Origin of the sequence: Metapseudomonas otitidis (genome assembly GCF_011397855.1) — a bacterium.
GTDB classification, from domain to species: domain Bacteria; phylum Pseudomonadota; class Gammaproteobacteria; order Pseudomonadales; family Pseudomonadaceae; genus Metapseudomonas; species Metapseudomonas otitidis.
Genome location: NZ_AP022642.1, coordinates 4,247,642 through 4,360,491 on the forward strand (window position 1 = coordinate 4,247,642; position 112,850 = coordinate 4,360,491).

At 68.7% G+C, this 112,850-nt stretch carries 99 protein-coding genes and 2 pseudogenes (2 of these 101 running past the window's edge); 51 read left to right on the plus strand and 50 right to left on the minus strand.

The annotated features are described in order from the left end of the window. On the plus strand, positions 1-34 hold the 3' end of the coding sequence (locus tag PotMrB4_RS19540; RefSeq protein WP_044408805.1) for an adenylate/guanylate cyclase domain-containing protein. Its footprint begins 1,355 nt before the window's first position; only the last 34 of its 1,389 coding nucleotides appear in the window; its start codon lies off the left edge, out of view; it ends in the stop codon at positions 32-34. Positions 35-312: 278 nt separating this feature from the next. On the opposite strand, the gene PotMrB4_RS19545 is transcribed toward PotMrB4_RS19540, so the two are convergent. Continuing rightward, a complete protein-coding gene (locus PotMrB4_RS19545) occupies positions 313-1,359 on the minus strand; it encodes a glycosyltransferase family 4 protein (protein WP_172434257.1) in 1,047 nt (348 codons plus the stop codon). Continuing rightward, positions 1,356-2,186 carry a UDP-2,3-diacylglucosamine diphosphatase gene (locus tag PotMrB4_RS19550; RefSeq protein WP_172434258.1) on the minus strand — a complete coding sequence of 277 codons (831 nt, stop codon included), beginning with the start codon at positions 2,184-2,186 and terminating at the stop codon, positions 1,356-1,358. The genes PotMrB4_RS19545 and PotMrB4_RS19550 overlap by 4 nt, the downstream gene beginning before the upstream one ends. Before the next feature lie 135 nt (positions 2,187-2,321). Here PotMrB4_RS19550 and PotMrB4_RS19555 point away from each other — a divergent pair, with 135 nt between their 5' ends. From PotMrB4_RS19555 to PotMrB4_RS19565, 3 genes are all read left to right on the plus strand, one after another. Next, positions 2,322-3,074: a helix-turn-helix domain-containing protein gene (locus tag PotMrB4_RS19555; protein WP_172434259.1), complete on the plus strand. Its 753-nt coding sequence runs from the start codon at positions 2,322-2,324 to the stop codon at positions 3,072-3,074. Positions 3,075-3,156: 82 nt separating this feature from the next. After that, positions 3,157-3,495, plus strand: a complete 339-nt coding sequence (locus tag PotMrB4_RS19560) for a tRNA-binding protein (protein WP_172434260.1) — start codon at positions 3,157-3,159, stop codon at positions 3,493-3,495. Beyond that, the gene (locus PotMrB4_RS19565) at positions 3,492-4,379 is read left to right on the plus strand and encodes a DMT family transporter (protein ID WP_172434261.1); all 888 of its coding nucleotides are present in this window, start codon (positions 3,492-3,494) and stop codon (positions 4,377-4,379) included. The genes PotMrB4_RS19560 and PotMrB4_RS19565 overlap by 4 nt, the downstream gene beginning before the upstream one ends. Here the strand turns inward: PotMrB4_RS19565 and PotMrB4_RS19570 are convergent. Both PotMrB4_RS19570 and PotMrB4_RS19575 read right to left on the minus strand, forming a co-directional pair. After that, entirely contained in the window at positions 4,372-4,878 is a 507-nt protein-coding gene (locus PotMrB4_RS19570) for a hypothetical protein (RefSeq protein ID WP_044408820.1), read from the minus strand. The genes PotMrB4_RS19565 and PotMrB4_RS19570 overlap by 8 nt on opposite strands. A gap of 118 nt (positions 4,879-4,996) precedes the next feature. Next, positions 4,997-5,281 carry a SelT/SelW/SelH family protein gene (locus PotMrB4_RS19575; protein ID WP_172434262.1) on the minus strand — a complete coding sequence of 95 codons (285 nt, stop codon included), beginning with the start codon at positions 5,279-5,281 and terminating at the stop codon, positions 4,997-4,999. 71 nt (positions 5,282-5,352) lie between these two features. Between PotMrB4_RS19575 and PotMrB4_RS19580 the strand changes: the two genes are divergently transcribed. Further along, positions 5,353-7,545 (plus strand): patatin-like phospholipase family protein, encoded by a 2,193-nt coding sequence (locus PotMrB4_RS19580; protein WP_172434263.1) that lies wholly within the window; start codon positions 5,353-5,355, stop codon positions 7,543-7,545. 65 nt (positions 7,546-7,610) lie between these two features. On the opposite strand, the gene PotMrB4_RS19585 is transcribed toward PotMrB4_RS19580, so the two are convergent. The 6 genes from PotMrB4_RS19585 to recQ form a co-directional block, all read right to left on the minus strand. Continuing rightward, the gene (locus PotMrB4_RS19585; RefSeq protein ID WP_172434264.1) at positions 7,611-9,809 is read right to left on the minus strand and encodes a FimV/HubP family polar landmark protein; all 2,199 of its coding nucleotides are present in this window, start codon (positions 9,807-9,809) and stop codon (positions 7,611-7,613) included. Between the two features lie 252 nt (positions 9,810-10,061). Beyond that, complete coding sequence (locus PotMrB4_RS19590) at positions 10,062-11,465, minus strand: DHA2 family efflux MFS transporter permease subunit (protein ID WP_172434265.1); 1,404 nt, start codon at positions 11,463-11,465, stop codon at positions 10,062-10,064. Further along, positions 11,465-11,899, minus strand: coding sequence for a MarR family transcriptional regulator (locus tag PotMrB4_RS19595; protein WP_044408832.1), 435 nt, complete (start codon positions 11,897-11,899; stop codon positions 11,465-11,467). Before PotMrB4_RS19595 ends, PotMrB4_RS19590 begins: the two co-directional genes overlap by 1 nt. A 79-nt stretch (positions 11,900-11,978) precedes the next feature. Then, the gene (locus tag PotMrB4_RS19600; protein WP_172434266.1) at positions 11,979-12,989 is read right to left on the minus strand and encodes a DUF2804 domain-containing protein; all 1,011 of its coding nucleotides are present in this window, start codon (positions 12,987-12,989) and stop codon (positions 11,979-11,981) included. 99 nt (positions 12,990-13,088) lie between these two features. Further along, positions 13,089-14,258, minus strand: a complete 1,170-nt coding sequence (locus PotMrB4_RS19605) for a GGDEF domain-containing protein (protein ID WP_074970269.1) — start codon at positions 14,256-14,258, stop codon at positions 13,089-13,091. 175 nt (positions 14,259-14,433) lie between these two features. Further along, positions 14,434-16,560: a DNA helicase RecQ gene (recQ, locus tag PotMrB4_RS19610; RefSeq protein ID WP_044408841.1), complete on the minus strand. Its 2,127-nt coding sequence runs from the start codon at positions 16,558-16,560 to the stop codon at positions 14,434-14,436. 138 nt (positions 16,561-16,698) lie between these two features. Here recQ and PotMrB4_RS19615 point away from each other — a divergent pair, with 138 nt between their 5' ends. The 8 genes from PotMrB4_RS19615 (at position 16,699) to PotMrB4_RS19650 (ending at position 26,857) form a co-directional block, all read left to right on the plus strand. Next, the gene (locus tag PotMrB4_RS19615) at positions 16,699-17,283 is read left to right on the plus strand and encodes a UPF0149 family protein (RefSeq protein ID WP_074970267.1); all 585 of its coding nucleotides are present in this window, start codon (positions 16,699-16,701) and stop codon (positions 17,281-17,283) included. Positions 17,284-17,291: 8 nt separating this feature from the next. Further along, the gene (locus PotMrB4_RS19620) at positions 17,292-17,693 is read left to right on the plus strand and encodes a YbaN family protein (RefSeq protein ID WP_044408847.1); all 402 of its coding nucleotides are present in this window, start codon (positions 17,292-17,294) and stop codon (positions 17,691-17,693) included. Between the two features lie 145 nt (positions 17,694-17,838). Beyond that, complete coding sequence (lapG, locus tag PotMrB4_RS19625) at positions 17,839-18,480, plus strand: cysteine protease LapG (protein WP_044408850.1); 642 nt, start codon at positions 17,839-17,841, stop codon at positions 18,478-18,480. 3 nt (positions 18,481-18,483) lie between these two features. Then, positions 18,484-20,430, plus strand: a complete 1,947-nt coding sequence (gene lapD, locus PotMrB4_RS19630) for a cyclic di-GMP receptor LapD (RefSeq protein ID WP_172434267.1) — start codon at positions 18,484-18,486, stop codon at positions 20,428-20,430. Positions 20,431-20,602: 172 nt separating this feature from the next. After that, complete coding sequence (gene feaR, locus PotMrB4_RS19635; protein ID WP_172434268.1) at positions 20,603-21,532, plus strand: transcriptional regulator FeaR; 930 nt, start codon at positions 20,603-20,605, stop codon at positions 21,530-21,532. A 169-nt stretch (positions 21,533-21,701) separates the two neighbouring features. Continuing rightward, a complete protein-coding gene (locus tag PotMrB4_RS19640; RefSeq protein WP_172434269.1) occupies positions 21,702-23,816 on the plus strand; it encodes a PQQ-dependent dehydrogenase, methanol/ethanol family in 2,115 nt (704 codons plus the stop codon). Positions 23,817-23,898: 82 nt separating this feature from the next. Beyond that, a complete protein-coding gene (locus PotMrB4_RS19645; protein ID WP_107329938.1) occupies positions 23,899-24,753 on the plus strand; it encodes a transporter in 855 nt (284 codons plus the stop codon). A 103-nt stretch (positions 24,754-24,856) separates the two neighbouring features. Beyond that, positions 24,857-26,857 carry a TonB-dependent receptor family protein gene (locus PotMrB4_RS19650; RefSeq protein ID WP_172434270.1) on the plus strand — a complete coding sequence of 667 codons (2,001 nt, stop codon included), beginning with the start codon at positions 24,857-24,859 and terminating at the stop codon, positions 26,855-26,857. 6 nt (positions 26,858-26,863) lie between these two features. Here PotMrB4_RS19650 and PotMrB4_RS19655 read toward each other — a convergent pair whose 3' ends face one another. Continuing rightward, entirely contained in the window at positions 26,864-27,580 is a 717-nt protein-coding gene (locus PotMrB4_RS19655) for a UTRA domain-containing protein (protein ID WP_172434271.1), read from the minus strand. Positions 27,581-27,882: 302 nt separating this feature from the next. Between PotMrB4_RS19655 and PotMrB4_RS19660 the strand changes: the two genes are divergently transcribed. The 4 genes from PotMrB4_RS19660 to PotMrB4_RS19675 all read left to right on the plus strand — a co-directional run bounded on the left by PotMrB4_RS19660 (position 27,883) and on the right by PotMrB4_RS19675 (position 31,434). After that, a complete protein-coding gene (locus PotMrB4_RS19660; protein WP_172434272.1) occupies positions 27,883-28,941 on the plus strand; it encodes an ABC transporter substrate-binding protein in 1,059 nt (352 codons plus the stop codon). Between the two features lie 63 nt (positions 28,942-29,004). After that, positions 29,005-29,811, plus strand: coding sequence for an alkaline phosphatase family protein (locus tag PotMrB4_RS19665; protein ID WP_142015951.1), 807 nt, complete (start codon positions 29,005-29,007; stop codon positions 29,809-29,811). Further along, the gene (locus tag PotMrB4_RS19670; RefSeq protein ID WP_044408876.1) at positions 29,808-30,650 is read left to right on the plus strand and encodes an ABC transporter permease; all 843 of its coding nucleotides are present in this window, start codon (positions 29,808-29,810) and stop codon (positions 30,648-30,650) included. The genes PotMrB4_RS19665 and PotMrB4_RS19670 overlap by 4 nt, the downstream gene beginning before the upstream one ends. Further along, positions 30,637-31,434: an ABC transporter permease gene (locus tag PotMrB4_RS19675; protein WP_044408879.1), complete on the plus strand. Its 798-nt coding sequence runs from the start codon at positions 30,637-30,639 to the stop codon at positions 31,432-31,434. The genes PotMrB4_RS19670 and PotMrB4_RS19675 overlap by 14 nt, the downstream gene beginning before the upstream one ends. On the opposite strand, the pseudogene PotMrB4_RS28520 reads toward PotMrB4_RS19675, so the two are convergent. Continuing rightward, positions 31,371-31,505: pseudogene (locus PotMrB4_RS28520) on the minus strand (hypothetical protein); the annotation flags it as partial. The gene PotMrB4_RS19675 and the pseudogene PotMrB4_RS28520 overlap by 64 nt on opposite strands. Between PotMrB4_RS28520 and PotMrB4_RS19680 the strand changes: the two are divergent. Beyond that, positions 31,482-32,417 carry an ABC transporter ATP-binding protein gene (locus tag PotMrB4_RS19680; protein ID WP_394354043.1) on the plus strand — a complete coding sequence of 312 codons (936 nt, stop codon included), beginning with the start codon at positions 31,482-31,484 and terminating at the stop codon, positions 32,415-32,417. The pseudogene PotMrB4_RS28520 and the gene PotMrB4_RS19680 sit on opposite strands and share 24 nt — an antisense overlap. Further along, the gene (locus PotMrB4_RS19685; RefSeq protein ID WP_107330859.1) at positions 32,417-33,070 is read left to right on the plus strand and encodes an HAD family hydrolase; all 654 of its coding nucleotides are present in this window, start codon (positions 32,417-32,419) and stop codon (positions 33,068-33,070) included. The genes PotMrB4_RS19680 and PotMrB4_RS19685 overlap by 1 nt, the downstream gene beginning before the upstream one ends. A 6-nt stretch (positions 33,071-33,076) precedes the next feature. Here the strand turns inward: PotMrB4_RS19685 and modC are convergent, their stop codons facing one another. The 10 genes from modC to PotMrB4_RS19735 form a co-directional block, all read right to left on the minus strand. Then, positions 33,077-34,168: a molybdenum ABC transporter ATP-binding protein gene (gene modC / locus PotMrB4_RS19690; RefSeq protein ID WP_172434274.1), complete on the minus strand. Its 1,092-nt coding sequence runs from the start codon at positions 34,166-34,168 to the stop codon at positions 33,077-33,079. Between the two features lies 1 nt (position 34,169). Continuing rightward, entirely contained in the window at positions 34,170-34,850 is a 681-nt protein-coding gene (gene modB, locus PotMrB4_RS19695; RefSeq protein ID WP_160482401.1) for a molybdate ABC transporter permease subunit, read from the minus strand. 43 nt (positions 34,851-34,893) lie between these two features. Next, positions 34,894-35,655, minus strand: coding sequence for a molybdate ABC transporter substrate-binding protein (modA, locus tag PotMrB4_RS19700; protein ID WP_107330858.1), 762 nt, complete (start codon positions 35,653-35,655; stop codon positions 34,894-34,896). Positions 35,656-35,818: 163 nt separating this feature from the next. Then, on the minus strand, positions 35,819-37,354 hold the full coding sequence (locus PotMrB4_RS19705) for a DHA2 family efflux MFS transporter permease subunit (RefSeq protein WP_074970362.1): 1,536 nt from the start codon (positions 37,352-37,354) through the stop codon (positions 35,819-35,821). Positions 37,355-37,364: 10 nt separating this feature from the next. After that, a complete protein-coding gene (locus PotMrB4_RS19710; protein ID WP_044412098.1) occupies positions 37,365-38,552 on the minus strand; it encodes an HlyD family secretion protein in 1,188 nt (395 codons plus the stop codon). A gap of 14 nt (positions 38,553-38,566) precedes the next feature. After that, on the minus strand, positions 38,567-40,039 hold the full coding sequence (locus PotMrB4_RS19715; protein ID WP_172434275.1) for an efflux transporter outer membrane subunit: 1,473 nt from the start codon (positions 40,037-40,039) through the stop codon (positions 38,567-38,569). Further along, the gene (locus PotMrB4_RS19720) at positions 40,032-40,508 is read right to left on the minus strand and encodes a MarR family winged helix-turn-helix transcriptional regulator (protein WP_172434276.1); all 477 of its coding nucleotides are present in this window, start codon (positions 40,506-40,508) and stop codon (positions 40,032-40,034) included. The genes PotMrB4_RS19715 and PotMrB4_RS19720 overlap by 8 nt, the downstream gene beginning before the upstream one ends. Before the next feature lie 194 nt (positions 40,509-40,702). Continuing rightward, on the minus strand, positions 40,703-40,942 hold the full coding sequence (locus PotMrB4_RS19725; RefSeq protein ID WP_074970243.1) for a glutaredoxin family protein: 240 nt from the start codon (positions 40,940-40,942) through the stop codon (positions 40,703-40,705). Between the two features lie 106 nt (positions 40,943-41,048). Next, the gene (locus PotMrB4_RS19730) at positions 41,049-42,269 is read right to left on the minus strand and encodes a DUF5610 domain-containing protein (RefSeq protein ID WP_172434277.1); all 1,221 of its coding nucleotides are present in this window, start codon (positions 42,267-42,269) and stop codon (positions 41,049-41,051) included. Positions 42,270-42,371: 102 nt separating this feature from the next. Beyond that, positions 42,372-42,944 carry a TetR/AcrR family transcriptional regulator gene (locus PotMrB4_RS19735; protein ID WP_160482392.1) on the minus strand — a complete coding sequence of 191 codons (573 nt, stop codon included), beginning with the start codon at positions 42,942-42,944 and terminating at the stop codon, positions 42,372-42,374. A gap of 145 nt (positions 42,945-43,089) precedes the next feature. Here PotMrB4_RS19735 and PotMrB4_RS19740 point away from each other — a divergent pair, with 145 nt between their 5' ends. The 3 genes from PotMrB4_RS19740 (at position 43,090) to PotMrB4_RS19750 (ending at position 45,964) form a co-directional block, all read left to right on the plus strand. Next, the gene (locus tag PotMrB4_RS19740) at positions 43,090-43,689 is read left to right on the plus strand and encodes a glutathione S-transferase family protein (RefSeq protein ID WP_172434278.1); all 600 of its coding nucleotides are present in this window, start codon (positions 43,090-43,092) and stop codon (positions 43,687-43,689) included. 35 nt (positions 43,690-43,724) lie between these two features. Beyond that, a complete protein-coding gene (locus tag PotMrB4_RS19745; protein WP_172434279.1) occupies positions 43,725-44,585 on the plus strand; it encodes an MBL fold metallo-hydrolase in 861 nt (286 codons plus the stop codon). Positions 44,586-44,695: 110 nt separating this feature from the next. Then, the gene (locus PotMrB4_RS19750) at positions 44,696-45,964 is read left to right on the plus strand and encodes an OprD family porin (protein ID WP_172434280.1); all 1,269 of its coding nucleotides are present in this window, start codon (positions 44,696-44,698) and stop codon (positions 45,962-45,964) included. Positions 45,965-46,104: 140 nt separating this feature from the next. Here PotMrB4_RS19750 and PotMrB4_RS19755 read toward each other — a convergent pair whose 3' ends face one another. From PotMrB4_RS19755 to PotMrB4_RS19775, 5 genes are all read right to left on the minus strand, one after another. Next, complete coding sequence (locus tag PotMrB4_RS19755; protein WP_172434281.1) at positions 46,105-46,740, minus strand: response regulator transcription factor; 636 nt, start codon at positions 46,738-46,740, stop codon at positions 46,105-46,107. Continuing rightward, the gene (locus PotMrB4_RS19760; protein ID WP_172434282.1) at positions 46,737-47,990 is read right to left on the minus strand and encodes a sensor histidine kinase; all 1,254 of its coding nucleotides are present in this window, start codon (positions 47,988-47,990) and stop codon (positions 46,737-46,739) included. Before PotMrB4_RS19760 ends, PotMrB4_RS19755 begins: the two co-directional genes overlap by 4 nt. Then, a complete protein-coding gene (locus tag PotMrB4_RS19765) occupies positions 47,987-48,247 on the minus strand; it encodes a hypothetical protein (RefSeq protein ID WP_172434283.1) in 261 nt (86 codons plus the stop codon). The genes PotMrB4_RS19760 and PotMrB4_RS19765 overlap by 4 nt, the downstream gene beginning before the upstream one ends. A 107-nt stretch (positions 48,248-48,354) precedes the next feature. Then, the gene (gene hpaR / locus PotMrB4_RS19770) at positions 48,355-48,777 is read right to left on the minus strand and encodes a homoprotocatechuate degradation operon regulator HpaR (protein WP_044412130.1); all 423 of its coding nucleotides are present in this window, start codon (positions 48,775-48,777) and stop codon (positions 48,355-48,357) included. 54 nt (positions 48,778-48,831) lie between these two features. After that, positions 48,832-49,890 carry an extracellular solute-binding protein gene (locus PotMrB4_RS19775; protein WP_172434284.1) on the minus strand — a complete coding sequence of 353 codons (1,059 nt, stop codon included), beginning with the start codon at positions 49,888-49,890 and terminating at the stop codon, positions 48,832-48,834. A gap of 192 nt (positions 49,891-50,082) precedes the next feature. Here PotMrB4_RS19775 and PotMrB4_RS19780 point away from each other — a divergent pair, with 192 nt between their 5' ends. From PotMrB4_RS19780 to PotMrB4_RS19795, 4 genes are all read left to right on the plus strand, one after another. Further along, positions 50,083-50,577, plus strand: a complete 495-nt coding sequence (locus tag PotMrB4_RS19780; protein WP_172434285.1) for a GlcG/HbpS family heme-binding protein — start codon at positions 50,083-50,085, stop codon at positions 50,575-50,577. Positions 50,578-50,856: 279 nt separating this feature from the next. After that, a complete protein-coding gene (locus tag PotMrB4_RS19785; RefSeq protein ID WP_044412138.1) occupies positions 50,857-52,155 on the plus strand; it encodes an NAD(P)/FAD-dependent oxidoreductase in 1,299 nt (432 codons plus the stop codon). A gap of 210 nt (positions 52,156-52,365) precedes the next feature. After that, positions 52,366-52,731: a cupin domain-containing protein gene (locus PotMrB4_RS19790; RefSeq protein WP_044412141.1), complete on the plus strand. Its 366-nt coding sequence runs from the start codon at positions 52,366-52,368 to the stop codon at positions 52,729-52,731. Positions 52,732-52,805: 74 nt separating this feature from the next. Further along, positions 52,806-53,477 (plus strand): helix-turn-helix transcriptional regulator, encoded by a 672-nt coding sequence (locus tag PotMrB4_RS19795; RefSeq protein WP_044412143.1) that lies wholly within the window; start codon positions 52,806-52,808, stop codon positions 53,475-53,477. A 24-nt stretch (positions 53,478-53,501) separates the two neighbouring features. Here PotMrB4_RS19795 and PotMrB4_RS19800 read toward each other — a convergent pair. The 5 genes and pseudogenes from PotMrB4_RS19800 to tssI all read right to left on the minus strand — a co-directional run bounded on the left by PotMrB4_RS19800 (position 53,502) and on the right by tssI (position 61,304). After that, positions 53,502-54,131 (minus strand): annotated as a pseudogene (locus PotMrB4_RS19800) (hypothetical protein). 128 nt (positions 54,132-54,259) lie between these two features. Continuing rightward, positions 54,260-54,679 carry a hypothetical protein gene (locus tag PotMrB4_RS19805; protein WP_172434286.1) on the minus strand — a complete coding sequence of 140 codons (420 nt, stop codon included), beginning with the start codon at positions 54,677-54,679 and terminating at the stop codon, positions 54,260-54,262. Positions 54,680-54,691: 12 nt separating this feature from the next. Continuing rightward, positions 54,692-55,321 carry a hypothetical protein gene (locus PotMrB4_RS19810; RefSeq protein ID WP_172435126.1) on the minus strand — a complete coding sequence of 210 codons (630 nt, stop codon included), beginning with the start codon at positions 55,319-55,321 and terminating at the stop codon, positions 54,692-54,694. A 542-nt stretch (positions 55,322-55,863) separates the two neighbouring features. Beyond that, on the minus strand, positions 55,864-59,118 hold the full coding sequence (locus PotMrB4_RS19815) for a hypothetical protein (protein WP_172434287.1): 3,255 nt from the start codon (positions 59,116-59,118) through the stop codon (positions 55,864-55,866). After that, positions 59,115-61,304 (minus strand): type VI secretion system Vgr family protein, encoded by a 2,190-nt coding sequence (tssI, locus tag PotMrB4_RS19820; RefSeq protein WP_172434288.1) that lies wholly within the window; start codon positions 61,302-61,304, stop codon positions 59,115-59,117. The genes PotMrB4_RS19815 and tssI overlap by 4 nt, the downstream gene beginning before the upstream one ends. 191 nt (positions 61,305-61,495) lie before the next feature. Here tssI and PotMrB4_RS19825 point away from each other — a divergent pair, with 191 nt between their 5' ends. The 7 genes from PotMrB4_RS19825 (at position 61,496) to PotMrB4_RS19855 (ending at position 68,254) form a co-directional block, all read left to right on the plus strand. Next, positions 61,496-62,317 (plus strand): molybdenum cofactor biosynthesis F family protein, encoded by an 822-nt coding sequence (locus PotMrB4_RS19825; protein WP_172434289.1) that lies wholly within the window; start codon positions 61,496-61,498, stop codon positions 62,315-62,317. After that, positions 62,310-63,104, plus strand: coding sequence for an SDR family NAD(P)-dependent oxidoreductase (locus PotMrB4_RS19830; protein ID WP_172434290.1), 795 nt, complete (start codon positions 62,310-62,312; stop codon positions 63,102-63,104). Before PotMrB4_RS19825 ends, PotMrB4_RS19830 begins: the two co-directional genes overlap by 8 nt. After that, a complete protein-coding gene (locus tag PotMrB4_RS19835) occupies positions 63,101-63,865 on the plus strand; it encodes an SDR family oxidoreductase (protein ID WP_044412165.1) in 765 nt (254 codons plus the stop codon). Before PotMrB4_RS19830 ends, PotMrB4_RS19835 begins: the two co-directional genes overlap by 4 nt. 141 nt (positions 63,866-64,006) lie before the next feature. Next, positions 64,007-64,990: a helix-turn-helix transcriptional regulator gene (locus PotMrB4_RS19840; RefSeq protein WP_172434291.1), complete on the plus strand. Its 984-nt coding sequence runs from the start codon at positions 64,007-64,009 to the stop codon at positions 64,988-64,990. A gap of 87 nt (positions 64,991-65,077) precedes the next feature. Then, on the plus strand, positions 65,078-65,947 hold the full coding sequence (locus PotMrB4_RS19845) for a transporter (RefSeq protein ID WP_172434292.1): 870 nt from the start codon (positions 65,078-65,080) through the stop codon (positions 65,945-65,947). Continuing rightward, positions 65,931-67,148 (plus strand): MFS transporter, encoded by a 1,218-nt coding sequence (locus tag PotMrB4_RS19850; RefSeq protein WP_394354004.1) that lies wholly within the window; start codon positions 65,931-65,933, stop codon positions 67,146-67,148. Before PotMrB4_RS19845 ends, PotMrB4_RS19850 begins: the two co-directional genes overlap by 17 nt. Beyond that, entirely contained in the window at positions 67,145-68,254 is a 1,110-nt protein-coding gene (locus tag PotMrB4_RS19855) for a class II histone deacetylase (protein WP_172434294.1), read from the plus strand. Before PotMrB4_RS19850 ends, PotMrB4_RS19855 begins: the two co-directional genes overlap by 4 nt. A gap of 72 nt (positions 68,255-68,326) precedes the next feature. On the opposite strand, the gene feaR (PotMrB4_RS19860) is transcribed toward PotMrB4_RS19855, so the two are convergent. Both feaR (PotMrB4_RS19860) and PotMrB4_RS19865 read right to left on the minus strand, forming a co-directional pair. Continuing rightward, the gene (gene feaR, locus PotMrB4_RS19860) at positions 68,327-69,277 is read right to left on the minus strand and encodes a transcriptional regulator FeaR (protein WP_044412177.1); all 951 of its coding nucleotides are present in this window, start codon (positions 69,275-69,277) and stop codon (positions 68,327-68,329) included. A gap of 235 nt (positions 69,278-69,512) precedes the next feature. Then, a complete protein-coding gene (locus tag PotMrB4_RS19865) occupies positions 69,513-69,701 on the minus strand; it encodes a hypothetical protein (protein ID WP_107331784.1) in 189 nt (62 codons plus the stop codon). A 133-nt stretch (positions 69,702-69,834) separates the two neighbouring features. Between PotMrB4_RS19865 and PotMrB4_RS19870 the strand changes: the two genes are divergently transcribed. Then, complete coding sequence (locus PotMrB4_RS19870) at positions 69,835-70,800, plus strand: ATPase (RefSeq protein WP_172434295.1); 966 nt, start codon at positions 69,835-69,837, stop codon at positions 70,798-70,800. 8 nt (positions 70,801-70,808) lie between these two features. On the opposite strand, the gene PotMrB4_RS19875 is transcribed toward PotMrB4_RS19870, so the two are convergent. Continuing rightward, positions 70,809-71,390, minus strand: coding sequence for a DUF3156 family protein (locus PotMrB4_RS19875; RefSeq protein WP_172434296.1), 582 nt, complete (start codon positions 71,388-71,390; stop codon positions 70,809-70,811). After that, entirely contained in the window at positions 71,371-72,870 is a 1,500-nt protein-coding gene (locus PotMrB4_RS19880) for an APC family permease (RefSeq protein WP_107331650.1), read from the minus strand. The genes PotMrB4_RS19875 and PotMrB4_RS19880 overlap by 20 nt, the downstream gene beginning before the upstream one ends. 396 nt (positions 72,871-73,266) lie before the next feature. Between PotMrB4_RS19880 and PotMrB4_RS19885 the strand changes: the two genes are divergently transcribed. From PotMrB4_RS19885 to dctM, 4 genes are all read left to right on the plus strand, one after another. Beyond that, positions 73,267-74,595 carry an alginate export family protein gene (locus tag PotMrB4_RS19885; RefSeq protein WP_172434297.1) on the plus strand — a complete coding sequence of 443 codons (1,329 nt, stop codon included), beginning with the start codon at positions 73,267-73,269 and terminating at the stop codon, positions 74,593-74,595. Positions 74,596-74,912: 317 nt separating this feature from the next. Further along, positions 74,913-75,908, plus strand: a complete 996-nt coding sequence (dctP, locus tag PotMrB4_RS19890; RefSeq protein WP_160481620.1) for a C4-dicarboxylate TRAP substrate-binding protein DctP — start codon at positions 74,913-74,915, stop codon at positions 75,906-75,908. Positions 75,909-75,974: 66 nt separating this feature from the next. Beyond that, positions 75,975-76,622, plus strand: a complete 648-nt coding sequence (locus PotMrB4_RS19895; RefSeq protein WP_172434298.1) for a TRAP transporter small permease — start codon at positions 75,975-75,977, stop codon at positions 76,620-76,622. Continuing rightward, positions 76,619-77,902 carry a C4-dicarboxylate TRAP transporter large permease protein DctM gene (gene dctM / locus PotMrB4_RS19900; protein WP_044412203.1) on the plus strand — a complete coding sequence of 428 codons (1,284 nt, stop codon included), beginning with the start codon at positions 76,619-76,621 and terminating at the stop codon, positions 77,900-77,902. The genes PotMrB4_RS19895 and dctM overlap by 4 nt, the downstream gene beginning before the upstream one ends. A gap of 37 nt (positions 77,903-77,939) precedes the next feature. Here dctM and PotMrB4_RS19905 read toward each other — a convergent pair whose 3' ends face one another. Next, positions 77,940-78,401 carry a GNAT family N-acetyltransferase gene (locus PotMrB4_RS19905; protein ID WP_044412206.1) on the minus strand — a complete coding sequence of 154 codons (462 nt, stop codon included), beginning with the start codon at positions 78,399-78,401 and terminating at the stop codon, positions 77,940-77,942. A gap of 376 nt (positions 78,402-78,777) precedes the next feature. After that, positions 78,778-79,905 carry an IS481 family transposase gene (locus PotMrB4_RS19910; protein WP_172434299.1) on the minus strand — a complete coding sequence of 376 codons (1,128 nt, stop codon included), beginning with the start codon at positions 79,903-79,905 and terminating at the stop codon, positions 78,778-78,780. A 475-nt stretch (positions 79,906-80,380) separates the two neighbouring features. Here PotMrB4_RS19910 and PotMrB4_RS19915 point away from each other — a divergent pair, with 475 nt between their 5' ends. Continuing rightward, entirely contained in the window at positions 80,381-81,877 is a 1,497-nt protein-coding gene (locus PotMrB4_RS19915) for an aldehyde dehydrogenase family protein (protein WP_172434300.1), read from the plus strand. Between the two features lie 34 nt (positions 81,878-81,911). Here the strand turns inward: PotMrB4_RS19915 and PotMrB4_RS19920 are convergent, their stop codons facing one another. Continuing rightward, entirely contained in the window at positions 81,912-84,884 is a 2,973-nt protein-coding gene (locus tag PotMrB4_RS19920) for a WG repeat-containing protein (protein WP_172434301.1), read from the minus strand. A 263-nt stretch (positions 84,885-85,147) separates the two neighbouring features. Here PotMrB4_RS19920 and PotMrB4_RS28315 point away from each other — a divergent pair, with 263 nt between their 5' ends. The 5 genes from PotMrB4_RS28315 (at position 85,148) to PotMrB4_RS19940 (ending at position 90,906) form a co-directional block, all read left to right on the plus strand. Continuing rightward, on the plus strand, positions 85,148-85,981 hold the full coding sequence (locus tag PotMrB4_RS28315) for a hypothetical protein (RefSeq protein WP_232060742.1): 834 nt from the start codon (positions 85,148-85,150) through the stop codon (positions 85,979-85,981). Next, positions 85,971-87,161, plus strand: coding sequence for a TerD family protein (locus PotMrB4_RS28320; protein ID WP_232060743.1), 1,191 nt, complete (start codon positions 85,971-85,973; stop codon positions 87,159-87,161). The genes PotMrB4_RS28315 and PotMrB4_RS28320 overlap by 11 nt, the downstream gene beginning before the upstream one ends. Before the next feature lie 114 nt (positions 87,162-87,275). Then, positions 87,276-87,746 (plus strand): DUF2271 domain-containing protein, encoded by a 471-nt coding sequence (locus tag PotMrB4_RS19930; RefSeq protein ID WP_044412218.1) that lies wholly within the window; start codon positions 87,276-87,278, stop codon positions 87,744-87,746. 15 nt (positions 87,747-87,761) lie between these two features. Continuing rightward, positions 87,762-89,948: a PepSY domain-containing protein gene (locus PotMrB4_RS19935; RefSeq protein ID WP_172434302.1), complete on the plus strand. Its 2,187-nt coding sequence runs from the start codon at positions 87,762-87,764 to the stop codon at positions 89,946-89,948. Beyond that, entirely contained in the window at positions 89,932-90,906 is a 975-nt protein-coding gene (locus PotMrB4_RS19940; RefSeq protein ID WP_232060744.1) for an FAD:protein FMN transferase, read from the plus strand. Before PotMrB4_RS19935 ends, PotMrB4_RS19940 begins: the two co-directional genes overlap by 17 nt. A gap of 176 nt (positions 90,907-91,082) precedes the next feature. Here the strand turns inward: PotMrB4_RS19940 and PotMrB4_RS19945 are convergent, their stop codons facing one another. Further along, positions 91,083-95,948 (minus strand): NAD-glutamate dehydrogenase, encoded by a 4,866-nt coding sequence (locus tag PotMrB4_RS19945; RefSeq protein WP_172434303.1) that lies wholly within the window; start codon positions 95,946-95,948, stop codon positions 91,083-91,085. Positions 95,949-96,283: 335 nt separating this feature from the next. Here PotMrB4_RS19945 and PotMrB4_RS19950 point away from each other — a divergent pair, with 335 nt between their 5' ends. From PotMrB4_RS19950 to PotMrB4_RS19980, 7 genes are all read left to right on the plus strand, one after another. Further along, positions 96,284-97,030 (plus strand): carbonic anhydrase, encoded by a 747-nt coding sequence (locus tag PotMrB4_RS19950; protein WP_160481627.1) that lies wholly within the window; start codon positions 96,284-96,286, stop codon positions 97,028-97,030. 152 nt (positions 97,031-97,182) lie between these two features. Beyond that, positions 97,183-98,142: an AAA family ATPase gene (locus PotMrB4_RS19955; protein WP_044412232.1), complete on the plus strand. Its 960-nt coding sequence runs from the start codon at positions 97,183-97,185 to the stop codon at positions 98,140-98,142. 4 nt (positions 98,143-98,146) lie between these two features. Beyond that, entirely contained in the window at positions 98,147-99,079 is a 933-nt protein-coding gene (locus PotMrB4_RS19960) for a DUF58 domain-containing protein (RefSeq protein WP_044412235.1), read from the plus strand. Further along, on the plus strand, positions 99,076-99,570 hold the full coding sequence (locus PotMrB4_RS19965) for a DUF4381 domain-containing protein (protein ID WP_142015803.1): 495 nt from the start codon (positions 99,076-99,078) through the stop codon (positions 99,568-99,570). Before PotMrB4_RS19960 ends, PotMrB4_RS19965 begins: the two co-directional genes overlap by 4 nt. Continuing rightward, on the plus strand, positions 99,563-100,591 hold the full coding sequence (locus PotMrB4_RS19970; RefSeq protein WP_172434304.1) for a vWA domain-containing protein: 1,029 nt from the start codon (positions 99,563-99,565) through the stop codon (positions 100,589-100,591). Before PotMrB4_RS19965 ends, PotMrB4_RS19970 begins: the two co-directional genes overlap by 8 nt. Then, positions 100,588-102,336 (plus strand): VWA domain-containing protein, encoded by a 1,749-nt coding sequence (locus PotMrB4_RS19975; protein WP_172434305.1) that lies wholly within the window; start codon positions 100,588-100,590, stop codon positions 102,334-102,336. The genes PotMrB4_RS19970 and PotMrB4_RS19975 overlap by 4 nt, the downstream gene beginning before the upstream one ends. Further along, complete coding sequence (locus PotMrB4_RS19980) at positions 102,333-103,970, plus strand: BatD family protein (protein WP_107329385.1); 1,638 nt, start codon at positions 102,333-102,335, stop codon at positions 103,968-103,970. The genes PotMrB4_RS19975 and PotMrB4_RS19980 overlap by 4 nt, the downstream gene beginning before the upstream one ends. A gap of 12 nt (positions 103,971-103,982) precedes the next feature. Here the strand turns inward: PotMrB4_RS19980 and PotMrB4_RS19985 are convergent, their stop codons facing one another. From PotMrB4_RS19985 to PotMrB4_RS20030, 10 genes are all read right to left on the minus strand, one after another. Further along, positions 103,983-105,224, minus strand: a complete 1,242-nt coding sequence (locus tag PotMrB4_RS19985) for a M61 metallopeptidase family protein (RefSeq protein WP_232060745.1) — start codon at positions 105,222-105,224, stop codon at positions 103,983-103,985. Positions 105,225-105,289: 65 nt separating this feature from the next. Continuing rightward, positions 105,290-105,739, minus strand: coding sequence for a YcgN family cysteine cluster protein (locus PotMrB4_RS19990; protein ID WP_074970169.1), 450 nt, complete (start codon positions 105,737-105,739; stop codon positions 105,290-105,292). A gap of 530 nt (positions 105,740-106,269) precedes the next feature. Next, entirely contained in the window at positions 106,270-107,202 is a 933-nt protein-coding gene (locus PotMrB4_RS19995) for a D-2-hydroxyacid dehydrogenase (protein WP_172434306.1), read from the minus strand. Next, positions 107,202-107,495, minus strand: a complete 294-nt coding sequence (locus PotMrB4_RS20000) for a YcgL domain-containing protein (protein WP_172434307.1) — start codon at positions 107,493-107,495, stop codon at positions 107,202-107,204. Before PotMrB4_RS20000 ends, PotMrB4_RS19995 begins: the two co-directional genes overlap by 1 nt. Beyond that, entirely contained in the window at positions 107,495-108,622 is a 1,128-nt protein-coding gene (rnd, locus tag PotMrB4_RS20005; protein ID WP_044412260.1) for a ribonuclease D, read from the minus strand. The genes PotMrB4_RS20000 and rnd overlap by 1 nt, the downstream gene beginning before the upstream one ends. Positions 108,623-108,708: 86 nt before the next feature. Next, complete coding sequence (gene dapA / locus PotMrB4_RS20010; protein ID WP_172434308.1) at positions 108,709-109,563, minus strand: 4-hydroxy-tetrahydrodipicolinate synthase; 855 nt, start codon at positions 109,561-109,563, stop codon at positions 108,709-108,711. A gap of 324 nt (positions 109,564-109,887) precedes the next feature. Further along, positions 109,888-111,327, minus strand: coding sequence for an aminotransferase-like domain-containing protein (locus PotMrB4_RS20015; protein ID WP_044412266.1), 1,440 nt, complete (start codon positions 111,325-111,327; stop codon positions 109,888-109,890). 254 nt (positions 111,328-111,581) lie between these two features. Next, positions 111,582-112,391: an OmpA family protein gene (locus PotMrB4_RS20020; RefSeq protein WP_074970161.1), complete on the minus strand. Its 810-nt coding sequence runs from the start codon at positions 112,389-112,391 to the stop codon at positions 111,582-111,584. After that, positions 112,388-112,729, minus strand: coding sequence for a DUF4398 domain-containing protein (locus tag PotMrB4_RS20025; RefSeq protein WP_172434309.1), 342 nt, complete (start codon positions 112,727-112,729; stop codon positions 112,388-112,390). Before PotMrB4_RS20025 ends, PotMrB4_RS20020 begins: the two co-directional genes overlap by 4 nt. A gap of 27 nt (positions 112,730-112,756) precedes the next feature. Next, on the minus strand, positions 112,757-112,850 hold the 3' end of the coding sequence (locus PotMrB4_RS20030) for a substrate-binding periplasmic protein (RefSeq protein ID WP_074970157.1). It continues 728 nt past the right edge of the window; only the last 94 of its 822 coding nucleotides appear in the window; the start codon falls outside the window, past its right edge; it ends in the stop codon at positions 112,757-112,759.

The following is a 112,850-nucleotide window of genomic DNA, read 5'->3' on the forward strand; positions in this document are numbered from 1 at the left end:
CGCCGAGAAGTTGCGCGACAAGGTCATCCTCTGACCGAAACAGTCACCCGAAGGCCGCCCCAGGGCGGCCTTTTTCATGGCGCCGCCCGGCCAATTCGTTCGCGATCAGCCATCGCGCGGGGGCACGGTAGAAACCACTCCCACGCATCCAGCGACCAAGGCACACAGGGCCAATCCGTAAGATGCGGTGAGCTCAGCGAACGGCATCGATGCCCCGTACGTAGCGGCCGGGATTGTCCCAACCCACCTGGCAACACCCGGTGGGAACGAACTCATTCGCGATCAACCCTCGCCAGCACCGCACACGCCCCGCTACGACGCGCCCTGAACCCCGGGCTGCGCCACGGCCTCGCCGCACAGTTCCCCGTCCAGCAGGGGCTGCCGGGCCAGGAACTCCAGCGCCGACGCCCGCCAGGACAGCCGCGCCGCTCGCTCGGCGCAGACACCACGGTCCAGCTCCAGCGCCCGCAGGCAGGCACCTTCCAGATCCTCCTCCATCACCCCGGTGACGCCCGCCTCCAGCACGTCCAGCGGTCCCGGCACGGGGAAGGCCGCCACCGGCGTGCCGCAGGCCAGCGCCTCCAGCATCACCAGTCCATAGGTGTCGGTACGCGAGGGGAACACCAGCACGCTGGCCGACGCATAGGCCTCGGCCAGCGCCTCGCCATGGCGGTAGCCGAGGAAGCGCGCCTGGGGATAGGCCGCCTCCAGCTCGGCACGCTGGGGGCCATCGCCCACCAGCCACTTCTCGCCGGGCAGGTCCAAGTCGAGGAAGTCCCGCAGGTTCTTCTCCGGGGCGATGCGCCCGACGTAGAGGAACACCGGGCGCAGCGGCCTGGGCATCTCCGGCCGGGGATGGAAACGTGCCGTGTCCACGCCCTTGCGCCACAGCGAAAGCCGCGTCAGCCCGTGGCCGCCCAGCTCCTCGCGCAAGCGCTCGGTGGTCACCAGCACCGTCTGGCTGGGTCGGTGGAAGGCCCGCAGCACCGCGTAACCCCAGGCCAGCGGCACCTGCCGCCAGCGCGTGTGGACGTATTCGGGAAAGCGCGTATGCACCGCGCTGGAAAAGGCCAGGCCGCGCTTCACCAGCCAGCGCCGTGCCGCCCATCCCAACGGCCCCTCGGTGGCGAGGTGCACGCAGTCCGGGCGGAAGTCGCGGATCGCCGCCCCCACCCGCCACAGGTCCCACACCAGCGGAATCTCCGGGTAGGTGGGACAGGGCACGGCGCGGAAGTCCCGCGGCGACAGCAGCTTGACCAAGTGGCCGAGCCCGCGCAGTTCGGCCACCAATGCCTGCAGGCTGGTGACCACGCCATTGACCTGGGGGGCCCAGGCATCGCTGACGATGAGGATCCTCATGCAGCGGACTCGAGGGCCGGCGCCCGGGCCTCGGCCTGGCGCGCCTGGTCCTCGGCCAGGCGGTAGAGCTCGATGGTACCGTCCCAGTGCTCGATCAGCGCCGTGCAGGACTCCACCCAGTCACCGCAGTTCATGTACTCCACCTCCCCCACCCGGCGGATCTCGGCGTGGTGGATGTGGCCGCACACCGCACCGTCCAGCCCGCGCTTGGCGCACTCGTGGGCGATGGACTCCTCGAAGTCGCTGATGAAATTCACCGCGCTCTTCACCTTGTGCTTGAGGAAGGCCGACAGCGACCAGTAGCCGTAGCCCCAGCGCTCGCGCCAGTGGTTGAGCCAGCGGTTGAGGGTCAGGGTGAACTCGTAGGCCGAGTCGCCAAGGAAGGCCAGCCACTTGTGGTAGCGGGTGATGACGTCGAACTGGTCACCGTGGATCACCAGCAGGCGGCGGCCATCGGCGGTCTCGTGGATCGCCTCGTCCACCAGCTGGATGTTGCCGAGCATCAGGCTGGAGTAGCGGCGCAGGAACTCGTCGTGGTTGCCGGTGACGTAGATCACCTCGGTGCCGCGCTTGCTCATGGTCAGCAGGCGGCGGATCACGTTGGTGTGCGCCTGGGGCCAGTAGATGCCGCCACGCAGCTTCCAGCCATCGATGATGTCGCCCACCAGGTAGATGCGGTCGGCGTGGTGCCGCTTGAGGAAGCGCGCCAGGTGCTCGGCCTGGCAGTCCCGCGTGCCCAGGTGCACGTCGGAGATCCACAGGGTTCTCACCCGCTGCTTGCGGGGGCGTGCCGGGTCAACCGGCTCCAGGCGTTCGACACTGCTCATCGTGTGGCCTCCAGCGGCTTTTCCCGGATCTTGCGCGGGGGTGGTGAAGTGCAGGTGACCGGCAGGCTGCAAAACGATGACACTGCGGCCGCCAGCGCCAGCAGGTAGACTGGCCGCCTCGCCGAGGACCGCCCCATGAAGCCCATGCTGAGCCTGCGCCGCTACACCCACGACCTGCTCGCCCACAGCCACGACCACGCCCAGCTTGTGTTCGGCCTCAGCGGCAGCCTGGATTTCGAAGTGGGCAGCCTGGGCACCCGCGTCGAGCGCCAGCAGCTGGCGGTGGTTCCGCCTGGCGAGCACCACGCCTGCGGCAGCCCGCGCGGCAGCCTGTGCCTGGTGCTGGACGTGCCCGACGATGCCTGGCTGAAACACACCCTCGGCCATCACTACGACGCCGGCCGGCGCCTGCTGGAGCGCCCCGGCGCCCTGCGCCTGGACCCGAACCAGAGCCAGCTGGTGGGCTGGCTGGCCGCCAGCCCGATCAACGACGCGGTGATCGCCAACCAGGGCGTCGGCCTGCTGCTGGCCAGCCTGGTGGCGCCCAACGGCGCATGCGAAGCCCCTGGCGAGTTGCCCCTCGCGGCCCTGGATGCCCACCTCGACAGCCACCTCGACCGCCCGCTGCAGGTCGCCGACCTGGCGCGCCTCTGCGGGCTCTCGGTGGCGCGCTTCCACCGCCGCTTCCTCGATGCCACCGGGCAGACGCCCATGGACTACCTGCGCACCCGCCGCCTGCTGCAGGGGCGTCGCCTGCTGCTGGAGAGCAACCTGCCGGTGGGCGAGATCGCCGCGCGGGTCGGCTACAGCTCCCAGAGCGCCTTCACCGCCGCCCTCTCCCGTGACCTGGGCACCACGCCCCGCGCCCTGCGCCGCCAGCGCGAGTAGCGCGACAAAGCCGGCGAGCCCCGCGACAGACATCGGCGGCACGAGCCTCTAGACTGCCGCCATCGTTCCACTGGGGATCAGCATGACCACCACCATCGAATGGGAAGACTTCCTGAACGTCGACCTGCGCGTCGGCACCATCCGCTCCGCCCAGCCCAATCCCAAGGCCATCAAGCCCGCCTACGTGCTGGAAGTGGACCTGGGCGAACTGGGCCTGAAGACCTCCAGCGCCCAGCTCACCGCCCACTATTCCGCCGAAGACCTGGTGGGCCGGCAGGTGCTGTGCGTCTGCAACTTCGCCCCCAAGCGCGTCGCCGGGATCCGCTCCGAGGTGCTGGTCACCGGCGTCTATGACGCCGAGGGGAAGGTGGTGCTGGCCAGCTTCGACAAGCCCCTGCCCAACGGCGCACGCCTGGCATGACGCCGCGCAACGCCCTGCTCGCCATCCACCTGGGCGCGCTGCTGTTCGGCCTCTCCGGCATCTTCGGCAAGCTGGCGGAAACCTCGCCGACGGTGATCACCTTCGGTCGCGCGGCGTTCGCCGTCCTCGCCCTGACGCTGTTCGCCCGCTTCGTCGGCGGTGACCGCGGCGCACGGCCGAGGCGGCGCCAGCTGCCCGCGCTGCTGCTGGGCGGCCTGCTGCTGGGCGGGCACTGGGTGCTGTTCTTCCAGGCGGTGAAGGTCGGCGGCGTGGCCATCGCCACCCTCGGCTTCGCCAGCTTCCCGGCCTTCACCCTGTTGCTGGAGGCGCTGCTGTTCCGCGAACGCATCCACCTGCGCGAGGTGCTGGTGGTGGCCCTGGTGAGCGTCGGCCTGGTGCTGGTGACACCGGAGTTCGACCTGGCCAGCGATGCCACCCAGGGGCTGATCGCCGCCGTGCTCTCCGGCTTGCTGTTCGCCCTGCTGTCGCTGCTCAACCGCGCCACCACGCGGGGGCTGGACCCGGTGCACGCCGCGCTCTGGCAGAACCTCACCATCGTCGGGCTGCTGGTGTTGCCGGTGTGGCCGAGCCTCGCCGAGCCCCGCGCGCTGGACTGGCTGTGGATCGGCCTGCTCGGCGTGCTCTGCACCGGCCTCGCCCACAGCCTGTTCGTGGCCAGCCTGAAGGTGCTCAAGGCACGGACCACGGCGGTGATCTTCGCCCTGGAGCCGGTCTACGGCATCGCCTTCGCCTGGTGGCTGTTCAGTGAGGAGCCGTCCCTGCGGATGCTGGTGGGCGGCGTGCTGATCATCGCCGCCATCGCCCTGCCCGCCCGGGCTGCACCGCCGGTGGACGGCGCAGCCGGGCAACGCCAGGTCAGTTGACGCTGTAGCCGCGCCCGGCCAGGCAGGCGCCCAGGGCCCGGCGGTAGCGCTCGGTAGCCTCGGCGCCCACCGGGCGCGTCGCGGTGGCGGGGTCGAAGCCACTCTGGCCGACGGCCCAGCCGTGGCATTCGTAGCGATCACGGCCCTGCTGGTCGACGCTCTGGCCGTTGGCCGGGTAGGCGATCACTTCGTAGCTGGCCACGCTGTTGCCCTGCACCGTGGGCGGCGGGGCGACCACCTCGTAGCGTTGTGCCGTGCTGTTCCACAGGTAGTAGGAACCGGCGGCAACGAAGTACAGCATGCTGCCGATCCACAGTTCGCGGGCTCCGTCCGGCAGCCCGTGGCCATGGCCGCCTCCCGGCCCGGGGCCCCAGTTACCCCAGCCATGGCCGCCAGGCCCCGGCCCACCGGGACCGCCCGGGCCGGGCGGACCGGCCAGCACCTGGGTGGACAGACCCAGCGCCACGAGCGCCAGGACCAGGGTTCGTTTCACCGACATCGCTCACCTCATCGCAGGACGGCCGCATACGGCGGCCACGGGCGAATTATTCGCCGCGCCCGGTCGATACGCGGTCAGTGCTGTGTAAAGGGGCGGTAAACGTTCTGATACACGCCGCTCAAGGGCGGTCGTTGTGGCCCAGGTCACGGGCCGGGTCGATGCGGTCGCGGACCCGCTGCTTGAGCACCTTGGCCTCGGGGAAGCCGCCGTCGGCCTTGCGCTCCCAGATCTCCACGCCATCGCAGGTGATGCGGAACACGCCACCGGTGCCGGGCTCCAGCGCCACCCGGCCGAGGTCGTCGGAGAAGGTGCTGAGCAGCTCCTGGGCCAGCCAGGCGGCACGCAGCAGCCACTGGCACCGGGTGCAATAGGTGATGACGATCTCGGGCTTGGCAGCGCTCATTTCAGGCTCGGGGCAGTCGGGCGGGCGCCTATAATAGCGGCCTTTTTCCCCCGCCTGACCAGGGAAGCGTTATGCGCCGCGTGCTCCTCGCCCTCACCCTCCTGCTCACCACCTGCTGCGCCGTGGCCGACGCCGCACAGCCCCGCGTCGGCCTGGTGCTCTCCGGCGGCGCCGCCCGCGGGCTGGCCCACATCGGCGTGCTCAAGGCGCTGGAGGAGCAGGGCATCCACATCGATGCCATCGCCGGCACCAGCATGGGCGCGGTGATCGGCGGGCTCTATGCCTCCGGCTACAGCGTGGAGGAGCTGGAGAAGCTGGCGCTGACCCTGGACTGGCGCCAGGCCCTCTCCGACGCCCCCGCGCGGGAGGACGTACCCTTCCGCCGCAAGCAGGACGACCGCGACTTCCTGGTGAAGCAGAAGCTCAGCTTCCGCGACGACGGCAGCCTGGGCCTGCCACTCGGGGTGATCCAGGGCCAGAACCTCGCGCTATTGCTGGAAAGCCTGCTGGTGCACACCAGCGACACCCGGGACTTCGACCGCCTGGGGATCCCCTTCCGCGCCGTGGCCACCGACATCTCCACCGGCGAGAAGGTGGTGTTCCGCAAGGGCCACCTGCCCCAGGCCATCCGCGCCAGCATGTCGATCCCGGCGGTGTTCGCCCCGGTGGAAGTGGACGGACGCCTGCTGGTGGACGGCGGCATGGTGGACAACATCCCGGTGGACGTGGCGCGGGAGATGGGCGTGGACCGGGTGATCACCGTCGACATCGGCACGCCCCTGCGCAGCCGCAAGGAGCTGACCACCGTGGTGGACGTGCTCAACCAGTCGGTGACGCTGATGACCCGGCGCAACTCCGAGGCGCAGCTCGCCACCCTCGGCCCCGACGACATCCTCGTGCAGCCGCCCCTGGCCGGCTACAGCGCCACCGACTTCAGCCACGCCCGCGAAGTGATCGACGCCGGCTACCGGGCCGCCACCATCCTCCAGGCCCGCCTGGCGACGCTGCGCCGGGATACCCGCCCCGGCCAGGACGCGGAACTGGTGCAGGCGCGCCAACCGGGAGAGCGACGCCCGGTGATCACCCGCATCCAAGTGGAGAACGACTCCAAGGTGGGCGACGAGGTGATCCGCCGGCAGATCCGCCAGGAGCTCGGCGAGCCCCTGGACCTCGCGCGCCTGCAGGCCGACATGGGCACCCTCTACGGCCTCGACTACTTCGAGCAGGTGCATTACCGCGTGGTCAAGCACAAGGACGGCAACACCCTGGTGATCAGCGCCCGGGGCAAGCGCAACGGCACCGACTACCTGCGCCTGGGCCTGAACCTCTCCGATGACATGCGCGGCGGCGGCACCTACAACCTCGGCGCCAGCTACCGGGTGAACGGCCTCAACGACCTGGGCGCCGAATGGCTGACCCGGGCCCAGATCGGCAGCGAGCAGGTGCTCTACAGCGAGTTCTACCAGCCGCTGGACTACGGCTCGCGCTACTTCGTCGCGCCTTACCTGGCGGCCTCGGCGCAGAACATCGAGGCCGCGCTGGACAACGACCCCATCGCCGAATACCGCCTGCAGCGCTACGGCTACGGCTTCAACCTGGGCCGGCAGATCGCCAACAACGGCGAACTGCGCCTCGGCATCGGCCAGGAATGGGGCGAGGCCGACGTGCGCATCGGCGACCGGCGCCTGCCCAGCTTCAGCTTCAGCAACGGCTACTACGAGGCGAAGTACTCCTTCGACACCCTGGACAACGTCGACTACCCCCACAGCGGGGAGGACATCAAGCTCACCGTGCGCCAGTTCGACCCCAGCCTGGGCGCCGACGACCGCTACCGGCAGTGGGAACTCAGCCTGGACAAGGCCTTCACCCGAGGCCCCGACACCCTGGTGCTGGGCGGCCGCTACGGGCGCACCCTGGACAGCACCGAGGTGGTGCTCTCCAGCTTCCAGCTGGGCGGCGCGCGCCAGCTGTCGGGCTTCCGCGAGAACTCGGTGGCCGGGCAGAACATCAGCCTGGCGCGGGCGATCTACTACCGGCGCATGACCCAGCGCTCGTTCCTGCCGCTGGACTTCCCCTTCTACGTGGGCGCCAGCCTGGAGCGCGGCCGCGCGTGGAACCGGGACAACAGCTTCGACAGCGGCTACATCAACGCCGGCAGCCTGTTCGTCAGCTTCGACACGCCCCTGGGGCCGCTGGACTTCAGCTACGGCCTCAACGACGCCGCCGAGCGGGCGCTCTACCTCAACCTGGGGCGGACGTTCTGAGCCAGGGCTGACGGCAGCGCAAAGAAAACCGGCGCCCTGGGGCGCCGGTTGGAGGTGGGGCGTGATCAGGCGATCCGCGCGAGCAGCTCGCGGGCTTCCTGTTTCTGCTCCTCGTCGCCCTGGTCGATGACCTCGTTGAGGATGTTGCAGGCGCTTTCCATATCGCCCTGGTCGATGTAGGCCAGGGCCAGGTTGAGCCGCATGATGTTCTCCTGGCGCGCGGCCAGGTGATCCAAGTCGTCGTCGCCCAGGTCGAACACCAGTTCCTCGTCGGCCTCGGCCAGGGGCAGCGGCTCGGCTTCTTCCGGTTCGCCCAGGTGATCCAGCTCGAACACTTCGGGCAACTCGTGGAGGTTGCTCTTGAACGACGGGTCCACCACCGGCTCCGGTGCCTTCGCCGTGCTTTCGGCATCACGCGCCGCACGGCCCTTGGGCGCATCGGGCTTGAACGGGCTGAGGCTGTCCCAATCGGCATCCAGGGGCAGGTCGGCGAGGTTGAGCTGGAACTCGTCGGTGAACTCGTCGTCCAGGCCGTTGCGCGGGGCGCTGGGCGCCTCGTCGACCAGGGGCGTCTCGTTGAGGATGAAGGTGGTCTCCTCCAGCATTGGCGCCGCCTCGGACGGCACATCGACAGCAGGGTAGCGCGCCTTGATCGCATCGATGCGCGCCAGCTCCATGCCCATCTCGGCCAGGGTGTGCGCCTCGCTGGCGAACGCGGCGGACTCGCCCAGCTCACCCAGTACCTCCAGCAGGCGCAGGCGCAGGTCGGTACGACGCGGCTCCTGGACGATGGCGGTGCGCAGCGCCGACTCGGCATCGCGGAAGCGCCCGTAGGCGATGTAGATGTTCGCGCCGTCCAGGGAATCGCTGGACGGACGGGGTGCCGACAGCGGGGCTTCGACCCGGGCCGGCGGGGCGACGGGGGCCTCCACCGGGGTGGCGACGGCAGCCGGGCGCACCAGCGGAGTGACGGTGGCGCGGGGACGCTGCTGCTCCGTTGCCGGGGCAATCACCGGCTCGGCCGGCGTGTCGTCAGGCGCGGGCTTGCGCCGACGCGCGACCAGCAGCAGAAGCGCGAGCAGGATGGCCGGCACACCGAGGAACAGCAGGCTGTTGGGCCAGGTGAACAGACCGGTGTCCTCGGGCTCGACGGCGGGCACTGCGCTCGGCTGGGCCGGCGCCGGAGCCGCTTCGGCCTGGGGCTGTGCAGCCGGTTGCTCGGCGGGGGGCGTATCGGTAGTGGCAGCGGGTGCGGCCGGCTCGGCCGGAGGCTGCGCAACGGCGCCCTGCTGGAGGGCCCCTTTCAGGCTCGCCAGCTGGGCATCCTTTTCCGCCATCAGTTGCTGCAGCGATTCCAGCTTCAGCTGCAGGTCGGCGATGTCCTGGCGCAGCTGCAGGCGCTCGCTCTCGCTGTTGGCCAGTTCGGTGTCGACGCGACGCTGCACCTCGGCCAGTTGCTGCGGCAGCTCGTGGGGAGCCGGGGCATTGGGCGCGACCGGGGCGTCGGGCTCGGACAGGCGCAGGCTGTCGGGGGCGGACACCGGGGCCACCGGCGCAGCCGGCTCGGCACGCGCGACATCCGGCAACAGCAGGCTCTGGCCGACGCTCAGGCGGTTCGGATCACCATTGGCGAAGGCTGCGGCGTTGAGGGCGTGGATGCCGTTCATCATCTGCGCCGTGCTCATGCCACTGCCGGCGCTCAGGCGCTGGGCGATGCCCCAGAGGCTGTCGCCACGGGCCACGGTGTAGCGCTTGCCCTGGGTGGCCGGAGGCGCTTCACGGGGCACGGCCGGCACCGCCTGGGTCGGCCGGGCGCTGGCGGTACGGGCATCCGCCAGGGGCGCAGCCACCGGTCGGTAGGCCGAGGACTCCGGCGGATCCAGCAGCAGGGTGTACTCGCGCAGCAGGCGGCCGTTGGGCCGCGCCACTTCGACGATGAAATTCAGGTAGGGCTCGCGCACCGGCTTGCTCGACGCCACGCGAATGTGGCCCCGGCTGCCACGGATCATCGGGCTGAAACGCAGGTCGTTGAGGAAGATGAAGCGCTCGACCCCCGAGCGCTCGAACACCTCGTTCGGCGCCAGGCTGACCTTGATGTCGCTTTCCCCCAGGTCGCCCAGGTCCAGCAGCTCAATGTCCGCCTCCAGCGGCTGGTTGAGCGCGGAATGCAGGGTGATGTCGCCCAGGCCCAGCGCCGACGCCAGGCCTGAATAAAGCAGCGGTCCCGAGGCGAGCGCCACCAGGAACTTGTTGACTCGAGCCATGAGCCCTCCCCCGGTCATGCCGGCTCGAACGCCACGACGACTCCACGATCCATGGAATGGCCAAAGCGGGCGTTGGCATTGAACGATGTGATGTCGGGCCGATCCCTGTGTAACCCGGCTGAAACTAGTATGGATGCAATTTCCCGAAACGCCCTAAGTAAAGGCATCGGGCCATTACGGACGAATCTTACTGGATTTTCGTCATGAAAGTGACGGAATTCACACAACCGCTGGGCGGTTATAGCGGCTTCGTCAGGCTTTTGTCGCGCGCACGCCCAGGGCGGGCCAGATCGCCAGCAGGAAAAGCAGCGTTACCAGCCAAAAGGTCTGCTGGAAGGCCCAGGCATTGGCCGCGTGATCACCGCCGCCTGCCAGGTGCCGCCACTCGAGGAAGAAGGTCACCAGGTTGACCCCGAATGCGCCGCCCAGCTGGCGCACGAAGGTGATGGCGCCGGCGCCCTGGGCCAGTTCCTCGGCGCTCAGCACGTCCAGCGAGCCGGTGCTCAGGGCCGGCAGCAGCAGGCCCAGGCCGAGACGGCCGACGCAGGCCCAGAAGCACAGCACCAGGAAGCTCGCCCCCTCCCCCACCAGCCCCAGGCCGAAGCAGGACAGGGCGAACACCAGCAGGCCGCCCACCAGCAACGCGGCGGCCGACAGCCGGTCACTCAGCCAGCCGCCGGCGAACGACGCCAGCCCCAGCACCACCCCGGTGGGCAACAGGAGCAGCCCGGCACGCCCGGCGCTGTAGCCATCGACGGTCTGCAGGTAGAGCGGGATCAGGTAGGTGGAACCGTAAAGCCCGAGGCCCAATGCCAGGGCCACCCAGCTGGCCTTGCGGAACGCGACATGACGCCACAGGCGCATCGGCAACAGCGGCCGGGTCGACACCCGGCTGCGCCAGGCAAATCCGCCGACTGCCGCGATCCCCAGCAGCCCGGGTACCCAGCACGACGGTGCCAGCCAGCCGAAGCGCTGGGCTTCGGCCAGGGCGCCGAGCAGGGCGAACAGCGCCACACAAAGGAAGCCGAAGGCCAGCAGGTCCACGCCCGGCGTCTGCCGGTTGCGGTCGCTGGGCATCAGCCATTGCGCGCCAACCAGCGCCGCCACGCACATGGGCAGCGGCAGCCAGAAGACGGCCTGCCAACCGAACTGGTCGATCAGGTAGCCACCGATGGTGGGGCCGAGGGTCGGCGCCACCATCACCCCCAGGCCGTAGCTGCCCAGGGCCATGCCACGCCCGCCATCGGCGAACACGCGGAAGATCAGCACCATCGCCAGGGGCTGGATGACCCCGGCACAGGCGCCCTGAACAATGCGCAGTGCGATGAGTTGCCAGGCCGCCTGGGCCAGCAACGCGAGCAGCGAGGCGAGGATGAACAGCCCGATGCCGAGCTGGACGGTACGCTGCGCGCCAAGCCGGGCCTGGGCCCAGGCCGAGAGCAGGAGCCCGGCAGTCATCGCAGCGAGAAAGCCCGTGGCCAGCCACTGGGCCATGGGCCGACCGATGGCGAACTCCGTCATCAGGGTCGGCAAGGCCACGTTGATGCTGGTGGAGGCGAGGATCATCGCCATGCTGCCCACCATCAGCAGCGCCAGCAGCCAGTGGGGATAGCGGGAACCGTAGCGGGTGTGCAGGGCCTCGAGGTCCTGCGACATCAGCGCCGTTCCAGGTTGGCCAGGATCTTCGCGTGCACCTGCTGGCAACGACGCAGCTCGTCCTCGTCGATGCCGGTGAAGACCTCACGGCGCAGCTGGCTGGAGATCGACTCGATCTTCTCGATCAGCGGCCTGGCCTTGGGGCAGAGGGTGATCTTCTTCGCCCGGCGGTCCTCGGCCACGGCCAGGCGCTGGACCAGCTCCTGGGCTTCGAGGCTATCGAGCAGGCGCGCCAGCGTCGGGCCTTCGACGCCGACGCTCTTGGCCAGCTCGCGCTGGGTGGGAAGTTCTTCGAAGCGGGCCAGGTGCAGCAGCACCAGCCAGCGCGCTTGGGAAAGGCCTAGGTCGACCAGACGACGGTCCATCTCCGCTCGCCAGGCCCGCGACATCTGCGCAAGCTGCATGGCGAAGCGGTGTTGATCGGTGTGGGACATGAAACGGACTCTGACAGCCAAAACTAATAATTAGCGAGCTAACCATAGGCGGCGATCCGGAGCAAGCCGCAGACTGTAACTACCACTTCACATATTGATCTTCGACAAAGCCCCACAACCCCTCCACCGGGATCGCCGGACGGCCGTGGGGGCGGAGAACGCCGTCGAAACGGCCGAAGACCTGCTTGAAGTTGCTGGCCAGGAATCCGGCATTGAGGCGTTCCTTGTGCAGCCCCTCGCCACGGAAGCGCAGGTCCACCTGTCCGTCATGGGAGGTGATGTGCCAGGGCTCAAGCGGCTGCTGGCGATCGAAGGCGAAGCGCACGGTGTCGACCTTGACCAGCTCGCCGTCCAGCCAGAAGCAGTTCTCGGTGAAGCTGGTCTCGTTGACCCCGCAAGACAAGTTCAGGCCGAGGCGAATCCCCGCCGCCTCGCCGGACAGGCAGGCCCAGTTCCACACCGTTTCCGGGCGCATGTAGCCGGCCGACCAGTCGTGGTGGGCGTAGGCCCCCAGCGTGTCGAGGTCGAACTGCCCCAGCGCGCTCTCGATCCGCCCCTGGCAGGGCACACCGGCCACCTTGCGCGCGTAGACCCAGCCGTCCGCCCCGGCCGGGGTACACAACCCCATGGGCTGGAAGTCCTGCTCGGCGAACAGCGCATCAATGCGGGTGCCGTCGTCCAGCTCCACGCGCAGGCGCTTTTCCCGGCGCTCGGCCTGGTTCTCCAGTCGCAGCAGGTTGCGGCCCATGCGCAGCTCGCAGGTGCCGCTGTCGGGTGACTGGGAGAAGCGTGTGCCCCAGCCCAGCGGCAGCTTGAACTGGCGCTCGATCATGCGCCCGCTGGCCGGGTGGAACAGGTAGACGAAGCCCACCCCGAGCAGGCTCAGGTTGGCCAGCGCGCAGCCGCCGATCAGCTCGTTGCTGATGATCCCGAAGTACTGGAACTGGTGGAAACGCCGCCACTTGGCCAACGCGCCACGGCGACGCCCCATGGGCGAGCGGAAGTCGAAATCCCGGTAGTTGATGAGGGTCGGGGTGGTGTCGAACTGGCCGTAGCGGGGCTGGCCGTCCGGGCCGATCAGCATGTCCATGGTTCGGGCTCTCCGGTTCAGGGGCGAGGGATGCTAGCACCGCCCTCCCGGCGGCACAGTCACCCATGGCGCCAGCCGGAGCGACCATCTACGCCAGTCTCACGCCACCACCTGGTTGCGGCCGAACGCCTTGGCCTGGTACAGCGCCCGGTCGGCATGTTCGTAGAGGGCGTAGAGGTGGGCGATGGGGCTGTCGGCCTCGGGGGCCAGGCAGGCCAGGCCGATGGACAGGGTCAGCACCGCACCGGTGCTGGAGCCCTCGTGGGGCACCGCCAGGGCCTGCACCGCAGCGCGGATGCGCTCGGCATGCTGGCGCGCCTCCTCTTCCGGGGTGCCGTAGAGCAGCACGGCGAACTCCTCGCCCCCCAGGCGCACGGCCATGTCCAGGGGGCGCCGCGCCGCATCCTCCAACACCCCGGCCACCCGCTGCAGCGCCACGTCACCGCGCTGGTGGCCGTAGAGGTCGTTGTAGGCCTTGAAGTGGTCCACGTCGCACAGCAGCAGCGCCAGCGGCCTCGATTCGCGCTGTGCCTGCCGCCAGACCCGCTCCAGCTGCCGGTTGAAGCTGCGGCGGTTGTGCAGGCCGGTGAGGCTGTCGTGGTCGGCCAGCACCCGCATCAGCCGGCTCACCAGGAAATGCTCGCGGGACTTGTACTCCACCAGGTAGCCGCCCACCGCACCCAGCAGGTTGCCGCAGACCAGGAACAGCAGGTTGTTCGCCAGCCGGGCCGGCGGCAGGCCCGCCCACAGCTCCAGCGCCACGTAGACCGAGAGCACCAGCACCGCCACCAGCAGCGCCTCCCCCAGGCGCAGGCCCACCACGAAGTAGGCGGCCATGCATACCAGCAGCAGGCCTTCATAAGGAAACGACGGATCGACCCGATGGGCGATGGCCACCACCGCTGCCGCGCCCAGCCCCAGCGCGGCGACGCACGCCTGGCTGAGGGGCGCCAGCAGGTGCACGTGACGCCGCTGCAGCACCAGGCCGCCACAGATCACCAGCAGCACCAGCACCACCACCCGCACCGCCAGCATCCACCAGCGCTCCGCCGTGCTCACCAGCTGGAAATCCAGCACAGCGAAGGCCAGCCACATGGGCAGCGACAGCAGCAGCACGATGCGCTTGAGGTCGAAGGACTGTTCCAGGAAGAACTGCCGGTACTCGTGCTCCAGGGGACGCACGAAACGCAGCTTGCGGAAGCCGACGGCGAGCTGGTCGGCATAGGGATTCGGACGCACATCGTCCAGCCAGGCATGGGGTGTGGTCACGGCCACCTCTTGTTATGGGGCCGGGACCTACTGCTGCGCCCGGCCATGCAGCGTCGGCGCGCTCCGGGCATCCACCTCACATGGATGACGAAGACTGCGCGCGCCTCGACGGCTGCGCGCACGCCACGTTGCACATTAGTAGCCGGCGGGATGGCCTACAAGTGAGCGCCTGGCGTCAGGCCTCGAACTCCGCCTGCAGCGCCGCACGCACGCAATACAGCACGCCTTCCGGCACCCGGCCGCCCAACAGTTGGGCCACTTCGGCCACCGGTGGCAGCTCGCCCTCGCCGTCGAGGAAGGCGTCCTGCACCTCGCCGAGGGTGTCCTCGGGCAGGTCCAGCGCCTGCTCCAGGCTGAGCTGTTGCGCGGCGATGGCTTCGGCCAGCAGCGCATAGACGTTCTTCTCGGTGCATTGCAGCTGGCGGGCGATCTGCGCCGGGGTCATACCGGCACGGGCCAGGCTGACCAGCTCGTGGCGCAGGTCCGCCACGGCGCGGGGCGCCTCGGCTTCGGCGCCATTGAGCACCTCGAGGAAGGCCTGGCCGTAGCGCTCCAGCTTGCGTGCGCCCACGCCGCTGACCCGCGCCATGTCCGACAGGCTCGACGGCCGGCTGCGCAGCATCTCCAGCAGGGTCGCGTCGGGGAAGATGACGTAGGGCGGCACGCTGTGCTCCTCCGCCAGCTTGCGGCGCAGCGTACGCAGCGCCTCCCACTGCTCGCGCTCGTCGGCACGCACCAGCTGGCTGGCCGCGCTGGCGGCCGGCTTGGGCGCCTTGGTGGACAGGTCGCGGCGCAGCTGCAGGGTCACCTCGCCGCGCAGCAGCGGCCGACAGGCCTCGCTCAGGCGCAACCCGCCGAAGCCTTCGAGGTCGATGTCGGCCAGGCCACGTGCCACCAATTGGCGGAACAGCGTGCGCCACTCCGTCTCGGAAAAGGCCTTGCCCACGCCGAACACCGACAGGTGCTGGTGGCCCGCCGCGCGCACCTTCTCGTTGTCGCGCCCGAGGAGGATGTCCACCAGGTGCCCGACGCCGTAGCGCTGGCCGCTGCGGTAGACCGCCGACAGGGCCTGGCGGGCCGGTTCGGTGGCGTCCCAGGTCTGCACCCCGTCGACGCAGATGTCGCAGTGCCCGCAGGGCTGCGGCAGCTCCTCGTCGAAGTAGGCCAGCAGCGCCTGGCGGCGGCAGCGGGTCTCCTCGCAGAGCGCCAGCATCGCCTCCAGCTTGTGCTGTTCGATGCGCTTGTGCCGCTCGTCGCCCTCGGAGTTGTTGAGCATCTGCTTGAGGAAGATCACGTCCTGCAGCCCATAGGCCATCCAGGCGTCCGCCGGCAGGCCGTCACGCCCGGCGCGGCCGGTCTCCTGGTAGTACGCCTCCAGGGATTTCGGCAGGTCCATGTGGGCCACGAAGCGCACGTTGGGCTTGTCGATACCCATGCCGAAGGCAATGGTCGCCACCATGATCAGCCCCTCCTCGTTGAGGAAACGCCGCTGGTGGTAGGCCCGCAGCTCGTTCTCCAGGCCCGCGTGGTAGGGCAGCGCCGGGAAGCCCTGCTCGGACAGGAAGGCCGCCACCTCCTCCACCTTCTTGCGCGACAGGCAGTAGACGATGCCGGCATCGCCCTTGCGCTCGGCGAGGAAGCCCAGCAACTGCTTGCGCGGATTGTCCTTGGGCACGATGCGGTAAAAGATGTTCGGCCGGTCGAAGCTCGACAGGAAGCGCTCCGCCTCCTGCAGGTGCAGGCGCTGGACAATCTCCTCGCGGGTGCGGCGGTCGGCGGTGGCGGTCAGCGCAATGCGCGGCACGCCGGGAAACAGCTCGGCCAACTGGCCCAGTTGCAGATATTCGGGACGGAAGTCGTGGCCCCACTGGGACACGCAGTGGGCCTCGTCGATGGCGAACAGGGCGATGTCCAGACGCTCCAGGAACGCCAGCATGCGCGGCTGCACCAGGCGCTCGGGGGCCAGGTAGAGCAGCTTGATCTCGCCCCGGCGGATGCGGTCGGCGATCTCCCGCTGCTCGTCCGCGCCGAGGGTGGAGTTCAGCGCCACCGCCGCCACGCCCAGCTCCTCCAGGGTCGCCACCTGGTCGTCCATCAGCGCGATCAGCGGCGAAACCACCACCGCCAGGCCCTCGCGCATCAGCGCCGGCACCTGGTAGCAGAGGGACTTGCCGCCCCCGGTGGGCATCAGCACCAGGGCATCGCCGCCACGGGCCACGCGCTCGATGATGGCGGCCTGGTTGCCGCGGAAGGCGTCGTAGCCGAATACGTCTTTGAGGATGCGCAGCGCGTGGTCGAGCATGGGGGTCTCCGAAACAAGCCGCGCATTATACGTCAGCCCGCCCGTCGCGATGCCCTCGCCCATCGCCGCGGCTTTTGCCGCCTGCGGCGCACTGGACTAGAATCCACGCTCATTTATCCCCTCAAGGTAGTCCCCCCGATGTCCTTCGCTGAGCAACTGTCCCGCCTGCAAGCCTTTCTCGATGCCGACGACCTGCACGAGGAAGCCCTGGACTACGTGGCAGCCCACGGCTACCTGACGGCCCTGAACATTTCCCCCGAGCCGGTGCCGGACCGCGAGTGGATCGACGCCCTGTTCGCCGAGCCGCCGCACTACCGCGACGCCGCCGAGCACGAAGCCATCGAAGAAGCCCTCCTCCAGCTCAAGGCCCACATCGCCCGCCAACTGGCCAGCGACGAAGACCTCGAACTGCCCTGCGACCTGGACCTGGGCGAAGAGCCCGACGACTCCGACCTGCGCGGCTGGTGCATCGGCTTCATGGAAGGCGTGTTCCTGCGTGAAGCCGCCTGGTTCGAACACGCCGAAGAGGAAGTCAGCGAACTGCTGTTGCCGATCATGGTGGGCTCGGGCCTGTTCGACGAGCAGCCGGAATTCGCCGACATCGCCGCCGATCGCAACCTGGTCGACGAGATGATCGAGCAGATCCCCGAACTGCTGACCGCACTGTTCCTGCTCTGCCACGCCCCCGAAGAAAAGCCCGCCCTGCTCAAGCCGCGCCACTGAGTCACGCGATGGCCCACGGCGACATCCCTCGCGCCCGCAGCGCAGCGGTCCGCTACGGACTGCTGTGCATCGGCTGGCTGAGCGTCGCCCTGGGGGTCATCGGCATCTTCCTGCCGGTGCTGCCCACCACCCCCTTCCTGCTGCTGGCGGCGGCCTGCTTCGTGCGCAGCTCCGAGCGCTTCTACCACTGGCTGGTGGACCACCCCCACCTGGGCCCGTGGATCCGTGACTACCTCGAAGGCAACGGCATTCCCCTGCGCGGCAAGGTCTACGCCCTGGTGCTGATGTGGGCGAGCATCCTGTTCTCCTGCTACCTGGTACCGCGTCCCTGGGCCCAGGGCTTCATGCTCACCAGCGCGGTGCTGGTCAGCGTCTACATCCTTCGGCAGAAGACCCTGCACCGCGACTGACGCGGCCCCGACGCCCTCCCGAACTTTCCGACCGCCCTGCAAGGCAAAAGGCCAGGTGCCTGCCTAGACTGCATGAACCCAAGGGGCGGAGACCCTGACGATGCAGCTAGGGCACCACCAGCACTCCCGTACAGCCGGACCGCGCATGGCGTGGCTGCTGCTGGTCGCCTGCGCCCTGCTCAGCCTGCTCGCCCTGGCCGACTGGGACTTCGAGGTGATCCTCAAGAACGCCGAGAAGCGCTACGGCAACCTCGGCCCGGCGCGCCAGCGCATCCTCGACTGGAGCGACCTGATCCAGCGCAGCGGCGAGCTGCCGGAGAAGGACAAGCTCACCGCCGTCAACCGCTTCTTCAACGCCAAGCTGCGTTTCGTCGACGACCAGCGCAACTGGGGCCAGAACGACTACTGGGCCACCCCCATCGAGGCCCTGGTCAAAGGCGCCGGCGACTGCGAGGACTACTCCATCGCCAAGTACTTCACCCTGCGCCGCCTCGGCATTCCCGCCGAGAAGCTGCGCATCACCTACGTCAAGGCGCTGAACTACAACCAGGCGCACATGGTGCTCACCTTCTACGCCACCCCCACGGCGGACCCGCTGGTCCTGGACAACCTGATCAGCGACATCCGCCCCGCCTCCCAGCGCAAGGACCTGCTGCCGGTCTACGCCTTCAACGCCGAGGGGCTCTACACCGGGGGCAAGCGCAGTGGTGACAGCAAGAAGCTCTCGCGCTGGCAGGACATCCTGCAGAAGATGCGCGCCGAAGGCTTCCCGATCGGAGAGGGATAGACGATGTCGTTACTCAAGCAGCTGTTTCTAGCGATCTGCCTGTTCCTGGTGGTGGCCTTCACCGGGAGCTTCCTGGCCGGCGTGGAAAGCTCCCGCGAGCAGCTGCGCAGCCAGCTGCGCTCCCACGCCCAGGACGCCGCCACCGCCCTGGCGCTGTCCATGACGCCCCACGTGGACGACCCGGCCATGTTGGAGCTGATGGTCAGCTCCATCTTCGACAGCGGCTATTTCGCCCGCATCCGCGTGGTGCGCATCAGCGACGGCGAAGTGCAGGTGGAGCGCCAGACCGACACCGTCACCGGCACCGTCCCGCAGTGGTTCGCCCGCATCGTCGACCTCCGTCCCCAGGGCGGCGATGCGCTGATCATGCGCGGCTGGGAGCAGGCCGCGCGGGTCGAGGTGGTCAGCCACCCGCAGTTCGCCCTGGCCAAGCTGTGGGACAGCGCCCTGGGCATGCTCGCCTGGCTGCTGGTGTGCGGGCTGGTCAGCGCCGTGCTCGGCGGCTTCCTCCTGCGCACCCAGCTGCGCCCGCTGGACAACATGGTCCAGCAGGCCCAGGCCATCAGCCGCCGCGAATTCCTCACCCTGCCCCGCGTACCGCGCACCCCCGAGCTCAAGCGCGTGGTGCTGGCCATGAACCAGATGGTCGACAAGCTCAAGACCCTGTTCGCCGAAGAGGCCGCCCGCAGCGAGAAGCTGCGCGAAGAGGCCTACCAGGACACCCTCACCGGCCTGGCCAACCGCCGCCAGTTCGACGCCCGCCTGGCCAACCAGCTCGACCCGTCCGAGCAGAACGCCGACGGCTACCTGGTGCTGCTGCGGGTCAACGACCTCGGCGGGCTCAACCAGCGCCTGGGCGGCCAGCGCACCGACGCGCTGATCCGCGATGTCGGCGAAGTGCTCGGCCATGCCCTGGCCGAGAGCGGCACGCCCGACTGGTTCGCCTCGCGCAACCGCGGTGGCGAGTTCACCCTGCTGGCCCCCGGCCTTGAAGGCGACGGCGCCGACCGCCTCGCCGAGGTGCTCACTGCCGCCCTGGAGAACCTGCGCGCCACCGGCGCCAGCGACTGCACCCCGGTCGCCCACCTGGGCATCGCCGCCTTCCGCCCAGGGGAGAACCCGGCCGACGTCCTCGCCCGTGCCGACCAGGCCCTGGCCCAGGCCCAGAGCAACCCCTCGCGCCACTGGGAGCGCCTCGACGACTTCCAGGCCAACGCCGGCCAGGGCCTGCACGACTGGCGTGGCTGGATCGACCAGGCCCTCAACGAAGGCAAGCTGCAGCTCTACTTCCAACCCGTGGTGGAGTGCGCCGACACCGGCCGCCTGCTGCACCACAAGGTGCTCGCGCGCCTGCTCGACCCCCAGGGCGAGGCCGTCGCCGCCGGCCGCTTCCTGCCCTGGATCGAACGCCTGGGCTGGGCCACCCGCTTTGACCTGGCGATGCTCGAGCACACCCTCGACCACCTCGACCTGCACCCCGCCCCGCTGGCCCTCAGCCTTTCCGCCGCCACCCTGCGCGATGCCGCCACCCAGGACCGCCTGCTGGCCGTGCTCAAGGCCCACCCGCAACACAGCACCCTGATGACCCTGGAGGTGGACGAACGCCACCTGCCCCCGCCCGCCGAGCTGGAAGCCTTCAGCCAGCGGGTGCGCGACGCCGGCTTCAACATCGGCCTGCAGCACTTCGGCGGGCGCTTCAGCCTGATCGGCAACCTCACCCACCTCGGCCTCGCCTACCTGAAGGTGGACGGCGCCTACATCCGCCACCTGGACGTGGAGCAGGACAAGCGGGTGTTCATCGAAGCCGTGTACCGCGCCACCAACAGCATCGACCTGCCGCTGATCGCCGAGATGGTGGAAAGCGCCGGCGAACTGGAGGCGCTCAAGGCCCTCGGCATCCTCGGCGCCATGGGCCGCCTGGTGGGTGCACCGGCACCCTGGAAGGACTGATCCCGCCCCCGGCACCGCCAACACCCACCGGGTTTTCTGACGGTGTCCCCATTGCGCCCCGGTGACGGGGCGCCTCGTTCATGCCCTGACGCCCTCCCCTTCGTCGCGCTTTTTCCTTGCTCCATGCCGGCATCGATAATATGTTAACGAAAAACAAGAACAGGAGACGGCCATGGCCTTTCCGACTCGCACCCTTGCCGCGTTCGACACCTTCAGCCAGTCCCTGCGCGCGGTCTGCGGCAATTTCGAGACCCGCCCATCCACCCAGCACAACCAGTTCATCGGCGACATCCACGCGCATTGCATCGGCCCGCTGGAAACGGCGCACATCCGCACCAACGCCGGGCTGATCGCCCGAGAACGGGTGGGCGTGGACGGCGAGGACGACCGCCACTGCTTCCTGATCTTCCAGCGCAGCGGGCGCCAGTGCATCCGCCAGCGCGGGGTGGAACTGGAGCTGCACGCCGGGGACTTCGCCCTGGTGGATTCCGCCCTGCCCTTCGAGATCCGCCCCCAGGGCCTGATCGAAAACGTCTCGGTGCACCTGGCCCGGCAACGGGTCATGGAGCACTTCCAGGGCCAGCAGCCCTTCGGCCGCCTGGCCCGCAACAGCCTGTCGAGCCGGATGATCCGCGCGCTGGTGGACTCCATCGGCGACAGCGCCGGCACCCTCGACCCCAGCGCCGACGGCCAGGCCCTGCAGGACGCCCTGCTGGCGCTGCTGGTGCCGGCCCTGGCCGAACGTGTCGAGGCGCTGCCCGAGCACACCGGCGATCTCTACGGCGTGGCGCTGCAACTGATCGGCGAATCCCTGCAGGACGCCGAACTGTCCCCCGCCCTGCTTGCCGAGCGCCTGCACATCTCGGTGCGGCGGCTGTACCGGCTGTTCGAGGACCAGGGCGAGAGCGTCTGCCGCTACATCCAGCGCGCACGCCTGGACAAGGTCGCCCAGGACCTCAGCGCCCAGGTGCTGCGCCACGAGTCCATCACCCAGATCGCCTTCAAATGGGGCTTCTTCGACGCCGCCCACTTCAGCCGCGCCTTCAAGCGCCAGTTCGAACTGTCACCCCGGGACTACCGCGCACGGGCCCATTGCGCCTGACCCTCCGCCCCGGCCTGGCAAGGAATGCCAAGAAAGAATGGCAGCCAGGGTCAAGCGACCGGCCGGGGCCAACCCTCTAATACCCCCAGGCACCCGTGCCGCTGCCACCCTGTAGTCCGCCGCGAGCGGGCCCCCATAACAAGAAACCCTGAGTCGGAGTACCACGACCGTGAAGACCCTTCCGCTGCTGATAGGGCTGCCCCTTCTGCTTTCCAGCCTCCCGGGCGTCGCCGCCGATGCCACCGGCCCCGCCCGTGTCGACGCCCAGCGCCTGGTCCAGGCCGACCGCGAGCCGGGCAACTGGATGAGCCACGGCCGCACCTACGACGAACAGCGCTTCAGCCCGCTGGACCAGGTCAACGCCGGCAACGTCGGCCAGCTCGGCCTGGCCTGGACCACCAAGCTGGAGCTGGACTTCGGCGTCGAAGCCACCCCCATCGTAGTCGACGGCGTGATGTACACCACCAGCGCCTTCAGCGTGGTCTATGCCCTCGACGCCACCAGCGGCGCCGTGCTGTGGAAGTACGACCCCCAGGTCCCGCCGGAGAACCTCGGCCAAGGCTGCTGCGGCCCGGTCAACCGGGGCGTGGCGGTGTGGAACGGCAAGGTCTACGTCGGCAGCTTCGACGGCCGGCTGATCGCCCTCGACGCCGCCACCGGCAAGCCGGTGTGGAGCGTCGACACCATCCTCGACCGCAGCAAGAGCTACTCCATCACCGGCGCCCCGCGCATCGTCAAGGGCAAGGTACTGATCGGCAACGGCGGCGCCGAGTTCGGCGTGCGCGGCTACGTCACCGCCTACGACGCCGAGACCGGCCAGGAGGCCTGGCGCTTCTACACCGTCCCCGGCGACCCCAAGCTGCCCCCCGAGAACAAGGCCATGGCCATGGCGCTGAAGACCTGGGACGGCGACGGCTGGGTCAAGTGGGGCGGCGGCGGCACCGTGTGGGACTCCATGGCCTACGACCCCGAGCTGGACCTGCTCTACATCGGCACCGGCAACGGCTCGCCGTGGAACTACCAGTTCCGCAGCAACGGCAAGGGCGACAACCTGTTCGTCTCCTCCATCGTCGCCCTGCGCCCGGACAGCGGCGAGTACGTCTGGCACTACCAGGTCACCCCCCAGGACCGCTGGGACTACACCGCCACCCAGCACATGATCCTCGCCGACCTGAAGATCGACGGGCAGCTGCGCAAGGTGCTGATGCAGGCGCCGAAGAACGGCTTCTTCTATGTGCTCGACCGCACCAACGGCAAGCTGCTCTCGGCCCGCAACTACGTCCCGGTGAACTGGGCCAGTGGCATCGACCTCGCCACCGGCCGGCCCATCCTCACCGGCGCCGCCGACTACGCCAAGGAACCCAAGGTGGTGCAGCCCAGCTTCCTCGGCGGGCACAACTGGCACCCCATGTCCTTCAACCCCGTCACCGGCTACGTCTACATCCCCGCCCAGCACACCCTGGCCGAGCTGAAGGCGGCCAAGGAGCCGATGTTCCTGCCCAACAAATCGGTGGTGAACTTCGGCCTCGACGTGCCCAGCCTGCCGGAAGACCCCAAGGTGCTGGAGCAGATCCGCAACGCCTGGACCGGCGAACTGATCGCCTGGGACCCGGTGCGCCAGGCCCCGGCCTGGTCCCACCCCTACGCCGGCGCGGGTAACGGCGGCACCCTCAGCACCGCCGGCAACCTGGTGTTCCAGGGCACCGCCGATGGCCGCGTGGTGGCCTACAGCGCCGACAAGGGCGACACCCTCTGGGAGCACCGCGCCAACTCCGGCGTCATGGCCGGCCCGGTCACCTACAGCGTCAACGGCGAGCAGTACGTCGCCTTCTCCGTGGGCTGGGGCGGCATCATCCCGCGCCTCACCGGCCCGCTGACCAACAAGGGCAAGGTGCGCGCCGAAGCCCGGGTCATTGCCTTCAAGCTGGGTGCCAAGGGCGAACTGCCGCCGCCGCGCGAAGCCCCGGTGTTCCCCAACGCCGACCTGCCGCTGAACGCCACGCCCGCGCAGCTGGCCCAGGCCCGCGACCTGTTCAACGGCCTGTGCGCCGGCTGCCACGGCCTCAACGCCATCAGCGGCGGCGAAGTCCCGGACCTGCGCTACCTCACCGCCGACAAGCACGCCGCCTTCCCCGCCTACCTCAGTGGCGCGCTGATGCGGCGCGGCATGCCCAACTTCTCCGACATCCTCAAACCCGAGGACATGGAGCTGATCCGCCAGTACCTGGTCAAGCGCACCCATGACCTCCAGGCCGAGCTGAAACAGGCCGACGCCGCCCGCTGACCCCACCGCTGTTCCCAGGCGACGCCCACCCGGGCGCCGTCCGGGCGCAGCCATGCCCGAAAAACAACAAGAGAGCCCTGCCATGCCCACACGCCACGCCCTCACCCTCGCCACCGGCCTGCTGCTGGCCGCCCCCTTCGCCCAGGCCGACGTCAAGCCCGATGCCGGCGACTACACCGCCCTGCCCAAGGGCACCGACGTGGTGGTGCTCTACCAGCAGAACCCACGGGGCGACGAGGTCTACTCCGGCGGCCACAAGGTGGCCGACAACCTCGACCTGGACATGACCGTCGGCGTGCTCAGGCTGATCCACTTCACCGACTTCTTCGGCACCGGCTACACCTGGGACCCGCAGATCGTCATCCCCTTCGGCACCCAGGAGGTGGGCGCCAGCGACACCCGCACCTCGGGCCTCGGCGACATCACCTTCGGCGGCACCCTGTGGACCATTGGCGACCTGGCGCGCAACGAGCACCTGGGCTGGTCGGTGTTCGTCACCGCCCCCACCGGCAGCGACAAGAACGACGGCTTCGCCCTCAGCAACAACCGCTGGGCGGTGGACTTCCAGGTCGGCTACATCAAGGGCCTCACCGAGCGCATCAGCTGGGACGTCATCGCCGAAACCGAGTTCTACGGCGACCAGCGCAGCACCGATGCCAGGAAGGACCCGCTGATCCAGCTGCACAACCACCTGCGCTACAACTTCACCCCCGACACCTACGCCGCCCTCACCTACCGGCACAACTGGGGCGGCCGCGAAACCCTCGACGGCCAGACCCTGGCCACCAGCCGCGACAACGGCACCGTGGGCGTCTCCCTGGCCACCATGGTCAACAAGCAGCTGCAGCTGATGGGCCAGGTGATGCACGACACCCAGGTGCGCGAGGGCGTGAAGATCGACAACTCCCTGCAATTCCGCCTCGCCTACTTCTATTGACCCCCACCGCCTCCTACCAAAGGCCCAGGGCTCGTGCCGTGCATCCCCCGGCACGGGCCCCTATGATCGGCACAGCCCGAGCCAGCCATAAGAACGACACGCCATGAAGCCCGCCGCCCTGACCCTGTCCCTGCTCGCCGCCTCCAGCCCGCTGCTGGCCGAGGAAGTCGCCGAACTGGACCCGCTGGAGATCACCGCCTCACGCACCCGCACCGACTGGCTCACGGCCCCGGTCGCCGTCAGCGCCGTGGAGACCGCCAACCGCCCCGGTGAGCAGGGCCTGACCCTCGACACCCAGCTCGCCCAGGTGCCCGGCACCTACGTGCAGAGCCGCTACAACTTCGCCCAGGGCATGCGCATCGCCATCCGAGGCTTCGGCGCCCGTTCCAGCTTCGGCGTGCGCGGCGTGCGGGTGCTGGTGGACGGCGTGCCGCTGACCATGCCCGACGGCCAGACCGAAATGGACGGCGTCGACACCGCCCTGGTGGAAAGCCTCGAAGTGATCCGCGGTCCGGCCGCCAGCAGCTACGGCAACGCCGCCGGCGGCGTGCTGGCCATCCGCACCCGCGAGCCGGGGGAAACGCCCTTCAGCCAACTGGACGTCAGCGCCGGCGGCCTCGGCTACCACCGCGTGCGCGCCGAGACCAGCGGCAGCGTCGACAACCTCGGCGGCCTGCTGGCCTTCAACAGCACCCAGCTGGACGGCTACCGCGACCACGGCCGCGCCGAAGCCAACAGCTTCACCGGCAAGCTCGCCTGGCAGGCCGAGGCCGGCCGCCTCGGGCTCAGCCTCAGCGCCCTGGACAACCGCTCCGAAGACCCCGGTGCCCTGACCCGCACCGAAGTCCGCGCCGATCGCAGCCAGGCGCGGGCCCAGAGCCTGCGCTTCAACTCCGACGAACGCATCCGCCAGCAACGCCTGGCGCTGACCTGGGAAGGCCAGGCCGCCGGCGACGACAGCTACCTGCTGCGCAGCTGGGTCGGCAGCCGCCAGTTCGGCAACCGCCTGCCCCTGCAGAACAACGGCCAGACCCGCTACGACCGCCTGTTCAGCGGCCTTGGCGCCCAGTACACCCACCATGCCGAGTGGTTCGGCCTGCCCCAGCGGCTCACCGGCGGCCTCGACCTGGAAGCCCAGCGCGACGACCGCGACCGCCACAACAACCTCGACGGCCGCACCGGCGCCCTGACCCTGGAGCAACGGGAACAGGCCCGCAGCCAGGGCCTGTTCCTGGAAGACGCGATCCAGCTCGGCGAGCGCTGGCAAGCCACCCTCGGGCTGCGCCGCGACAGCGTGAAACTGGAGGTGGACGACCGCTTCCTCGGCAACGGCGACGACTCCAGTGCCCGCACCTACAGCGACTGGAACCGCAGCCTGGGCCTGAGCTACCGGCTGGACGCGCACCACGTGCTCTACGCGCGCTACGCCACCTCCTTCGAAACGCCCACCGCCAACGAACTGGCCAACCCGGCCGGCGGCGGCTTCAACCCTGCACTCGGCCCGGCCCAGGCCACCAACCGCGAAGTGGGGCTGAAAGGCGAATGGAACGACCTGCGCTACGAAGCGGCGCTCTACCGCATCGACCTGGACGACGAACTGGTGCCCTACGGCAGCGGCATCACCTACTACGCCAACGCCGGCAAGTCCCGCCGCGACGGCCTGGAACTGAGCCTGGACTGGCGCCTCGACCCGCACTGGCGCCTGGCCGCCGCGTACAGCTACAACGACTACCGCTTCATCGAGTTCAAGAGCGGCAACGCCGACTACGGCGACAACGCCATCCCCGGCATCCCGCGCCAGTCGCTGTTCGTCGAAGTGGCCTACGAATGGGATGGCGGCTACGCCCGCCTCAACAGCGTCACCCAGGACCGGCTCTACGCCGAGAATGCCAACAACGTGCGGGTCGGCGGCTACACCCTGGTCAACGCCCGCCTCGGCACCCGCCTGGAATGGAACGGCCAGGCCCTGGAGCCCTACCTGGGCATCGACAACCTGTTCGGCCGGGACTACTACGACAACATCCGCATCAACGACGGCAACGCCCGCTACTTCGAGCCCGGCCCCGGCCGCGTCATCTATGCCGGCGCCAGCCTGAGCTTCTGAAGGGCGTTACTCCGGTACTTCGACGCTGACGTGGATGGCATCGTGGCGCCAGAACTCCAGGTCGCAGTCGATCAGCCGACCGTGCTGGTCGCGGTTGATACGGGTGATCCTCAGCGCCGGGCTGCCGGCGGTCACCTTCAGGTGGGTGGCGGCCTCCGGGTGCAGCGCGGTGGGCACCATGTCGAAGCGCACCCGCCCGTAGCGGATGGCGTACTCGCTGGCGTACAGCTCGGTGAGCGAGCGGGTCAGGTCGAATTCGATGATGCCGGGGAAGTACGCCGGGTTCAGGTAGTGCTCCACGTACAGCACCAGCCGCCCATCCACCCGCCGGGCCCGGCGGATCTGGTAGACGCTGGACAGCGCCGGCAGCTCCAGCAGCTCGCAGATCTCCACGCTGGCTGGGATCAGCCGCGCCCCCAGCACCTCCGTCCCCGGCACCCGCCCCTGCTCGGCCACCATCGCGTGGAAGTGGCTGCGCACCAGTGGGTTGTAGGCCAATCGCGGCGGCGAAACGAACCAGCCACGACGCTCCTCGCGGTAGATCAGCCCCTGGGCCTCAAGTTGCCCCAGCGCCTCGCGCAGGGTGATGCGGGTGGTGTCGAACAGCTCGCTGAGCCGGCGCTCGGCCGGCAGCTTGCCGCCCAAGGGCAGCAGGCCGTGCTCGATCTGCGCCTGCAGTGCATGGCAGATGGCGGTTACGGTACGGGGCGCCTCATCGCGCATCGAAAGACTCCAGTCTGGAATAGACCAGCACCATAAAAGTGCGGTGCCGGCGGGGTCGTCGCCATCCTAGGCAGCCTGCATGACCGTTCCGTGACACCACCCCGCGCCTGCATGGCCCATGCCAGGAGCATAGCCCCAGCCCACGCGCCATCCACCTTGTAGCCATGGTCTACGCTTGCTCTCGCCGCGACCGCAGGCGAGGTCGCGGCGTGCCGTGAAATAAAACCGTCATCCAGGGCCATTAGATTGGCCTGGGTCTTGCTGATCTAGACCAACAACACAACCCCGCTAAGGAGCTTCATATGAAACGCCTGCTGCTGGCTTCACTGATTGGAACGACCCTGGCCATGAGCAACCTGGCCATGGCTGACGACGCTGCCCTGAAGACCCTCGAAGAAGCCGCCCGCAAGGAAGGCGCCGTGAACAGCGTGGGTATGCCCGACAGCTGGGCCAACTGGAAGGACACCTGGGTCGACCTGGAGAAGAAGTACGGCCTCAAGCACATGGACACCGACATGAGCTCGGCGCAGGAAATCGCCAAGTTCGCCGCCGAGAAGGACAACGCCACCGCCGACATCGGTGACGTCGGCGCCGCCTTCGGCCCCATCGCCAAGGAGCAGGGTGTTACCCAACCCTACAAGCCCAGCACCTGGGACCAGATCCCCGCCTGGGCCAAGGATGCCGACGGCCACTGGGCCCTCGCCTACACCGGCTCCATCGCCTTCATCGTCAACAAGCAGCTGGTCAAGGAAGTGCCCAAGTCCTGGGCGGACCTGAAGAAGGGCAAGTACAAGGTCGCCATCGGTGACGTCAGCGCCGCCGCCCAGGCGGTGAACGGCGTGCTGGCCGCCGCCATCGCCAACGGCGGTGACGAGAAGAACATCCAGCCGGGCCTGGAATTCTTCGCCGAGATCGCCAAGCAGAAGCGCCTGTCGCTGTCCAACCCGACCATCCAGACCCTGGAGAAGGGCGAGGTGGAAGTGGGCATCGTCTGGGACTTCAACGGCCTCTCCTACCGTGACCAGATCGACCCCAGCCGCTTCGAGGTGCTGATCCCCTCCGACGGCTCGGTGATCTCCGGCTACACCACCATCATCAACAAGTACGCCAAGAACCCGAATGCCGCGAAGCTGGCCCGCGAGTACATCTTCAGCGACGCCGGCCAGATCAACCTGGCCAAGGGCAACGCCCGCCCGATCCGCGCCGAGCACCTGACCCTGCCGGCCGAGGTGCAGGCCAAGCTGCTGCCCAACGAGCAGTACGCCAAGGTCCAGCCGATCAAGGATCCCAAGGCCTGGGAAGCCACCTCGAAGGCTCTGCCGCAGCAATGGCAGGAGCAGGTCATCATCGAGATGGAATAAGCCCGGTCGCCCGCCCCGGTGCGCCACGCGCGCCGGGGCGAGCCCCCGCTTGAGGCAGTCAGAATGAAGAGAAAAGCCGTCCTCGTCCTGCTCGACGGGCTGAACCACCCGGTGGCCAGCCACGCCATGGGCCACCTGCTCGCCTGGTGCGCCGCCGACCGTGCCGCGCTGTACCGCCTGGATTGCGAGCTGCCGGCGCTGTCGCGCCCGCTCTACGAATGCATCCTCACCGGCGTGCCGCCCATCGACAGCGGCATCGTCCACAACGACGTCTCGCGCCTGTCCCGCGAGCGCAGCCTGTTCCACATCGCCCGCGACGCCGGGCTCAGCACCGCGGCCGCGGCCTACCACTGGTTCAGCGAGCTGTACAACCGCTCGCCCTTCGACCCGGCCCGCGACCGCCACACCGAAGCCCCCGAGCTGCCCATCCAGTACGGGCACTTCTACTGGGCCGACCACTACCCCGACGCGCACCTGTTCGCCGACGCCGAGCACCTGCGCCTGCGCCACAGCCCCGACGTGCTGCTGGTGCACCCGATGAACATCGACGACGCCGGCCACAAGCACGGCCTGGACAGCGCCCAGTACCGCAACGCCGCGCGCATGGCCGACGTCATCCTCGCCGAGTACCTGCAGCGCTGGGTGGATGCCGGCTACCAGGTGATGGTCACCGCCGACCACGGCATGAACGTCGACCGCTCCCACAACGGCACCCTGCCGGAGGAGCGCGAGGTGCCGCTGTTCGTCATCGGCGATGCCTTCAGCCTCGACCCGACCGCCCGCCCGCTGCAGACCGAACTCTGCGGCACCCTCTGCGAACTGCTGGGCATCCCCCACGACAAACCCTTCTGCCGGGAGCTGTTGAAGTGAATTCAGCCAACCGCGGCAAATGGCTGGCCCTCCTGTGCCTGCTACCCTTCGCCGTCTTCTTCGTGGTCTTCCAGATCGCCCCGCTGGCCTGGGTGGCCATCAACAGCCTGAACAGCCCCGAAGGCTGGGGCCTGGGCAACTACGCCAAGGTGTTCAGCTCCAAGTTCTACCTGCAGGCCATCAGGCACAGCCTGGAGATCGCCTTCTGGTCGAGCCTGTTCGGCATCGTCATCGCCGTGCTCGGCAGCTACTCGCTGCGCCAGGTGGACAGCCGCCTGCGCGACTTCGTCATGGCCTTTTCCAACATGACCAGCAACTTCGCCGGGGTGCCGCTGGCGTTCGCCTTCATCATCCTGCTGGGCTTCAACGGCGCGCTGACCCTGCTGCTCAAGCAGAGCGGGCTGATCGAGGACTTCAACCTCTATTCCAAGACCGGCCTGATCGTGCTCTACACCTACTTCCAGATTCCCCTGGGGGTGCTGCTGCTCTACCCCGCCTTCGACGCCCTGCGCCAGGACTGGCGCGAGTCGGCGGCGCTGCTGGGCGCCGGCACCTGGCACTTCTGGCGCTACATCGGCCTGCCGGTGCTGACCCCGGCGCTGCTGGGCACCTTCATCATCCTGCTGGCCAACGCCCTGGGCGCCTACGCCACGGTGTACGCGCTGACCACCGGCAACTTCAACGTGCTGCCGATCCGCATCGCCGCCATGGTGGCCGGCGACATCGCCCTCAACCCGACCCTGGCCAGCGCCCTGGCCATGGTGCTGGTGGGGCTGATGGCGCTGATCACCGTCGTCCACCAGTGGCTGTTGAAGAGGAGCTACCATGTCGCGCGCTGAAACCCGGGCCGCCGGCCTGTACCACCGCCTGGTGGTCTGGGTGCTGTTCCTGATCCTGCTGCTGCCGCTGGCCGGCACCCTGCTCTATTCGCTGTCCACCAGCTGGTCGGCGACCATCCTGCCGGACGGGCTGACCTTCAAGTGGTACCTGGCGCTGTGGAGCGACGCCCGCTTCCTCGCCGCCTTCGGCCAGTCGCTGCTGGTGTGCTTCGGCGCCCTGGCGCTGTCGGTGGTGCTGATCCTGCCGCTGCTGTTCGTGGTGCACTACCACTTCCCGAAGCTGGACGCGCTGATGAACATCCTCATCCTGCTGCCCTTCGCGGTGCCGCCGGTGGTGTCCTCGGTGGGCCTGCTGCAGCTCTACGGCTCCGGCCCGCTGGCGATGATCGGCACGCCGTGGATCCTCATCGGCTGCTACTTCACCGTGGCCCTGCCCTTCATGTACCGGGCCATCACCAACAACCTCCAGGCGATCAACCTGCGCGACCTGATGGACGCCGCCCACCTGCTCGGCGCCAGCACCTGGAAGGCCGCCTTCCTGGTGGTGCTGCCGAACCTGCGCAAGGGCCTGATGGTGTCGCTGTTCCTGTCGTTCTCCTTCCTCTTCGGCGAGTTCGTCTTCGCCAACCTGCTGGTGGGCACCCGCTACGAGACCCTGCAGGTGTACCTGAACAACATGCGCAACAGCAGTGGCCACTTCAACAGCGCCCTGGTGATCTCCTACTTCCTCTTCGTGCTGCTGGGCACCTGGGCAGCCAACCGTCTGAACAAGGACAAGGCATGAGCTTTCTCTCGATCCGCGGCCTGCACAAACGCTACGGCCAGACCACCATCTTCACCGACATCGATTGCGAGATCGGCAAGGGCGAGTTCGTCACCCTCCTCGGCCCCTCGGGCTGCGGCAAGTCGACCCTGCTGCGCTGCATCGCCGGCCTCACCGAGGTGGACGGCGGGCAGATCCTGCTGGACGGCCAGGACCTGGTGCCGCTTTCACCGCAGAAGCGCGGCATCGGCATGGTGTTCCAGAGCTACGCCCTGTTCCCCAACATGACTGCCGCGCAGAACGTCGCCTTCGGCCTGCGCATGCAGAAGGTCGGCAGGGACGACAGCGCCCGCCGCGTGCAGGAAGCCCTGGCCATGGTGGAGCTGGACCAGCACGCCGAGCGCTACCCCCACCAGCTTTCCGGCGGCCAGTGCCAGCGCGTGGCCCTGGCCCGCTCCCTGGTGACCCGCCCGCGCCTGCTGCTGCTGGACGAGCCGCTCTCGGCCCTCGACGCACGCATCCGCAAGCACCTGCGCGAGCAGATCCGCAGCATCCAGCAGGAGCTGGGGCTGACCACCATCTTCGTCACCCACGACCAGGAGGAGGCGCTGACCCTGTCCGACCGCATCTTCCTGATGAACGCCGGGCGCATCGTCCAGAGCGGCGATGCCGAAACCCTCTACACCGCGCCGGTGGACGCCTTCGCCGCCGGCTTCATCGGCAACTACAACCTGCTGGAGGCCGAAGCCGCCAGCCGCCTGCTGCAACGGCCGGTCAGCGCCCGCGTGGCGATCCGCCCGGAGGCCATCGCCTTGGGCGAAGGCGGCATCGAGGCCGAAGTGCGCAGCCACAGCCTGCTGGGCAACGTCATCCGCTACCGGGTCCAGGCCCAGGGCGTGGAGCTGCTGGTGGACGTGCTCAACCGCTCCGCCGACGACCTGCACCCGGTGGGCCGGCGCATCGGCCTGCGCATCGACGCGGACGCTGTCCGGGAGGTGGCGTGATGGCCCTGGCGATCTTCGACCTTGACGACACCCTGATCGACGGCGACTGCGCCAGCCTGTGGAGCGCGCACATGGCCGACCTCGGCTGGGTCGACCGCGACTCGTTCCTGGCCAGGGACCACGAGCTGATGACCCTCTACGCCGAGGGCAAGCTGGCCATGGAGGACTACATGGCCTTCAGCCTCTCGCCCCTGGTGGGCCGCACCGCCGAGGAAGTCGCCTCGGTGGTGGAGCCCTTCGTCGAGGACGTGATCGAGCCGATCATCCACAGCGACGCCATGCGCTGCCTGGCCGGGCACCGTCAGGCCGGCGACCGGCTGCTGATCATCTCCGCCTCGGCGCACTTCCTGGTGAGCGCCATCGGCGAGCGGCTGGGGGTGGAGGAAGTCCTGGCCATCGACCTGGCCGAAGAACACGGCCACTACAGCGGCAAGACCCGGGGCGTGCTGACCTACCGCGACGGCAAGGTGACCCGCCTGAACGCCTGGCTGGCCGAACACGGCGAGCGCCTGGACGGCGCCTATTTCTATTCCGACTCGCGCAACGACCTGCCGCTGCTGGGCATGGTGGACAACCCCCGCGTGGTCAACCCCGACCCGGTGCTGCGCGCCCACGCCGAGCAGGCCGGCTGGCCGATCCTGGCCTGGCGCTGAGGCCGCTCAGGCCAGCAGCGCCACCGACTTGATCTGCGCCCAGACCGCCTGGCCCGGGTGCAGCCCGAGTTGGTCGTGGGAGTAACGGGTGATGCGCGCCAGCAACGGCGTGCCTTCCACGTCCAGGCGCACCAGCACGTGGGCGGCGTTGTCCGCCGGGATGCTGTCGCGCACCGTGGCCGGCAGCAGGTTGAGGATGCTGCTGTCCGCCTGCCGCTGCAGGCTCAGGCTGACGTCACGCGCGCGCACCGTGAAGCGCACCCGCCGCCCCGCCTCGGCGGGCGCATGGGCCACCCGCACGCTGAGACCGCTATCCGGCAGGCCGAGGGTCAGCAGCTGGTAAGCGGCGTCGTGGGCCACCACCCGCCCTTCCACCACCACGCCGGCGTCGTCGTCCAGGGCCGTGGGCAGGTCCAGCCGCGCCAGGGTTTCGCCCAGGGGCCCGCTGGCCAGCACGCGGCCGGCCTCCAGCAGCACCAGGTGATCCGCCAGGCGCGCCACCTCTTCCGGGGAATGGCTGACGTAGAGCACGGGGATGTCCAGCTCGTCGTGCAGGCGTTCCAGGTACGGCAGGATCTCCGCCTTGCGCTTGCCGTCCAGGGCCGCCAGGGGTTCGTCCATCAGCAGCAGCCGGGGGCTGGTGAGCAGCGCCCGGGCCATGCCCACGCGCTGCCGCTCGCCGCCGGACAGCCGCGCCGGCATGCGCTCCAGCAGGTGCTCGATGCCCAGCAGCGCCACCGCCTGGTCGAAGGGCACGCGGCGCTGGGCCGCCGGGATGCGCCGCTCACCGAACGCCAGGTTGCGCCGCACCGACAGGTGCTCGAACAGGCTCGCCTCCTGGAACACGTAGCCCAGGGCGCGCCGATGGATGGGCACGAACAGGCCACGGGCGCTGTCCTGCCAGACCTCGCCGTTGACCTCCACGCGGCCCTCGGCCCGCTCCAGCCCGGCCAGGCAGCGCAGCACGCTGGTCTTGCCGGAGCCGGAATGGCCGAACAGTGCCGTCACCCCGCGCCCCGGCAGGTCCAGGTCGGTGTCCAGCTCGAAGCCCGGCCAGGCCAGGCGCAGGCGGGCACGGATGCGGTCGTCGGTGCTCATCTCAGCTCCAGCCCGGCTTGAGCCGGCGGCTGGAATACAGCGCCAGCAGGATGAGGAAGGAGAACACCACCATGCCGCCCGCCAGCCAGTGGGCCTGGGCGTATTCCATGGCCTCGACGTGGTCGAAGATCTGCACCGACACCACGCGGGTCTTCTCCGGGATGTTGCCGCCGATCATCAGCACCACGCCGAACTCCCCCACCGTGTGGGCGAAGCCGAGGATGGACGCGGTGATGAAGCCGGGCCGGGCCAGCGGCAGCACCACGTGGAAGAAGGTGTCCCAGGGGCCGGCCCGCAGGGTGGCGGCCACCTCCAGCGGGCGCGAGCCGATGGCGTCGAAGGCGTTCTGCAGCGGCTGCACCACGAAGGGCATCGAGTAGAACACCGAGCCCACCACCAGCCCGGCGAAGGTGAACGGCAGGGTGCCGAGCCCCAGGGCCTGGGTGAACTGCCCGACGAAGCCATGGGGCCCCATGCTCACCAGCAGGTAGAAGCCGATGACCGTGGGCGGCAGCACCAGCGGCAGCGCCACCACCGCGCCCACCGGCCCCTTGAGCCAGGAGTCGGTCCGCGACAGCCACCAGGCGATGGGCGTGCCCAGCACCAGCAGCAGGGCCGTGGTCAGGGTCGCCAGTTCCAGGGTCAGCCGGATGGCCGCCCAGTCGTCACCGCTCAGGGGCATGCAGGGTTCCTTGAATCAGGGCACGCAGCGGGCGGCCGCCGCGTCAGGGTTTCTCGATCTGGTAGCCGAAGGACTTGATCACCGTGGCCGCCTTCTCGCCCTTGAGGTAGTCCACCAGGGCCTGGGCGGCGGGGTTGTCCTTGCCCTTGGCGAGGATCACCGCGTCCTGCTTGATCGGATCGTGCAGGGCCGCCGGGACGATCCAGGCGGAGCCGCCGGTCACCTTGCCATCCTTGTAGATCTGCGACAACGCCACGAAGCCCAGCTCGGCATTGCCGGTGGCGATGAACTGATGAGCCTGGGTGATGTTCTGGCCTTCCACCAGCTTGCCCTTGACCTGGGCGGTCAGGCCCAGCTTCTCCAGCACCTGGGTGGCGGCCAGGCCGTAGGGGGCGGCCTTGGGGTTGGCGATGGAGAGGTGCTGGTAGTCGTTCTTCTTCAGCACCTCGCCCTGGGCGTCCACGTAGCCGGGCTTGGCCGACCACAGGGCCAGGGTGCCGATGGCGTAGGTGAAGCGCGAGCCGGGCACGGTGGCGCCCTCCTGCTCCAGCTTGGCCGGGGTGCTGTCGTCGGCGGAGAGGAACACCTCGAACGGCGCGCCGTTCTGGATCTGCGCGTAGAACTGGCCGGTAGCACCGGTGGCGATCACCAGCTTGTGGCCGGTGTCCTGCTCGAAGTCCTTGGCGATGGCCTGGATCGGCGCGGTGAAGTTGGCGGCGACGGCCACCTGGACGTCCTGGGCCAGGGCCAGGTGGGCGGCGGCACTGGCGGCCAGGGCGACGAACACGCGGGACAGCTGAAGCATGGGAAGCACTCCTTTGTTCTTGTGCGGGAAGAGCGAAGCGGTGAGCGGGTGGAGACTCTACACCAGTCGCTATATACAAAACCACACAGCGAAAAAAGGAATCCCACGGACCGTCGAAACAGTCCGTGGAACCGCCGCTGAAAGGCCCAGGCGAGGCCGTACTTCAGTGGGCGTTTGCCGCCGCCCCCGCCTTGGCACCGAAGGGCGGCTTGGCCAGCCAGATCAGCAGGATCAGGCCCATGCAGACCCAGCCGATCATCGTGAAGTAATCAATGGTCGACATCATGTAGGCCTGCCCGGTGACGATGCGGTCCAGCGCCGCCGCGTTCTGCTGGGTGACCCCGCCCATCTGCTCCAGCATCTGCCGGGTGCCCGGCTCGTAGGTGCTGATGTGCTCGGTGAGGTACGCATGGTGCTGGTCGGCCCGGCGTATCCAGATCCAGGTGGTGAGGGACGCCGCGAAGCTGCCGCCCAGGGTCCGCAGGAAGGTGGCCAGGCCCGAGCCGTCGGCGATCTCGTGCTGGGGCAGGTCCGACAGCAGGATGCTGAGGATCGGCATGAAGAACAGCGCCACGCCGAAGCCCATGAACAGCTGCACCAGGGCGATGTGGGTGTAGTCCACCTCGGTGGTGAAGGACGCGCGCATGAAGCAGCTGGCGCCGATGGCGAAGAACGCCAGGCTGGCCAGCACCCGCAGGTCGAAGTTCTGCGCGTAGCGCCCGACGAAGGGCGACATGATCACCGGCAGCAGGCCGATGGGCGCCGCCGCCAGGCCGGCCCAGGTGGCGGTGTAGCCGAGCTGGGTCTGCAGCCACTGCGGCAGCAGCAGGTTGATGCCGAAGAACGCCGCGTAGCCGCCCACCAGCGCCAGGGTGCCGGCACTGAAGTTGCGGTGGCGGAACAGCCGCAGGTTGACGATGGGGTGGCGGTCGGTGAACTCCCAGATGACGAACACGGCCAGGGCGATGGCGGCGATCACGCTGCCGGTGATGATGAAGCTCGACTCGAACCAGTCCAGGTCGTTGCCCTTGTCCAGCACGATCTGCAACGCGCCGACGCCGATCACCAGGGTCGCCAGGCCGACCCAGTCCATGGGCTCGCGCTTGAGGGCCACCGGCCGCTTGCGCAGCTGCTGGTAGACCACGAAGGCAGCGAACAGGCCGATGGGCAGGTTGATGAAGAAGATCCACGGCCAGCTGAAGTCATCGGTGATCCAGCCGCCGAGGATCGGCCCGGCGATGGGCGCCACCACCGTGACCATCGCCAATAGCGCCAGGGCCATGCCGCGCTTGGCCGGCGGGTAGATGGACAGCAGCAGGGTCTGGGTGATGGGGTACAGCGGCCCGGCGACGAAGCCCTGCAGGGCGCGGAAGGCCACCAGGCTGTTCATCGACTGGGCCACCCCGCAGAGGAACGACGCCAGCACGAACAGCAGCGCGGCGGCGATGAACAGGCGCACCTCCCCCACCCGCCGGCTCATCCAGCCGGTGAGCGGGAGGGCGATGGCGTTGCTCACCGCAAAGGAGGTGATGACCCAGGTGCCCTGCTCCGAACTCACCCCCAGGTTGCCGGCGATGGTGGGCAGGGCGACGTTGGCGATGGTGGTGTCCAGCACCTGCATGAAGGTGGCCAGGGACAGGCCCACCGTGGCCAGGACCAGGTTCGGCGGGGTGAAGCTGGCGGCGGCGTTCTCGCTCATGGTCGCGGCCTCAGCGCAGGGCGGTGCGGCGGGCGGCATCCGGGCCGTTGGCGTGGATCAGCTGCTCGATCATGTGGTCGGCCTCGGCCAGCTGGCGCTGGTACACGTCGGTGGCGAACAGCGCCTGCTTGGGCGGCTGCTGGGCCAGGGCCGGGCCGCTCTGGTCGTGCAGGTCGACCTTGACGTTCATCGACAGGCCGATGCGCAACGGGTGCTCCTTGAGCTGGTCGGCGTTGATGCGGATGCGCACCGGCACCCGCTGGACGATCTTGATCCAGTTGCCGGTGGCGTTCTGCGCCGGCAGCAGGGAGAAGGCGCTGCCGGTGCCGACGCCGAGGCTGTCCACGGTGCCGCTGTACTTCACGTCGCCGCCGTAGAGGTCGGACTCGATCTCCACCGGCTGGCCGATGCGCATCTTCTTCAGCTGGGTTTCCTTGAAGTTGGCGTCGATCCACACCTGGTCCAGGGGGATCACCGCCATCAGCGCGGTGCCCGGCTGCACGCGCTGGCCGAGCTGCACGGTGCGCTTGGCGACGTAGCCGGTGACCGGCGCCACCAGGGTGGTGCGGGCCTTCTCCAGGTAGGCCTGGCGCAGTTGCGCGGCGGCGGCCTTCACCTCGGGGTGGGAGGCGATCACGGTGTCGTCCACCAGCGCGCTGCTGGACTTGAGCTGCTGCTGGGCGCTGGTCAGGGCGCTGCGGGCCGACTCCAGGGCGTCACGGGCGTGGGCCAGCTCCTCCTGGGAAATGGCCCCGTCCTTGGCCAGGTTGCGACGGCGGGCGAAGTCGGCGCGGGCCTTCTCCATCGCCACCTCGCGGGCGGCCACCTCGGCGCGGTAGCCGTCCACGCTGTTGTAGAGGCCACGCACCTGGCGCACGGTGTGGGCCAGGTTGGCCTCGGCGCGCTGCAGGCCCACTTCGGCGTCGGCCGGGTCGAAGCTCACCAGCTCCTGGCCTTCCTGCACCAGGTCGCCGTCGTCGGCGCCGATGCGGGTGACGGTGCCCACCGTCTGCGGGGTGATCTGCACCACGTTGCCGCCGATGTAGGCGTCGTCGGTGCCTTCGCTCCACTGGCCGACCAGCTGCTGCCAGGCGAAGCTGGCACCGCCGCCGATGACGATCACGGCCAGCAGGCCCAGCAGCAGGCGTTTGCGGCGGGGGTTGCCCTGTTCGGGGGTGTCTTGGGTTTCGGTGCTCATGGTCGGTGCCTCGTTCATTCGGTGGCAGTCGGCTGGCCTGCCTGGGCCAGCGGGGTGCTGTCGGGTTGGAAGCCGCCGCCCAGGGCCTGCACCAGGCGCACGGAGGCGTCGATGCGCTGGGCGTCCAGGCTGGCCAGCTGGCGCTCGGCGACCAGCAGCTGCTGCTCGACGCTGAGGGCGTCGAGGTAGTTGCCGATGCCTTCGCCGTAGCGGCGCATGGCCAGGTCGTAGTTGGAGCGGGCGATGTCGCGGGCCTCGCGCTGGGCCTCGATCTGCCGGGCCAGGGAGTCGAGCTGGCTGAGGTCTTCGCTGACATCCCCCAGGGCGCCCACCAGGGCCTTGTTGTACTGGGCCACCGCCAGGTCGTAGTCGGCGTCGACGCCGTCGAGCTCGGCGCGCAGGCGGCCGCCGTCGAACACCGGCAGGGACAGCGCCGGGGCCACCTGGTAGAAGCGGCTGTCGCCCTTGAACAGGCCATCCCCGCCCAGGGCGGCGAGGCCGAGCATGGCGCTGAGGTTGAGGTTGGGGTAGAAGCCGGTCTTCGCCGAGTCGATGCCCCGGCTGGCGGCTTCCACCCGCCAGCGCGCGGCGACCACGTCAGGGCGACGGCCCAGCAGCTCGGCCGGCAGTTCCGAGGGCAGCGCCAGGGCCGCCGGCTGCAGCACCTGCGGACGCTGGATGGCGCGGCCCCGGTCCGGCCCCTGGCCGAGCAGTACCGCCAGGGTGGTGCGGTCACTGTCGATCTGCTGCTCGGCGGCCAGCAGTTGCTGGCGGGCGGTGGCGCGCTGGGATTCGCTCTGCTGCAGCTGCACCTTGCTGTCCAGGCCGGCGGCCATGCGCTGGCGGCTGAGGGTGTAGAGCTGCTCGGCGCGTTTCACTTCCTCGGCAGCCAGGTCCCGCGCGACGAAGGCATAGGCCAGCTGGTTGTAGGCCCGGGCGATGTCGGCGGACAGCGTCAAGCGCGCGGCCTGCTGGTCCACCTCGGCGGCGCGGGCCTTGCCCAGGGCCGCTTCCCAGGCGGCGCGCCGGCCGCCCCAGAGGTCGAGGTCGTAGTTGAAGCTGAGGGACAGGTACTTGAGGCCGGCGTAGTGCCCGCCGATGGGCGCCGGCACCACGCTTTCCGGGGCGCTGGCGCCGGAGTAGCCGGCACTGGCGTTGACGCCGGGCTGGCGATCGGCATCGCGCACCTGGGCATCGGCCAGGGCCTTGCGAGTACGGGCCGCAGCGGCCGCCAGGTCGGGCGAGCCGGCCAGGGCTTCACCGATCAGCCCATCGAGCTGGGCGTCACCCAGTCGGGTCCACCAGTCCTGGCGCGGCCAGGCGGCGGGCCCCACGGCGTGGCCGGCGAGGCTGTCCCCAGCGGCCAGGCCGACCGGGTCGAGGCGCTGACCGGCGGGCTCCAGGCCGCTGTAGCTGGCGCAGGCGCCCAGGGCCAGGCTGGCACCGAGCACCAGCCCCAGGCGCAGGGCGGGACGGCGTTCATTCATGGTTCGGGTCTCCGGCAGAGAGGAAGGGGTCGCGCCCCTGGAGGATCTTGCCCAGCAGCCCGAGCAGGGTGCCGAGCTCCTCGGCGGTCAAGGGGCTGGTCAGCTCGTTCATGGCGTCGGAGACGATGCGCGGGGTCTCCCGGCTCAGCGCCAGGCCCTGCTCGCTGAGGTGCAGGCGCACGCTGCGGCGGTCCTCTTCGCAGCGCTGGCGCAGCAGCAGGCCCTTCTTCTCCAGGCGGTCGAGCATGCGGGTCATGGAGCCGCTGTCCACGGCCAGTTGGCGGCACAGGTCGGCCGGGGTGCTGGCGCGGCCCATGAAGATGAACACCAGCACCTTGAACTGCGCGGCGGTGATGTCCAGCGGGGCCAGGTGGAGGTCCAGCAGGCGGTCCTTGAGCAGCGCCGAGCGACCGAGGTACTGGCCGATGGAGCCGTTGAAGGGGTAATCGGAGGGGCTGTAGTGCTTCATTTCCTAATATCTGCCTAGGCAGCTATCGATGCGGCGATGTTACGCCTGAAGACACATTTGGCAAGACATTCACTGTTGCGTTTGCGCGACAATCCGTTCCGCCGCAAACGGATTGATCAGCGGAAGCCCCTATTCAGGGCCTCGCGGCGGGGATGAAACGCGGGACGCCGGGCAGCCATCCGCCCGACCGACGGTCAGGGTTCGAGGAAGGCAGCGACCTGTGCCGCGTCGAACGGCCAGTTCAGCTCGGCACCGGTGTCGTTGCGACGCAGGACGGGAATGCGCAGGGCGTAGGCATCCACCCACTGGGGCTGGTCGGTGATGTCCAGCACCTCCACCAGCAGGCCGTGCTCGACGAAGGGCATGAGCACGCTCTCGGCCACTTCGCACAGGTGGCATCCGAGGGTGCCGAACAGGCTGCATTCAGGAAGCATCACAGGGCTCGCGCAAGGGGAAGGGCGCGCAGTTTATCACGGCCTCCCGGCCCTTCTGCCGGGCGGGACAGACGGGGGCTGGCACGGCGCCACCCCCCGCCAGGCATCAACTGGCCTTGGGCGCGCTGGCGTCGACCGCGCCCTTCTCGGCCGGGGTGCCGGCAGTGCCCTGCAGCAGCGGCGCCAAGCCTTCCAGCAGGCGGCTGTTGAGGGATTTGGCCTTCTCCAGCTGGCCTTCGCTGAGGTTCTGGTTGAGGGAGAAGCCGCCGTCGAGCAGTTGCTGCAGGGTGCCCTTGGCGTCGTCGCTGAAGGCCGCCGCACTCTTCATCGCATCCAGCAGGCCACGGGCGTAGTCGCGCAGGGAGGTGTTCACCGCGCTGGCGGGCTGGCCGCCCTCCTCCGACACCGCGCCATAGGTGCTGGTGGCCTGGGCGTAGGTGGTCTGGGACAGGTTGAGGGACATGGAGGCGAGCTGGTCGCCGTTCATGTTCAGGGCCAGGGCGCGGTCGAAGGCGCCGGACAGGTCGCCCGAGTAGAACTTGCTGGAGATGTCCTGCACCTGGCCGAGCAGGTCGGTGAGTGCGGCCTTCTCGTCGTCGTTGAGGTTGCCTTCGATCTGCACCGACCAGCCACCGATCTGCAGGCTGCCGCTGGAGGCGCTGGCCTGGGCACTGGTGCTGGTGGAGGTGCCGCCATTGCCCGAGGTGCGGGTGCTGCTGGCGCTGGCCGAGGTGCTGGACCAGTTGGCCGAGGCCTGGGCGATGGAGATCTTCAGCTTGTCGCCTTCGCGGGTGGTCACCTCCATGTCGAAGGTGCTGGAGCGGGCTACCAGGGTGCTGGTGCTGGCGCTGACCGCCGTGCGGGAGACGCTGGAGGTGTCGCCAGCCGGGGCGTTACCCAGGCCATAGGTGCTGCCGATCCTGGCCAGGCCGTCCTGCACGCGCTGGAAGGTGTCTTCGATGTCGCTGGCGATCTTGCCGCCCAGCACACCCATGCCCTGGAGGATCTTCTTGGCTTCGGCGAAGCCCTTCTCCACGCCCTGGCGGGCCTGGTCGAGCATCTTCTGCAGCTTCTCGGGGTCGGCGCCATTGGCCGCTTCGGCCTGGATGCGGCCGCCGACGAAATCGAGGATGCGCCCGGCAACCTTGTCGGGGGTGTAGTCGTCCTGGGTCTTGCCGGCGAGGGTCGCGGGGTCGACGCCGAGTCGCTGGGCGACACGGTTGGCCAGGACGTTCTGGGCGTTGGTGGCGTTGCGGTTGGCGCTGTCGCTACGGGTCAGGTAGTTCGGGCGGCTGGTGGCCGAAGCCAGGGAATCGAGCGAGTTCATGGTGGCAGCCCCGTCTGAGCGGATGTACAGAATTTTTTGACGGCGACTACGGAAAAACCTTGAGGATTATTAAAGGGGTAACCGATGGACGGTCGGCGGCATTCATGCCTGCGGGTCGGGCACCCCGGCGGCGCGCAGCAGCACCTCGGCAGCGGCGCCGGCCTCCAGCGCCTGGTCACCCGGCCCCTGGATGTGCGCCATGGTGATGGCCCCCTCCAGCAGGTACTGCAGCTGGCGCGCCAGGCGCGCCGGCTCGGCCACCTCCAGGCGCTCCAGCGCCGCGCGGAAATGCGCCTCGGTATGGCCCTTGTGGGAGGCGGCGACGCGGTGGATGGGGTGGTCGCGGTCATGGAACTCCGCGGCGGCGTTGACGAAGGCACAGCCGTGGTACTCGGCCTCGTGCAGCAGGCCGTGCAGCCCCTCGAACACCGCCAGGATCGCCGTGCGCGGCGGCAAGTGCTCCAGCGCCCAGGCCATGCGCTCGCGGGGGGCTTCCATGCGCTTCTGCAGGGCGGCCTCGATCAGCTCGTCCTTGGACTTGAAGTGCTTGTAGAGGGTCATCTTCGCCACGCCGGATTCGGCCAGGATGCGGTCGATGCCGGTGGCATGGAACCCGTCGCGGTAGAACAGCGTAAGGGCGGTATCGATGAGCTGGTCGCGTTTGCTGGAAGCCATTGGAATCTCCTGGACGGCGCATTATGCGCATCCCCCGGCAGCGGCTCAAACCGCGTGGTTCGCGGCGCGGCGAAAAGAAGATTGAAATAAACAGACAGGTCTGTCTAGTATTTGCACCCCACCTCCATCACACGGATGACCTGCCATGCGCCTCCACGACTTCCCCCTCTCCGGCAACTGCTACAAGGTGCGCCTGTTCCTCGGGCTGATCGGCCAGGAGGCGGAGACCGTCTTCGTCAACCTGCCGGCCGGCGCGCAGAAGCAGCCGGCATTCCTCGGCCTCAACCCGCGCGGCCAGGTGCCGCTGCTGGAGGATGACGGCCAGGCCATCGGCGACTCCCAGGCCATCCTCGTCTACCTGGCCAGCCGCTACGCCCCCGCCTGGCTGCCGCTGGACCCCCTGCCCCTGGCGCGGGTCGCAAGCTGGCTGAGCTTCACCGCCAACGAGATCCACCACGGCCCGGCCCAGGCGCGGGTGCTCAAGCTGTTCAAGCGCCCCGGCGACCTGGCCGCCGCCCAGGCCCGTGGCGAGCAGGTGCTGGCCCTGGTGGATGCCCACCTCGCCCAGCACCGCTGGCTGGCCGAAGGCGAGACCCCGAGCGTGGCCGACGTAGCGGCCTTCCCCTACCTGGCGATGGCCGGCGAAGGCGGGCTCGACCTGGCACCCCATCCCCACCTGGGCGACTGGCTGGCGCGCATCCGCGCCCTGCCGGGCTTCATCGACACGCCCCGCCTGCCGGGCTGATCGCTCACCCCCTCCCCTGCCAAGGACGCCGCACCATGCCCCGCTTCGCCCTGCTGCTGACCCTGCTGCTCGTCACCGCCTTCGCCCAGGCCGAAGGCCTGCGCTTCGCCCTGGTGAAGACCTCCGGCGCGGAAACCCTCGACGCCTTCACCGTGGAGGGCGGCCAGTGGACCCGGACCGTCCCGGTCAACCACACCGCCGTGCTCATCCAGCACCACGCCGCCACCCTGCTGCTGGACACCGGCCTCGGCCGGCAGGTGGACGCGCAGTTCGAGAAGGACATGCCCTGGTGGGACAAGCCGCTGTTCAAGTACCAGACGGTGACGCCCGCCCGCGACCAGCTGGACCGGGACGGCATCCGCGTCGACCGCATCCTGCTCACCCATGCGCACTGGGACCATGCCTCGGCCCTGGCCGACTTCCCCGAGGTGCCGGTGTGGGCGCCCTGGGCGGAGATCGACTTCAGCCACATAGCCACCCCGCCCGCCGTGCTGCCCAGCCAGTTCACCCATGGCGTGCGCTGGCAGCCTTTCGAGTTCGAGCCGACGCCCTACATGGGCTTCGACGAGAGCCTCGACCTGTTCGGCGATGGCAGCGTGGTGCTGGTGCCACTGACCGGGCATACACCGGGCTCGGTGGGGGCGTTCCTGACACTGGCCGACGGACGGCGCTTCTTCTTCACCGGCGACACCAGCTGGCGCCTGGAAGGCTTCACCGGCCCGAACGAGAAGTTCTGGGTCAGCCGGCGGATGGTCGACAACGACCGCGAAGGCACGCGGGCCCAGCTCCAGCGGGTGCACGACCTGATCCAGGCCGACCCCGCGCTGACCGTGGTGCCAGCCCACGACGCCGCCGTGCAGGACCGCATTGGCTACTACCCGCAGTGGACCCAATAAGTGCGCGACCAATGTCTAAGGTGACGAAATTGTTACCGGGTGCTTAATTTTTCCGCGTTGTAACAGGGCGGCCCCAACCGCCCTGCAACCCCAACGAGGAGACAAGAACAATGAGCAAGACCTCGCTCGCGTCCGCCATCACCCTGGCGGCTCTCGGCACCGGCCTCACCCTGCCCGGCCTCGCCCAGGCCGACTTCCTGAAAGACAGCAAGGCCAGCGTCGAGCTGCGCAACTTCTACTTCAACCGTGACTTCCGCCAGCCGGGTGCCTCCCAGAAAAAGGCCGAGGAGTGGGCCCAGGGGTTCCTGCTGCGCTACGAGTCCGGGTTTACCGAAGGCACCATCGGCGTCGGCGTCGACGCCATCGGCCTGCTGGGGGTCAAGCTCGATTCCAGCCCCGACCGCAGCGGCACCGGCCTGCTCAAGCGCGACCGCGAGAGCAAGCGCGCCCAGGACGAATACGGCGAACTCGGCGTGACCGCCAAGCTGCGCGCCTCCAAGAGCGTGCTCAAGGTCGGCACCCTGATGCCCAAGCTGCCCAGCGTGCAGTACAACGACTCGCGCCTGCTGCCGCAGACCTTCAAGGGCGGCCACCTCAACTCCCTGGAGATCGACGGCCTGACTCTCGACGCCGGGCGCCTGACCCAGGTGAACCAGCGCGACTCCTCCGACTACGAGGACATGACCATCACCAGCGGCGGCGCGCGCGGCATCACCTTCCGCAGCGGCACCACCAGCGATGCGTTCAACTTCGGCGGTGTCACCTACAAGTGGAACGACAACCTCACCACCGGCTACAACTACGGCAACCTCGACGACCTCTACAAACAGCACATCTTCACCCTGGTGCACACGCTGCCGCTGGGTGACAAGCAGTCGCTGAAGAGCGACATCCGCTACGCCCGCTCCACCGACGAAGGCACCAGCAACGTGGACAACAAGGCCTTCGGCGCCATGTTCACCTACGCCCTCGGCGGCCATGCCTTCGGCCTCGGCTACCAGAGCATGAGCGGCGACACCGGCTACGCCTACATCAACGGCACCGACCCGTACCTGGTGAACTTCGTGCAGATCGGCGACTTCGCCAACAAGGACGAGAAGTCCTGGCAGGCCCGCTACGACTTCAACTTCGCCTCCGTGGGCATCCCCGGCCTGACCTTCATGACCCGCTACCTCTCCGGCGACAACGTCGACCTGGGCGCCGGCCGGCCGGATGGCAAGGAATGGGAACGCAACACCGACATCGCCTACGTGTTCCAGGACGGCCCGCTGAAGAACCTGGGCGTGAAGTGGCGCAACGCCACCGTGCGCTCCACCAACTTCGGCAACGACCTGGACGAGAACCGCCTGATCGTCAGCTACGTCATTCCGCTCTGGTAAGACGAGCCGCCAGCGTTGAAAACGCCGCCCTGAACCGGGCGGCGTTTTTCATGGGCCCGGTAACCACCGGCTCGGGGCCAGGCGGATCATCGAGCTCAGCCTCGCTCGACCAGCCGAGCCCCTCCGAACCATGGCGCCCCTCACCCCACCCTCAACACACCCGTATCGATAGCCAGGTGCACCAGCTCCGCCTGTGAGCCGATCTGCAGCTTGTTCTTCACCATCGTCAGGTGGTTGGAGACCGTCTTGCCGCTGATGCACAGGTGCTCGGCGATGCGCCGCACCGGCATGCCCCGCGCCAGCATGGTGAAGATCTCCAGCTCGCGCTGGGTCATGCCCGACAGGCGCGGGTCGCCCGCTTCCCGGCTGGGGTGGCAGGCGAGCTGGGTGGCCAGGGGCTGCTCGATGTAGGCGTGCCCGGCGAGGATGCGCCGCACCGCCTCCACCAGCACCTCCGGCGAGGCGCTCTTGGTGAGGTAGCCCGAGGCACCGGCCTCCAGCGCCTGGCGGACCAGGGGCAACTCGTCGTGCATGCTGAAGAACAGCACCCGCAGCTGCGGCAGGCGCTGGCGCAGGCGGCGGGTGGTCTCCAGCCCGCTGATACCGGGCAGGGTGAAGTCCATCACCACCAGGTGGGGAATGCTCTCCTGCACCGCCTGCAGGGCCTGCTCGCCGCTGGCCGCCTCGCTCACCTGCACCTCGGGCAGCAAGGCGCGGAGCAGGCTGGCGTAGCCCTGGCGCACCACCGAGTGGTCATCCACCAACAGAATCTTCATGGGCCCTCCAGGCCGTCCAGCGGCATGCTCACCCGCAACAACCAACCCCGGCCGGCGCGGGTGCGCAGGCGCAGGCGGCCGCCGAGGCAGCGGGCGCGCTCGGACATGGAGCGCAACCCGATGCCGGGCTGCGGGGCGCGCTCGGCGCCCCGCCCGTTGTCCCCCACCAGCAGGCACAGCCGCTGCCCGCGTCGCTCCAGGCGCACGCTCACGGCACTGGCGCCGGCATGCCGGGCGACGTTGGTCAGCGCCTCCTGCAGCAGGCGGTAGAGGTGCGCGCGCTCGCCCGGCGCGAGGGTCGGCAGCGACGTTCCCAGGTGCAGGCGCAGGGGAATGCCCTGGGCCTGCTGCCACTGCTCGGCGAGCAGGCGCAGGGCGTCGTCCAGGGCCAGGCGTTCCAGGGCGGTCGGGTAGAGGTCGCGCACCAGCGCGCGGAAGGCGGCCTGCATGCGCTGGCAGTTGCCCTCCAGGTCCTGCAGCACCGTGACGGTGCCCGGTGCCTGGCCGGACAGCGAGCGCAGCAGCAGCAACTGCGCGCGGATGCCCACCAGGTACTGGCCGATGTCGTCGTGCAGGGCCATCGCCAGGTGCTTGCGCTCGTGCTCCTGCAGGTCCAGCAGGGCCTGGGTGAGCGCGGCGTTTTCGTCGCGCACCCGCTCCAGGGTGCCGACCATGCCGTTGAAGTGCCCCACCAGGCGCTGGGCCTCGTCCAGCGGATGCCCCGCCAGGCGCACATCCAGGCGCCCTTCCGCCACCGCGTCGAAGGCCTGCTGCAGCTCCTCCAGCGCCTGCAGCCCGCGGGCCAGGGCCCAGCGGATGGCGGCCAGGCTGAGCGCCAGGGCCAGGGCGAACAGCACCAGCAGCTGCAGCACGCCGTTGCGTACCTCGTCGATGCCGTCACGAGGGTCGAGCAGCAGCCAGGCCTGTTCACCGCCAGCCAGGGGCAGCGGGTCGTCCACCGTCGCGGCCGGTGGGAAGGGCCAGCTCGGGGCGCTGCGGGTCAAGGGCGACGAAGCATTCATCGGCAGGCGCACGATCTGCAGGTGCCGCAGCCCGGCGGCGAGGGCCGAGTCGAGCACGTTCGGGTCCTGCTCGGCGGCCTGGCGCAGGTAATGGGCAGCGGCCCGCTCGGTGGCCATCTCCTCGGCCAGGGACTGGGCGCCCTGATGCACCAGCACCAGGCTGCAGAGCAGCGCCACGGCGGCGAAGCAGAGGCTGACCCAGAGCTGGATGCGCAGGGCCGTGCTCATGGCCGCGCCTGCTCCGGCTGGGCGCTGGGTGGCTGCGGGCCATGAACGCGATCCAGGCCGATCAGGGTGATGATCAGCAGCAGGCCACCCCTAAAAACTACCTGCGTTGTCATCGCTGCGTTAAAAACAGGCTCAAAATGCTCATTTACCACTCGTAAGCTGCGCTTTTTCGCCTGTTTTTGCCTTGCGCTGACCGCCTCGCCTACGTTTTTAGAGGTGCCCGACAGGGGCAGCAGCAGGGCCTTGAGCACACGCATGGCCGATCCTCGAGCGGATTTTCCGATGCGCCCATGCTAGGCGTACCCCCGGGCGAGCCGATTACTACCTTGGTACCGGTCGCGCTCCTACTTTGGTCAGCCGAGGGTCAGGGGCGGATGCCCTTGAGCTCCTGCAGCAGGGCCAGCAGCTCGGCGAGCTTCTCCGGCCCCAGGCGCTCCTGGATGCGCTGGTAGTTGCGCTCCATCTCCACGCTCATGGACTCGAAGCACTGCTCGCCCTTGGGCGCCAGGCTGACCAGTACGCGGCGCTGGTCCTGTTCCTGCTTGCGTCGGCGCACCATGCCGTCGCGCTCCAGGCGCAGCAGCACGCCACTCATGCTCGGCTTGAGGATGCAGGCCAGCCGCGCGAGGCGGTGGCTCTCCATCTCGCCGTTCTGGCGCAGGATGCGGATCACCCGCCACTGCTGCTCGGTGAGGCCGTGGAGGTTGAGTTGCGGACGGAAGAAGCGCATGGCGGCTTCGCGGGCCTGGAGCAGGCTGAGGGTCAGGGATGTGCGGGTGTTGGACATGGGTCTGGTGGGTCGGAAAAATTGTTCACAGTTTAACGATCAAGCCTTCAGGCGTCACGGCGCGCGGGCGGCCTTGACCTGGGCCCAGACCTTGTCGAGGGCGGCCTTCTGCTCGGCCGTCAGCCGTTCGAGCAGGTAGAGGCGCCGCCGCTCCTCGGCCTTGAGCACCTGCATCGGGCGTTCGCGGGCCAGTTCGGCCTGCTCGGCGGAATCCGCCGGCAGCGGCGAGTAGAACTGGCTGGCGCGCGCATCGGCCAGCGCGTTGCGGGGCTCCAGCAGGAAGTCGATGAAGCGCAGCGCCAGGTCGGGCCGCGGGGCGTTGGCGGGGATGGCCAGGCTGTCGATGAAGACCATCGCGCCCTCGTCGGGAATGCGGTACTGCAACGCCGGGTTGCGGGCCGATGCGGTGAGGGCGTGCCCCACCCAGCCCATGGCCAGGCACAGCCGGCCTTCCGCCAGGGCGGCGATGTAGGCCTCGTTGTCCAGGTAGCGGGCCTGCCGGGCGATGCCGGGCAACGCCTGCAGGCCTCGCTCGATCTGCCGGGGGCCTTGCAGGGCGAGGCTGCGGCCGCGGTAGTTGAACCAGAGCGAGGCCGTCTCTTCCGGGGCGTCCAGCAGGGCGATGCCACAGGTGGCCAGGCGGGCGGCCTGGTGCTCGTCGAACAGCAGGCTCCAACTGTTGGGCAGGGCGCCGCCGTAGGCCGCTTCCGCCGGCCCCGGGTTGATCACCAGCCCCACCGAGCCCCAGAGGTAGGGCACGGCGTAGCGATTGGCGCCGTCGATGCCCGCGAGCATCGCCAGCAGGCCCGGGTCGACCTGGCGGTAATGGCTCAGGGCGCCGGTATCCAGGGGCTGCAGGCGCTTCTCGCGGAGCAATCGGGCGAGCTGGAAATGCGACGGCACCACCACGTCGAACGCCTCGCCAGCGGCCAGGGCGGCGTCCAGTTCTTCGGCTGCCGTCATGGTGCGGTAGTCGACGCGGATACCGGTCGACTGCTGGAAGGCCTCGAGCACCTGGGGCTCGATGTAGTTCTTCCAGTTCAGCACCCGCAGCACCTCGTCGGCGCGGGCATCCAGGGCCCACACCAGCAACAGGCCGGCCAGCACTCTCATTGCGCGACTCCTTGCGGCAACCGGCGATGCGCCGGGACGCGCCATTAGGCCGGGGCACGGGGTGCCCGTCATGTCGCTGCCTGCCACGGGCGCTTGTCCCTGCCTGCCGCCCTGCCCGGCTGCACGACCGGGCATTGCCGCCACTCGTTAACCTATTCATGATCTGGCACCGCCCAGCCCGGAGTCGCCGCCATGCCCGCCCCGCTGTACCAGCAGACCCACCTCGGCCTCGCCCTCGCCATGCGGGCCCTGCACGCCACCCTGGAGGCCGCCGAACAGCATGGCGTGCGCGTCAGCATCGCCGTGGTGGATGCCTCCGGCCTGCCGATCCACACCGCCCACATGGACGGCGCGCCCCAGCCCAGCCGCGACATCGCCCTGCACAAGGCCATCACCGCCGCCGGCTTCGGCGTCGCCACCCGCGCCTGGGACCAGCGCCTGGCCGCCTGCTCCCCCGGTGTGCGCCAGGGCCTGCCCCTGCAGCCGAACCTGGCGCTGTTCGGCGGCGGCGAGCCGTTCCTGCATGACGGCAGGGTGATCGGCGCCATCGGTGTCTCCGGCGCCTCCGAGGCCATCGACAGCGCCTGCGCCCAGGCCGCGTCCCAGAGCGTTGCCCGGTACTTGTCAAACCTGGACAAGAACCCCGGCATTGAGGAACAAGACGCCATCCCCCGCAGCGGCTCCTAATATCCGTCGTCAGGCACGGGCCGCTCGGCGCGCCGCTAAAAACGTAGGCGAGGCAGTCAGCGCAAGGCGCAACGACCAACGGGAGTAACAGCCGAAGGCTGGCCCGAAGGGCGCGCACCAGCGCGTCAAACAGGCGAAAAAGCGCAGTTTAAGTGCTGTAAATGAGCACTTTGATCGGACTCGCGCACGAGGCTGTTTTTAACGCCGCGATGACAACGCAGGTAGTTTTTAGAGGTGCGCTTCGGCGCCAGCCGTCCCCCCACTGTCCAGGCTGCAGTCATGATCAACATCGAGACACCCACCTACTACACGGCCACCAAGAAGTACGACCTCAGCTTCCCCACCCTCCAGCAGGACCTGGAAGCGGACGTCGTCGTGATCGGCGGAGGTTTCTCCGGCATCAACACCGCCCTGGAGCTGGCGGAAAAGGGCATCACCAACATCGTGGTGCTGGAGGCCCGCTACCTGGGCTTCGGCGGGACCGGCCGCAACGGCGGGCAGATCATGGCCGGCATCGGCCACGACCTGGAGAAGATCCGCCACGACGTGGGCGAGGACGGCCTGCGGCAGATCTTCGAGATCAGCGACATGGGCGCCGACATCATCAAGGGCCGCATCGCCAAGTACGGCATCGACGCCGACTTCTGCCACGGCTACGGCTACATGGGCTTCAACGCCCGCCAGGAAAAGACCCTGCGGGCCTGGGAGAAGGAATTCAAATCCCTCGGTTCGCCCCACGAGATCCGCTTCCTCGGCGGCTCGGAGGTGAAGCAGATCATCGGCTCCGATGCCTACAGCAGTGCCCTGCTGCACATGGGCGGCGGCCACGTGCATTCGCTCAACCTGCTGCTGGGCGAGGCCAAGGCGCTGGCCAGCCACGGCGTGAAGATCTTCGAATACAGCCCGGCACTGGAGGTGACCTACGGCGAGCGCATCACCGTGCGCACTGGCCAGGGCTCGGTGAAGGCCAGCAAGCTGCTGTGGGCCTGCGACAGCTTCCTCAACAAGCTGGAGCCCGAGCTGCACCGCACCACCATCAACACCTACGCCTTCCAGATGATGACCGAGCCGCTGTCCGACGAGCTCATCCAGCGCATCAGCCCGATCCGCGGGGCGTACAGCGACATCCGCCCGGTCATCGACTACTACCGCGTGACCAACGAGAACCGCCTGCTGTTCGGCGCGGCCACCCCCTTCGTCGAGCACATCCCACGCGACCTGAAGGCCTGGAACCGCAACCTGATGCTGAAGATCTTCCCCTACCTCAAGGACGTGAAGATCGACCTCGCCTGGGGCGGCCCCATGGCCTGCAGCGCCAACCTGTTCCCCCAGATCGGCACCCTGCCCGGCCGACCCAACGCCTTCTTCGTGCAGGGCTACTCCGGCTTCGGCGTCACCCCCAGCCACATCATCTGCAAGGTGCTGGCCGAGGGCATGAGCGAAGGCTCGGCGCGCTACGACCTGATCAGCTCGGTGCGGCGCATCAACATCGTCGGCAAGGACCAGCTGCGCCCGCTGCTGCTCACCGCCGGCAAGTCCTGGCACCAGGTGTCCGGCTTCTGGACCGGCCGCCGCTAACAGTGATCGACGCGGCTGAGCGTCGGCGGTACGGCGTTGGGATCGGCCTTGGAATGCTCATTCACAGATGTGAACTCCGCTTCCGCAGGCGCTCCCGCCTTGTACCGCTCCATCTCGCTCGTGCCGGAAGCGTTGAGAACACCGTAATTCCCGCGAAGCGGGAATCCATCAAGCAAACACACTTTTTCATCACTCGCAGGAGCAACTGCCATGTCCCTCACCCCCATCAAGAACGGAATCACCCTGGCTGAACTGGATGCCTGGGGCACCGTGGCCGACCTGGGTTCGGAAATCCTCGAAGGCGAGGTCAAGGCCTTCGGCAAGATGACCGCCGGCGCCCCCACCGACCCGGTCAGTGCCGCCTACTTCGGCACCACCGCCGGCAAGTTCCGCATGACCTACCCCTTCAACGAGCAGGCCACCGTGGTCAGCGGCGAGGTGATCCTCACCGACGAATCCACCGGCCAGACCACCCGCTTCAAGGCCGGCGACAGCTGGTTCGTCGCCAAGGGCACCCCGGTGCTCTGGGAAGTGCCCGGCGACGGCTTCGTCAAGCACTACTACGCCGTGGCCTGAACCACCCGGCCTGCCCCACGGGGCAGGCCTGCGGCCCTCACCCGCGAGCGGCCGCCCAGCGCGAGGAACCCGCCATGACCGCCCCCCGCGACCCCGCCGGCTTCGCCCGGCACTGCCTGAACACCTTCACCCACTTCGTCCCCGCGTCCGTCGCCGCCTTCTACCGCATCGACGACCAGTTGCAGGCCCACGACTTCCACCTGCTGCACATGCAGCCGGGCATGCACACCGACTACCTCAACCACTACCGCCACCTCGACCCGCTGCAGCCGCAGACCTGCCAGGCCATCGGCCTGCCCGTGGTGCCGCTGCGCACCGGCCAGGCCCACCGCAGCGACGCGGACAACCGCCAGTACCTGGGCTTCCTGCGCCAGCACCGGGTGATCGACGTGGTGGAAGTGATCGCCCGCGCCGGCAACCGCCCCATCGCCGGCCTCTCCCTGCTGCGCCATGAAGGCCTCCCCGCCTTCGAGCCCACCGAACTGGCCAGCCTCGGCGCCCTCCACGGCCTGATGCAGGCCGGCGCCGAACACCTCGCCCCCCTCCCACCCACCCTGCCCGAACTCACCCCCCGCGAACGGGAGATCGCCCTGCTCCTGCGCGACGGCCTCGGCAACAAGGCCCTCGCCCGCCACCTCGACCTCGGCCTGCCCACGGTCAAGACGCACCTGCTCAACCTGTTCCGCAAGGTGGGCGCGCGTAACCGGACGGAGCTGGTGGGGATGCTGTTCTTGCAGGGGGATTGAGGGGGCTAGCCCCGGGCGATGGGCTCAGGGGCGGTGGATGTCGTCGAAGTCATCACCCTTGGGTGTGGCGTGGATGCCTCTGGCTTCCTGGCTGCGGTAATAGGCTTCGATGCTCAGCGCCGGGTCGATCCTGGCCTGGAGGATGCAGGGGTGTTGTTGCTAGGGGTACTTGGCCAAACGCTCGCGCAGTCCGGGACGGACGTTGCGCTTCCAGGCTTTGATGTCGAGGTCGCGCCAGTAGCGCGGTGGCCGGCCACTGGCGGCGTCGTGGGCAGCGGTGACCGGGTCCTGGTGGCGGCTCTGCTCCAGCACCGGCAGGTCGGGCAGGGGCTGCTCCACGTCCATGTAGCGTTGCAGGGTGTCCCAGAACGCCATCAGGTTCTGCTGGTCGAGCCCCAGGTTGTGCACGGTGCGCCCAAGGCACACCTTGAAACCGGTGTAGCGGTGGTACAGCCAGAGCACATAGTCCTGCCCGCCATGGGGCAGTACCTGCAGTTGCATCACCGGATCGAACTCGTAGAACGGCGCCACGAAGGGCGAACGAAAACGCCGCCCCACCCGCACCACCCCTTCGCGACGAAAGAAGCCGCTGCCATCGTGTTGATAGAAGCGGGCATAGAGTGCCAGCAGCAGATCGCAACCGATCATGGCCATAAAGGCCAGGAATACACCGAACCAGAAGGCGGTTTGTTCGTGCCAATAGCCCCAGAGGGCGCCTTGGTTCCAGGCTATAACGGCTGCGTTTAGTGTTCCGCAGCAAAGTGATAGGACATAGGCGTATATCACCCTGCTAGCGCCATAAAGAAAAAAACAGCAATAGTCGCGACCGCAGTAAAGAAAGCACCAAGATCATAAAATTCTAAAATTACTGACACAGCACCACAAAAAATTAAAACCGCAGAAGGCAACGCAAGAAACTCAACCAAAAACAAAAAATGCGGAATTTTACTTACTCGCTCAAAGCTCCACCGTTCTGCATCGCAGTAAATACCGGGCCTTCGGCTTTTCTTTTCCTGCTCCTCGTACCGTAGATGCTCTTCTCCATCCAATTGACTCTCAACTTCAGTCACAGCGTCCAGATTGGCATAGTTACCCCACCCCAATGCGGTATCGAAGACTCCCTGCGCCTCCTGCTCCGGAGGTGGTAGGGCAGGAATAGCGGTGGCTCGGTAGCAGGCCAGGCCGTAATGATGCGAATACATAAGGAGTCGGGCTCAGGGGCGGTGGATGTCGTCGAAGTCATCGACCTTGGGCGTGGCGTGGATGCCCTGGGCTTCCTGGCTGCGGTAATAGGCTTCGATGCTCAGCGCCGGATCGATCCGGGCCTGGAGGATGCAGGGGTGTTGTTGCCAGGGGTACTTGGCCAAACGCTCGCGCAGTCCGGGACGGTCGTTGCGCTTCCAGGCCTTGATGTCGAGGTCGCGCCAGTAGCGCGGTGGCCGGCCGCTGGCAGCGTCGTGAGCGGCAGTGACCGGGTCCTGGTGGCGGCTCTGCTCTAGCACCGGCAGGTCGGGCAGGGGCTGCTCCACGTCCATGTAGCGTTGCAAGGTGTCCCAGAACGCCATCAGGTTCTGCTGGTCGAGCCCCAGGTTGTGCACGGTGCGCCCAAGGCACACCTTGAAGCCGGTGTAGCGGTGGTACAGCCAGAGCACATAGTCATGCCCGCCATGGGGCAGTACCTGCAGTTGCATCACCGGATCGAACTCGTAGAACGGCGCCACGAAGGGCGAACGAAAACGCCGCCCCACCCGCACCAGCCCTTCGCGACGGAAGAAGCCGCTGCCATCGTGTTGGTAGAAGCGGGCATAGAGTGCCAGCAAAAGATCGCAACCGATGATGGCCATAAAAGCCAGGGATACACCGAACCAGAAGCCGGTTTGTTCGTGCCAATAGCCCCAGAGGGCGCCTTGGTTCCAGGCGATGCAAAGTGCGGTAATAGCCGCAGATATCGCTATAAGAAGATATAGGTTCGTTTTCTTTTCTTCTGCATAAAGGTAAAAACCCCAAAACAATATAAAAACCGTCAAAAACAAGACAAAATTAGATTCAAAAACAGAGCTAACAACCACACCCCAAGGCACAAACAAAGAAAACACACAAAGCATTTTAATGACAAATAATAAATGTGGAATTTTACTTAAATTATCAAAATTCCAGCGTTCTGCATCACAGTAAAGAACTGGATCTTCTTCTTTACCTTCCTGTTCTTCACACTGCAGATGTTCCTCGCTTTCTAGTTGACTCTCAACTTCAGTAATAGAGTCCAAATTGGCATAGTGCCCCCATCTCAAAGCTGTATCGAAGACCCCCTGCGCATCCCGATCAGGGGGTGGTAGGGCAGGAATAGCGTTAGCTCGGTAGCAGGCTGGGCTGTAGAGCAAGTTGGTCATGCTTTGAACTCCGCCACTTCGATCTGCCAATAGGGGGCCTCCTCATTAGGCACTGTGGGGGGCTTGGCGAACCCGGGCTGGTAGGGGCGCCAGATTTTCGGGCTGGGCTGAGGCAGAACCAGTTCCTCCAGCTCTGCCGTCCCCTGCAGCAGGTGGAACTGCCCCTGCACCCGCAGCCCCTGGGTGACCCGTTGGGCGTGGCGTTGCAAGGGCGTCTGGGTGATCAAGGAGCGTTGCCGGGGGAGGATATAGAGCACGGTGCTGTCGTCCAGGGGCTGGGCGCTCAACTTGGATGTGTTGATGGGCTGCCTCTCGACACGCGCGACATTGAAGACGCCGGAGAAGGGCAGCACGCTCAACTCCTCGGTGGCGTAGAGCTGGAACTTCCGAGCGTCGAACATGGACAGCAGGGGGGAATGGAGGGTGACGGCCCAGTCCTCGGCCTCGAATGCGCCGCCCCGGTAACCGGGGCGGCGCTCCAGGCGGAGGATGCGCTTCTGCGCAGCCGGGGGCAGTTGCCGCAGCCAGTCGCCCAGCCGACTGATGCGGATCACGGGCTTGCCCAGCACCCCCAGCAGTTGCTGATAGGCATGGTCCGGGTTGGCGAGGTGGCTGAAGCGCTGGTCATCCCCAAGCACCTTGTCCAGCAGACCGACCTCGCCCTGCTGCTTGCCGAAGGGGCCGTTCTTGAACAGGGCTTCGATATCGCTGTCGGTCAACCAGCCGGCGACGATAGTGCCGCCAATGAACAGCACGGCACTGGCGACCAACACCATCGGGTTGATGCTGAGGCCCAAGGCATAGGCGCCCCAGGCAGCGCCTCCGGCTGCTGCCACCCCATAGGCCAAGGCAGCATCGCTATCCCCCTGATGCCAGGCTCTCTTGGCATCCCAAACAGAAAGCGCGGCAGAGAAAAACATAGCGAACCCACTAGCTCCCCTGAGAATGGGGAGCTTAGGACTTCTGGTTTGCCTCTCGAGGTTATCAGCCCACTTCTTTGAAATAATTGAAACTTTAACTCTTGGCTTATTCATTAGGTCAACTAAAGAAGTTTCAGCCCCCAACACTGGTTTAGATAACATGCCCATGGCTACTGTTGCGTCTATAAGGGCACTCATTACGCCTACTTTATAGCGACTACTACCATCCGCCTTCTCCAACTTAAGGTTCTTCATATCTACTACTTGAACCTTCAAGTTATACATCGCACATATAACTGCCACGACCGGAAGCCCCGCCTGGGCAAACGTACTCTTGTCACTCCAATGGGCTACTGAGTGGCGCCAGGCACTGTATTGCTTGACCAGATGATGATCATCCGGGGCAGCCAGCAAGGTGCCCCGCCCCAGGTTCGTCGCCCCCTTGGGCGCGTGACGCGGGCTGGTGGAGGCCACCACCCTGCCTTCGGCGTCACGGAGGTTGGCGTAGAGGTAGTTCTTCCTTCCCAGCGCCTGGCGCTCTGCGGGTAGCAGGCCGTTGCGCAGTTCGCCGCTGTTGATGCCCAGCAGCTTGAGGCCACGTGCCTCTGCGCCTTCTTCCGTGAGCAACTCCAGGCCGCGCAGGTTGGATGAAAAGCGGCTGCCCAGGGCGAGCACATCACCAAACAGGCGGTAGAAGGGCACTTCGAACACCACGCCGGCCTCTTTCAGGCGGCTGACAAGGGTCAGGGTGGAAACCGTGAAGGTCTCCACGAAATCACCGATCAAGGCATGCAGGTTCTTGTAGGCCAGGGCCCGGTCGGTGTCCTGGGGGTCGAGGTCGAGGGCGCGCAACAGGCTGCTCAGGCCCAGCCAGGCAGGGTCCGGCGCACGGCCCTGGTCAGCCAGGGCCTGCAGGCGCTGGCTGACGTCGGCTCCCTGGCCCGTGTCCGAGAACAGCGGCTGGATCAACGGATGGCGCCCCTCCAGGAGCGCCTTGCTGAAGCCCTGGACGCTCTGTTGCAGGTCACGGTCCGTGAAGAGGCTCAACGCATCCGACTGGGCGGGCCATTTGAGTACCTCGAAGAGCTCGCCCAGCAACGCATAGGGCTCCAGCAGGCGTTCATCGCGGGTGTGGAGCCAATCCTGGAAGATCCTGGGCAGGTCGCGGCCGGCGATGTCGATCAGCCGTGCCAGGTGTTTGCCCAGGTGCTCACGGGCTTCACGGCGCTCCTCATAGAGGACGGCCTCCTTCAGGCGGTCCACGTGCAGGTGCTGGACGAAGCTCGCCAACGGGCTGGACGGGGGCTGGATTGCGGCGCTGTAGAGGGTGTGGGCATAGCGCCCGTGGGGACGGTGCGGGATCAGCGCATTGAGCGTCAGCAGGTGTGCCTCCGCCAGGCGGATCTGCGCCATGGCATGGCGCACGGCAAACAGCGGGTCGTCGAGCAGCAGGCCAACCAGTTGAGGGTACCCACGCAGGGCCTTCTCGTTGAGGATGTCGCGGCCGGGCTCGATCGTTGGAAGGGGTTCGGCCGCTACGCCGGTAAAGCCGCCCAGCTCACTCATGTACCTCTGCTGCAGGGCGGCTGGCTCATTGGCGCTCAAGGCCGTCATGCCTGGCGTAAACACCGAGGGATCATCCAGCAGGGTTTCGAGGCTGAAGTCCCGTGGGCGCAACCCTTCGCTCTGGGCGTCCACCACGATGGCCGGCATGCTCTGGGTGGCGCGCCATTGCTCGGCCCCTACCACCGCTGCGGCCCAGGCCGGCTGGACGGGCTGTGAACGGGCTTCGGCGCGCTTGCTGTCGGCCTCCAGCCAGGTGATGTACTCCCAGGACCAGGGCTTTTCGCTGTAGGCCATCCGGTATTGCTGGGCCACTGATCGACCCTGGATCAGGATGGGCGTCAGCAGCACCGCCTGGGGTGTGCCGACCGGGGTGCGGTCGTCCGCCTGGCCGCCCTTCTCGGCCTTGCGGCGCCAGGCAGCGACGTCGATGTCCTCCAGGCCACCTTCGCCATCACAGACGACTTCACGCCACAGCTTGCCGTTCTGGAACACATAGATGCGGCCGGGACGGGCCACTGCGCCTCGGGGCGCCTCGTTGTAGGCGGAATAACCCGGCAGGCGACACATCGGCAGAATCGCCAGGAGGGTGTTGTGCTGGTAGCGCGCCTCCTCTACGTGGCTGCGCATGTCGACAGCAATCGGCAGCGACAGCATGCCCCCTGCCTTGAGCGTGACGTTGATGGCGAGCCGTTCACGCTGGGTATTTTCGTAGTCCGTGCGCTTGCGTGTGCCTTGCTGGATCTTCTCGTCCTTGAGCGTACTCATGCAGTTTCCTCCGGCGGCAGCAGGTCGACCTGGCCGCCCAGTTGTGGGTCGCCCCACACATCAACGATCAGTTGCTGCGGGCCTTGCTTGCGCTCCTGAAGCGGGTTGGCCTCGGCCCTGCCCAGGCGCTCCGGGGGCGGCGCGGTGTCGGCAGGGCGAGGGCGTAATGGTGGTAACGGGGCGGCGGGCGTCGGCGCAGAGGGTCCGCCGCCAGAGTTGATCTTGATGCTGGGCCCGCTGAGGGTGACGCCGCCGCCGTCGAGCTTCACGAAGCTGCCGCCGGCCTGGAAGGTCACTTCGCTGCCGGCGTCCATTACGACCTTGAGGCCGGATGACAGGTGGATCTCCTGCCCCGCTTCGATGAACTGCCCGCTGCCCAGCTGGATGTGCTGCTCGTTGCCCACGGTGAGGTGGTCGTCCTGCTTCAGTTCCGTCTTGCGGTCCTTGTGCAGGGTGTGGTGCTGCTCGCCGAGGAATTCGCTGTAGACGCTGCCTTCCACCCGGTCGTGGCGTTGGTGGCCGACGCGGATCTTCTGGTCGTGTTCGATGTTTTCGTCCCAGTCGCGCTGGGCGTGGATGTAGATCTGCTCCTGGCCCTTGCGGTCTTCGATGCGCAGTTCGTTGTAGCCACCACCGCCGGGGCTGCTGTCGGTCTTGAGCAGGGTGCGGGTCTTGTGGGCAGGGAGTTCGTAGGGCGGCTGGTGGACGCCGTGGTAGAGGCAGCCGGTGACGAGGGGTTGGTCGGGGTCGCCTTCGAGGAAGGTGACCAGTACCTCCATGCCGATGCGGGGGATGGCGATGGCGCCGTAGGCGTTGCCGGCCCAGGTGCTGGCGACGCGGAGCCAGCAGCTGGTGTGTTCGTCGGCCTGGCCTTCGCGGTCCCAGTGGAACTGGACCTTGATGCGGCCGTGGCGGTCGCAGTGGATTTCTTCACCCTGTGGGCCGGTGACGACGGCGGTCTGGCTGCCGAGGATGCGCGGTTTGGGGTGATTGAGGTCTGGCCGGGCAGGCACGTCCCAGGGGATGGCCTGGAAGCGGTTGCGGTAGCCCTGTTTGAAGTCGCTGTCTGACGAGGCGGGTTCGCTGGCGGTGGGCAGTGGGACGCCAAGGGCTTTGCTGGCGGCGTTGCTGGCCAGGTTGCTCAAGGCGCCTTTGGCGCTTTTCACCATGCCGTCGATGGAGGCGAACTCTTCCAGCACCTGGGGCTGCTTGCCTTCGTGGTGGAGGGCGGTGATCAGCCAGAGGTCGTTCCATTCTTGCTTGGGGTGGTCGGTGAGGCTGAGCAGGTGGCCACTGACCAGGCGCGGTTCGTCGCTGTCGCCGTCGGCGAGGCGGTAGTCGCGGCGGTGGCGTTCCTGGGCCTGGCGGGCGAGGCGGCGGCCACGATCACGGTCGGTGAAGCGGCCGGGGTAGTCGTAGTCTTCGAGGTCCGGTTGAGGGAGGTCGTCCTGGGGCTTGTGGGCGGCTTCCATCAGCAGCTTGGGCTTTTCGAAGAAGTAGTCGCGGCGGGTGACGCGCAGGGTGCGGGCTTCCATCCGCAGGCCGAAGCGTTTGATGACGGGTTCGTCGGCGACCTGGCCGGTGTTGGCGACGTAGGCGACGGGGCGGCCGAGCTTGGGGAAGGCGCTGGCGTCTTCGCCGAAGACCAGCAGGTGGCTGTCGGGTTGATGCTCGAAGTGGAAGTGCAGGCCTTCTTCTTCGCAGAGGCGGCTGATGAAGTGCAGGTCGCTTTCGTCGTACTGGGTGCAGTAGTCGCGCGGTGGCGGTGCCTTGGGGCCGAGGCGGAAGCGGTAGGCATCGGCGAGGATGCCGTGGTCTTCGAGGACCTGGCCGATGATCTGTGGGACGCTCAGGTGCTGGAAGATGCGCTGGTTGTGGCGCAGGGCGAGGTAGGCGAGCCGGGGGACGAGGGTCAGGTGGTAGTGGGTGAGGCGGTTGCCGATCTCGCCGACCGCGATGCCGAAGACCTGCCCGTGGACGCCGCGCCCGTCGGGGGTGAAGGCGAGGAAGGCGGGTTTGTGCAGGAGGCTTTCGAGGTCGAGGCGGCTGCGCTCGCTGACCAGTTCGATGTCGAAACGGAAGGGCTGGTTGAGGGCTTCGTGCCCGGTGAAAGCGAGGACCTTGAAGTCAGGGTTGGCGCCTTCGATGTCGAGGCTGAAGTGCGCCTGGTTGGCGGGGTTGAACATGCGAGGCTCCGTCCATTGGAACTGGGAGGACGGAGCCTGCCGGGTTGGGCAAGGGCGATTCCATCAGGCGCTTCCGATAGCCGTGTACGGCCGCGCCACTGGACGGTGTCAACCGCCCTCAACCATCCGGTTGATACCCGCCCCGCCCGCCAGCGCGGACCATGGAGGCTCCATTGAACAAGGAGCTTCCCATGACCGCATCAACCGACTGGATCACCGTAGGCGCGCTAGCCGAGGGCTTTGCCCCGGGGGCGTTCATCCTGCCCAACCTGGCGGACCTGGATGGCCGCCGCTTCGAACTGGTGTTCGAGAACGGCTGGCGCATCGCCCACGTCTTCGCCGAGGGCCAGCTGGACTGGGCGCTGGCCGACGGCAGCGCCAGCGGGCGCTCGCCCTACCGCGCCACGTCGGTGCGACCGGGGCTGTACCTGGTGGACTTCATCAAGCACGAGAACGGCCAGGCCTGGTCGGTGAGCCTGGTGCTGGACACCCTCAGCCAGTCCTTCACCGCGGTGCTCGGCCAGTTGCCCCAGCGCGAGGCCACCGAGCAGGGCCTGTACCGCCGGGCGCTGGAGGGGCGCGACCTCACCGACGTGTCCGTGCAGTTCCTCCACGGCACCCTGGACCGCCCCTGGGAGCCGGGCGCCTGCCCCCACGCGCCGACCGCCGAGCTGGTGGGCCTGCGCAACCGCTACCGCTACAGCCCCACCGAGGTCTACGAGCACATCTACCTCAACGAGCAGTTCTACACCTGGCAATGCCTGGCCGGCGTCGAGCAGGGCCTGTGCGACACCGACCGCTGCCACTACTACCGCATCGCCGATGAGCTTTACCTGTTCGTCTGGCGGGAGAAGATCGTCCCCACCCTGGGGCTGGTGATGATCGACCTGAAGGCACACCGCAGCGACGGCAAGATCTTCGGCTATGCCGATGCCGACTTCGCCGCCCTCTCCAACTTCCCGGTGAGCTCCCACTGCGACGTGCTCAACCACACGGTGTACGGCGATGCGTGAGCGCACCGTCCTCATCACCGGGGCCGGCACCGGGATCGGCGAGGCCTGTGCCCGGCGCCTGGCCGAGGACGGCGCCCAGCTGGTGCTGGTGGGGCGCCGCCGTGAGCCGCTGGAGCGGGTCGCTGCCGCCACTGGCGGCCTGGTGTTGGTGGGCGATGCCGCCAGCAGTGCGGACTGGGCAGGCTTCGTCGAGCGCGTGAGGGCGCGCTTCGGCGGGCTCGATGCGCTGATCGCCTGCGCCGGCGGCCACGGCCTGGGCAGCGCGACCCAGACCGATGACGAGGCCTGGAACGGCGCCTTGCACAGCAACCTCGGCAGCGCCTTCCAGAGCGCCCGCGCCTGCCTGCCGCTGCTGCTGGAGCGGCGCGGCAGCATCGTCCTGCTCGGCTCCATCGCCTCCCTCGCCGCCGGCCCCGAGGTGTGCGGCTACACCACCGCCAAGCACGCCCTGCTGGGCCTGACCCGCTCGCTCGCGCGGGACTACGGCCCCCAAGGCGTGCGGGTGAACTGCGTGTGCCCGGGCTGGGTGCGCACGCCCATGGCCGATGCCGAGATGCAGCCGCTGATGGCCCATTACGGCGAGGACCTGGACAGCGCCTACACCCGCGTCACGGCGGACGTGCCGCTGCGCCGGCCGGCCTGGCCGGAAGAGATCGCCGCGCTGTGCCGCTTCCTGGTCAGCGACGAGGCCTCGATCATCACCGGCGCGACCCTGGTGGCCGATGGCGGTGCGACGGTGGTGGACGTCCCCACCCTGGCCTTCGAGCGCCTGGGCGGTGCGCCATGAGCGGCGCCTTCAGCGGCAAGACGGTGCTGGTCACCGGCGGCGCCCAGGGCATCGGCCTGGCCATCGTCGAGGCCTTTTCGGCAGCCGGGGCGGAGGTGCTGATCGTCGACCTCCAGGCCGCACCAGCCGAGGCCGTGGCCGCCCGGTTGCGGGACCAGGGCCGGGCAGCCCGCGCCTACGCGGTGGACCTGGCCGAGCGCCGCGCCATCGAGGCGCTGATGGCCGGGCTGGAGCGCCTGGACGTGGTGGTGCACAACGCCGCCTACTTCCCCCTCACGCCCCTGGAGCAGTTGGACGAAGCCCGGCTGGCGCGCACCCTGGCAGTCAACCTCGGCGCGCTGTTCTGGCTCGCCCAGGGCGCCCTCCCGCTGCTGCGCCGGGCCGGAGGCGGCAGCCTGCTGGTGACTTCCTCGGTCACCGGCCCGCGCGTCGCCTACCCGGGGCTGACCCACTACGCCGCGTCCAAGGCCGGGGTCAACGGCTTCATCCGCAACGCAGCCCTGGAACTGGCGGGCGACCGGGTGCGGGTGAACGGCGTGGAGCCGGGGATGATCCGCACCCCGGCGATGGCCAACCTGGGGGACGCCGGCCATGCCGCCGCCATCGCCCGCAGCGTGCCGCTCGGGCGCCTGGGGGAGCCGGCCGACATCGCCGGCGCCATGCTGTTCCTGGCCTCCGAGCAGGCCGCCTACATCACCGGCCAGACCCTGGTGGTGGACGGCGGCGCCACCCTGCCGGAAGCCCCCGGCGCGTTCGTCTGAACACCCCACCATCCTGCATTTGCAGGATGGTGGGGCCTGCCGGCGCCAGGGATACTGGCGCCATGGCCCTGCCCCGTCGTCCCGACACCGGCCGCCCACTGATGACTACAAAAACAACAAAGTCGCAGCGAGGTGCTTTGCATGTCCGCACTCACCGATATCCAGATCCCATCCCGGCTGATCGGCGCCTACAACGCCCTGCTGCTGGACCTCACCCGCCTGGCCCAGGAACGCGCCATGCAGCGCTTCCACGCCGGCGTGCTGTCGCGCCTGCGCCAGCTGATCGACTTCGACAAGGCCTGGTGGGGCCGTGCCGCCCTGATCGACGGCCTGCCCTGCGAGCACAGCACCCAGCTCTACAACCTGCCCAGCCATTACCTGGCGGACTGGCAAACCATCCGCGACCAGGACCCGACCGTGCAGCGCACCCACGCCGACCCGGGCCATTCGGTGATCATCGACACCCAGTCCGACGCCAGCTCCCCCGGCCTGCGCTGGCTGGGCCAGCGCCACGGCTTCCGCGAGCTGCTCTGCGGGGTGCACATGGACCCGCAGAGCCGCCTCAGCGTGCACTTGGCGCTCTACCGCCGCGAGGGGGCTGCGCCGTTCAACGCCCAGGAGCGCTTCCTCTTCGACCTGTGCATGCCGCACCTGGTGGCCGCCGAAGGGCTGAACCAGCTGCGCAGCCTGGTCACCCACCGGGAAAGCCTCGAAGGCCCCACCGCCACGGCGCTGGCGGTGGGCGATAGGCACGGCCTGCTGCACTACGCCGAGCCCGGTTTCGTCGACCTGCTGCTGGGGGAGTGGCCGCAGTGGAACGGGCCGCAGCTGCCGGACGCGGTCAGGCCCGAGGGCTTCAGCGGGCGCAACCTGTGCCTGCAGTCCAAGCAGGTCGGCGACCTGTTCCTGCTCAGCGCCCGTCGCACACCGGCGATGGCCCGCCTCAGTGCCCGCGAAGCGGAGATCGCCCAGCGCTTCGGCAGCGGCCGCACCTACAAGGAAATCGCCCGTGAACTGGGTGTGGCGCCCAACACCGTGCGCCATCACATCCGCAGCATCTACGACAAGCTCGGCGTGAACGGCAAGGCCGGCATCAGCCAGCTGCTGCACCGCGCCCCGGGCTGACGCCCGCCCCTCCCCCTGTCTGCTCCACCTGCCGGTCCGCCCGGCGGGACGGAGCCCCTTTGCCCACCACAATCCGAGGACCGCCCCATGCTTGCCCGCCGTACTCCGCTCCTGCTCGCCCTCGCGCCCCTGGCGCTGGCCGCCCCGGCCCATGCCGCCGACCTCAACGCGCGGGACTTCGTCTCCGCCCCGGTCGGCACCGTGCTCGGCGTCGGCTACCTGCCCATGACCCGCGCCAGCGAATTCCACGGCCCCGGCTCCAGCGGCAAGGCCGACCTGGCGGTGAACGCCTTCGCCTGGCGCCAACTGATATTCACCGACCTCTGCGGCACGCTGTGCACGCCGCAGTTCATCGTCTCCTACGCCGACATCGACATCCGCACGCCGGGCAGCGCCAGCCGCAGCTCGGAACGCGGCCTAGGCGATCCCCAGGTGGGCGGCACGCTGTTCTTCATCAACGACCCGCAGCGCCGCACCTACAGCGGCCTGCTGACCATGCTCAGCGTGCCCCTGGGCGAGTACCACGGGCGCAACCCCGATGCCTCCCCCGGTGCCAACCGCTGGGCCCTGCACCTCAACTACAACTACACCCAGGGCATCGGCGAACGCTGGATGCTCGAAGCCAACCTGGAGACCCAGCTCTACGGCAAGAACGACGACTACTTCGGCCAGGACCTGGAACAGAAGCCGCTCTACCGCCTGCAGGCCTTCGCCTCCTACGACTTCACCCCCAGCACCTACGGCGCCCTGCGCCTGATCCACGCCGACGGCGGCGAACTGGAACTCAACGGCCGGACCCTGGACAACACCCACCAGCGCTACAGCCAGGTGGGCTTCGAGGTGGGCCACTGGCTGGACCGGCAGAACCAGGTGCTGCTGGGGGTGACCCGCAACGTCGCCACCACCAACGCCTTCGAGCAGAGCAACGTGCTGCTGCGCTATGTCCACGTCTTCTGAGGGCCCCGCCATGACCACACAGGAATCGGCGGGGCTGCCCCGCGAGCGTCTCTGCGCCATCGTGCTGTTCGCCGCCGTGGTGCCTCTGGTGCTGATGGCCGCGCCCGCCATCGCCACCCAGCTGGCCCACCAGCTCGGCCTGGGTGCCGCCACCATCGGCCAGCTGTTCTCCATCGAGCTGGCGGCCATGAGCCTGGCCACCCTGCCCGCCTACCTCTGGCAGACGCGCCTGGACTGGCGCTGGGTGGCACGGGTCGCGGCCCTGCTGTTCATCGCCGTCAACCTGGCCTCGGCCTTCATCACCGACAAGACCTACCTGCCCCTGCTGATGGGCCTGCGCTTCACCAGCGCCCTGGCCGGCGGCACGCTGATGGTGCTGTGCATCGCCAGCGCGGTGGCCAGCGACCAGCGTGACCGGGTCTATGGCTTCTGGCTGATCGGCCAGCTGGTGCTGGGCGCAGTGGGGCTCTGGGTGCTGCCGCTGCTGTTCGCGCACTTTGGCCTGGCCTCGCTGTACCTCGGGCTGGCCGGGATGATGCTGCTGTGCCTGCCGCTGACCCGCGCCTTCCCGGCCGGGATGAAGGCGCCGGAGGCCCGCGTGCAGGCCGTCGCCAGTCCCTCGCGCCTGCGCGCCTGGTGCGGGCTGTTTGCGGTGCTGGCCTTCTACATCGGCCTGAGCGGGGTGTGGACCTTCATAGGCGCCCTGGCCGAACGGGCCGGCGTCGACCCGGACACCACCCGCACCCTGCTGGCGGTGGCCTCGCTGCTGGGCATCGCCGGCTCCACCACCGTCACCCTGATCGGCGGGCGCTGGCCCCGGGGGCTGCCGCTGGTGCTGGGCTACGCCGCCATGGCGGCGTCGGTGCTGCTCCTGCTGGGGCTGCCCGGCACCCTGCGCTTCGCGGTGGCGGCGCTGCTGTTCAAATACACCTGGACCTTCGTCCTGCCGCTGATCCTGGCCTGCCTGGCCGACCTGGACCGCAGCGGCCGGCTGATGAACAGCGTCAACCTGGTCATCGGCGGCGGCCTGGCCCTGGGCCCCGCTGTCGCCGGGCCGCTGCTGGAAAGCCCGCTGGGCTACAGCGGCATGCTGGCGGTCAGCGCCGGCTGCCTGCTGCTGTCGTTCCTCGCCCTGCACCTGGCACGTCGCCCCACCGGCGCCGCGCTCACCCCTCTCGATCCCACTGGAGCCACCTCATGAGTCGCCGTACCGCCTTTCTTTCCGATGAACACTGTTTCTGGCACAGCGCCGGCATGCGCGCGCTGACCCTGCCGGTGGGCGGCTGGGTGCAACCGCCGGCCGCCGCCGGGTTCGCCGAATCCCCCGAGACCAAGCGCCGGCTGAAGAACCTGGTGGAGGTTTCCGGGCTTGCCGAGCACCTGCAGATGGGCAGCGCCGCGCCCGCCACCGAGGCGGACCTGCTGCGCATCCACCCGGCGCACTACCTGGAGCGCTTCCGCCAGTTGAGCGATGCCGGCGGCGGTGAGCTGGGCCCGGAAGCCCCGGTGGGCCCGGGCAGCTACGGCATCGCCCTGCGCTCGGCCGGGCTGGCCATCGAGGCGGTGGACCGGGTGCTGCGGGGCGAGGCGGACAACGCCTACGCCCTCTCCCGCCCGCCGGGCCACCACTGCCTGGCGGACCAGGCCATGGGCTTCTGCCTGCTGGCCAACATCCCCATCGCCATCGAGGCGGCGCGGGCGCGCCACGGCATCGAGCGGGTGGCGGTGGTGGACTGGGACGTGCACCACGGCAACGGCACCCAGTCCATCTACGAGGCCCGCAGCGATGTGCTGACCCTGTCCCTGCACCAGGAGAACTGCTTCCCACCCGGCTACGGCGGCGTGGAGGACCGGGGCATCGGCGACGGGCTGGGCTTCAACCTGAACATCCCGCTGCCGGCCGGCAGCGGGCACGACGCCTACCTGCATGCCATGCGCCGCATCGTGGTGCCGGCGCTGACGAGCTTCCGCCCGCAGCTGATCGTGGTGGCCTGCGGCTACGACGCCAACGCGGTGGACCCGCTGGCGCGCATGCAGCTGCACAGCGACTCCTTCCGGCAGATGACCGCCCTGCTGCTGGAAGCGGCGGACCAGCTCTGCGACGGACGCCTGGTGCTGGTCCACGAAGGGGGGTATGCGGAAGCCTACGTGCCCTTCTGCGGGCTGGCGGCCATCGAGACGCTGGCGGGGGTGAGGACGGCGGTGGAGGACCCGTTGCTGGAGTTCATCGGCCTGCAACAACCGGGCGCGGCCTTCGCCGCGTTCCTTGAGCAACAGGTGGAGGCGCTGGCCACGCGCCTGGCCTGATCACCGCTTGCAAACGAAAGCGCCGGGCGGTCCTCGTGGCCGTCCGGCGCTGTGCGTTCAGGGGGCGGCGGCTCAGCGACCGCCGGCCACCATCAAAGCGCTCGCACGATAGTCCTTCGGCGAACGCTCGAAGTGCTTCTTGAACGAACGGCTGAAATGCGCCGAGTCGGTGAAGCCCCATTTGTAGGCGATGGCGGTGATGGACTCGCTGCGCAGGGTCGGGTTGGCCAGATCGGCGGCACTGCGCTGCAGGCGCGAACGCTGGATGTAGCGGCAGACGCTGTCGCCCTGCTCCTCGAACAGCCGGTAGAGGTGGCGCACGGAAATGTTCAGGCGATTGGCCAACCCCAGCGGCGTGAGGTTGGGCTGGGACAGGGAATCGTCGATCAGCTTCTGCACATGGCTGCGCAGGCTGGCGCCGTGCAGGGGCTCGCTGCTCGGCAGCTCCTCGTCGGACTGGGCCATGGCCGGCGCCAGCAGCGAGATGAAGGCGCTCTGCATGGCCTCGCGCTCACCCGCCTCGCCCGGCCCCTCGCCCTCGCGGCAGAGCTGGTCCATCAGCAGGTGCAACATCTTCCCGCTGGAGCAACCTGAGGGGATCTTGCCGAAGGTGCGCTGCTTCACCACCTGCTCCACCTCGCGACGCGGCAGGGACAGCGAGCAATGCTCAATCAGGCCGAAGGGGGTGATCTCGCAGGAGCCGACCGAATCCATCAGCAGCATCTCGCCGGGGGCAAGGTGGATGGCCACGCCGTCCTGGCTGATCTGCGAATGCCCGCTGCGCTGGCTCACCAGGAAGCAGTGCTGGTCGTTGTCGTGGTCGGCCTTGTTCGACGAGCGGGCAATGAGCCCGGCATTGGTGCGCAGGTGCGCCATCGTGAGGCCGGAATGATCACGCAGCGAGATGTCGCCGATGAACAGCGAGCGGTTGAAGGCGATCTGGGTTTCGAACTTCCCGCAGATGGCTTGCAGCGCGGCTTTCCAGCCATCCAGACCGTCTTGGGCGGCGAGAGCGGCGTTCATAGGCACCTCCATTGGGGTGGCTGTCTTGTTGTTGTCGGCGAATAGTTAACATGTTATCGATGAAGGCGCAACAGCGGCTCAACGCCACGTCCTGTGCAGGTTTGGTGCCAATCGGAAACAGCCCGGCCAGCCCCTCGGCAAGCGCCCTTTACAGAGCCTTCCGGCCCCATCAGCCCCTCTGAATGCAAAAGCCCCGGCAAGATGGCCGGGGCTCTTCTGGATCACGCCAACCGCCTCAGCGGGTCAGTACCGCGAGGCCGATCACCAGCAGCACGATCCCGCCGGCGATCAACAGCGCCGGCACCCCCGAGCGGGTCTTGCGCGGAGCGCGGCCCTGGCGGTTGCCGGGTACGGCCTGCCCTCCCCGGCCCTTCGAGCGGGCGCTGCCGACGGGCCTAGCGCCCTTGAGCTTGTGCGATGCCATGACTCACTCCTTGTTGAATGCACGAACGCCACGACCCTAGCACCGCCTCGGCGCACACTCCAGCCAACCGTTTTCCGCCACCGCCGGGGCCGGCATAATCGCTGCTCTTGCCTCCAGCCAGGGAACCGCTCGGATGCCCAGCAAAGCCCCCATCACCCGCGCCTACTGCGTCCAGCTGGACGAGGTGCTGTCCATCGCCGAAGCCCGGCGGGCGTACTTCTCCCTGCCGGAGCCGCGCAGCCGCTTCGACTTCCTCTGCTCCAACCCCGCCTGCCGCGCGCTGGGCACCAAGGTGACGGCGGCCAACTACGACAAGCAGCCGAACGAAACCTACAAGGCCGCCCACTTCCGCGAGAACCCCCACTCGCCCCACGCCCCCGACTGCGAGTGGATGCGCACCGAGGAGGAGGACGCCGAAGGCCGCCTGCCCGGCGAGAGCGAAGCCGAGGCCCGGCTGCGCCAGGCGCGGCGCAAGCTGCACGACTACATCGACGTGTTCGAGCCCCTGGCCGAGCGCCCCGCGGCCGGCCAGGAGCCTGCTGCAGCCACCAAGCCCGCACCGAACCCCGCCCCTGCCAAGCCGCAGGAAGGCGCCGGCACGCCCCGCCAGCGCGCCTCCGCCAACCAGCGCACCAGCAGCCTGGAGCGCCTGGTGGAGTGCTACCGGCAGGCACGGCTGGAGCTGTCCGACGAGGACTTCAAGGCCATGCGCCTGCGGGTGGTGGGTGAAGGCGAGATGCCCCTCGCCGCTTACTTCAAGGCCATCCGCTACGCCCGGCTGGGCAATGCCAACCGCGTGCTGCAGGGCGGTGCCTTGCTGGTGGACCGCTACGGCAGCGGCTTCAAGCTGAAGTTCTACGACCGCATCGACAACAAGCCGGTGTTCCTCTACATCGCCAAGGAGCAGATGGACGCCTACCGCTTCCGGGGTTACCTCGACAGCCTGCTGCGGGAGGAGGTGGACTACTTCCGCGTGTTCGCCATGGGCGAGCTGGCGCTGTCCCCCAGCGGCAAGAGCATCGACCTGAAGGTGGCGGACCTGCGCCAGCTGGTGCTTATACCGGGCATGAAGAAGAAGGTCTCCACACCGGAGGACTGAGTCGGCCCTCAATGTTGCGCCAGCAGCCGCGCCAGGGCCTGCAACGCATCCAGCAGCAGGGCCCGCTGCGGCCCGTCGAGGCGGATGTAGCGACGGAAGGCCGGCATGCGGTTGACCACCTCGCTGGCCCCCATGTGCTCCAGGCGCACCTGCCAGGTGCTGCCCGTGCGCTCCAGCTCCAGGCGCTTGAAATCCAGCGGCATCAGCGCCGCCTTCAGCGCCGGGTCGCTTTCCAGCGCGTGCACCAGCGCCTCCAGCGTCTCGCCCTGACCCGCCATGCGGCGGATCGCCAGCCCCTCTCGACGTACCAGCCCGGTGTGGCACAGCGCCAACCGCGCGGGGCCCTCCTCGCGGGACGGCACACAGAGGGAGAACTCCACCAGCACCAGGTGCATCAACAGCTCGGACTGGGTGCGCTCGCGGGCCTCGAACGGCACCCCGTCCGCCGTCACGAAGCGCGCCAGGCCGGGGCCCAGCGGCTCGCAGTCCAGCCCGGACAGGTCGCGCCGCAGGTGGGCCAGGGTCACCCCCGGGCGGTAGCCCGAGGGTGCGCGGTTCCAGCCCAGCCGGTCAGACAGCCTTTGCAACATGGCCCGGGAACTCCGCAGGGTGAATGCCCGGCTCGTGGCTGAACTCCTTCGCCAGGATCTCCTCCACCGGCACCGGCCGGAACGGGTTCACCCGCTGCACCACCAGGGTCCAGAACAGCGCGTAGGCGGCGGTCAGGCTGAGCATCACGGCAAAGGGCACGTAGACGTCGCTGCGGCTCATGCCTGGCGGGGCGATGAACCACAGGCCGATGAGGATGCCGACGCTGGAGACGATCTGCGGCAGCGGGAAGAACGGCGAGCGGTAGGCACGCGGCAGGTCCGGCCGACGCAGGCGCAGCAGCACCACCGAGATCGTCACCAGCAGGTAGGCCGTGCCCCAGGCGCAGACCGCCGCGAGGATCAGCGGCACGATGTTGTCGGCATTGCCACCCAGGTAGGCCGCGTGGGCGCAGGGAATCAGCATCGCCACGGCAATGCACAGCACCGGGGTCTTGAAGCGCGGGTGCAGGTAGGCGAAGACCTTCGGCAGCGCGCCATCCACCGCCATGCCATAGAGGATGCGCGGCACCCCGGCCATCAGGGTGTTGATGGTGGCCGCCCCGGCGAAGAGGAAACCGATGCCCAGCCAGATCGGCCCGATGTCGCCCATCACCTGCTGGGCGAAATGCGGAATGGCCATCGGCGTATCCAGCAGGTGCACGCCGGTGGCCTCGTCCAGCAGCACGTTCTCCACCTGGCGCTTCATCGCCGCGCCGTAGATGAACATGCACGAGGCCACGCCACACAGGCCCAGGGCCATGGCACGGGGCATGGTGCGGGCGGAGTTGCGCAGGTCCGGCGCCAGCGGGGTGACGAACTCGCAGCCGACGAACATGAACATCGCCATGCCCACCAGGGACAGCACGGTGACCACATCGGTGCCCACCAGGGAGGCGCCGAACCAGCCGTCCAGCTCGACCGCCGGCGCGGCCAGCACCCCGAGCACGCCGAACACCATCAGCGTGGTCCACATGCCGAAGGTGAGGATCACCTCGGCCTTGCCGAACACGCTGACGCCAAAGGCATTGAGGATGCCGAACACCACCACGAAGCCCACGCCCAAAAGCCAGGAACCGCCTGCCGACTCGGCCAGGGTGTTGAGGTGCTCGAAGTTCACCAGCGCCATCACCCCGGAGAGGATGGTTTCGGCGGTGCCGGCGAACACGTGGACGATCAGGTAGGCCGCAATGGTGCCGGTGATGGCGAAGAAGCGCCCCATGCCGCAGGAGATGTAGTCGTACACCGAGCCGGTGGTGGGGATCATCGACGCGGCTTCGGCGAAGGTGGTGGACTGCGCCAGCATCATCACCAGGGCGATCAGCATGGCGATGGCGAAGGCGCTGCCGCCGATGCCGAAGCCCATGGTGGCGGTGAGGATGACCGGGCTGGCCATGATCAGGCCGATGGTACTGGCCAGGGCCGTCGGGAAGCCGACCGAGCCTCGGCTCAGGTGCACGCTGAGCTGTTCATTGAGCGACATGGTGGGTGGACCTCGGAGTCTGTTGTTCTGATTTGTCGTGACACCGGCCTGGCCAGAGCATGAAGGCAACCCCCGTTCCCCTATCAGCCATTCGGCGCATCGCCAGGCCCGTCTGTCGCCCCCACCGGGCTGCGCAAAACCGGCGCAACGGTGCAGGGTCCGGGTCACTTTGCCCCCGCCCCGCGCCAGCGTCTTGCCCCTGCGTGCCGCCCCTCTTGTAGCTGGCTGACATCCGCCAGGCCACGTCCGGCGCGGTCAAGCGCCTGGCAGGGACGGACAAGACGGCCCAGCCCCATCGGCGCACAAATGCCCCCGCCGTCGCCCCGCGCCACGGCATGCCAACCCACCACGGGGCCGACGCCCCGGACGCACAACACCACGCAAGGGAGACACACCATGGGGCACCCGATCCGACTGCACAGGCTGGCACAGGCCATCGCCCTGGGCGCGGCCCTGCTCGCCGCCAGCCAGGGCGCGCGCGCCTACGAGTTCTACGCCGATGAAGACACCCACCTCAACGCCGACCTGCTGGCCGTCTACGGCATGATGAACAGCCGCAAGAACTACGACGGCACCTCCGGCGGCTCCACCTGGCGCGAGGGCTTCATCAAGTACGGCGTCAGCGGCACCCAGGGCCTGGCCGGCAACGGCACCCTCTACGGCGCCCTCAACTGGGTCAGCTCGGCCACCTGGGGCGACGGCGACCCGGCGGGCAACACCCTCGGCCGCGAGCGCACCACCAAGATCGAAGACGCCAACCTGGGCTGGCGCTCCGCCAACCTGGTGCCGGCGCTGGGCGAGGACGGCATCGACGTCTCCTTCGGCCGCCAGGTGGTCAAGCTGGGCACCGGCTTCCTCATCAACGACGACGGCCCCAACCTCGGCCAAGGCCCGGCCGACGGCGCCCTCGACCGCGGCGGCGCCTACTACATCGCCGCCCGCCACGCCTTCGACCGCACCGCCGTGCTGCGCCTGGGCGGCCAGGACGGCCTGCACGGCAGCGTGCTCTGGCTGAAGTCCGACAACCGCGCCCAGGCCGAGACCGAGCTGGCCGCCGGCACCCTCGACTACACCGGCAAGGCCGGCACCCTGGGGCTGACCTGGATCCACGGCCTCGACGTCACCGACCAGTGGGCCAGCGACTTCCAGAAGCAGCGTGAAGGCATGGACATCTACAGCCTGCGCGGCGAAGGCGATGCCGGCATCGAGAACGCCAGCTTCGGCTTCGAATACGCCTGGCAGAACAAGGACGCCGGCCGCGAAACCGCCTGGTACACCGAGGCTGGCTACACCTTCGCCGACGTCGCCTGGGCGCCCAAGCTCACCTACCGCTACAGCCGCTACTCCCAGGACTGGGACTCGATGTTCAACGGCTTCTCCAGCGGCTACGGCACCTGGTTCCAGGGCGAAGTGGCCTCCAACTACGCCGGCCCGTTCAACCGCAACACCGGCATCCACCATGTCGGCCTGAAGGCCAAGCCCCTGGAGAACCTCACCCTCGGCGTCCTGTACTTCGACTTCAACACCCTGGACCGCCACGAGCAGCTCAACCTCGACGGCCGCGAGCTGGACCTGTACCTGGAGTGGGCGGTCAACGACCACCTGCTGATCAGCCCCCTGGTCGGCCTCTACCGCCCCGACCGTGACGAAACCAGCGGCGGCAACCAGGTCGGCGGCAACGGCACCAACGTCTACAGCCAGCTGACCCTGGCCGTGATGTTCTGAAGAAACGGCGCGGAGCGCGCCAGCCGCTCCGCGCCCTTCATGGCGGGAATCCGCCATCAAAAAGACCGAATATGGCGGTTTTCCGCCACAGCACATCCCACCCCTGACGCACAGCCCAGCGTCCCCGCGCCTTCCCGTCCCGCCACCCCCTGGCACAACCCTTGCTCCACCTGAGGCCGCGAGCCAACAAGAACGACAGTCAAGCCGCGCCCTTTGCACCACCTCCAACCCCGGGGATGGCGCCTGGACTCTCTTGTTGTCTCCAAAGGAATGATGGAACGACCGTTCCAACCCAGAACAACAAGAGGATGCATCCCATGTTCAAACCTGCTCTGAAAGCCCTCGCCTGTGCACTCGCACTGGGCGCCGCCGGTCTGGCCCATGCGGCTGACCCCATCGTCATCAAGTTCTCCCACGTCGTCGCCGAGCACACGCCCAAGGGCCAGGGTGCGCTGCTGTTCAAGAAGCTCGCGGAAGAGCGTCTGGCCGGCAAGGTGAAGGTCGAGGTCTACCCCAACTCGTCGCTGTTCGGCGACGGCAAGGAAATGGAAGCGCTGCTGCTGGGCGACGTGCAGATGATCGCCCCGTCCCTGGCCAAGTTCGAGCAGTACACCAAGCAGGTGCAGCTGTTCGACCTGCCCTTCCTGTTCAACGACATCCAGGCCGTTGACCGCTTCCAGCACAGCCCCGAAGGGCAGAAGCTGCTCAAGTCCATGGAGAGCAAGAACATCACCGGCCTGGGCTACTGGCACAACGGCATGAAGCAGCTCTCGGCCAACAAGCCGCTGCGCGAGCCCAGGGACGCCCGCGGCCTGAAGTTCCGCGTGCAGGCCTCCGCCGTGCTGGAAGAGCAGTTCAAGGCCGTGCGCGCCAACCCGCGCAAGATGAGCTTCGCCGAGGTCTACCAGGGCCTGCAGACCGGCGTGGTGAATGGTGCCGAGAACCCCTGGTCGAACATCTACTCGCAGAAGATGCACGAGGTGCAGAAGTACATCACCGAGTCCAACCACGGCGTGCTGGACTACATGCTGATCACCAACACCCAGTTCTGGAACGGCCTGCCGGCTGATGTCCGCAGCGAGCTGGAGAAGATCACCGTCGAAGTCACCGAAGAGGTGAACAAGCAGGCCGAAGCCCTCAACCAGGGCGACAAGCAGCGCATCATCGACGCCAAGACCAGCGAGATCATCGAACTCACCCCCGAGCAGCGCAACGAATGGCGCGAAGCCATGAAGCCGGTGTGGAAGAAGTTCGAAGCCGAGATCGGCCCCGACCTGATCAAGGCCGCCGAGGCCGCCAACCAGGCCCCGTAAGACCACCACGGGTGCGGGCCGCAAGGCCCCGCATCCGTCGTCCTTCCTGCCATCGGGAGAATCTCCATGAACGCCCTCCGGCGCGTCTGGGACCACTTCGAGGAGGCCTTCATCGCCTTCCTCCTGGCGGCCATGACGCTGGTGACCTTCGTCTACGTCATCCTCAACAACCTCTACACCCTCTTCTACAACCTGGCGGACCGTTGGGAGTCGGCCAGCGAAACCCTGTTCGGCATCGGCGACTCCATCCTCGCCATGGCCCAGGCCATGACCTGGAGCAACTCGCTGACCAAGGCCCTGTTCGCCTGGCTGATCTTCTTCGGCCTCGCCTACGGCGTGCGCACCGCCGGCCACATCGGCGTGGACGCCGTGGTCAAGCTGTTCCCCCGTCCGGCCCAGCGCATCATCGGCATCCTCGCCTGCCTGTGCTGCCTGGCCTATGCCGGGCTGATGGGCACCGCCAGCTTCGAATGGGTGCAGACCCTGTTCACCGCCGGCATCGGCGCCGAAGACCTGGGCCACTACGGCATCCAGCAGTGGCACATCGGCCTGATCCTGCCCCTGGGCTTCGCCCTGGTGTTCATCCGCTTTGCCGAAGTCCTCGTGCGCATCCTGCAGGGCCGCCAGACCGGCCTCGGCCTCGCGGATGAAGCCGCCGAGGCGGTCAAGCTGAGCGACCACGACGACGGCACGCACAAGGAAGACTCGAAATGACCGTCCTGTTCCTGTTCTTCCTGCTGTTCCTGCTCATGTTCATGGGCGTGCCCATCGGCGTGTCCCTGGGCCTGGCCGGCTCCGTGACCATCATGCTGTTCAGCCCGGATTCGGTGCGCTCGCTGGCCATCAAGCTGTTCGAGACCTCCGAGCACTACACCCTGCTGGCGATCCCGTTCTTCCTGCTGGCCGGCGCCTTCATGACCACCGGCGGCGTCGCACGTCGGCTGATCGACTTCGCCAACGCCTGCGTCGGCCACATCCGTGGCGGCCTGGCCATCGCCGCCGTCATGGCCTGCATGCTGTTCGCCGCGCTCTCCGGCTCCAGCCCCGCCACCGTCGCCGCCGTGGGCTCCATCGCCATCGCCGGCATGGTGCGCTCGGGCTACCCGCAGTCGTTCGGCGCCGGCATCGTCTGCAACGCCGGCACCCTGGGCATCCTCATCCCGCCGTCGATCGTCATGGTGGTCTACGCCGCCGCCACCGAGACCTCGGTGGGCAAGCTGTTCATGGCCGGCGTCGTGCCCGGCATCATGCTCGGCGTGGTGCTGATGATCGCCATCTACATCGTCGCGGTGAAGAAGAACCTCCCCGCCCTGCCCCGCGCCACCTTCCGCGAATGGCTGACCGCCGCCCGCCGTGCCATCTGGGGCCTGCTGCTGATGGTGATCATCCTCGGCGGCATCTACTCGGGCATGTTCACCCCCACCGAAGCGGCCGCCGTGGCAGCGGTGTACTCGGCGTTCATCGCGCTGTTCGTCTACAAGGACATGACCTTCCGCGAAGTGCCGAAGGTGCTGCTGGAGTCGGGCAAGCTGTCGATCATGCTGATGTTCATCATCGCCAACGCCATGCTCTTCGCCCACGTGCTGACCACCGAGCAGCTGCCGCAGCAGATCACTGCCTGGGTGCTGGATGCCGGCCTGACGCCGGTGACCTTCCTGCTGGTGGTGAACATCGTGCTGCTGATCGCCGGGGCGTTCATGGAACCGTCGGCGATCATCCTGATCCTCGCGCCCATCCTGTTCCCCATCGCCATGAAGCTGGGCATCGACCCGATCCACCTCGGCATCATCATGGTGGTGAACCTGGAGATCGGCCTGGTGACGCCACCGGTGGGGCTCAACCTGTTCGTCACCTCCGCAGTGACCGGCATGCCGCTGACCCAGACCATCCGCGCCGCCATGCCGTGGCTGCTGATCCTGCTCGGCTTCCTCGTGCTGGTGACCTACGTCCCCTGGATCTCCCTGGTCCTGCCCAACTGGATCGGCATGAACTGATCCCCGAGAAAGCCCGGCCCTGCCGGGCTTTCTGCGTTCAGGGCGCGCGATCTTCCAGCGCCAGCACCATCGGCTGGCACACCAGGCCACGCTGCTCGAACACCTCGCCCGTGCAGGTGAAACCGAAGCGCCGATAAGCCTCCACCGAGGTCAGCGAGGCATTCACCGTCAGCCCCTCGGCCAGCACCGCCGGCACCACGGCCTGCACCAGCGCCCGGCCGATGCCCTGCCCCTGGCAGCCCGGGTCGACGAACAGCATCGACAGGTGCCGCTGCTCACGCAGCTCCACCACCCCGACCACCCGCCCCGCGTGCTCGGCCACCCACAACCGATTACCCCCGGCCTGCCGCGCCGCGAATGCCTCGGGCTGCGCCAGCGCCTCGAAAGTGGCCACCCCTTCCGCCCCCAGTGTCGGCGCCACCCGGCCACGGAACGCCGCCAGGCACACCGCACTCGCAGCCGGCAAATCATCGGAACGGGCAACACGCACGAGGGCCATGGTCATCATCCTTGGGGCTATCAGTCCGGCCCACCAACCTACGCGGCGCCTCACGTCGCTTCAAGCAAGCTCCGACACAGCGAGCCCAAAGCGCATGCTGTGGTCGTAACTGGCTCAGAGGGTCGGGCAGCGAAACTCGCCCCTTCAGGAGGCCGAGCGGAATCGTCGTGGAAGGGGTTGAGCGACATGGATGTCGCGAGAGCGCTGCCGGGCCAGGGATGGCCCGTCAGCGCGGGCCCCTGGAGCGACGATGGAGGGAGGGAGGGAACCCGACGCAGTCGGGCTGGATGCAGGGGCAAGTTTTTTGGTTCCTTTTCAACGACTGTGTACGGACCGGAGACATGGTGGACACATGTACGGGGACATGGTTGACGCATTATGGACTGCACTCAGGGTCATTCAGGTCAATGGTCCGAAGTAGTTGGTGGCAGAAGTACACATCGAACAAATGTTCGGCATCTGAGTGCGGACGTATTGCTATCACTTTCCCAGCCAATCCCTTGGCAATGCGGAAGTAGCGTTTTCTGAAGCGGAAACGGCTGTGGTAGACCTTCGCCAGCACATCATCCAGACCGTACTCGAACTCTGTTGGTTGTTCGGGATACTTCCAGGGGCTCGTCCGATAGCGGTTGATAGGAACCTGGTAAGACAGGGCCTCATGCGGACGCTGCTGGTTGTAGATCTCCCGCCAGCGATCAAAGGCTGATTGGGCTTCAGCCAGATCATGGAAATGCCGACCCTTGAGAACTTCCAGTTTGAGGGATCGGTGGAAACGCTCATCCTTGCCATTGGTTTGCGGATGGTAGGGACGGCTGAAGCTCAGTCGAATTCCCAGGCTGACCAACCAGACACCAAGCTCCGAAAGCTCGCCAGGGTTACGCGGGGAGCCCCAAGGCGCGCCATTGTCGGTGTTGATTCTCTCTGGCAAGCCGTATCGCCTGAACACTTCTATCAGGCGTTCCTGAACTGTCTGTCGTCTCTCATTGGCACACGCCTGAATGGCGAGGCTGAAACGAGAGTGGTCGTCGATCAGCGTCAGGGGATGGCATTGGCCTTGGTGGGTTTGGAAGTGCCCTTTGAGGTCCATTTGCCAAAGGTCGTTAGGCGCTTCGTGCTCAAAGCGTTGCCAGGGCTTCTTCGCTTCCGATGCAGGCGATTCGACCAAATTGTTGCGATGCAGGATGTTCGTCACCGTACTGGGCGCAACACAACAGCCCAGAGCATGACTGATCTTGCGCCCACCCCAGGCTGGATGTGCTCGTCGAAGGGCCAGCACTTGCGCCTCGATCTCTGCAGACGCTTGCCGAGGGCTACTGCGCGGTCGCCGGGATTGCTCCTGTAAACCCGCAGCGCCTTCCGCGACATATCGCTTTAGCCATTTATAGGCTGTTTGCGGGCTGATGTTGAAACGACGGCACAGCTCCCTTCGGTTGCTGTCGGGAAGAAGTGCCAGGGCAATGAACTCTGCTTTTAGGCCCATAGCGTCTCTCGTGTTCCAAGGCATGGTGGTGACCCGGCAAGGCTGGCTTGCCGGAAAGTGTCAACCATGTCTCCGCACACCCGTCAGCTATGTCTCCGGTCCGTACAAACGACTGGAAAAGGGACTCGCTCGGGAGAGCGAAACGGGAAACATCACCAGAACGCGGTGATCGGCTTGGCCACGAACTGACCGACAACGCGGCACTGGTAAATAAAAAAAGCCGCCGGTGACCAACACGGCGGCACAAAAACTGAAAAACGGAGCGCTGATGAAGTAAAGCCTGCCGCCCACGAGCGGCAGGCCCACTATCGCCCAGCCGCCATGGGCTGGCTTGACCCTGCGTGCCAGTGCTGTTGCCGCTGGGTGACGGGGCGCTGCCCCTGCACGCAGGGTCATGTGCGCCTGGCAGGCAGAGTCAAGCCGGGCCGCAGCGGGGTTCGTAAGCTGGGGAACGCCCTTTCCGGGCCATCCCTGAACTGCCTCGAACCCGGAGCCGCCCGTGAGCCACGCACTGATTCCCACCCTGCCCGCCGTCGACGCCTTCGTCGCCCGCCACCACGCCTCGTTCATCGACGGCGCCCAGCAGCAACCCGCCCAGGGCACCCTGCGGCCGATCCACAACCCCGCCAGCGGCGAGGTGCTGGCACAGACCGTCCAGGCCGACCTGGACCAGGTGGATGCCGCCGTGCAATCCGCCCGCGCTGCCTTCCGCTCCGGCGCCTGGAGCCGCCTGGTCCCGGCCGAGCGCGAGCGGGTGCTGCTGCGCTTCGCCGACCTGGTGGAGGCCCACGGCGAGGAACTGGCCCAGCTGGAAACCCTCAACCAGGGCAAGTCCATCCACCTGGCCCGCGCGGTGGAAGTGGGCGCCTCGGTGAACTACATGCGCTACATGGCCGGCTGGGCCACCAAGATCGAAGGCCAGACCCTCGACGTGTCCATCCCCGTGCCCGCCGGCGCGCGCTTCAACGCCTACACCCGCCGCGAGCCGGCCGGGGTGGTGGCCGGCATCGTGCCGTGGAACTTCCCGATGATGATCGCCCTGTGGAAGGTGGTGCCGGCGCTGGCCTGCGGCTGCACCATCGTCATCAAGCCGGCAGACGAGACTCCCCTGACCGCCCTGCGCCTGGCCGAACTGGCGCTCCAGGCCGGAGTGCCGGCCGGGGTGTTCAACGTGCTGGTGGGCGGGGCCGACGCCGGGGCCGCCCTGGTGGCCCACCCGCTGGTGAACAAGGTGTCCTTCACCGGCTCCACCGCCGTCGGCCGCAAGGTCGGCCACGCGGCGCTGGACAACCTGACCCGCTTCACCCTCGAACTGGGCGGCAAGAACCCCATGCTGGTGCTGCCCGATGCCGACATCGACCAGGCCGTGGCCGGCGCCATCGGCGGCGGCCTGCTCAACCAGGGGCAGGTGTGCGCGGCGGCCTCGCGCCTGTACGTGCATGCCAGCCGCTACGACGCCTTCGTCGAGGCGCTCTGCGCCGGTGTCGCCGGCATGAAGGTCGGCCCCGGCCTGGACCCGGAGGCGCAGATCAACGCACTGGTCTCGCGCCGCCACCAGCAGCACGTCCTGCATCACCTGGGCCAGGCCCGGGAACAGGGCGCGCGGGTCTGCATCGGCGGCGGCCAGCCGGACCTGCCGGGCTTCTTCGTCGAGCCCACCGTGTTGGCCAACGTCAGCCAGTCCATGACCCCGGCCCGTGAGGAAATCTTCGGCCCGGTGCTGTCGGTGCTGCCCTGGACCGACCTGGACCAGGCCGTGGAGATGGTCAACGACAGCCCCTACGGCCTGGCCGCGAGCATCTGGAGCAACGACCTGGGCCGGGTGATGGACCTCATCCCGCGCATCGAGGCCGGCACCGTGTGGGTCAACAACCACGTCCCGGTGGACCCCAACCTGCCCTTCGGCGGCTACAAGCACTCCGGCATCGGCCGCGAGTTCGGCCGCGCCGCCATCGAAGGCTTCACCGAGCTGAAGTCGGTGTGCATCACCTACTGATGCCCACGGGCCGCCCTCCGGGGCGGCCCATGCCTCACCCCCGCAGCCAGAGGAACCAGCCCAGCAGCCAGCGCCAGGCGGCCGGCGCTTCCGCCGGCAGCGCGCCACTGGCCTCGGCATGGCGCAGCGCCCAGGCACGGGCCTGGCGACCGTCCCGCAGTGGGCTCCCGCGTCGGCGATAGACCTCCACTGCCAGCAAGCCCATGGCAGGCAGATGGCCCCCCTCGGCGGCCTGCAACAGGTGGTATTCGGCGGCGGCCCAATCGAGGGGCTCGCTGAGCAGTTCCAGCTCGCCACAGAACCCGTGCAAGGCGCTGATCACCGCCGCGTCACCGGCGTCGCCGGGGTGTTCCAGGTAATTCCAGGCGTGCTGCCGGGCCTCCAGCCACAGGCGCTCGGCGGCGGCTTGGTCGTCCTCGGCCAAGGCCTGCTCGGCCAGCAGTTCCACCAACGCCCGGGTGGCGGCGCCATGGCCGTCGGCGGCCGCGATGCGCCAGTGCTCGCGGGCGGCGTCCAGGTCCACCGCTGTGCCCTGCCCCTCACGGTGGCAGCGCCCCAGCAGGTAGCGCCCCTCGTGGTGCAGCGCCTGGGTCGTGCCGGTCACCGCAACCAGGTAATCGGCCGCCGCCAGGGCCCGCGCGCCATCCACCGGGCCTGCAGCCGGGTCCAGCCACAGGCGTGCCTCCAGGGCCGAGGCCTCGAAGCCTTCGTCCAGCTCAGGCTCCGACGCCCGCACCCGGGCCACCCAGTCACGGGCCGCCGGCAGGGCCTCATCACCGCCCGCGCCTTGCAGCGCCAGGCGCGTCAACTGCAACCAGGCGCCCGCGCTCGGCGTGCCCGTGCCGCCGTCCAGTGCACAAGCCCGGCGGGCCCAGGCGTAGGCCTCCGTGGGGGAAGCGGCCAGGCGCGACAGGGCCAACGCGGCCTGCAGGTCGCCGGCCTGGTAGCGCGCCTGCCAGGCCGCCTGGGCACTCTGCCGGGGCTGGCCGGGGCGGACGAAACAGGGCTGTGCCTGCCCCGCCTCCCAGGCCTCGGCCGGTACGTCCTGCCCACGGCTCCAGGCCTCGAGCAGCTGTTCGCGGGTGTCGTCATCCAACCGTGGTAGCCAGAACGATTGGCCCGCCAGGGCGCTGAAGCAGCCCTCCAGCGCAGGTTCGCCCGTTTCCCGCCACAGGCGCAGGCCCAGGCTGAAACCCTCGGGGCCGTCGAGGCGTTCGAAGGTCAGCAGCAGCGGCTGGTCCGGCAGCTCCAGCACCTCGACCCCGGCGTGCCAGCCGGGCAGCGCGGGCTCGCCACGGGCCAGGCTCCAGAGCTGCTGGCGGTCCTGCTCATCGGTTCGCTTCAGCCAGCGCTGGCTGCCGTTGCCCAGGGTTTCCACCAGCCCCGGCGACGGCGGCACCCACTGCCGTTCGCGTTCGTCGATCACCGCGCACCCCTGCTGGTCGCGCACACGGATCAGCAGCCGCGGCGCGCCGGGCTCGCCACCGCCCTCGGCGATCCACGCCGCCAGGCTGCCGTCCGGCTCCGGCGCACTGCGCCAGGGGTCGACCGGCAACGGCGCGGCCCCCTGGCCGAGCCCCAGCGGTTCGATCTCCGTGTAGCGCGGGGCCACGCGCCAGTCGCCCAGCGCCGGCAACAGGCCGTGCAGGCCGTTGCGGGTCACCCGATAGATGCCCTCGGCCTGCAGGGGGTGCTGGTAGGGCTCGTAGCAGTCCACCTCGTCCCATTCGCAGGGCACCGCCTCGCGGCCGTCGATGCCGACCCAGCCCTGGCGGCCGTCCCGCCCTACGCGCCAGCCGCGATGGTCATGCTCCTGCCGCCACTCCACCTGGTCGTAGCGGCAGGCCAGGCGCTCCTGGCCCTGCTCGTCCAGCAGGCCCCAGCGGCCCTCCGCCATCACCCAGGCCAGGCCCGGGGCATCGAAGGCGAGCGTGCCACCGAAGGGCCGTGTGTCCTGGTAACGGGGCGGCACCCGCCACTGACCGTCGAGGTCGAGGAAGCCGTAGTGCGCACCCTCCCGGGCCCGCAGCAGGTCTTCGGTCTCCCGGCGCAGCTCGTGGAAGCGCGGCGGCAGCCGCCACTGGCCGCTGGGAATGTGCATCAGCCCCAGCAGGCCGCCCTGGCTGGCCACCATGTGGTCGTCACAGGCGCTGTCCACCACCGCGTCGAATTGCGGGGCCAGCAGCAGCTCCACCGCCGGTTCGATCTGCAGCACACCCCACAGCGCGCCCTGGCGTACCCAGACGCGGATGAAGCTGTGGCTGTCCGGCAGGATGGCGTCCCAGCGCGGGGCCTCGTGCCAGGTGCCGTCCGCCTGGTTGACCAGGCCCCAGCGATCACCCTGGGCGTGAGCCCGGTAGCTGTGCTCCCACCAGGGGTCATGTTCCACCGGCTCACAGGGCGGCAGCGCCGGGAAGGGGTGCTCCAACGCGGCGAACCCATCCAGTTGCCCCAGGGCCTCGAACCAGAGGTGGCGCAGGGTGCCGAAGCCGAACCCACGGTGCCACTCGCCCAGCGCCTCGAAATCCATCACGCCGGTGAGGCGGTGCAGGTCCGCCGAGCCATCGGCCAGGGCCTGGAGCCGGTCATCGGCATTCCAGCGCCAGAAGCCGCTGCGCGAGGGGGCGTTGCGGTCGAACGGCCCGGAAACGGCATCCAGGTCACCCTGCAGCCAGGCCGTGTCCTGGCCCTCAGCTGCCGTCCGCAACCACGCCTCCACCGCCCCCAGGCACAGGCCCAGGGCGGGCACGCGGTAGAACTGCGGGTGTGCCTGCAGCCACTCGCTCAGCCGCTGCCAGTTGGCCAGGGCCTGTTCCAGCGATACCCGCAGGCCAATGACCGGCACCTGGTAGCCCGCCGTGGCCGGGGTGACGGCCGGCACCTCGCGGGCACCGCCCAGCAGCACCAGCCACAACGCCGGGACCTCGCCACAGAAGGCCACGCAGCGCGGCGGCGCCTCGTCCTGCCCGAGGTGCAACCAGGCGCCCGAAGCCGCCTCCCATGCCATGCCCTGCTCCATGCCGTCATCCCCCCTGAGGGTCTGCGAAAAAACGCGCAATGATGGCGCGGTGCGGGCAGCGCCACCAGAGCGCCGCCCCTGGAAATGCGAAGGCGTCGAAGCTTCGCAACTTCGGCGGTTTTCCTGCCGGCCAGGGCCGCACTATCATCACGCCGTGGCTATGGGCGTCCTTCCTTCTACCTTTGAAACTAGGGTGCCCGCTTTCCACACCGCCCACCGCCTGGTGGGCTTTTTCATTTCCAGGAGCTGATGTGAACGGACTCTTCCTGCGGCGCAGCCGTCGTTTCGTACTGGAGCCCGGGGCCGGCGGTGCCAGCCCGAGGGACGTGGTGATGGTGCAGCAGGAGGTGGAGAACCTCGGTTTCGTGCTCGACGAGCCCCTGGTGGAGCGGCTGGCCACCCAGTCCACGGCGCAACTGGCCGAGGTGCTGGTGGAACTGCGCACCACCCTGGCCGCGCTCACCGGTGCCCACCGGCAGTACCGGCCCCTGTTCCCCGAGTTCCCCCGCAGCGTGCGCCAGGTGCCCGAGTACGCGCTGTACCAGCGCGCGGTGCAGCACTACCTGACCCTGCTTCGCGAACACCCGGCCACACCGGACGCGCCCGTGCCGTTGCTGCACGGCCGCGCGCCCCGGCTGATCCGCCTGGGCAGCGTGGCCGAGCGCGAGGCGATCTTCACCCGCCTGGCCGCCTCCAGCAGCTCGCTGTCGGTGGAGGACCGGGACGACCTGCGCACCTTCGTCAGCGTCTATGGCGAGGGGGTGATGCGGCTGCTGCCGGCAAGCATCCCGTTCAAGGAAAACCTCGCGCTGATCGCCGCGCTGCTGCTGCGCCATGGGCCGTTCGATGGCGCCGAGGCCTTTGCCCGGGCCCAGCTGCGCACCGCCACCGATGTGCTGCGCCTGGCCGTGTGCCTGTGCGAGGGCGATGCCTCCCTGGCCCAGGCCTGCCGCTTCAAGGGCCTTGCACGGCGCGAGCGGCGCCTGCTGCTGGGGCTGCTGGAAGCCTGCCCGGCGCCGGTGGAAGACATGCTGCGCTGGAAGGAACGCTGGAAGCGCCTGGGACGCCTTCCAGGTGCTGCGTGAAGACCGCCCCTTCGAAGGGTTCAACAGCCGCGTCGAACAGGCCCTGGCGGCGGGCCACAGCGCCGACGCCACCCGCCTGCTGCGCACCCGCCCCGGTGAGCTGGCCCGTCGGCTGGACCACCTGCTGCGCAGCGGCGACCAACCCGAGGACGTCCTCGCCACCTTCGCCCGCGTGGCCGAGCAGGTGTCCACCGCTGTGCTGCTGCAGGCCCTCGCGCATTTCCAGCACCGCGGCCAGGCCGCACTGCGCACCTTCTTCCCCAAGGGCGACGCCGCCCGCGCCTGGTGCACGCCGGAGCAACGCGCGGCACTGCCGGGCACGCTGCGCACCCAGGTCATCGCGCACCTGCGCGCGGCCCTGGTGGCGCGCTTCGCCACACGCCCTCCGCTGGGCCGCTGCTACCTGGATCCGGCGCTGGCAGACCTGAAGGTGCCGCTGGCCCAGCGCTCGGCCGCCAAGGCACTGCGCACCCTGGTGCGCGGCAGCCGCCTGCCGCTGCCGGACACCCGTTTCATCCGCCTGTTCCTCTGGTGGACCAACGGCCGCGAGCGCACCGACATCGACCTCTCGGCGGCCTTCTTCGACGGCGGCTTCGGCTACCGCGACGTGGTGTCCTTCTACAACCTGCGCCACTACGGCGGGCACCACAGCGGCGACATCGTCGACGCTCCGAAAGGCGCAGCGGAATTCATCGACCTGGACCTGGAGCTGCTGCGCACACGCGGCATCCGCTTCGTGGTCACCTGCATCAACAGCTACACCCGGCAGCCCTATTGCGACCTGCCGGAGTGCTTCGCCGGCTGGATGGCCCGTGACCAGGTGAACTCCGGCGAGCCCTTCGAGGCACGCACCGTGGAAGACCGCCTGGACCTGGCCAGCGACCAGCAGACCTGCCTGCCGTTCATCCTCGACCTGGAAGCGCAGCAGGTGATCTGGACCGACATCGGTCTGGGTGGCTACCCGCGCTGGAACAACGTGGCCAACAACCTCAGCGGCATCGCCCTGATGCTCCGGGCCATGAGCGACCTGGCCACGCCGGACCTCCACACCCTGTTCGAGCTGCACGCCGAGGCCCGTGGCAGCGAGGTGGACGACCCCGCCGAGGCCGACCTGCGCTTCGGGCCCGACGGCGACATCGACCCGCTGGACCTCGACCGCATCCGCGCCGAGTTCCTCTGAGGCGCGCCCCACCCGGGGCGTGCACGGCCTTTCACACATTTTTCAGGCCGCTTAAGCCAGGTTTCAGACAAGGGGTTCAGGCTGTGTCCATCTCCCGCCACCCGGACCCTTGCCATGAACAGACTCCTCACCACCTCCGGCCTCGCCAGCGCCCTGCTGGTCTCGGGCATCGCCCAGGCCCGCGAAGTCACCCTGCAGGCCGACCTCACCGACTACAGCGGTAACGACGCCTACCTCGCGGTCTACCTCACCAATGCCCAGGGCCAGTACCAGCAGACCCTCTGGGTCGCCGGGAAGAAGGCCAAGTACTACCGCCACCTCACCGACTGGGCCCGCGGCAGCGGGCTCAAGGCCAGCGAGTTCGACGGGCTGACCGGCGCCAGCGTCGGCAGCGGCGGCACCCTCAAAATCAGCGCCGAGGTGGCGGACAACCTGATCGACGCCGGCTACCAGATCCGCATCGACAGCGCCGTGGAAGACCACCGTGACGTGCGCGCCGACGTGGTGGTGCCGCTGACCCGCGACGGCGCCGGAAAGCCGGTGAGCGGCAACGGCTACGTGCAATCCCTGCGCTACGACCTCTGACCGGAGGGCACCCCCATGCTGCGCAAGACCCACGCCCTGCCCGGCCTGTTCGCCGCCCTGCTGGTGATGCTGATGGCCCTCAGCGGCGCCCTGCTGGCCCTGTCCCCGGTGCTGGACCAGGCCAGCGTGCCCCGCGCCGAGGCCCCCGTGAGCGTCGCCCAGTTGGCCGGCCAGGTGAGCGAGCGCTTCCCCGACGTCGAACAGCTGCGCCAGCTGCCCTCCGGCACGCTGGTGGTGCACTACCGCCGCGACGGGCAGGCCCTGGCCGAACGGGTCGACCCGCAGACCGGCGCCAGCCTCGGTGCCTACGCCCCGTCGCCCTTCTGGCGCTGGGTGCGCGAACTGCACCGGGCGCTGCTGCTGGGCACGCCCGGCCACGCCGGCGCCGCCCTGGGCGCCCTGGCCATGCTGGTGCTGAGCCTCTCCGGCGCCTGGCTGCTGGCCCGGCGCATGGGCGGCTGGCGACGCCTGTTCGCCCCGCTCAAGGGCAGCCTGATGCAGCGCTGGCACCTGCAGGTGGCACGCGCCTCCCTGCCGGTGCTGCTGCTCACCGCCTGCACCGGGCTGTACCTGGCGGCGGGCACCTTCGGCCTGGTGGACGACGGCAGCGGGGCGGAGCCGCCCTACCCTGAGCTGCAGGCCGATGCCCGCCCCGCTCCGGTGGACCAGCTCGGCGCCCTGCAGACGCTGCCCCTGGCGCAGCTGCGCGAGCTGACCTTCCCCAGCCCCGACAACCCCGGCGAGCCCTACGGCCTGAGCACCCGCGACGGCGAAGGCTACGTCGACCCGGCCAGCGGCCAGTGGCTCGGCTTCCAGCCCTACAACACGGCCCACCAGGCTTATGAATGGGCCTGGCGCCTGCACACCGGCGAAGGGCTTGGCTGGCTGGCCGCCGTCCTCGGCCTGGCGGCCCTGGGCGTACCGCTGATGACCCTGAGCGGCGTGCAGATGTGGTGGCGCCGGCGCAGCGACCGGGTGCGGCTGGACGACAACCACGCGGCCGAAGACGCCGACTGCGTGGTGCTGGTGGGCAGCGAGCACCACAGCACCTGGGGCTTCGCCCGCACCCTGGCCGAGGCCCTGGCGAGCGCCGGGCACCGCGTCCACTGCGCGCCGATGAACGACCTCGCGCCCCACTACCCCCTGGCCCGCCAGCTGCTGGTGCTGACCGCCACCCACGGCGACGGCGCGGCGCCGGCATCCGCCTCGCGCTTCCTCGAATGCCTGGCCCGTGACGGGCTGCAGGCCGACCTGCCGGTGGCCGTGCTGGGCTTCGGCGACCGCCAGTTCCCGCGCTTCTGCGCCTACGCCGAAGCGGTGGATGCCGCCCTGCAGGCCCAGGGCGCCCGGCCGCTGCTGCCGCTGGAGCGCATCGATCGCCAGTCGCCGCAGGCCTTCCACCGCTGGGGCCTGGCCCTGGGCGAGGCCCTGGGGCACCCGCTGCAACTGGAGCACCAGCCCAGCGCCCCCGCCAGCCAACCGCTGGAACTGATGGAACGCCGGGTCTACGGCGAACAGGTGAACGCGCCCACCCAGGTGCTGCGCTTCCGCGCGCCTTCCGGCAGCGCCGCCCTGCCCGCCTTCGAGGCCGGCGACCTGGTGGGCATCGTCCCGCCCGGCAGCGCGATGCCGCGCTTCTACTCCCTGGCCAGTGGCGCCGAAGACGGCGTGCTGGAGATCTGCGTGCGCCGGCACGAAGACGGGCTGTGCTCCAGCCTGCTGCACAGGCTGCCCATCGGCGGGCAGGTGCAGGCCTTCATCCAGCCGAACCCGCAGTTCCGCCCCGCCAGCGGGCGCCACCCGGTGATCCTCATCGGCGCCGGCACCGGCATCGGCCCGCTCACCGGCTTCATCCGCAACAACCGCGAGCAGCACCCGATGCACCTGTACTGGGGCGGTCGCCACCCGGCGTCGGACTTCCTCTATGAGGACGAACTGCGCGGCTACCTGGCCGACCAGCGCCTGACCCGGCTGTGTGCGGCCTTCTCCCAGCATGCCGAGCGCCAGCACGTGCAGGACCGCTTGCTGGGCGACGCACCGGTGCTGCGCCAACTGCTGGCCCAGGGCGCCCAGGTGCTGGTGTGCGGCGGCCGCGACATGGCCCAGGGCGTGATGCACGCGCTGGACCGCGTACTGGCCCCGCTGGGCCTGGACGTGAACCACCTCAAGGCACAGGGGCGCTACCGTGAAGACGTCTACTGATACCCCGCCCCGAGTGCGCGCGACCCTCAGCGGGCCGACCATGGGCAGCCGCTTCACCGCGCTGTTCTACACCGAGCCAGGATGCGACCTGGAGCTCATCCGCCAGGCCCTGGCCGAGGCGGTGGAGCGCGTGGAGCAGCAGATGTCGCTGTGGCGGCCCGACTCCGAACTGAGCCGGCTCAACGCCGCCCCGCTGGACACCTGGCTGCCACTGTCCCCGGCGTTGCTGCGGGTGGTGGATGCCGGCCTCAACGTCGGCCTGCTCTCCGCCGGGGCCTTCGACATCAGCCTCGGTGCCCCCGTACAGGCCTGGGGGTTCGGCCCGCTCGGCACGGCGGGCGCCCCCGCGCACCCGCACCGGCGCGGCGCCCTGGAGCTGGACCGCGCCGGCAGCCGGCTGCGCAAGCATCACCCGCTGGCGCTGGACCTCAACGGCATCGCCAAGGGCCATGGGGTCGATCGCCTGGCGGAGACCCTGGACGGCTTCGGCATCCCCGCTTACCTGGTGGGCATCGACGGCGAGATGCGCGCCCGTGGCCGCAAGCCCGACGGGCAGCACTGGGCCGTGGCCCTGGAGCAACCGCTGCACGGCCGCCGCGAGGTGCGCGGGGTGGTGGAATTGCAGGACGCAGCCATCGCCACCTCCGGTGACTACCGCCACTGGGTCGAGCAGGACGGCGAGCGCCTCGCCCACACTTTCGACCCGGCCACGGCGGCACCCCTGCGCAATCCGCTGGCTTCGGTCAGCGTGATCGCGGCCAGTTGCATGCTGGCCGATGCCTGGGCCACCGCGCTGATGGTCAGTGGCCCCGAGCACGGGCCGAAGCTGGCGCAGGCGCGGGGACTGGAGGCGATCTTCCTGATCCGGGAAGGGAATGGGGTGCGGGAGGTGACGGTGTTCGAGGGGCGGATCGAGGCAGGTGATGCCGCACCTTCTGAGCCCGGCACCGCTTCGTAGTGCCCATCGGGTTGGCCCCCCTCTTCCCTATCCCCTGACGGCAGGGCGCCGGGGCTCACGGATCAGCGGGTGGCTGCAGCACTCGATAGCCAGCCGCGCAACACCGGGGAACAGGCGAAAAAAAGCCCCGCACACAGGCGGGGCTGAGAGCACAACAACTCAGGTCGGGCCGAGCATCAGGGGATGTTCACCCCGTGCTGGCCGCTCAGGGCCAGGTCCATCAGCTCGCGGTTGGCCACGGCGTACATGGCGTAGTCCGTGCCGGTGGCGGCGCGCAGTTCGGTGAGCATCACCTTCCAGCGCTCCACCAGCGGACGGTGCTGTTCCAGCCAGAGGGCGACGCGCTCGTCCATGTCCGCCGGGGCATCGGCCATCTGCAGCACGGAGATGGTGATCGCCCGCTGCTGACCGTCGAGGTCGTCGCGGAAGGCTTCGCGGGCCAGCGCCTGCCAGTTGTTCTCCACCGGCAGGCCGGTGATCTGCTGCAGGTACCAGGACAGGTCCAGCGCGCCGCCGATGGAGAAGTAGGCGGCGGCCACTTCGGCGGCGTCCTTGCCGGTGACGTCGGCGGCTTCGATGATCGGCAGCAGCGTGTACAGGTGGCTGGTGCCAGCGACGACGCGGGCCAGTTCCTCCGGTGCGCCGGCTTCGACATAGGCCTGGTAGCGGGCCAGCCACTGCTCGCGGGCCGGGCCTTCCAGCAGTTCGTCCAGGCAGCCGGCCAGTTCGGCGACGCGGGGGCCGAAGTGGCCGACGTCACGGGCGGCGTTCTGGTCTTCGCGGCGGCTGCGCAGGAACCAGCGGGTGGCGCGGCGGCCGAGGCGCATCAGCTCATCCATCAGGGTCAGCTGCAGCTCGGCGGGCACCTTGTAGTCCAGCGCCTCGATCTGCTTCCACCAGTGCGCCAGGCGGAACACGTCGCGCACCACCACGTAGGCACCGGCGACGTTGGCGGCGCTCATGCCGGTGGACTCCTTCAGGCGCTGCACGAAGGTGATGCCCATGTGGTTGACCAGGTCGTTGGCGATCTGGGTGCTGATGATCTCGCGCTTCAGGCGGTGGCGGCGCATGGCCTCGCCGTACTTCTCGGCCAGCAGCGGCGGGAAGGCGGTCTCCATCTCGCGGGCGAGGTAGTCGTCGTCCGGCACCAGGGATTTGAGCAGCGATTCCTTGAGGTCGATCTTGCTGTAGGAGATCAGCACCGACAGCTCGGGACGGGTCAGCCCCTGGCCGTTGGCGAGGCGCTCGTTGAGTTCCTCGTCGCTGGGCAGGAACTCCAGGGCACGGTCCAGCTTGCCGGCGGCCTCCAGGGCGGCGATCAGGCGCTTGTACTCGCCGATGCGCTCGCGGGCGCGGCGCTGGGCCAGGGACAGGGCCTGGGTCTGCTTGTAGTTGTTGCCGAGCACCAGGTTGGAGACGGCGTCGGTCATCTTCGCCAGCAGGGTGTTGCGCTGCTTGCCGGTCATGTCGCCGGCGCCGACGATCTCGCCCAGCAGGATCTTGATGTTCACCTCGTGGTCGGAGCAGTCCACGCCACCGGCGTTGTCGATGAAGTCGGTGTTGCTGGCGCCGCCGTTGAGGCCGAACTCCACGCGGCCGAGCTGGGTCATGCCGAGGTTGCCGCCCTCGCCCACCACCTTGGCACGCAGTTCGCGACCGTCAACGCGCAGGGCGTCGTTGGCCTTGTCGCCGACGTCGGCGTGGCTTTCCTTGCTGGACTTCACGTAGGTGCCGATGCCGCCGTTCCAGATCAGGTCCACCGGGGCCTTGAGCAGGGCGTTGAGCAGCTCGGTGGGGGTCAGCTTGTCGGCCTGGATGTCGAAGCGCGCCTTCATCTGCGGGCTGATGGCGATGCTCTTGGCGCTGCGCAGGAAGATGCCGCCGCCTTCGGAGATCAGCTTGGTGTCGTAGTCGGCCCAGGAGGAACGCGGCAGGTCGAACATGCGCTTGCGCTCGACGAAGCTGCTGGCGGCGTCCGGGTTCGGGTCGATGAAGATGTGCATGTGGTTGAAGGCGGCCACCAGCTGCAGCTTGTCCGACAGCAGCATGCCGTTGCCGAACACGTCGCCGGCCATGTCGCCGATGCCGATGACGGTGAAGTTGTCCTTCTGCACGTCGATGCCGTGCTCGCGGAAGTGCCGCTGCACCGAGACCCAGCCGCCCTTGGCGGTGATGCCCATGCCCTTGTGGTCGTAGCCGGCGGAGCCGCCGGAGGCGAAGGCGTCGCCCAGCCAGAAGCCGTATTCCTGGGCGATGCCGTTGGCGATGTCGGAGAAGGTCGCGGTGCCCTTGTCGGCCGCCACCACCAGGTAGGGGTCGTCGGCGTCGTGGCGCACCACGTTGGCCGGCGGTACCACCTGGCCGTCCTTGAGGTTGTCGGTGATGTCCAGCAGGCCGCTGATGAAGATGCGGTAGCAGGCGATGGCCTCGGCCTGGATGTCGTCACGGCTGCCGCCCACCGGCAGGCGCCGGGGGATGAAGCCGCCCTTGGCGCCCATGGGCACGATGACGGCGTTCTTCACCTGCTGCGCCTTGACCAGGCCCAGCACCTCGGTGCGGAAGTCTTCCTCGCGGTCGGACCAGCGCAGGCCACCCCGGGCGACGTCGCCGAAGCGCAGGTGCACGCCCTCGACGCGCGGGCAGTAGACGAAGATCTCGAACTTGGGCACCGGACGCGGGATGTCGGGGATCAGGCGCGGGCTCAGCTTGAAGCTGAAGTAGCCCTTGTTCTGGCCGTTGGCGTCGGGCTGGTAGAAGTTGGTGCGCAGGGTCGCCTTGATCAGGTCGAGGTAGCGCCGCAGGATGCGGTCCTCGTTGAGCACGGCGACGTTGTCCAGCTCGCCGAGGATGGCCTGTTCAAGCTTCTGCTGCTTGTCTTCCAGGTCGTCGGCGGAGAGCTTGCGGGCCAGGTAGAAGCGGGTCTTGAACAGCCGCACCAGTTCCTTGGCGATGTTGGTGTGGTTGAGCAGGGTGCTGGCGATGTAGGACAGGTCGAAGCCCAGGCGGATCTGCTTCAGGTAGCGGGCGTAGGCACGCAGCAGGGCCACGTCGCGCCAGGGCATGGAGGCGGTCAGCACCAGGCGGTTGAAGGCGTCGTTCTCGGCGTCGCCGCCGACGATGTGGACGAAGGCGTCCTGCAGGGTGTCGTTGAGTTCCTGGATGTCCACCTCGACGCCGGCGGCGGCGGTGAAGGCGAAGTCGTGGATCCAGAATTCACGGCCATCCTGGCGGGTCAGGCGGTAGGGGAACTCGCCCAGCACGCGCAGGCCGAGGTTCTCCAGGATCGGCAGCACGTCGGACAGCGGCAGCGGCGTGTCGGCGTGGTAGAGCTTGCAGTGCAGCAGCTGCTCGCCCTGGGTCAGCGGCTGGTAGAAGCTCATCACCAGCTGGCGCTGCTCGGAGAGGCTGTACAGGTGCTGCATGTCGACCACCGCCGAGTGCGCGGCGAAGCGCTCGCGGTAGCCGGCGGGGAAGCCTTTCGGGAAGTCGGCCAGCACGCGGGTGCCCTTGGCCTCGCCGAAGGTTTCGTTGATCAGGCTGGCGTAGTCGTCCTTCCAGGAACGGCAGGCCTGGATGACCTCCTTCTCCAGGCGCACGGGGTCGACCACGGCCTTGTTCTTCGGGTCCAGCCGCAGGATGAACTGCACGCGGGCCAGCACGGATTCGGAGAAGAAGGTCCAGAACTCGCAGTCGGTCGCCTGCAGGCGCTCCATGAGGATCTGCTGGATCTTCACCCGGGTCTCGGTGGAGTAGACGTCACGCGGGACGTAGGCCAGGGCGTAGGCGAAGCGGCCGTAGGGGTCGCGGCGCAGGAACAGGCGGATCTTGTTGCGCTCCTGCATCTGCACGATGGCCATGGCGGTGGCGAACAGGTCGTCCACCGGGGTCTGGAACAGGTCGTCGCGGGGCAGCACCTCCAGCACCTGGCCCAGCTCCTTGCCCAGGTGGGCACGCGGATCGAAGCCGGAGCGGCGCTGGATCTCGGCGACCTTGCCACGGATGTAGGGGATGCGGGTGACGCTGTCGGCGTACACGGCGGAGGTGTACAGGCCCATGAAGCGGCATTCCTTGACCACCCGGCCCTTGGCGTCCAGCTCGCGGATGGAGACGAAGTCCGGGTAGGCGGGGCGGTGCACGCGGCTCGGCTCGGCGGCCTTGGCGAAGGACAGCAGCACCGGGCCGCGGAGGTAGTCGACGGCTTCCCGCTCGACGTGCAGGTCGGCCTTGCTCAGGCCGGCGCGGCGCAGGCGCGAGACGCCCAGCAGGGACTGCTCGTCATAGACCAGGTGACCGCCGGCCTCGCCCTCGTCCACCACAGTGAACTCCTCGTAGCCGAGGAAGGTGAAGTTGTTGTCCACCAGCCAGTTCATGAAGACCTTCACCTCGGCCAGCTCGGCCGGGTCCACCTTCAGCTTGGCCTTGTCCAGCCAGGCCAGCAGTTCGCGGGCCTTGGCGGTCATCGGCTTGAAGTCGGCGACGGCGACGCGCACCTCGCCCAGCACTTCCTCCAGGGCCTTCTCCAGCGCCTTGAGGGCGGCGGGGGCGGCAACCCGGTCGATCTCCAGGAACATCAGCGATTCCTGCTGCACGTCCTTGCCCTGGGTGCCCTTGGGCAGCACTTCCTGCAGCGCGCCCTTCTTGTCGCGGCGCACGCTGAGCACGCTGTTCTGCAGGGTGTGGATGTTGTAGCCGCGGCGGTTCAGCTCCATGCGCACCGAGTCCACCAGGAAGGGGATGTCCGGGTGCAGCACTTCGACGGCGGTGTGGGTGGACTGCCAGCCGTGCTTCTCGTAATCCGGGTTGAACGCGCGGACCTGGGGCTTGGCGGGATCGAAGCGTTCCAGCAGGCGCCACGACGACAGGGTGCAGCCCACCAGGTCGGACAGGCGCCGCTGGGTGAGTTCGTCGAGGGCGATGATGCCGAAGAACTGATCGGCGAACAGGGTTACTTGTGGCAAGACCTGCTCGCTGACGTGCTGCGCCAGTGCCACCTGCAGTTGATGCTGGAAGTCGGCTTTGCTGGCCGCGGTGAAGAACGCCATGGTTGTGCTCCGCTTGGCTCTGTTGTTGGGGGTTAAGCGTAGAACGCTTATTCGCGCGGTGATGGATCAGGAGGAGATTCAGGCAGTGTGACGGGCCGGAACCGCTTGGGACCGGGCAGTCATCCTCGCGGACAGATTAAGGGCGGCACCCGGTGCGACGCTTTTAGTCCTGCGACATATTCGGTCAATCTCGGACAGCCGCCTTCAGCAAGCCGACAGGGTTCACGGAAGGAGGACGACACGAGCGCTTCGGCAGTGCCTACAGCGCGCCCACAGCGACAGGACCGGTGTGCCCCCTAGACTCGCCACTCCCCTTTCCCACCGGAGCACCTGCCATGTGCACCTGCCACGAACCCCACACCCCTGATCGTCCCGAGCGCCGGCGCTTCCTGCGCCTGGCCGGCATGACCGCCGCGGCCGTCGCCGCCGTGCCCCTGCTGAGCCAGACGGCCCTGGCCGCCGACCCGGCTGCACCGCCGCCCAAGCCGCAGAACCGCCTGGCGCCCGACGCAGCGCTGGAGCGCCTGATGCAGGGCAACCAGCGCTACGTGGAAGGCCTGACCCGCCGCCACGACTTCCTCACCGAGCGCGAGGCGCTGGTGTCGGCCCAGAACCCCTACGCGGCGGTGCTGAGCTGTGCCGATTCGCGCATCGCCCCGGAGTACGCCTTCGACACCGCGCGGGGCGACCTCTTCGCCGTGCGCGTGGCCGGCAACATCGTCAATGAAGACGGCCTGGCCAGCCTGGAATACGGCGTGGCCGTGCTCGGCATCCCGCTGCTGATGGTGCTGGGCCACGAAGGCTGCGGCGCCGTGGAGGCCGGCCTCAAGGTGGCCCGCGACGGTGCCCGCTACCCCGGCCACATCCAGGCCCTGGCGGCGGCCATCGCGCCGTCGGCGAAGGCGGTGCTCAAGCACGAGGGCAATGCCCTGGACAACGCCATCGCGCAGAACGTGCGGGACAACCTCAAGCAGCTCACCGAGCGCTCCACCCTGCTGCGCGACGCCGTCGCCGAAGGCCGCCTGAAGGTGGTGGGCGGCGTCTACCGGCTGGCAAGCGGCCAGGTCGAACTGATCGCCTGAGCCCTGACGGGCCGGGCGCACAGCGCTCGGCCCGTCACGATTTCGACGCGCGCTCGCGTACTCGCCTAGGCCGCCGACCTCTGCTTGGATTAAAGTACCCCGCCTTCTCCGAGGGCCCAGGCTGCCCCCGTCCACCCCGAGCGAGCCCGACGATGGAACACCGCGACGCACTGGTCGCCCTGCGACAGTACCTTTCCACCCAGATTCTCGGTCAGGAAAAACTCATCGATCGGCTGCTGATCGCGCTGCTCGCCGACGGCCACCTGCTGGTGGAAGGCGCACCGGGCCTGGCCAAGACCAAGGCCATCAAGGACCTCGCCGAAGGCGTGGAGGCCGAGTTCCACCGCATCCAGTTCACCCCCGACCTGCTGCCCGCCGACATCACCGGCACCGAGATCTATCGCCCGGAGACCGGCAGCTTCGTGTTCCAGCAGGGACCGATCTTCCACAACCTGGTGCTGGCCGACGAGATCAACCGCGCGCCGGCCAAGGTGCAATCCGCGCTGCTGGAAGCCATGGCCGAGCGCCAGGTGTCCATCGGCCGTTCCACCTACGACCTGCCGCCGCTGTTCCTGGTGATGGCGACCCAGAACCCCATCGAGCAGGAAGGCACCTACCCGCTGCCCGAGGCCCAGCTCGACCGCTTCCTCATGCACGTGAAGATCGGCTTCCCCGAGGCCTCGGTGGAACGCAAGATCCTCCAGCAGGCCCGTGGCGTCGCCCTCAACGGCGAGACCCGACCCGAACACCAGGTCAGCCAGCAGGCGATCTTCGCCGCGCGCAAGGAAATCCTCGGCCTGTACATGGCCGACGCCGTGGAGGAGTACCTGGTGCAGCTGGTGATGGCCACGCGCACCCCGGCCAAGTTCGACGCCGAGCTGGCCGAGTGGCTGGCCTACGGTTCCAGCCCGCGCGGCTCTATCGCCCTGGACCGGTGCGCGCGTGCCCATGCGTGGATGGCTGGGCGCGACTTCGTCAGCCCCGAGGACATCCAGGCGGTGCTCTTCGATGCGCTGCGCCATCGCCTGATCCTCACCTTCGAGGCCGAGGCCGCGGGGATCGACCAGGACCGCGTGCTGCAACGCATCCTCGACGTGGTCGCCGTCGCCTGACGCCATGACCAGCCCGGCAGCCGTCCCCGGCGTGCAGGTCAGCCTCGCCGAGCTGATCGAGATCCGCCACCGCGTGCGCGAGGTGCAGCTGTTCTCCACGCCCTCGCGGCGCAGCCCGCTGATCGGCCTGCACCACTCCAAGCTGCGCGGGCGCGGGGTCGACTTCGACCAGGTGCGCGTGTACCAGCCGGGCGACGACGTGCGCACCATCGACTGGCGCGTCACCGCACGCACCCAGGAGCCCCACACCAAGCTGTTCCACGAGGAGCGCGAGCGCCCGGTGTTCATCGTCGTCGAGCAGAGCCAGCGGCTGTTCTTCGGCTCCGGGCGGATGTTCAAGTCAGTGCTCGCCGCCCACGCCGCCAGCCTCATCGGCTGGGCCGCCCTGGGCCACAACGACCGCATCGGCGGGCTGGTCTTCAGCGACGCCGAGCACCACGAGATCAAGCCCCGCCGCAGCAAGCAGAGCCTGCTGCAACTGCTCAACCGCCTGGTGCGCGCCAACCAGGGCCTGGTCACCCCGCAGGCGACGCCCCGCGAAGGCTTCAGCCTGGCCCTGCGCCGCGCCCGCGAGGTGCTGCGCCCCGGCAGCCTGGTGGTGATCCTCTGTGACGAGCGCACCCTCTCGGACACCGCCGAGCAGCAACTGGCGCTGCTGGCCCGGCACACCGACCTGATCCTGCTGCCGCTGTCCGACCCCCTCGACCACGCGCTGCCGGCCGCCGGCCTGCTGCGCTTCAGCGAGCTGGGGGCCCAGCTGGAGCTGGACACCCACAACCCCGAGCTGCGCCAGGCCTACCGTGAACAGGGCGAGGCCCGCCGCGCCCGCTGGCAGCGCCTGGCCCTGCGCCTGGGGGTGCTGCTGCTGCCGCTGTCCACCCAGGAAGAGATGGTCGACCAGTTGCGCGACCACCTGCAGCGCGGGGCGCGGCGATGAACCCGCTGGACCAGCTCGAACCCCTGATCGCCCCGCCGCCCGTGCCGTTCTGGCCCCCGGCGCCGGGCTGGTGGCTGCTCGCCGTGCTGCTGCCGCTGCTGGCCTGGGGCGCCTGGCGCCTGGCCCGGCGGCTGTCGCGGCAGCGCCAGGAGGCCGAGCAGGCCCAGCCCCTGGACCCGATGCGCGAGGCGGCGCTGCAGGAGCTGGCACAACTGGCCAAGCCCTACGACGGCGCCCATGCCGGCCCCTGGCTGCAGCAGCTCAATGCGCTGCTCAAGCGCCTGTGCCGGCAGCGCTACCCCGACGCTCAGGTGCTGACCCTGAACGGCCGCGCCTGGCTGGCCTACCTGGACAACCGCTGCCCCGCCGCCGGCCTGACCCGCTGGATGGTGCTGGTGGAGGGCGCCTACCGCCCGCAGTGCAAACTCGACGACAAGGCCATTGCCGGCCTGCACCAGGCCGTCGAAACCTGGATTCGCAAGCATGTTTGAACTGGCCTGGCCCTGGATCTTCCTGCTGGCGCCGCTGCCCTGGCTGCTGCGGGTGCTGCTGCCGCCGGCCGACAGCGGCGAGGCGGCGCTGAAGGTGAGCTTCCTCGGTGAGCTGGAAACCCTGGCCGGGCGCCGCGCCCGGGCCAACCTGCCGGCCTGGCGCCAGCAGGCGCCCTTCGCCCTGCTCTGGCTGCTGCTGCTGTGCGCCGCCGCACGCCCCGAGTGGGTGGGCGAGCCGCAGCCACTGCCGGCCAGCGGCCGCGACCTGCTAGTGGCGGTGGATGTGTCCGGCTCCATGGACTACGCCGACATGCAGCTGGAGGGCAAGCCGGTCAGCCGCCTGGCGCTGGTGCAGCACCTGATGGGCGAGTTCATCGACGGCCGGGTGGGCGACCGCATCGGCCTGATCCTCTTCGGCAGCCAGGCCTACCTGCAGGCGCCGCTGACTTTCGACCGGCAGACCGTGCACGTGTGGCTGGACGAGGCGCTGATCGGCATCGCCGGCAAGAACACCGCCATCGGCGACGCCATCGGCCTGGCGGTGAAACGCCTGCGCCAGCGCCCGGCCAACAGCCGCGTGCTGGTGCTGGTGACCGACGGCGCCAACACCGGCGGCCAGATCGAGCCCTTGACCGCCGCGCGCCTGGCCGCCGAGGAAGGCGTGAAGATCTACACCATCGGCATCGGTGCCGACCCCGAGCAGGGCGGCATGCTCGGCCTGTTCGGCCTCAACCCGGCGCTGGACCTGGACGAGCCCACACTGCGGCAGATCGCCGAGCAGACCGGCGGCCAGTACTTCCGCGCCCGCTCCAGCCAGGAGCTGACCGAGATCGAGCTGGCACTGGACACCCTCGAACCGGTGAGCCAGCTGCCCAGCCAGGCACGCCCGGCCCTGGCGCTGTACTGCTGGCCGCTGGGGCTGGCGTTGCTGCTGAGCCTGGTACTGATCGCCCGGGAACTCTGGCCCGACCTGCCCCAGCAGGGGCTGGTCTGGGCCCGCAGCCGCTGGAGGCGTTCATGAGCGAACTCTGGCCCCACTGGTCGCGCCCGCTGTGGCTGCTGCTGTTGCCCCTGCTGCTGTGGCTGCTCTGGCAACTGCTGCACCGCGAACGCCGCACCGGCCGTTGGCAGCAGTTGCTGCCCCTGCACTTCCAGCCCTGGCTGCTGGGTGGCGGGCGCCAGCGCGGCAGCCGGCTGCCGTGGATCGCCCTCGGCCTGGCCTGGCTGCTGGGCCTGCTGGCGCTGCTCGGCCCCAGCTGGCAGCGGGTGGAGCAAAGCACCCAGAAGCGCGCCGACCCGCTGGTGGTGATTCTCGAACTGACGCCCTCGATGCTCGCCGGCGACGTGCCGCCCAGCCGCCTGGAGCATGCCAAGCGCAAGCTGCGCGACCTGCTGGACGCCCGCCGCGACGCGCAGACGGCCATCGTCGTCTACGCCGGCAGCGCCCACAGCCTGGTGCCGCTGTCGGACGACCTGATGACCGCCGGCAACCTGCTGGACGCCCTCAAGCCGGCGATCATGCCCGAGCCCGGCCAGCGCGCCGACCTGGCGGTACAGAAGGCCCTGGCGCTGCTGGAACAGGGCGCGCGCGGCCAGGGCCGGCTGCTGCTGATCACCAATGGCCTCAGCGAGGCCGAGCGCAACGGCATCCGCAAGGCCCTCGGCTCGCGCAGCGGCCGCTTGTCGATCCTCGGCATCGGCACCGCCCAGGGCGCACCCATTGCCCAGGACAACGGTGGTTTCCTCAAGGACGCCCAGGGCGCCATCCTCCTGCCGCGCCTGGACGCTCCGGGGCTCAAGCGCTTCGCCAGCGACCTGGGCGGCAAGTACGCCACGGCCCGGGTGGACGAGCGCGACCTGCGCAACCTGGGCCTGCTCGGCGGCGCCACCACCCTGCGCGACAGCGGCGAGACCACCCGCCTGGAGGCCTGGGCCGACCAGGGCCACTGGCTGCTGCTGCCGCTGCTGCTGATCGCCGCCTGCGCCGGCCGCCGGGGCTGGATCTTCTTCCTGCCGCTGTTCTTCGTGCTGCCCCGCCCGGCCCTGGCCTTCGAGCTGGACGACCTGTGGCTGCGGGCCGACCAGCAGGGCCAGCGCCTGCTGGAAGCGCAACAACCGGCAGAGGCCGCGCAGCGCTTCCAGGACCGTGCCTGGCAGGGCTATGCCCTCTACCAGGCCGGCCAGTACGGCGAGGCGGCGGAGCGCTTCGCCGCCGGCGACAGCGCCGCCGATCACTACAACCGGGGCAACGCCCTGGCCAAGGCCGAGCAACTGGAGGCCGCGCTGGATGCCTACGATTCGGCCCTGGAGCGCCAGCCCGACCTGCAGCCGGCGCTGAAGAACAAGGCCCTGGTGGAGGAGCTGCTGAAGCAGCGCCAGGCCCAGGCCGAGCAGCCCCAGCCCACCTCGCCGCCACAGCAGCAACAGGCCGGCCAGGACGAGGCCGCCCAGGACGCGCCCAAGGGCACGCCCCAGCCGGCGGAGCAGGACACCAAGCCCGAATCCGGCCAGGATTCGCAGGCCGGCACGGAGGCCGAACAGAAGAACGGCCAGGGCGCCGGCGGCCAGGACCAGCAGGCGGCCAACGCCCAGCCCGCCGAACCGAACGGCGAGCCACAAGCGCTGGACAGCGAGCACGAGCCCCTGGGCGACGAACGCCGCCAGTCCCTGGAGCAGTGGCTGCGACAGATTCCCGACGACCCCGCCGAACTGCTGCGCCGCAAGTTCTGGTACGAACAGCAACGCCGCCAGGAAAACCAAGAATGAAGCGCCTGACCTGCGCCCTGATCCTCCTCCTGCTGGCCAGCCTCGCCCACGCCGCCGGCTTCACCGCCAGCGTCGACCGCACCCGCCTCAGCGAAGGCGAGACGGTGGAGCTGGTGCTGGAGTCCTCCGACCCGACGCTGTTCGGCAAGCCGGACCTGTCGCCGCTGGAGTCGCTGTTCGATGTGCTCGGCACCCGCCAGATCAACCGCCTGAGCACCCTCAACGGCCAGAGCAACCGCGCCACCCGCTGGATCGTCACCCTGCAGCCGAAGCAGACCGGCTACGTGGTCATACCGCCGCTGAAGCTGGGCGAGGCCGAGACCCAGCCGATCCCGCTGCACATCCAGAAGAACGACCCCAACGCGGACTCCGGCAAGCTGGCGCCGGTGTTCATCGACGCCAGCCTGGACCAGGAAAGCGTCTACGTGCAGGCCCAGGCCATCCTCACCCTGCGCATCTACCACTCGGTCTCGCTGTACGACGACAGCAGCCTGACGCCGCTGCAGATGGCCGATGCGCGCATCGAGCAGCTGGGTGAGCCGCGCACCTACGAGAAGGAGATCAACGGCGTGCGCCACGGGGTGATCGAGCTGCGCTACGCGATCTTCCCGCAGAAGAGCGGCCAGCTGATGATCCCCTCCCAGGTGTTCAGCGCGACCCTGGCCGAACGCAGCAGCCAGGACGCCTACCAGCCCTTCGGGCCGCGCCCGGGCCGCCTGACGCGGGTCAGCTCGCCGCAGATCCCCCTGGCGGTGAAGCCGCGCCCGGCGGACTACCCGGCCGATGCGCCGTGGCTGCCGGCGCGCAACCTGACCCTGGTGGAGGCCTGGAGCCCGGAGCCGGACAAGGCGCGGGTCGGCGACTCTCTGACCCGCAGCCTGATGGTGAAGACCGAAGGGCTCTCCAGTGCGCAGATCCCGGCGCTGCCGGCCACCAGCGCCAATGACCTGCGCCGCTACCCGGACCAGCCCCAGCTGGCCAACGAGGTGGGCGAACGCGGGGTGACCGGCAGCCGCGAGGAGCGCGAGGCGCTGGTGCCCACGGCGGCCGGGCGCATCGAGCTGCCGGCGGTGGACGTGGTGTGGTGGAACACTCGGGACGACCGCCTGGAGCACAGCCGCCTGCCGGCCCGCACCCTGGAGGTGGCAGTGAACCCGGCGATGGAACCGGAGGCCCCGGTGGAAACACCCGGTGCCGACCAGCCGGCCCCGGCCGGTGCGCCGCTGTGGCCCTGGCAGCTGGCGACGCTGATCCTGGCGCTGACCACCCTGCTGGGCTTCGGCCTGTGGTGGCATGCCCGCCGCCAGCCGGCGATCCTACCGACGGTGCAGACCGGGCCGAGCCCGCGCACGCTGCTGGACGACCTCAAGCGTGCCTGCCAGGCCAACGACCCGCAGGCGACCCGCCAGGCGCTGGACGCCTGGGCACGCCAGCAGCCGGAAACCCTGGCGGAGATGGCGGCGCGCTTCGTGCCCCTGTCGGATGCGATGGACGGCCTGAACGGCGCGCTCTACAGCGAGAGCGGCCAGCACTGGCAGGGCGAGGACCTGTGGAAAGCGATCCGCGCGCTGCCGGCGCGCCAGGTGCAGCAGCAGGCCACGGCCAGCGCGCTGCCGCCGCTGTACCCGCACTGATGCGCTGAAGGGCTACTGGGCGGCGGCCTTGTCGTCCAGCAGCGGCGTGTCGAGGGTCTTGGAGGGGCCGCCGAGGACGTTCTCGGCGATGCCGACGAAGTCCGCCGTGGCGACCTTGTCCAGGCGCATCAACCCGCGCACCACGTCATCGAGGGAGTGAGCGCCCTTGCTGCTCTTGCGGATCTCTTCGTCCAGGTCCTGCAGCAGCAGCACGGCGCGGGCGGTGGTCGGCCCGGTGCAATGCTCGCCGCGCAGGTTGGTGACCTTGCGGCTCCAGTGCTTCAGGTTGGCGCGCACCTTGTGGTAGCGGTCCTCGCTGAGCCCGCCGGCGCGGCGCATCAGTTCGATGGCGTAGTACTCGGCGATGCCTTCGCTGATCCAGTCGCTGCGCTCGGTGTCCTGGATGCGGGTGAACACGTGCACCAGTTCGTGCACCAGGGAGCTGGTGCCGTTCTCGCTGACCAGCGGGCGGTCGGCGTGCATGAAGAAGGAGTTGGGGCCGGACAGCCCGCCGCGCCACATGGGGTCGCCGGCGCCGACGATCAGCAGCTTGCCGGGGTCGCGGGGGAACACCGCCTGGGCGTGGGGCCAGACGAAGGTCAGCAGGGTGAGGATGTCCATCCGCCGCATGCCCTCGCCCACCGGGGCGCTGATGGTGACGTCGGTGTTGCCCAGTTCGGTGCGGCGGCTGCCGAGCTTGCCGGCGATGATCCAGCCGGTGGGGCGGTCGAACACGCGCTCGGCGTTGTCGACACGGAAGCGGTTCTTGCCGACGCGGGTCCAGCCGGTTTCCACGGAGGTCCAGCCCTTGGGCAGTTCGAACTGGATGCGCGCGGCCAGGTCGGTGCCTTCCACCACGTCGGCCCGGGCCGGGGGCACCAGGTCGTCACCACGCAGCAGGGCCCAGTCGGGGGTCATCCGCGCATCGAAGGTGCCGTCGCCGCGGTCGTGGGTGATGCGCACGCGGTAGCTGAGGGTGGCCTTGCCTGGTGCGGGTTGCCAGGTGCCCCGGCCGGCGCCCTCCTGCTGCCACTGGCCGTCGGCCTTGAAGTCGCTGTAGTAGCCCTTGTCGCCCAGGTCGAAACTGAGGCGGCGGACCTTCTCGCCCTCCTCCACCACCAGCTGGACTTCGGCCTGGTCGCTGTCGGGCAGGAAGCGAACCTTGTAGTCGATGTCGGTGCGCTTGGCCGCCAGCAACGGGGCACTGAACAGCAGGGCGGTGGCGGACAGCAGCAGGGTGGCGCGGTGGGACATGGCGGGCTTCCTCGTGGCGATTTCCCTATGACGCGGCGAACGGCGATTCGATCCCTTGGGGTGCGCTAGCCGGCGCGGAAGATCATGTAGTCCTCCCAGTCGTCCTCGGCCACCTTGGTCTCGCTGACCATGCGCCCGGACTGGGAAATGCCGGCGTTGTGCACCGCCTCGGGGTCGCCGCAGACCAGCGGGTGCCAGGGCGGCAGGTCCTTGCCCTCGGCCACCAGGCGGTAGCCGCAGGTGGGCGGCAGCCAGCGGAACTCGTCGGCCTGGGCCGGGGTGAGCTGGATGCAGTCGGGCACGAAGTCGCGGCGGTTGGGGTAGTTGGTGCAGCGGCAGGTCTTGAGGTCGAGCAGCTTGCAGGCGATGCGGGTGTAGTACACCGCGCCGTCGTCTTCGTCCTCGAGCTTCTGCAGGCAGCACAGGCCGCAGCCGTCACACAGGGACTCCCACTCCTCCTGATCGAGTTGAGCGAGGGTCTTGCGCTTCCAGAAGGGTTCGACTTTGGCGGCCATGGCGATCTGACTGGGTAAAGGGGCGCGGTAGTCTAGTCGCGCCGACGGTGCCGGCCAAGCACCGCCGCCACGGGAGCGACCGGTAGCGCGGTGTAAGGAAAATCGTTCGCACTATCTCCCAGCAGCGCCGCCCCGGCGGCGGATCGGTGGAATGCGGCCCGCCCGATACACCTCCCTGACGTAGCCCGGGCTTCAGCCCGGGAACGGAGCCAACCATGGGATTGATGGCCTCCCCCTCCGCGTGGGTCGATGAAGCGCGACCCACCCTACACGAGCCATGGCAAGGGCCCCGTAGGATGCGGTGAGCTGTGCGAACCGCATCGAATCCGGGGCGCCTGGGCAATGATGGGCTTCGCACAGCTCAGCCCATCCTACGTGCCGATGGATTATCCCCACGCGAGCCATGGCAATGGCACCCGTAGGATGCGGTGAGCTGTGCGAACCGCATCGAATCCGGGACGCCCGGCAATGATGGGCTTCGCACAGCTCAGCCCATCCTACGTGCCGGTGGATTCCTCCCACGCTCGGGGTCAGTAGCCGCGCTGGAAGTCCACTTCGCCGCGCAGCGGCTGGCCTTGCTGGAAGCGGGTGAGGTTGTCGGTGAACAGCCTGACCAGCGGCTCGGCCAAGGTGGGGGCGGAGCTGTGGCCGGTGAGCAGCAGGCGCGGGGCGCGCCAGAAGGGGTGCTCGGCCGGCAGCGGTTCCTGGCGGCAGACGTCGATGACGGCGCCGGCCAGTTCGTTGGCTTCGAGGGCTGCGACCAGGTCGTGGTCCACCACCGCAACGCCACGCCCGGCATTGATGAAGAGCGCGGTGGGCTGCATGCGCTGGAACAGCGCGCGGTCGTAGAGGTCCTGGGTGGCGGGGGTGTCCGGCAGCAGGTTGACCACGCAGTCGGCCCAGCCGACCTGTTCGGGCAGGGCCTCGAGGCCGGCGACTTCGGCAAAGGGCTCCAGCGGACGCGGCTGGCGGGCGATGCCGCGAAGTTCGACACCGAAGGGGACGAGGAAGCGCCCGACGCTGCTGCCGATGTCCCCGGCGCCCACCACCAGCACGCGCCGCCCGGCCAGGCTGCGGGGCAGCCGGCCATCCCAGCGCCCTTCCACCTGGCTCGCCAGGCGCGCCAGCAGCGCGCGCTCATGGGCCAGCAGGTAGGTCAGCACGTACTCGGCCATCACCTGGCCGAAGATGCCGACGGCACGGGTGAGCCGGTACTGGCGCGGCAGGCCTTCGGCCAGCAGCGGGGTGATGCCGGCCCAGGTGGACTGCGCCCATTCGGGCCGAAGCCCCCGGCGCAGCAGCTCGGCGAGGCGATCCGGGCTGCCCAGCCACACCGGGCAGTCGGCGGCCAGGCGGGCCAGTTCGTCAGGCGAATCAGTAGCCAGCAGTTCCAGCTCGGGGGCGACCTCACTCAGCAGTTCGGCGTGGCGGGCGTGGTTGGAGTCGGCGAGGAGAACGCGCATCAGACCGGGTCGTTCATGCGCAGGAGCTCTTCGGGCAGGTGCTCGATGTACTCCTCTTCACCCGGCGGCATCTGCAGGTGGTAGCCCTGCTTCTCGATGTTCTCCAGCACCTTGTGGATGTCCTCGCGGGACAGTTGGCGCTCGGGGCTGAGGACCAGGTCGAAGGTATGCCGGGGGGCGCCGAAGGCGGACAGCAGGCCTTCGGGCACGCGGCTGAGGGCTTCGGCCTTGTCGACGTAGAGGTACATCTCGTTCTTGCGGGGGCTCTTGTAGATCGAGCAGATGCGTTTCATCAGGCGGTCTCTCCGGCCAGGACGTCCAGCAGGGCCTGGCCCATCAGTTCGCGGCGCCAGCCACGCAGGCCTGCGGGCAGCTGGTAGGGGCCGTTGGGGAAGCCACTCTTGATGAGGGCTTCGAGGTGTTTCTTGCGCAGCATCAGCTCGGGGGCGATGCCCAGGCGTTCGGCCTGGGCCTGGCCGACGGCGCGCAGCTTCTTGAGCAGGCCGTTGACTTCGGCGGGCAGCGGCTCGGGCAGTGCCTCGGGCCATTCGGCGGGCGGCAGTTCGGCCGCTTCGCGGATCAGCTTGAGCAGGGTGTTGCCGTCCTGGCGGACGGTGCGCGGGTGCATGTCTTCGATGCGCGACAGGGCGACCAGGTTGTCCGGCTGGAAACGCGCCATGGGCCACAGGGCGTGCTCGCGGATGATGCGGTTGCGCGGCTGGTCGCGGCGCCGGGCCTCGGCCTCGCGCCAGGCGTAGAGGGCGCGGAGCACGGCGAGTTGCTGGCGGGACAGCTTCCAGCCGAGCTTGGACTCGCGGTACAGCGTCTGGGGGTCGGTCTCGCGGCGCAGGTTGGCCACCAGTTCGGCGCCGTCTTCGAGGATCCAGGCGCGCTTGGTGGCGTCGAGACGCTGGTCGAGGATGCGGTAGATCTCGGCCAGGTGCACGGCGTCCTCGGCGGCGTAGCGCTCCTGCATCTCGGTGAGCGGGCGCTGCAGCCAGTCGGAGCGGGTCTCTTCCTTGGGCAGGTCGATGCCGAGCACGGCGTTCACCAGGCGCGAGTAGCCCATGGAGTAGCCGATGCCGAGGTAGCCGGCGGCGAGCTGGGTGTCGAGCAGCGGCTGCGGCAGGCTGCCGGTGAGGCGCAGGAAGACTTCGAGGTCTTCGCCGCAGGCATGCAGCACCTTGGTGACGGCAGGGTCTTCGAGCAGGGCGGCGAAGGGACGCCAGTCCTGGATCAGCAGGGGGTCGATGAGCCAGGCCGTCTCGCCGTCGCCGACCTGGACCAGGCCGGCCTTGGGGTAGAAGGTGTCGACACGCATGAACTCGGTGTCCAGCGCGACGAAACTCAGTCGGCGCCAGCGTTCGCAGTGGGAGGCCAGTTCGGCGTCGTCGCGAATCCAGTGAAAATCGATGGCCACAAGGCTCTCCTCGGTTCAGAGGCGCGAAGTATATATCGCAACCCCGGCGCCGCCCCACCCGGCCTGGCGGGCGGGCGGCAGCCGGCTCAGACGAGCAGGCTGCGCAGGCGCCCCACCAGGGCCGGCGAACTGGGCTGCATGGGCTCGCGCAGCTCATCGCGGATCAGCCCGCGCAAAGCCAGCAGGCTCTTCACCGGTGCGGGGTTGGGCTCGGCAAAGGCCAGTTCGATCAGGCGTTGCAAGCTGTGCGCGAGGGCCCGGGCACGGGCCAGGTCGCCCCGCTGCACGCAGGCGGCCATCTCGACGAAGCGCTCGGTGTGGTGGTGGGCGGAGGCGGCGATGGCGCCACTGCCGCCCAGGCAGAGGGTGGTGAACACCTGGTTGTCTTCGCCGGCCAGCACGGCCAGTTGCCCGTCGGCGATCAGGGCCTGGGTCTTGCCGGTGTCGCCGCCGCAATCCTTGAGGGCGACGATGCGGGGATGGCGGGCGAGCTGGCGCAGAGTGTCGAGGGCCAGGGTGGCACCGGTGCGGTAGGGGATGTCGTAGAGGATCACCGGCAGCCGGGAGGCGTCGGCGATGCGGCTGAACCAGCTGAGCAGGCCGGCCTGGGAGGGGCGGATGTAGTAAGGCGCCGGGACCAGCACGCCGCCGATGGGGCGCTGCTGGATGGCGTCGAGCATGCCCAGGACGTCGTTGAGGTTGTTGCCGGCCAGGCCCATTACCAGGCGTTCGCCGGGCACGATCTCGAGCAGGGCATCCAGCACGGCGAGGCGCTCGTCGCGGCTGAGGGCGGCGGCTTCTCCGGTGCTGCCGCAGGCGACCAGGCCGGCTGCTCCGGCATCCAGCAGGTGCCGGGCGAGGCGTTGCAGGGCGGGCAGGTCGAGTTCGCCGTCGGCGAAGGGGGTCACCAGGGCGACCCAGATTCCAGAAAACGCGGGCATTGCTTCACTCCTTCAGGCTGACCGTCTGTCGTCGCCGTCGGAGGGGTACAGGGATGCGGGAGTGAGAGAGGGTTCGACCTTCGCGCCTGCTGTCCTGTCAGCCCATCTGACGGGACAGCGCGCCCCGGTCAAATGAGCGGCTGTTTCTTGACCTTGCTCGCGGCGACGCCAAGCGCAAGCGCCGGCAGGGCCGGTACGAAAGCGCGGGAGAAGGCGTGGGCGGGCATGGTCGGGCTCAGGTTGCAGATTGCGAGGAGCTGGATACTGCGGGGAACGGTGGAGGGCTGTCAACGCCGATGAGCGTCCGCCCTCCTCCGCCTGGTCTCAGTAGCTGCCGCCGGCTTCCTGGCAGAGCTGCTTGGCGAGCATGCCGAGGGTCATGATGGCGCGCTCGGCTTCGCGGTTCCACGGGATGCCGCAGTTCAGGCGCACGCAGTGGTTGAACTGCTCGGTGTTACTGAAGATCAGCCCCGGGGCGATGCTGATGCCCTGCTGCAGCGCGCGGACGTGCAGGTCCTTGGTGTTGACCTTGGCCGGCAGGCTGATCCAGAGGATGAAGCCGCCATTGGGCCGGGTCATCTGGGTGCCGTCGGGGAAGTACTGCTGCACCCCCAGCTGGAAGGCGGTGAGGTTCTTGCGGTACTCCTGTCGGATGTAGCGCAGGTGCCGGTCATAGCCGCCGTTCTCCAGGTAGGCGGCGACACCCATCTGGGTGACGCTGCAGGCGGAGTGGGTGGTGAAGGTCTGCAGGCGCTGGATTTCGTCCTGGTACTTGCCGGCGACGATCCAGCCGATCCGCACGCCGGGCGAGAGGGTCTTGGAGAAGCTGGAGCAGTAGATCACCCGGCCGTCACGGTCACTGGCCTTGAGGGATTTGGAGGGGCCTTGCTCGAACATGAGCTCGCCGTAGATGTCGTCCTCGACGATCTGGATGTCGAAGTCCGATGCCAGGCGCAGCAGTTGCTTCTGCCGCTCTTCGGGCACGGTGCCGCCCAGCGGGTTGCTGAGGCGCGAGGTAAGCACCAGGGCCTTGATGGGCCATTGGTTGGCGGCCAGTTGCAGGGCTTCGAGGCTGATGCCGGTGGTGGGGTCGCTGGGGATCTCGATCACCTTGAGCCCGAGCAGGTCCGCCAGTTGCAGCAGGCCGTAGTAGGTGGGCGATTCGGTGGCGATCAGGTCGCCAGGGCGGGTCAGCACCCGCAGGCTCATCTGGATGGCGTCGACGCAGCCATGGGTGATGACCACTTCGGACGGGTCGACCACCACGCCGGCATCGCGCATGCGGATCGCCACCTGGCGGCGCAGCGGTTCGAAACCGGGGCTGAACATGTAGCTGAAGGCGCGCGGGCTGTGGAAGCGGGTGACCTTGGCCAGTTGCTGGTGCAGGGCGCGCACGGGGAGGTAGTCCACGTGGGGCACGGCGGCGCCGAGGGGGAACACGCCCTCGCGGCGGGATTCGGTGAGCACCTGGTTGATGATGCTGGCGCGGGTGACCAGGCCGGGGCGTTCGACCCGGGCGATGTCGGGGGTCGAGGCGGTGAGCGCGGGGGTCTGGTGGACGTAGAAGCCGGACTGCGGCCGCGCGCGGATCAGGCCCTGGTCTTCCAGGTTGGCGTACGCCTGCAGCACGGTAGCGTGGCTGACGTTGAGCTGGGCGCTGAGCTTGCGCACCGAGGGCACCCGTTCGCCGGGCTGGTACACGCCACGCCGGATGTCTTCGGCCAGTTGCTGGGCGATGCGTTGGTAAAGCAGCAGATTGGTCATGGCGGCGGCACCTGTCTCACTGGACCGTAACAGTACCGAAGCGAGACGGGATTGCACCGGTACAGTCCGCAAAATTGTGGACCATACAGTGAAATTTGCCAGGGACTGTACCGCCACAGTGACCGGTGGTTGCGCCTCGTCGCACAAGTGCCCCGTTGCAAACCCGAGCTGTATGGGTGCGAGGCGTGGCGAGCGGGCATGAAAAACCCCGGGGCCGCGAGGCCGCCGGGGTTCCTGAGGAGGCGCGGGGGCGATCAGCGGGCTTCGCCGAGGTTGCCCTTTTCGTCGGAGATGACGATCTCGACGCGGCGGTTCTGCGCGCGGCCGCTGTTGGAGGCGTTCTCCGCGATGGGGAAGGCTTCGCCATAGGCCTTCACCTCGATGCGCTTGGCGTCGACCCCGAGGTCGGTGAGCACGTCGGCCACGGCCTGGGCGCGGTCACGGGACAGGGCGAGGTTCTCCTCGCGGGTGCCGCTGCTGTCGGTGTAGCCCTCGATGCGCACGGTGCGGCGCGGGTTGATCTGCAGGAACTGCACGAGCTTGAGCACGGTGCGGTTGGCCCGGCCCTTCAGCTCGGAGCGGCCGGTGTCGAACAGCACGTCGCCCAGGGTCATCACCAGGCCGCGATCGGTCTCGGTGGCGGCGAGGGCGACCATCTGCTCCTCGAGCCAGTTGCCCTTCTGCTGCGCGCTGAGCAGCTTGGCTTCGCGCAGGGATTGCTGCAGGCGCTCCTGCTCGCCCTGCAGGCGCACGGCGCGCTCCTGGTCGCGGGCCAGTTCGCTGTGCTGGGTGGCGATCTGGCTGTAGCGCTGGCTGAGGAAGGCATAGTGCTCGACGTCGCCGTCGTTGCCCCAGTAGGTGGCAAGGCGCTCGGCGCGGGCCAGGGATTCCCCGGCGCGGATCACGTCCTTGGGTGCACTGGCCAGTACCTGGGGGTCTTCCTTCACCTGCTGGAAGCGGTTGCGGGCTTCATCCAGGCTCTGCTCGGCCTGGCGCGAGGAGGCGCAGCCGCCGAGCAACAGGAGCGCGGCGACGAGGCCGCCCATGGCGATACGCGGGGTCATTCCAGGTCCCCCAGTTGCTTGCGCAGGCGATTGATGCGGGCGGTCAGGTCGTTGAGCTGGGCCTTGCTCTTCTGGGTCAGCACCAGGGATTCGGCGAGGCGGGCGTCCAGTTCGGCCTGCTCGGCGAAGAAGCGCGCGCGCTTGTAGTCCTGCTCGCCCATGTTCTTCTGGGCGCGGGCCAGCTTCTCTTCAGCCAGTTTCATCTCGGGGATCTGGTCGGCGCTTGCGCCGACGGCACGGGCCTGGGCCACGGCCTGCTCGGAGAGGCGCATCTGCTCGACGGGGGCGGGATCGTTGGCGCAGCCGGACAGGGCAAGAAGTGCCAGGCCGGCGGCCATTATGCGGTGTTCGATCACTGGGGTTTCCTACGGTTTCGGGGCCGTGGCGGGCTGTACCTGCTGGGTCCGCCACCGCTCGAGATTGCGTTGCAGCAGGGCCTGCGGCACCCCTGCGGCGACC

Bases quoted from the DNA above. Each gene is read 5' to 3' on its own strand.
- PotMrB4_RS19560 (WP_172434260.1), top strand. From the start codon at position 3,157: ATGACCACCACCATCGAATGGGAAGACTTCCTGAACGTCGACCTGCGC.
- modB (WP_160482401.1), bottom strand. From the start codon at position 34,850: ATGCCCCTGAGCGGTGACGACTGGGCGGCCATCCGGCTGACCCTGGAA.
- PotMrB4_RS19580 (WP_172434263.1), top strand. From the start codon at position 5,353: ATGCGCCGCGTGCTCCTCGCCCTCACCCTCCTGCTCACCACCTGCTGC.
- PotMrB4_RS19650 (WP_172434270.1), top strand. From the start codon at position 24,857: ATGAAGCCCGCCGCCCTGACCCTGTCCCTGCTCGCCGCCTCCAGCCCG.
- PotMrB4_RS19575 (WP_172434262.1), bottom strand. From the start codon at position 5,281: ATGAGCGCTGCCAAGCCCGAGATCGTCATCACCTATTGCACCCGGTGC.
- PotMrB4_RS19975 (WP_172434305.1), top strand. From the start codon at position 100,588: ATGAGCGAACTCTGGCCCCACTGGTCGCGCCCGCTGTGGCTGCTGCTG.
- PotMrB4_RS19725 (WP_074970243.1), bottom strand. From the start codon at position 40,942: ATGCTTCCTGAATGCAGCCTGTTCGGCACCCTCGGATGCCACCTGTGC.
- PotMrB4_RS19745 (WP_172434279.1), top strand. From the start codon at position 43,725: ATGCCCCGCTTCGCCCTGCTGCTGACCCTGCTGCTCGTCACCGCCTTC.
- modA (WP_107330858.1), bottom strand. From the start codon at position 35,655: ATGCTTCAGCTGTCCCGCGTGTTCGTCGCCCTGGCCGCCAGTGCCGCC.
- PotMrB4_RS19830 (WP_172434290.1), top strand. From the start codon at position 62,310: ATGCGTGAGCGCACCGTCCTCATCACCGGGGCCGGCACCGGGATCGGC.
- PotMrB4_RS19955 (WP_044412232.1), top strand. From the start codon at position 97,183: ATGGAACACCGCGACGCACTGGTCGCCCTGCGACAGTACCTTTCCACC.
- recQ (WP_044408841.1), bottom strand. From the start codon at position 16,560: ATGCTCGACCACGCGCTGCGCATCCTCAAAGACGTATTCGGCTACGAC.
- PotMrB4_RS19645 (WP_107329938.1), top strand. From the start codon at position 23,899: ATGCCCACACGCCACGCCCTCACCCTCGCCACCGGCCTGCTGCTGGCC.
- PotMrB4_RS19970 (WP_172434304.1), top strand. From the start codon at position 99,563: ATGTTTGAACTGGCCTGGCCCTGGATCTTCCTGCTGGCGCCGCTGCCC.
- PotMrB4_RS19850 (WP_394354004.1), top strand. From the start codon at position 65,931: ATGTCCACGTCTTCTGAGGGCCCCGCCATGACCACACAGGAATCGGCG.
- PotMrB4_RS19880 (WP_107331650.1), bottom strand. From the start codon at position 72,870: ATGTCGCTCAATGAACAGCTCAGCGTGCACCTGAGCCGAGGCTCGGTC.
- PotMrB4_RS19905 (WP_044412206.1), bottom strand. From the start codon at position 78,401: ATGGCCCTCGTGCGTGTTGCCCGTTCCGATGATTTGCCGGCTGCGAGT.
- PotMrB4_RS19730 (WP_172434277.1), bottom strand. From the start codon at position 42,269: ATGAACTCGCTCGATTCCCTGGCTTCGGCCACCAGCCGCCCGAACTAC.
- PotMrB4_RS19780 (WP_172434285.1), top strand. From the start codon at position 50,083: ATGCCCGCCCCGCTGTACCAGCAGACCCACCTCGGCCTCGCCCTCGCC.
- PotMrB4_RS19765 (WP_172434283.1), bottom strand. From the start codon at position 48,247: ATGCGTGTGCTCAAGGCCCTGCTGCTGCCCCTGTCGGGCACCTCTAAA.
- PotMrB4_RS19715 (WP_172434275.1), bottom strand. From the start codon at position 40,039: ATGAATGAACGCCGTCCCGCCCTGCGCCTGGGGCTGGTGCTCGGTGCC.
- PotMrB4_RS19935 (WP_172434302.1), top strand. From the start codon at position 87,762: ATGCTGCGCAAGACCCACGCCCTGCCCGGCCTGTTCGCCGCCCTGCTG.
- PotMrB4_RS19950 (WP_160481627.1), top strand. From the start codon at position 96,284: ATGTGCACCTGCCACGAACCCCACACCCCTGATCGTCCCGAGCGCCGG.
- PotMrB4_RS19595 (WP_044408832.1), bottom strand. From the start codon at position 11,899: ATGTCCCACACCGATCAACACCGCTTCGCCATGCAGCTTGCGCAGATG.
- PotMrB4_RS19660 (WP_172434272.1), top strand. From the start codon at position 27,883: ATGAAACGCCTGCTGCTGGCTTCACTGATTGGAACGACCCTGGCCATG.
- PotMrB4_RS19815 (WP_172434287.1), bottom strand. From the start codon at position 59,118: ATGAGTACGCTCAAGGACGAGAAGATCCAGCAAGGCACACGCAAGCGC.
- PotMrB4_RS19750 (WP_172434280.1), top strand. From the start codon at position 44,696: ATGAGCAAGACCTCGCTCGCGTCCGCCATCACCCTGGCGGCTCTCGGC.
- PotMrB4_RS19615 (WP_074970267.1), top strand. From the start codon at position 16,699: ATGTCCTTCGCTGAGCAACTGTCCCGCCTGCAAGCCTTTCTCGATGCC.
- PotMrB4_RS19740 (WP_172434278.1), top strand. From the start codon at position 43,090: ATGCGCCTCCACGACTTCCCCCTCTCCGGCAACTGCTACAAGGTGCGC.
- PotMrB4_RS19840 (WP_172434291.1), top strand. From the start codon at position 64,007: ATGTCCGCACTCACCGATATCCAGATCCCATCCCGGCTGATCGGCGCC.
- dapA (WP_172434308.1), bottom strand. From the start codon at position 109,563: ATGCCCGCGTTTTCTGGAATCTGGGTCGCCCTGGTGACCCCCTTCGCC.
- PotMrB4_RS19795 (WP_044412143.1), top strand. From the start codon at position 52,806: ATGACCGCCCCCCGCGACCCCGCCGGCTTCGCCCGGCACTGCCTGAAC.
- PotMrB4_RS19895 (WP_172434298.1), top strand. From the start codon at position 75,975: ATGAACGCCCTCCGGCGCGTCTGGGACCACTTCGAGGAGGCCTTCATC.
- PotMrB4_RS19545 (WP_172434257.1), bottom strand. From the start codon at position 1,359: ATGAGGATCCTCATCGTCAGCGATGCCTGGGCCCCCCAGGTCAATGGC.
- lapD (WP_172434267.1), top strand. From the start codon at position 18,484: ATGTCGTTACTCAAGCAGCTGTTTCTAGCGATCTGCCTGTTCCTGGTG.
- PotMrB4_RS19665 (WP_142015951.1), top strand. From the start codon at position 29,005: ATGAAGAGAAAAGCCGTCCTCGTCCTGCTCGACGGGCTGAACCACCCG.
- PotMrB4_RS20025 (WP_172434309.1), bottom strand. From the start codon at position 112,729: ATGGCCGCCGGCCTGGCACTTCTTGCCCTGTCCGGCTGCGCCAACGAT.
- PotMrB4_RS19855 (WP_172434294.1), top strand. From the start codon at position 67,145: ATGAGTCGCCGTACCGCCTTTCTTTCCGATGAACACTGTTTCTGGCAC.
- PotMrB4_RS19985 (WP_232060745.1), bottom strand. From the start codon at position 105,224: ATGTCCCACCGCGCCACCCTGCTGCTGTCCGCCACCGCCCTGCTGTTC.
- PotMrB4_RS19990 (WP_074970169.1), bottom strand. From the start codon at position 105,739: ATGGCCGCCAAAGTCGAACCCTTCTGGAAGCGCAAGACCCTCGCTCAA.
- PotMrB4_RS19845 (WP_172434292.1), top strand. From the start codon at position 65,078: ATGCTTGCCCGCCGTACTCCGCTCCTGCTCGCCCTCGCGCCCCTGGCG.
- PotMrB4_RS19785 (WP_044412138.1), top strand. From the start codon at position 50,857: ATGATCAACATCGAGACACCCACCTACTACACGGCCACCAAGAAGTAC.
- PotMrB4_RS19825 (WP_172434289.1), top strand. From the start codon at position 61,496: ATGACCGCATCAACCGACTGGATCACCGTAGGCGCGCTAGCCGAGGGC.
- PotMrB4_RS19570 (WP_044408820.1), bottom strand. From the start codon at position 4,878: ATGTCGGTGAAACGAACCCTGGTCCTGGCGCTCGTGGCGCTGGGTCTG.
- PotMrB4_RS19550 (WP_172434258.1), bottom strand. From the start codon at position 2,186: ATGAGCAGTGTCGAACGCCTGGAGCCGGTTGACCCGGCACGCCCCCGC.
- PotMrB4_RS19945 (WP_172434303.1), bottom strand. From the start codon at position 95,948: ATGGCGTTCTTCACCGCGGCCAGCAAAGCCGACTTCCAGCATCAACTG.
- feaR (WP_172434268.1), top strand. From the start codon at position 20,603: ATGGCCTTTCCGACTCGCACCCTTGCCGCGTTCGACACCTTCAGCCAG.
- PotMrB4_RS19720 (WP_172434276.1), bottom strand. From the start codon at position 40,508: ATGAAGCACTACAGCCCCTCCGATTACCCCTTCAACGGCTCCATCGGC.
- PotMrB4_RS19790 (WP_044412141.1), top strand. From the start codon at position 52,366: ATGTCCCTCACCCCCATCAAGAACGGAATCACCCTGGCTGAACTGGAT.
- PotMrB4_RS19565 (WP_172434261.1), top strand. From the start codon at position 3,492: ATGACGCCGCGCAACGCCCTGCTCGCCATCCACCTGGGCGCGCTGCTG.
- PotMrB4_RS19930 (WP_044412218.1), top strand. From the start codon at position 87,276: ATGAACAGACTCCTCACCACCTCCGGCCTCGCCAGCGCCCTGCTGGTC.
- PotMrB4_RS20020 (WP_074970161.1), bottom strand. From the start codon at position 112,391: ATGACCCCGCGTATCGCCATGGGCGGCCTCGTCGCCGCGCTCCTGTTG.
- PotMrB4_RS19960 (WP_044412235.1), top strand. From the start codon at position 98,147: ATGACCAGCCCGGCAGCCGTCCCCGGCGTGCAGGTCAGCCTCGCCGAG.
- modC (WP_172434274.1), bottom strand. From the start codon at position 34,168: ATGAGCACCGACGACCGCATCCGTGCCCGCCTGCGCCTGGCCTGGCCG.
- PotMrB4_RS19835 (WP_044412165.1), top strand. From the start codon at position 63,101: ATGAGCGGCGCCTTCAGCGGCAAGACGGTGCTGGTCACCGGCGGCGCC.
- dctM (WP_044412203.1), top strand. From the start codon at position 76,619: ATGACCGTCCTGTTCCTGTTCTTCCTGCTGTTCCTGCTCATGTTCATG.
- PotMrB4_RS19600 (WP_172434266.1), bottom strand. From the start codon at position 12,989: ATGGACATGCTGATCGGCCCGGACGGCCAGCCCCGCTACGGCCAGTTC.
- PotMrB4_RS19885 (WP_172434297.1), top strand. From the start codon at position 73,267: ATGGGGCACCCGATCCGACTGCACAGGCTGGCACAGGCCATCGCCCTG.
- dctP (WP_160481620.1), top strand. From the start codon at position 74,913: ATGTTCAAACCTGCTCTGAAAGCCCTCGCCTGTGCACTCGCACTGGGC.
- PotMrB4_RS19995 (WP_172434306.1), bottom strand. From the start codon at position 107,202: ATGCGCGTTCTCCTCGCCGACTCCAACCACGCCCGCCACGCCGAACTG.
- PotMrB4_RS19620 (WP_044408847.1), top strand. From the start codon at position 17,292: ATGGCCCACGGCGACATCCCTCGCGCCCGCAGCGCAGCGGTCCGCTAC.
- PotMrB4_RS19980 (WP_107329385.1), top strand. From the start codon at position 102,333: ATGAAGCGCCTGACCTGCGCCCTGATCCTCCTCCTGCTGGCCAGCCTC.
- PotMrB4_RS19920 (WP_172434301.1), bottom strand. From the start codon at position 84,884: ATGGCATGGGAGGCGGCTTCGGGCGCCTGGTTGCACCTCGGGCAGGAC.
- PotMrB4_RS19875 (WP_172434296.1), bottom strand. From the start codon at position 71,390: ATGTTGCAAAGGCTGTCTGACCGGCTGGGCTGGAACCGCGCACCCTCG.
- PotMrB4_RS19585 (WP_172434264.1), bottom strand. From the start codon at position 9,809: ATGGCTCGAGTCAACAAGTTCCTGGTGGCGCTCGCCTCGGGACCGCTG.
- PotMrB4_RS19965 (WP_142015803.1), top strand. From the start codon at position 99,076: ATGAACCCGCTGGACCAGCTCGAACCCCTGATCGCCCCGCCGCCCGTG.
- PotMrB4_RS19865 (WP_107331784.1), bottom strand. From the start codon at position 69,701: ATGGCATCGCACAAGCTCAAGGGCGCTAGGCCCGTCGGCAGCGCCCGC.
- PotMrB4_RS19555 (WP_172434259.1), top strand. From the start codon at position 2,322: ATGAAGCCCATGCTGAGCCTGCGCCGCTACACCCACGACCTGCTCGCC.
- PotMrB4_RS19590 (WP_172434265.1), bottom strand. From the start codon at position 11,465: ATGTCGCAGGACCTCGAGGCCCTGCACACCCGCTACGGTTCCCGCTAT.
- PotMrB4_RS20015 (WP_044412266.1), bottom strand. From the start codon at position 111,327: ATGACCAATCTGCTGCTTTACCAACGCATCGCCCAGCAACTGGCCGAA.
- feaR (WP_044412177.1), bottom strand. From the start codon at position 69,277: ATGAACGCCGCTCTCGCCGCCCAAGACGGTCTGGATGGCTGGAAAGCC.
- PotMrB4_RS19805 (WP_172434286.1), bottom strand. From the start codon at position 54,679: ATGTATTCGCATCATTACGGCCTGGCCTGCTACCGAGCCACCGCTATT.
- PotMrB4_RS19675 (WP_044408879.1), top strand. From the start codon at position 30,637: ATGTCGCGCGCTGAAACCCGGGCCGCCGGCCTGTACCACCGCCTGGTG.
- PotMrB4_RS19710 (WP_044412098.1), bottom strand. From the start codon at position 38,552: ATGAGCACCGAAACCCAAGACACCCCCGAACAGGGCAACCCCCGCCGC.
- lapG (WP_044408850.1), top strand. From the start codon at position 17,839: ATGGCGTGGCTGCTGCTGGTCGCCTGCGCCCTGCTCAGCCTGCTCGCC.
- tssI (WP_172434288.1), bottom strand. From the start codon at position 61,304: ATGTTCAACCCCGCCAACCAGGCGCACTTCAGCCTCGACATCGAAGGC.
- PotMrB4_RS19735 (WP_160482392.1), bottom strand. From the start codon at position 42,944: ATGGCTTCCAGCAAACGCGACCAGCTCATCGATACCGCCCTTACGCTG.
- PotMrB4_RS19910 (WP_172434299.1), bottom strand. From the start codon at position 79,905: ATGCCTTGGAACACGAGAGACGCTATGGGCCTAAAAGCAGAGTTCATT.
- PotMrB4_RS19705 (WP_074970362.1), bottom strand. From the start codon at position 37,354: ATGAGCGAGAACGCCGCCGCCAGCTTCACCCCGCCGAACCTGGTCCTG.
- hpaR (WP_044412130.1), bottom strand. From the start codon at position 48,777: ATGTCCAACACCCGCACATCCCTGACCCTCAGCCTGCTCCAGGCCCGC.
- PotMrB4_RS19870 (WP_172434295.1), top strand. From the start codon at position 69,835: ATGCCCAGCAAAGCCCCCATCACCCGCGCCTACTGCGTCCAGCTGGAC.
- PotMrB4_RS19685 (WP_107330859.1), top strand. From the start codon at position 32,417: ATGGCCCTGGCGATCTTCGACCTTGACGACACCCTGATCGACGGCGAC.
- PotMrB4_RS19655 (WP_172434271.1), bottom strand. From the start codon at position 27,580: ATGCGCGATGAGGCGCCCCGTACCGTAACCGCCATCTGCCATGCACTG.
- PotMrB4_RS19775 (WP_172434284.1), bottom strand. From the start codon at position 49,890: ATGAGAGTGCTGGCCGGCCTGTTGCTGGTGTGGGCCCTGGATGCCCGC.
- PotMrB4_RS19755 (WP_172434281.1), bottom strand. From the start codon at position 46,740: ATGAAGATTCTGTTGGTGGATGACCACTCGGTGGTGCGCCAGGGCTAC.
- PotMrB4_RS19810 (WP_172435126.1), bottom strand. From the start codon at position 55,321: ATGGCCATCATCGGTTGCGATCTTTTGCTGGCACTCTATGCCCGCTTC.
- PotMrB4_RS20000 (WP_172434307.1), bottom strand. From the start codon at position 107,495: ATGAAACGCATCTGCTCGATCTACAAGAGCCCCCGCAAGAACGAGATG.
- PotMrB4_RS19760 (WP_172434282.1), bottom strand. From the start codon at position 47,990: ATGAGCACGGCCCTGCGCATCCAGCTCTGGGTCAGCCTCTGCTTCGCC.